At 43.0% G+C, this 115,343-nt stretch carries 101 protein-coding genes and 1 tRNA gene (2 of these 102 cut by a window edge); 51 read left to right on the top strand and 51 right to left on the bottom strand.

What is annotated here, in order from left to right:
* On the top strand, window positions 1-124 hold the end of the coding sequence (locus tag V7O62_RS11890; RefSeq protein ID WP_406656542.1) for a dihydroneopterin aldolase family protein. Its footprint begins 245 nt before the window's first position; 124 of the gene's 369 nt are visible here — the last part of the coding sequence; its start codon lies off the left edge, out of view; its stop codon occupies window positions 122-124.
* Here the strand turns inward: V7O62_RS11890 and hisC are convergent.
* From hisC to V7O62_RS11845, 9 genes are all read right to left on the bottom strand, one after another.
* Window positions 110-1,210, bottom strand: coding sequence for a histidinol-phosphate transaminase (hisC, locus tag V7O62_RS11885; protein WP_406656541.1), 1,101 nt, complete (start codon window positions 1,208-1,210; stop codon window positions 110-112). The two genes, V7O62_RS11890 and hisC, sit on opposite strands and share 15 nt — an antisense overlap.
* Window positions 1,191-2,366, bottom strand: a complete 1,176-nt coding sequence (locus V7O62_RS11880) for an acetylornithine transaminase (RefSeq protein ID WP_406656540.1) — start codon at window positions 2,364-2,366, stop codon at window positions 1,191-1,193. Before V7O62_RS11880 ends, hisC begins: the two co-directional genes overlap by 20 nt.
* A gap of 125 nt (window positions 2,367-2,491) precedes the next feature.
* The gene (locus tag V7O62_RS11875) at window positions 2,492-2,839 is read right to left on the bottom strand and encodes a hypothetical protein (RefSeq protein WP_406656539.1); all 348 of its coding nucleotides are present in this window, start codon (window positions 2,837-2,839) and stop codon (window positions 2,492-2,494) included.
* 46 nt (window positions 2,840-2,885) lie between these two features.
* Window positions 2,886-3,809, bottom strand: coding sequence for an acyltransferase (locus V7O62_RS11870; protein WP_406656538.1), 924 nt, complete (start codon window positions 3,807-3,809; stop codon window positions 2,886-2,888).
* A gap of 75 nt (window positions 3,810-3,884) precedes the next feature.
* A complete protein-coding gene (locus V7O62_RS11865; RefSeq protein WP_406656537.1) occupies window positions 3,885-4,358 on the bottom strand; it encodes a PUA domain-containing protein in 474 nt (157 codons plus the stop codon).
* A gap of 318 nt (window positions 4,359-4,676) precedes the next feature.
* Window positions 4,677-6,143, bottom strand: coding sequence for an RtcB family protein (locus V7O62_RS11860; RefSeq protein ID WP_406656536.1), 1,467 nt, complete (start codon window positions 6,141-6,143; stop codon window positions 4,677-4,679).
* Between the two features lie 166 nt (window positions 6,144-6,309).
* On the bottom strand, window positions 6,310-6,741 hold the full coding sequence (locus V7O62_RS11855) for an archease (protein WP_406656535.1): 432 nt from the start codon (window positions 6,739-6,741) through the stop codon (window positions 6,310-6,312).
* Between the two features lie 73 nt (window positions 6,742-6,814).
* Window positions 6,815-7,429, bottom strand: a complete 615-nt coding sequence (pgsA, locus tag V7O62_RS11850) for an archaetidylinositol phosphate synthase (protein WP_406656534.1) — start codon at window positions 7,427-7,429, stop codon at window positions 6,815-6,817.
* Between the two features lie 57 nt (window positions 7,430-7,486).
* A complete protein-coding gene (locus V7O62_RS11845; protein WP_406656533.1) occupies window positions 7,487-8,041 on the bottom strand; it encodes an aldolase in 555 nt (184 codons plus the stop codon).
* Window positions 8,042-8,140: 99 nt separating this feature from the next.
* Here V7O62_RS11845 and V7O62_RS11840 point away from each other — a divergent pair.
* The 6 genes from V7O62_RS11840 (at window position 8,141) to V7O62_RS11815 (ending at window position 19,598) form a co-directional block, all read left to right on the top strand.
* Window positions 8,141-8,214, top strand: a tRNA-Thr gene (locus V7O62_RS11840).
* An 827-nt stretch (window positions 8,215-9,041) separates the two neighbouring features.
* Window positions 9,042-16,412 carry an FG-GAP-like repeat-containing protein gene (locus V7O62_RS11835; RefSeq protein WP_406656532.1) on the top strand — a complete coding sequence of 2,457 codons (7,371 nt, stop codon included), beginning with the start codon at window positions 9,042-9,044 and terminating at the stop codon, window positions 16,410-16,412.
* A gap of 72 nt (window positions 16,413-16,484) precedes the next feature.
* The gene (locus tag V7O62_RS11830) at window positions 16,485-16,832 is read left to right on the top strand and encodes a hypothetical protein (protein ID WP_406656531.1); all 348 of its coding nucleotides are present in this window, start codon (window positions 16,485-16,487) and stop codon (window positions 16,830-16,832) included.
* 332 nt (window positions 16,833-17,164) lie between these two features.
* Window positions 17,165-17,941 (top strand): RHS repeat-associated core domain-containing protein, encoded by a 777-nt coding sequence (locus V7O62_RS11825; protein WP_406656530.1) that lies wholly within the window; start codon window positions 17,165-17,167, stop codon window positions 17,939-17,941.
* Window positions 17,942-18,170: 229 nt separating this feature from the next.
* Window positions 18,171-18,593: a DUF3592 domain-containing protein gene (locus tag V7O62_RS11820; RefSeq protein WP_406656529.1), complete on the top strand. Its 423-nt coding sequence runs from the start codon at window positions 18,171-18,173 to the stop codon at window positions 18,591-18,593.
* 804 nt (window positions 18,594-19,397) lie between these two features.
* A complete protein-coding gene (locus tag V7O62_RS11815) occupies window positions 19,398-19,598 on the top strand; it encodes a hypothetical protein (RefSeq protein WP_406656528.1) in 201 nt (66 codons plus the stop codon).
* Window positions 19,599-19,696: 98 nt separating this feature from the next.
* Here V7O62_RS11815 and V7O62_RS11810 read toward each other — a convergent pair whose 3' ends face one another.
* Window positions 19,697-24,349: a PAS domain S-box protein gene (locus V7O62_RS11810; protein WP_406656527.1), complete on the bottom strand. Its 4,653-nt coding sequence runs from the start codon at window positions 24,347-24,349 to the stop codon at window positions 19,697-19,699.
* Between the two features lie 675 nt (window positions 24,350-25,024).
* Here V7O62_RS11810 and V7O62_RS11805 point away from each other — a divergent pair.
* The 4 genes from V7O62_RS11805 to V7O62_RS11790 all read left to right on the top strand — a co-directional run bounded on the left by V7O62_RS11805 (window position 25,025) and on the right by V7O62_RS11790 (window position 30,934).
* Complete coding sequence (locus V7O62_RS11805) at window positions 25,025-26,335, top strand: right-handed parallel beta-helix repeat-containing protein (protein ID WP_406656526.1); 1,311 nt, start codon at window positions 25,025-25,027, stop codon at window positions 26,333-26,335.
* A gap of 472 nt (window positions 26,336-26,807) precedes the next feature.
* A complete protein-coding gene (locus tag V7O62_RS11800) occupies window positions 26,808-27,782 on the top strand; it encodes a polyphosphate kinase 2 family protein (protein WP_406656525.1) in 975 nt (324 codons plus the stop codon).
* Window positions 27,783-27,849: 67 nt separating this feature from the next.
* Window positions 27,850-30,627 (top strand): cation-translocating P-type ATPase, encoded by a 2,778-nt coding sequence (locus V7O62_RS11795; protein WP_406656524.1) that lies wholly within the window; start codon window positions 27,850-27,852, stop codon window positions 30,625-30,627.
* Between the two features lie 103 nt (window positions 30,628-30,730).
* Window positions 30,731-30,934 carry a YwbE family protein gene (locus V7O62_RS11790; protein ID WP_406656523.1) on the top strand — a complete coding sequence of 68 codons (204 nt, stop codon included), beginning with the start codon at window positions 30,731-30,733 and terminating at the stop codon, window positions 30,932-30,934.
* Between the two features lie 254 nt (window positions 30,935-31,188).
* Here V7O62_RS11790 and V7O62_RS11785 read toward each other — a convergent pair whose 3' ends face one another.
* Window positions 31,189-31,380, bottom strand: a complete 192-nt coding sequence (locus V7O62_RS11785) for a CxxC-x17-CxxC domain-containing protein (RefSeq protein WP_406656522.1) — start codon at window positions 31,378-31,380, stop codon at window positions 31,189-31,191.
* Between the two features lie 628 nt (window positions 31,381-32,008).
* Between V7O62_RS11785 and V7O62_RS11780 the strand changes: the two genes are divergently transcribed.
* The 9 genes from V7O62_RS11780 to V7O62_RS11740 all read left to right on the top strand — a co-directional run bounded on the left by V7O62_RS11780 (window position 32,009) and on the right by V7O62_RS11740 (window position 43,693).
* Window positions 32,009-34,435, top strand: coding sequence for a PAS domain S-box protein (locus V7O62_RS11780; RefSeq protein WP_406656521.1), 2,427 nt, complete (start codon window positions 32,009-32,011; stop codon window positions 34,433-34,435).
* Between the two features lie 115 nt (window positions 34,436-34,550).
* The gene (locus V7O62_RS11775; protein WP_406656520.1) at window positions 34,551-35,843 is read left to right on the top strand and encodes a TIGR00341 family protein; all 1,293 of its coding nucleotides are present in this window, start codon (window positions 34,551-34,553) and stop codon (window positions 35,841-35,843) included.
* Between the two features lie 114 nt (window positions 35,844-35,957).
* Complete coding sequence (locus tag V7O62_RS11770) at window positions 35,958-37,262, top strand: TIGR00341 family protein (protein ID WP_406656519.1); 1,305 nt, start codon at window positions 35,958-35,960, stop codon at window positions 37,260-37,262.
* A gap of 130 nt (window positions 37,263-37,392) precedes the next feature.
* A complete protein-coding gene (locus V7O62_RS11765; protein ID WP_406656518.1) occupies window positions 37,393-38,205 on the top strand; it encodes an ABC transporter ATP-binding protein in 813 nt (270 codons plus the stop codon).
* 624 nt (window positions 38,206-38,829) lie between these two features.
* Window positions 38,830-39,432 carry a hypothetical protein gene (locus V7O62_RS11760; RefSeq protein WP_406656517.1) on the top strand — a complete coding sequence of 201 codons (603 nt, stop codon included), beginning with the start codon at window positions 38,830-38,832 and terminating at the stop codon, window positions 39,430-39,432.
* Window positions 39,433-39,678: 246 nt separating this feature from the next.
* A complete protein-coding gene (locus V7O62_RS11755; protein ID WP_406656516.1) occupies window positions 39,679-40,938 on the top strand; it encodes a UbiD family decarboxylase in 1,260 nt (419 codons plus the stop codon).
* Between the two features lie 37 nt (window positions 40,939-40,975).
* Window positions 40,976-42,172, top strand: coding sequence for an aconitase X (locus V7O62_RS11750; RefSeq protein WP_406656515.1), 1,197 nt, complete (start codon window positions 40,976-40,978; stop codon window positions 42,170-42,172).
* Window positions 42,153-42,563, top strand: coding sequence for a DUF126 domain-containing protein (locus tag V7O62_RS11745; protein WP_406656514.1), 411 nt, complete (start codon window positions 42,153-42,155; stop codon window positions 42,561-42,563). Before V7O62_RS11750 ends, V7O62_RS11745 begins: the two co-directional genes overlap by 20 nt.
* A 23-nt stretch (window positions 42,564-42,586) precedes the next feature.
* The gene (locus V7O62_RS11740) at window positions 42,587-43,693 is read left to right on the top strand and encodes a TIGR04013 family B12-binding domain/radical SAM domain-containing protein (protein WP_406656513.1); all 1,107 of its coding nucleotides are present in this window, start codon (window positions 42,587-42,589) and stop codon (window positions 43,691-43,693) included.
* Between the two features lie 34 nt (window positions 43,694-43,727).
* On the opposite strand, the gene V7O62_RS11735 is transcribed toward V7O62_RS11740, so the two are convergent.
* The 3 genes from V7O62_RS11735 to V7O62_RS11725 form a co-directional block, all read right to left on the bottom strand.
* Window positions 43,728-44,507 carry a helix-turn-helix transcriptional regulator gene (locus V7O62_RS11735; RefSeq protein WP_406656512.1) on the bottom strand — a complete coding sequence of 260 codons (780 nt, stop codon included), beginning with the start codon at window positions 44,505-44,507 and terminating at the stop codon, window positions 43,728-43,730.
* A gap of 215 nt (window positions 44,508-44,722) precedes the next feature.
* Window positions 44,723-45,886, bottom strand: coding sequence for an MFS transporter (locus V7O62_RS11730; RefSeq protein ID WP_406656511.1), 1,164 nt, complete (start codon window positions 45,884-45,886; stop codon window positions 44,723-44,725).
* A gap of 48 nt (window positions 45,887-45,934) precedes the next feature.
* Window positions 45,935-46,708 (bottom strand): YkgJ family cysteine cluster protein, encoded by a 774-nt coding sequence (locus V7O62_RS11725; RefSeq protein WP_406656510.1) that lies wholly within the window; start codon window positions 46,706-46,708, stop codon window positions 45,935-45,937.
* 108 nt (window positions 46,709-46,816) lie between these two features.
* Between V7O62_RS11725 and V7O62_RS11720 the strand changes: the two genes are divergently transcribed.
* Both V7O62_RS11720 and thsA read left to right on the top strand, forming a co-directional pair.
* Entirely contained in the window at window positions 46,817-46,990 is a 174-nt protein-coding gene (locus V7O62_RS11720; RefSeq protein ID WP_406656509.1) for a DUF5350 domain-containing protein, read from the top strand.
* Window positions 46,991-47,187: 197 nt separating this feature from the next.
* A complete protein-coding gene (gene thsA, locus V7O62_RS11715) occupies window positions 47,188-48,837 on the top strand; it encodes a thermosome subunit alpha (RefSeq protein WP_406656508.1) in 1,650 nt (549 codons plus the stop codon).
* A 125-nt stretch (window positions 48,838-48,962) separates the two neighbouring features.
* On the opposite strand, the gene V7O62_RS11710 is transcribed toward thsA, so the two are convergent.
* The 3 genes from V7O62_RS11710 to V7O62_RS11700 form a co-directional block, all read right to left on the bottom strand.
* Entirely contained in the window at window positions 48,963-50,078 is a 1,116-nt protein-coding gene (locus tag V7O62_RS11710) for an ORC1-type DNA replication protein (protein ID WP_406656507.1), read from the bottom strand.
* Between the two features lie 159 nt (window positions 50,079-50,237).
* Entirely contained in the window at window positions 50,238-51,419 is a 1,182-nt protein-coding gene (locus V7O62_RS11705) for a cysteine desulfurase (protein ID WP_406656506.1), read from the bottom strand.
* Window positions 51,420-51,460: 41 nt separating this feature from the next.
* Window positions 51,461-51,613, bottom strand: coding sequence for a hypothetical protein (locus tag V7O62_RS11700; protein ID WP_406656505.1), 153 nt, complete (start codon window positions 51,611-51,613; stop codon window positions 51,461-51,463).
* 195 nt (window positions 51,614-51,808) lie between these two features.
* Between V7O62_RS11700 and V7O62_RS11695 the strand changes: the two genes are divergently transcribed.
* Window positions 51,809-53,086, top strand: coding sequence for a YcaO-related McrA-glycine thioamidation protein (locus tag V7O62_RS11695; protein ID WP_406656504.1), 1,278 nt, complete (start codon window positions 51,809-51,811; stop codon window positions 53,084-53,086).
* On the top strand, window positions 53,083-53,757 hold the full coding sequence (locus tag V7O62_RS11690; protein ID WP_406656503.1) for a TfuA-related McrA-glycine thioamidation protein: 675 nt from the start codon (window positions 53,083-53,085) through the stop codon (window positions 53,755-53,757). Before V7O62_RS11695 ends, V7O62_RS11690 begins: the two co-directional genes overlap by 4 nt.
* Here the strand turns inward: V7O62_RS11690 and V7O62_RS11685 are convergent, their stop codons facing one another.
* From V7O62_RS11685 to V7O62_RS11665, 5 genes are all read right to left on the bottom strand, one after another.
* Window positions 53,758-54,573, bottom strand: a complete 816-nt coding sequence (locus V7O62_RS11685) for a metal ABC transporter permease (RefSeq protein ID WP_406656502.1) — start codon at window positions 54,571-54,573, stop codon at window positions 53,758-53,760.
* Between the two features lie 12 nt (window positions 54,574-54,585).
* A complete protein-coding gene (locus V7O62_RS11680) occupies window positions 54,586-55,335 on the bottom strand; it encodes a metal ABC transporter ATP-binding protein (RefSeq protein ID WP_406656501.1) in 750 nt (249 codons plus the stop codon).
* A 1-nt stretch (window position 55,336) separates the two neighbouring features.
* Window positions 55,337-56,443 carry a metal ABC transporter solute-binding protein, Zn/Mn family gene (locus V7O62_RS11675; protein ID WP_406656500.1) on the bottom strand — a complete coding sequence of 369 codons (1,107 nt, stop codon included), beginning with the start codon at window positions 56,441-56,443 and terminating at the stop codon, window positions 55,337-55,339.
* 68 nt (window positions 56,444-56,511) lie between these two features.
* Complete coding sequence (locus V7O62_RS11670) at window positions 56,512-56,934, bottom strand: metal-dependent transcriptional regulator (protein ID WP_406656499.1); 423 nt, start codon at window positions 56,932-56,934, stop codon at window positions 56,512-56,514.
* A 98-nt stretch (window positions 56,935-57,032) separates the two neighbouring features.
* Window positions 57,033-57,383 carry a DUF1622 domain-containing protein gene (locus V7O62_RS11665; protein ID WP_406656498.1) on the bottom strand — a complete coding sequence of 117 codons (351 nt, stop codon included), beginning with the start codon at window positions 57,381-57,383 and terminating at the stop codon, window positions 57,033-57,035.
* A gap of 150 nt (window positions 57,384-57,533) precedes the next feature.
* On the opposite strand from V7O62_RS11665, the gene V7O62_RS11660 reads away from it, so the two are divergent.
* A complete protein-coding gene (locus V7O62_RS11660; RefSeq protein ID WP_406656497.1) occupies window positions 57,534-58,973 on the top strand; it encodes a rhodanese-like domain-containing protein in 1,440 nt (479 codons plus the stop codon).
* Window positions 58,974-59,005: 32 nt separating this feature from the next.
* Here the strand turns inward: V7O62_RS11660 and V7O62_RS11655 are convergent, their stop codons facing one another.
* The 8 genes from V7O62_RS11655 to V7O62_RS11620 form a co-directional block, all read right to left on the bottom strand.
* Window positions 59,006-59,317: a hypothetical protein gene (locus V7O62_RS11655; RefSeq protein WP_406656496.1), complete on the bottom strand. Its 312-nt coding sequence runs from the start codon at window positions 59,315-59,317 to the stop codon at window positions 59,006-59,008.
* Between the two features lie 89 nt (window positions 59,318-59,406).
* Entirely contained in the window at window positions 59,407-59,586 is a 180-nt protein-coding gene (locus V7O62_RS11650) for a hypothetical protein (protein WP_406656495.1), read from the bottom strand.
* A 126-nt stretch (window positions 59,587-59,712) separates the two neighbouring features.
* On the bottom strand, window positions 59,713-60,372 hold the full coding sequence (locus V7O62_RS11645; protein WP_406656494.1) for an MBL fold metallo-hydrolase: 660 nt from the start codon (window positions 60,370-60,372) through the stop codon (window positions 59,713-59,715).
* A gap of 25 nt (window positions 60,373-60,397) precedes the next feature.
* The gene (locus V7O62_RS11640) at window positions 60,398-60,982 is read right to left on the bottom strand and encodes a DUF1847 domain-containing protein (RefSeq protein WP_406656493.1); all 585 of its coding nucleotides are present in this window, start codon (window positions 60,980-60,982) and stop codon (window positions 60,398-60,400) included.
* Between the two features lie 18 nt (window positions 60,983-61,000).
* Complete coding sequence (locus V7O62_RS11635) at window positions 61,001-61,903, bottom strand: ATP-binding protein (protein WP_406656492.1); 903 nt, start codon at window positions 61,901-61,903, stop codon at window positions 61,001-61,003.
* Window position 61,904: 1 nt separating this feature from the next.
* Window positions 61,905-62,756, bottom strand: a complete 852-nt coding sequence (locus V7O62_RS11630; protein WP_406656491.1) for an ATP-binding protein — start codon at window positions 62,754-62,756, stop codon at window positions 61,905-61,907.
* 22 nt (window positions 62,757-62,778) lie between these two features.
* Window positions 62,779-63,162, bottom strand: a complete 384-nt coding sequence (locus tag V7O62_RS11625) for a NifB/NifX family molybdenum-iron cluster-binding protein (RefSeq protein WP_406656490.1) — start codon at window positions 63,160-63,162, stop codon at window positions 62,779-62,781.
* 110 nt (window positions 63,163-63,272) lie between these two features.
* Window positions 63,273-63,719, bottom strand: coding sequence for a NifB/NifX family molybdenum-iron cluster-binding protein (locus V7O62_RS11620; protein ID WP_406656489.1), 447 nt, complete (start codon window positions 63,717-63,719; stop codon window positions 63,273-63,275).
* Between the two features lie 220 nt (window positions 63,720-63,939).
* On the opposite strand from V7O62_RS11620, the gene V7O62_RS11615 reads away from it, so the two are divergent.
* Window positions 63,940-64,482 carry a PEF-CTERM sorting domain-containing protein gene (locus V7O62_RS11615; RefSeq protein ID WP_406656488.1) on the top strand — a complete coding sequence of 181 codons (543 nt, stop codon included), beginning with the start codon at window positions 63,940-63,942 and terminating at the stop codon, window positions 64,480-64,482.
* Window positions 64,483-64,729: 247 nt separating this feature from the next.
* Here V7O62_RS11615 and V7O62_RS11610 read toward each other — a convergent pair whose 3' ends face one another.
* Window positions 64,730-65,023: a hypothetical protein gene (locus tag V7O62_RS11610; RefSeq protein ID WP_406656487.1), complete on the bottom strand. Its 294-nt coding sequence runs from the start codon at window positions 65,021-65,023 to the stop codon at window positions 64,730-64,732.
* A gap of 243 nt (window positions 65,024-65,266) precedes the next feature.
* Between V7O62_RS11610 and V7O62_RS11605 the strand changes: the two genes are divergently transcribed.
* The 5 genes from V7O62_RS11605 (at window position 65,267) to V7O62_RS11585 (ending at window position 70,054) form a co-directional block, all read left to right on the top strand.
* Window positions 65,267-66,067: an undecaprenyl-diphosphate phosphatase gene (locus V7O62_RS11605; RefSeq protein ID WP_406658297.1), complete on the top strand. Its 801-nt coding sequence runs from the start codon at window positions 65,267-65,269 to the stop codon at window positions 66,065-66,067.
* Window positions 66,068-66,153: 86 nt separating this feature from the next.
* Window positions 66,154-66,474 (top strand): DUF134 domain-containing protein, encoded by a 321-nt coding sequence (locus tag V7O62_RS11600; RefSeq protein ID WP_406658296.1) that lies wholly within the window; start codon window positions 66,154-66,156, stop codon window positions 66,472-66,474.
* Between the two features lie 80 nt (window positions 66,475-66,554).
* Window positions 66,555-67,388 (top strand): P-loop NTPase, encoded by an 834-nt coding sequence (locus V7O62_RS11595; RefSeq protein ID WP_406656486.1) that lies wholly within the window; start codon window positions 66,555-66,557, stop codon window positions 67,386-67,388.
* Window positions 67,389-67,502: 114 nt separating this feature from the next.
* Window positions 67,503-69,311, top strand: a complete 1,809-nt coding sequence (gene nrdD / locus V7O62_RS11590; RefSeq protein ID WP_406656485.1) for an anaerobic ribonucleoside-triphosphate reductase — start codon at window positions 67,503-67,505, stop codon at window positions 69,309-69,311.
* Window positions 69,312-69,337: 26 nt separating this feature from the next.
* Window positions 69,338-70,054, top strand: coding sequence for a prenyltransferase/squalene oxidase repeat-containing protein (locus tag V7O62_RS11585; RefSeq protein WP_406656484.1), 717 nt, complete (start codon window positions 69,338-69,340; stop codon window positions 70,052-70,054).
* Here V7O62_RS11585 and V7O62_RS11580 read toward each other — a convergent pair.
* Window positions 70,020-72,059, bottom strand: coding sequence for a PAS domain S-box protein (locus V7O62_RS11580; protein ID WP_406656483.1), 2,040 nt, complete (start codon window positions 72,057-72,059; stop codon window positions 70,020-70,022). The two genes, V7O62_RS11585 and V7O62_RS11580, sit on opposite strands and share 35 nt — an antisense overlap.
* 244 nt (window positions 72,060-72,303) lie before the next feature.
* Here V7O62_RS11580 and V7O62_RS11575 point away from each other — a divergent pair, with 244 nt between their 5' ends.
* Window positions 72,304-72,735: a polymer-forming cytoskeletal protein gene (locus V7O62_RS11575; protein ID WP_406656482.1), complete on the top strand. Its 432-nt coding sequence runs from the start codon at window positions 72,304-72,306 to the stop codon at window positions 72,733-72,735.
* A 13-nt stretch (window positions 72,736-72,748) separates the two neighbouring features.
* Here V7O62_RS11575 and V7O62_RS11570 read toward each other — a convergent pair whose 3' ends face one another.
* The 3 genes from V7O62_RS11570 to V7O62_RS11560 all read right to left on the bottom strand — a co-directional run bounded on the left by V7O62_RS11570 (window position 72,749) and on the right by V7O62_RS11560 (window position 75,453).
* Window positions 72,749-73,510, bottom strand: coding sequence for an ABC transporter ATP-binding protein (locus V7O62_RS11570; protein ID WP_406658295.1), 762 nt, complete (start codon window positions 73,508-73,510; stop codon window positions 72,749-72,751).
* Window positions 73,510-74,352 carry an ABC transporter permease gene (locus tag V7O62_RS11565; RefSeq protein ID WP_406656481.1) on the bottom strand — a complete coding sequence of 281 codons (843 nt, stop codon included), beginning with the start codon at window positions 74,350-74,352 and terminating at the stop codon, window positions 73,510-73,512. Before V7O62_RS11565 ends, V7O62_RS11570 begins: the two co-directional genes overlap by 1 nt.
* Window positions 74,353-74,442: 90 nt before the next feature.
* On the bottom strand, window positions 74,443-75,453 hold the full coding sequence (locus V7O62_RS11560) for an ABC transporter substrate-binding protein (protein WP_406656480.1): 1,011 nt from the start codon (window positions 75,451-75,453) through the stop codon (window positions 74,443-74,445).
* 155 nt (window positions 75,454-75,608) lie between these two features.
* Here V7O62_RS11560 and V7O62_RS11555 point away from each other — a divergent pair, with 155 nt between their 5' ends.
* Window positions 75,609-76,130, top strand: a complete 522-nt coding sequence (locus V7O62_RS11555; RefSeq protein WP_406656479.1) for a helix-turn-helix domain-containing protein — start codon at window positions 75,609-75,611, stop codon at window positions 76,128-76,130.
* 16 nt (window positions 76,131-76,146) lie between these two features.
* On the opposite strand, the gene V7O62_RS11550 is transcribed toward V7O62_RS11555, so the two are convergent.
* The 6 genes from V7O62_RS11550 to V7O62_RS11525 form a co-directional block, all read right to left on the bottom strand.
* Window positions 76,147-79,791: an S-layer protein domain-containing protein gene (locus V7O62_RS11550; protein ID WP_406656478.1), complete on the bottom strand. Its 3,645-nt coding sequence runs from the start codon at window positions 79,789-79,791 to the stop codon at window positions 76,147-76,149.
* A 92-nt stretch (window positions 79,792-79,883) separates the two neighbouring features.
* Complete coding sequence (thiL, locus tag V7O62_RS11545) at window positions 79,884-80,873, bottom strand: thiamine-phosphate kinase (RefSeq protein ID WP_406656477.1); 990 nt, start codon at window positions 80,871-80,873, stop codon at window positions 79,884-79,886.
* Window positions 80,874-81,087: 214 nt separating this feature from the next.
* Window positions 81,088-81,924, bottom strand: a complete 837-nt coding sequence (locus V7O62_RS11540) for a DUF4349 domain-containing protein (RefSeq protein ID WP_406656476.1) — start codon at window positions 81,922-81,924, stop codon at window positions 81,088-81,090.
* 313 nt (window positions 81,925-82,237) lie between these two features.
* Entirely contained in the window at window positions 82,238-83,023 is a 786-nt protein-coding gene (locus tag V7O62_RS11535) for an anaerobic ribonucleoside-triphosphate reductase activating protein (RefSeq protein WP_406656475.1), read from the bottom strand.
* Between the two features lie 4 nt (window positions 83,024-83,027).
* Window positions 83,028-85,319: an anaerobic ribonucleoside-triphosphate reductase gene (nrdD, locus tag V7O62_RS11530; protein WP_406658294.1), complete on the bottom strand. Its 2,292-nt coding sequence runs from the start codon at window positions 85,317-85,319 to the stop codon at window positions 83,028-83,030.
* 138 nt (window positions 85,320-85,457) lie between these two features.
* Window positions 85,458-85,709, bottom strand: a complete 252-nt coding sequence (locus tag V7O62_RS11525; protein WP_406656474.1) for a glutaredoxin family protein — start codon at window positions 85,707-85,709, stop codon at window positions 85,458-85,460.
* A 369-nt stretch (window positions 85,710-86,078) separates the two neighbouring features.
* Here V7O62_RS11525 and radB point away from each other — a divergent pair, with 369 nt between their 5' ends.
* The gene (gene radB, locus V7O62_RS11520; RefSeq protein ID WP_406658293.1) at window positions 86,079-86,747 is read left to right on the top strand and encodes a DNA repair and recombination protein RadB; all 669 of its coding nucleotides are present in this window, start codon (window positions 86,079-86,081) and stop codon (window positions 86,745-86,747) included.
* Between the two features lie 94 nt (window positions 86,748-86,841).
* On the opposite strand, the gene V7O62_RS11515 is transcribed toward radB, so the two are convergent.
* A complete protein-coding gene (locus V7O62_RS11515; RefSeq protein WP_406656473.1) occupies window positions 86,842-87,594 on the bottom strand; it encodes a tRNA (adenine-N1)-methyltransferase in 753 nt (250 codons plus the stop codon).
* A complete protein-coding gene (locus tag V7O62_RS11510; protein WP_406656472.1) occupies window positions 87,595-89,439 on the bottom strand; it encodes an HD domain-containing protein in 1,845 nt (614 codons plus the stop codon).
* Between the two features lie 252 nt (window positions 89,440-89,691).
* On the opposite strand from V7O62_RS11510, the gene V7O62_RS11505 reads away from it, so the two are divergent.
* The 12 genes from V7O62_RS11505 (at window position 89,692) to V7O62_RS11450 (ending at window position 103,461) form a co-directional block, all read left to right on the top strand.
* Window positions 89,692-90,267 carry an LURP-one-related/scramblase family protein gene (locus V7O62_RS11505; protein ID WP_406656471.1) on the top strand — a complete coding sequence of 192 codons (576 nt, stop codon included), beginning with the start codon at window positions 89,692-89,694 and terminating at the stop codon, window positions 90,265-90,267.
* A 30-nt stretch (window positions 90,268-90,297) separates the two neighbouring features.
* Window positions 90,298-91,083 carry a hypothetical protein gene (locus V7O62_RS11500; protein ID WP_406656470.1) on the top strand — a complete coding sequence of 262 codons (786 nt, stop codon included), beginning with the start codon at window positions 90,298-90,300 and terminating at the stop codon, window positions 91,081-91,083.
* A 63-nt stretch (window positions 91,084-91,146) separates the two neighbouring features.
* A complete protein-coding gene (locus V7O62_RS11495; protein ID WP_406656469.1) occupies window positions 91,147-91,641 on the top strand; it encodes a DUF1269 domain-containing protein in 495 nt (164 codons plus the stop codon).
* A 69-nt stretch (window positions 91,642-91,710) separates the two neighbouring features.
* Complete coding sequence (locus tag V7O62_RS11490; RefSeq protein WP_406656468.1) at window positions 91,711-92,205, top strand: DUF1269 domain-containing protein; 495 nt, start codon at window positions 91,711-91,713, stop codon at window positions 92,203-92,205.
* A gap of 202 nt (window positions 92,206-92,407) precedes the next feature.
* Window positions 92,408-94,774, top strand: coding sequence for an arylsulfatase (locus tag V7O62_RS11485; RefSeq protein WP_406656467.1), 2,367 nt, complete (start codon window positions 92,408-92,410; stop codon window positions 94,772-94,774).
* A gap of 128 nt (window positions 94,775-94,902) precedes the next feature.
* Window positions 94,903-95,907: an AI-2E family transporter gene (locus V7O62_RS11480; protein ID WP_406656466.1), complete on the top strand. Its 1,005-nt coding sequence runs from the start codon at window positions 94,903-94,905 to the stop codon at window positions 95,905-95,907.
* 149 nt (window positions 95,908-96,056) lie between these two features.
* On the top strand, window positions 96,057-97,433 hold the full coding sequence (locus V7O62_RS11475) for an anaerobic sulfatase maturase (protein WP_406656465.1): 1,377 nt from the start codon (window positions 96,057-96,059) through the stop codon (window positions 97,431-97,433).
* 35 nt (window positions 97,434-97,468) lie between these two features.
* Complete coding sequence (locus V7O62_RS11470) at window positions 97,469-99,007, top strand: arylsulfatase (protein ID WP_406656464.1); 1,539 nt, start codon at window positions 97,469-97,471, stop codon at window positions 99,005-99,007.
* 299 nt (window positions 99,008-99,306) lie between these two features.
* Complete coding sequence (locus V7O62_RS11465; protein WP_406656463.1) at window positions 99,307-99,822, top strand: HdeD family acid-resistance protein; 516 nt, start codon at window positions 99,307-99,309, stop codon at window positions 99,820-99,822.
* Window positions 99,823-99,924: 102 nt separating this feature from the next.
* Entirely contained in the window at window positions 99,925-101,214 is a 1,290-nt protein-coding gene (locus V7O62_RS11460) for a cation:proton antiporter (RefSeq protein ID WP_406656462.1), read from the top strand.
* 46 nt (window positions 101,215-101,260) lie between these two features.
* Entirely contained in the window at window positions 101,261-102,319 is a 1,059-nt protein-coding gene (locus V7O62_RS11455) for an AI-2E family transporter (RefSeq protein WP_406656461.1), read from the top strand.
* A gap of 47 nt (window positions 102,320-102,366) precedes the next feature.
* Window positions 102,367-103,461: a mechanosensitive ion channel family protein gene (locus tag V7O62_RS11450; RefSeq protein ID WP_406656460.1), complete on the top strand. Its 1,095-nt coding sequence runs from the start codon at window positions 102,367-102,369 to the stop codon at window positions 103,459-103,461.
* Between the two features lie 289 nt (window positions 103,462-103,750).
* Here V7O62_RS11450 and V7O62_RS11445 read toward each other — a convergent pair whose 3' ends face one another.
* From V7O62_RS11445 to V7O62_RS11425, 5 genes are all read right to left on the bottom strand, one after another.
* A complete protein-coding gene (locus tag V7O62_RS11445; protein WP_406656459.1) occupies window positions 103,751-104,491 on the bottom strand; it encodes a DUF1269 domain-containing protein in 741 nt (246 codons plus the stop codon).
* A gap of 172 nt (window positions 104,492-104,663) precedes the next feature.
* The gene (locus tag V7O62_RS11440; RefSeq protein ID WP_406656458.1) at window positions 104,664-106,322 is read right to left on the bottom strand and encodes a sulfatase-like hydrolase/transferase; all 1,659 of its coding nucleotides are present in this window, start codon (window positions 106,320-106,322) and stop codon (window positions 104,664-104,666) included.
* Window positions 106,323-106,813: 491 nt separating this feature from the next.
* Entirely contained in the window at window positions 106,814-108,412 is a 1,599-nt protein-coding gene (locus V7O62_RS11435) for an MFS transporter (protein ID WP_406656457.1), read from the bottom strand.
* Window positions 108,413-108,646: 234 nt separating this feature from the next.
* Window positions 108,647-110,245 (bottom strand): MFS transporter, encoded by a 1,599-nt coding sequence (locus V7O62_RS11430; RefSeq protein WP_406656456.1) that lies wholly within the window; start codon window positions 110,243-110,245, stop codon window positions 108,647-108,649.
* 371 nt (window positions 110,246-110,616) lie between these two features.
* On the bottom strand, window positions 110,617-111,084 hold the full coding sequence (locus V7O62_RS11425; protein WP_406656454.1) for an LEA type 2 family protein: 468 nt from the start codon (window positions 111,082-111,084) through the stop codon (window positions 110,617-110,619).
* Between the two features lie 224 nt (window positions 111,085-111,308).
* Between V7O62_RS11425 and V7O62_RS11420 the strand changes: the two genes are divergently transcribed.
* The gene (locus tag V7O62_RS11420; protein ID WP_406656453.1) at window positions 111,309-112,328 is read left to right on the top strand and encodes an S-methyl-5-thioribose-1-phosphate isomerase; all 1,020 of its coding nucleotides are present in this window, start codon (window positions 111,309-111,311) and stop codon (window positions 112,326-112,328) included.
* Window positions 112,329-112,422: 94 nt separating this feature from the next.
* Window positions 112,423-112,602 (top strand): preprotein translocase subunit Sec61beta, encoded by a 180-nt coding sequence (locus V7O62_RS11415; RefSeq protein WP_406656452.1) that lies wholly within the window; start codon window positions 112,423-112,425, stop codon window positions 112,600-112,602.
* A 74-nt stretch (window positions 112,603-112,676) separates the two neighbouring features.
* On the opposite strand, the gene V7O62_RS11410 is transcribed toward V7O62_RS11415, so the two are convergent.
* Entirely contained in the window at window positions 112,677-112,964 is a 288-nt protein-coding gene (locus tag V7O62_RS11410) for a signal recognition particle protein Srp19 (RefSeq protein WP_406658292.1), read from the bottom strand.
* 110 nt (window positions 112,965-113,074) lie between these two features.
* On the opposite strand from V7O62_RS11410, the gene V7O62_RS11405 reads away from it, so the two are divergent.
* Window positions 113,075-113,362 (top strand): hypothetical protein, encoded by a 288-nt coding sequence (locus tag V7O62_RS11405; RefSeq protein WP_406656451.1) that lies wholly within the window; start codon window positions 113,075-113,077, stop codon window positions 113,360-113,362.
* Here V7O62_RS11405 and V7O62_RS11400 read toward each other — a convergent pair.
* Entirely contained in the window at window positions 113,334-113,801 is a 468-nt protein-coding gene (locus V7O62_RS11400) for a DUF5806 family protein (RefSeq protein WP_406656450.1), read from the bottom strand. The genes V7O62_RS11405 and V7O62_RS11400 overlap by 29 nt on opposite strands.
* Window positions 113,802-113,901: 100 nt before the next feature.
* Here V7O62_RS11400 and V7O62_RS11395 point away from each other — a divergent pair, with 100 nt between their 5' ends.
* Window positions 113,902-114,318, top strand: coding sequence for a universal stress protein (locus tag V7O62_RS11395; protein WP_406656449.1), 417 nt, complete (start codon window positions 113,902-113,904; stop codon window positions 114,316-114,318).
* 7 nt (window positions 114,319-114,325) lie between these two features.
* On the opposite strand, the gene V7O62_RS11390 is transcribed toward V7O62_RS11395, so the two are convergent.
* Window positions 114,326-115,141 carry a sugar phosphate isomerase/epimerase family protein gene (locus tag V7O62_RS11390; RefSeq protein WP_406656448.1) on the bottom strand — a complete coding sequence of 272 codons (816 nt, stop codon included), beginning with the start codon at window positions 115,139-115,141 and terminating at the stop codon, window positions 114,326-114,328.
* A gap of 86 nt (window positions 115,142-115,227) precedes the next feature.
* On the opposite strand from V7O62_RS11390, the gene V7O62_RS11385 reads away from it, so the two are divergent.
* Window positions 115,228-115,343, top strand: the beginning of a protein-coding gene (locus tag V7O62_RS11385; RefSeq protein WP_406656447.1) for a U32 family peptidase. It continues 919 nt past the right edge of the window; 116 of the gene's 1,035 nt are visible here — the first part of the coding sequence; the start codon lies at window positions 115,228-115,230; the stop codon falls past the right edge of the window.

Below are 115,343 nucleotides of genomic sequence, written 5' to 3'. Positions count from 1 at the left end.
GCTGGATGTAAAAATAACAATCGAACACAATTCCATCCGGGCAGATGTCAGCCTTGCATTCAATCAGGAACTTGACTATCCGCTAATGAAAATAGATAAAATTTACAGCTCAGACCTGAGCTGAAATTTCTTCAAATACTTCGACTACCTTTTCATTTTGCACGCCTGTGCCCACTGTAACACGAACAAAGGAATCTCCGGCACCTTTGAAAGAACGGCAATCCCTTATTATGATACCTTTTTTCAGGAAAATCTCAACAACATCCTTCGATTTAAAAGGAGAAACGTCCACCAGAACAAAATTTGCCTGAGATTCATAAACTTTGAAGGGGATGTTCTTTGAGAAGAAATCACGACCTTCCCTGGCACAAAGTATGCTTTTCTGAAGGTGAGCACTATCCGATAGTGCCGCAACACCTGCAACAATCGATGGCACACTTATACTGAAAGGAGTTGCTATCTTCATGTACTGTTGTTTGAGCCATGCAGGCATAATGCCATATCCAAGCCTCATTCCGGCAAGTCCGAATGCCTTCGACAGGGTCCTGCCAATAATAATGTTGTCATATTCATTAACAAGATGCGAGAAATTATGATCAGAGAACTCTACATAAGCCTCATCCACAAAGACCAGCCCCCTGGTATGTTCCAGTATACGACGAAGGTCTTCCTCAGCGACCTGTTTACCAGTAGGATTGTTGGGAGAGCAAAGGAATATTACCTTTGTCCGTGATGACTCAGCTTTCATGACCGCATCTGCATCGAGAGAAAGATCAGTGTTCAAATTCACATGAACAGGAATCGCTCCGTTGGCACGGGCTGCAACCTCATAGTAGGAGAAGGTCGGGACAGGAAGAATGATCTCATCGCCAGTAGAGATCAGCAATCTCATGAGGTTATCAAGCAAACCATCCATACCAGGTCCCGAAGCACATATATTCCCGGCAGGGAAACCCGTGTAGGCTGAGATCGCCTCCACCAGCTCGGATGCATCTGATGAAGGATATATATTCACTTTTCCTGAATGAGCCTCAATAGCCTCTACAGCCTTTTGAGAAGGTCCCAATACATTCTCATTGGAACCCAGCTTTATGATAGAAGCCGGGTCCAGGCCATACTTTCTGGCAATATCCTCGATTGATTTCCCCGGAACATATTCCGCAATACCGGCTATTTCAGGTTTTATCAGTTCAGGCCTGCTCAAGGACATCCACCACCAAATCGATCTGCTCTTTAGTTATGGTAAGAGGAGGAGCAATACGAAGTACCTTCTCCGAAGTGCAGTTCAGGAGCACTCCCTTTTCCATGCAAGACTCTACGATGTCCGCACACTTGCGATCAAGTTCCACACCGATCATAAGTCCGCGTCCGCGTACATCCACTACACCATCAAGAGACATGTTCCTGAGTTTGTTCATGAAATAATCACCCATTTCCTTTGAGCGATCAATGAGATTTTCTTCGCGAATAACCTCCATCGAAGCCAGAGCTGCAGCACAGGCCAGTGGATTGCCTCCAAAAGTTGCAGCATGCTGACCCTTACCAAAAGAGATACCTTCACGTGCTGCAATCGCTCCCATAGGAAATCCTCCACCAATTGCTTTTGCCATTGTCATAATATCCGGCTCGACTCCTGAGTGTTCCTTACAGAACCATTTTCCGGTTCGACCAAAGCCAGTCTGTACTTCATCAAAGATAAGGAGGGTTCCAGTCTCATCACAGATGCTGCGAACTTCCTGAAGGTATTTGTCTGAAGGAACATTGATTCCACCTTCTCCCTGGATAGGCTCAACTATAACAGCTGCAGTTTTCTCAGTAATGGCATCTGCAATGGCATCTGGGTCATCATATGGCACGAATTTTTCTTCCTGTACCAGTGGTTTGAATGGGCTGCGATATATTTCCTTGTAAGTAACTGAAAGAGAACCCATGGTACGACCATGGAAAGAGTGTTCCACCGCTACGAAATCGGCCTTACCGGTTGTTGCACGTGCAAGTTTCATTGCAGCCTCAACTGCTTCTGTGCCCGAATTGCAGAAGAACACACGGGACATGCCAGTAACCTTCACGAGTTGTTCTGCAAGTTTAGCCTGGGGCACGGTATAATAGAGATTCGAAACATGGATCAGCTTTTCTGCCTGATCCCGAATAGCCTTCACAAGTTTCGGATGGCAGTGACCGATATTGTTAACAGCTATTCCTGCAACGCAATCAATATATTCCCTGCCATTCACATCACGGACAACAGAGCCGCTTCCGCTGGAAAGTACAATATTGTAGCGGCCATAGTTCTGCATTACATATTTAGCGTCCATTTTGATAGTAGATTCATGATCCGGTGATTGTGAAGTAGTATTCTCTGTCATGTAAACACCTTTTGCACTATAACATTGGATACAGTATTAAAGATGGCTATTGAAATCGAAGAGAGATATTAAGGCTTCTGGTAATTGAGACAAAATAAGCCAAAAAAAGATTAAAGGTTTCGGACTCAAAGTATCCTTTTGTCAGGAACCCTTATTGCTACATAGAGATTGACCAGAAAGATAAGAATAAGTACCTCGAATACCGCTGATGATATTCCCAGGAGCATGTCATGCTCCCCGCTGGATACTGCAACCGGTTCACTTATACTCATGTAAGCGTCGGCAAGATACAACAGGAAACCAGCTGTGAGAAGTACGAAGTAGTTTTTGATCTTCTTAAAGGAGACATATATCCGTGAGCGGATGACATCTGCATCAATCTTTATCAGCAGGCTCGAAAGCAATAATGCAACTACAACAATAGACAACCTGATCGCAAAATCAAGAAAATTGAACATTTCAATCGAATTCATAACCAGCCCCTTGAATGCATTTTTATGTTGGAAAGTACAACAAATATCAAACATTCAGTTCCATCAGTTCTTTTTCGTTCAGGACCTCTTCTTCTTCTCTTTCAAAAATGATACCATCTGGTGCGCGCATGACTCCGTCAACACGTGCACTTTCATGAATCTTTATTGACTGAGCGTTGATCTCACCCAATATATGGGTTTCTTCAGCAATGTAGACTGTTCCCCTAGAAACTATGTTCCCGTGAATAATGTTGTTTTGACCAAGTCGGACATCCTGAATAGTGCGGACACTTCCATAGAGAGTTGTTCCACTTTCCATTTCAAGGGAAGTTGCACGGATATTGCCCACCAGCCGGCAATCGTTTCCAATGACTGCCTTTGAAGGCACCTTGATGGCGTCCATGGAAATCTTGGAACCGTTGGGGATAATCATACTGTTGGAACCTATTGATTCGAGATCTTCATCATCAAAGAGGTCTTCTAACGCCTTTTCAACTTCTTCGTCTTTTCCAAGCCTTAAGAGTTCACTTATGTAAAGGAAAAGATAGACCATGACAGGAATAGGATTACGTACGACTATCCAACCCTTGGCCTCAAAACCACCGTTGATCTTGACATCATTACCGATATCCAGATCTCCTTTCACAACGAGCTTACCATCTATGGAAACGAACTCACCGATGTAGGCGTTTGAATCAGTCTTGACATTCCCACCTATCTGTGACCAGATATCTATCCTCACATCTGATTTAGAGACCAGGTCCCCGGCAAGTTGTACCCTTTCTCCCAGTATGGATGAATTGGATATTACGCCGTACCTGATATCCGAGTGGTTACCTACAATGACATCTCCGTCTACAACGATCGTATGTTCTTCCATTCTGGTTTTATCCGGAACAACAAAAGTCTTGAAAAATTCCTCTTCTATGTTTTCACGCTCCGGAGACGGATGAAATTTTTTTGAAGGCATCGCTGCTACTAGTCCATTTTTATCGGCTTGATATTATTTTAATTTTATCCTTAAAACACATTATTGTTCCTTATATCAGGACTGCTCCTTTCCACGCCTCACATCAACAGCCGCTCCCCTATCCAGAGAGCCGAGTTCATCAGGTGAAAAGAGTAACTGACCTGTTGCCAGCAACTCATCTGACTCACTTACAACCACTACCTCATCGTCTGCACGCAATTCAGGATCAAGGGACAATACATGTTTTGCAAAGGTTGTTTTGCCTTTAGCTACAAAAGGTACCGCATCTTCACAAACTACTACCCTCCTGGCAGGTGAAGGGAAGTAATCATGTATTAGGCGTGCACCTTCCATACCAAGGGTCAGCATTCCATCCTTTGCTCTTACCGTTGCAATGTGTTCATTCCCGTTGAAGACCTGCCTTACACGTTTGGTTTTTGAAAGCCTGAAATTTACACATTCAGGAAAAAGAACATCTCCACAGCCTTTTCCAAACTGGAAATCAGCCATTATACGCACTCTTTTAAGATTTTTTTCAGTCCCGGGCATAGATGCTAAATAAAGTATAAGCATTAAATTGATAGCGGTCCACAGATTAAACTCCTGCCGGACAATCCAAGAAAATGTATATAAGGAATATCGAACAGATTTATATATAATAATGACCAATTATAAACTGAGGAAGCGGGCTAACTGCTTGTAACTGTATTCAAAGGTATAGTAACTGTAACCAAGCAAAACCATTCATCCCCTCAAACAAACCCCGTTTCCTCTTTGCTCATTCTGACTTAATTATAAGCTAGAAGACTGTAAGGTTTTTATTTCCGGGTTCTTTTTGTATCAACTCTAAAAAGGAGAAAAAAGGAATTAGCCTTTTATTACTCCCATGGGCAGGAGCTTAGCAACCTTTCTGGCGATTCCTACGTCGTGCACAACCTCCACTACCTCACTGCTTGACTTATAGACCTCAGGAGCTTCCTCGGCAATTAGAGAAGGTTGCGTTGCCCTGACAAGGATACCTCTGGAACTTAATTCCTCTTTTATATCTTCACCACGAAGTTCTTTTTTTGCATGTTTGCGACTCATTACACGCCCTGCACCATGACATGCACTTCCAAAGCTTATATCCATCGAGCCTTCGTTGCTGCATAATACATATGAAGGTGTGCCCATGCTTCCGGGAATCAACACTGGTTGACCTATAGCAAGATATTTTTCCGGCAGATCAGGATGACCTGGTGGAAAAGCACGTGTAGCTCCCTTTCTGTGCACGTATACTTCCGTATTCTTCCCGTCGACATTATGCTCTTCGAGCTTCGCTATGTTATGAGCTACATCATAGACCAGGTCAAGACCAAGGTCCCCGAAGTCACCTGCAAAATGTTTCTCAAAGACCTCACGGGTCCAGTGCATGATCACATGCCTGTTGACCCAGGCATAGTTTGCGGCACATACCATTGCCTTGAAATAGTCCTGTGCTTCCTGTGACTGTGCCGGAGCACATGCAAGCTGCCTGTCAGGTAGAGATATTCCATATTTCTTCGAAGCCTGTGCCAACACCTGCAGATGGTCGGTACATATCTGGTGACCCGCACCACGCGAGCCGCAATGAATCATGAAAGTAACCTGCCCTTCCTCAAGGCCCATTGCAGAAGCAGCTTCTTCATCATATATCTCGTCAACATACTGGACTTCAAGGAAATGGTTTCCACTTCCCAGCGTGCCTATCTGGGGCCTTCCTCGTTTGCGGGCCTTCGCGCTTACCTTCGAGGGGTCGGCTTCGGGCATCTGTCCCTTGCTTTCACAATGTATAATGTCTGCCTTTGCACCATAACCATTGTCCACCGCCCACTGTACACCATGTGTGAATATGTCCTCAAGTTCTGTGTCTGTGACCTTAAGGCGACTTTTAGAACCTACTCCTGTAGGGATAGCATCAAATAGATCGTCCAGTAGTCCTGCAAGCTTCGGACGTACATCCTGCTCCGATAAGTTAGAGCGTATAAGGCGTACTCCGCAGTTTATATCAAAACCTACCCCTCCGGGACTGATGATACCGGATTCCTTATCAAATGCTGCAACGCCACCTATTGAAAAACCATAACCCAGGTGAGCATCAGGCATTGCCATAGAGTATTTCTGTATTCCCGGCAGGGTAGCAACGTTTGCCACCTGGCCCAGGGTTTCCATTTCAAGAAGATGAAGAAGTGACTCAGACACAAAGATTCTCCCCGGAACGTTCATTCCCGGCTTAAATCCTACAGGCACCTCCCATTCATTATCACTAATGCGTTTAAGCACGTCGAAAACTGAAGTTTCATTATCCTGTGACATCTGATTTTTCCTCTGTGATGATATCTATGACCTGAACTATATAGCCCGGCACGTATGAATGTGTTGATAATAAAGAAAGCAAGATACTGCTGTATTGCTACTGAAAAGCATCGTCCAGGCAATCTTCTGCTAGCCATTACTGGTTAAAGCATTGTTCTGTCCATAATCAGGTATCCACTGTTGCCTGGACCATCCATCCACCTGATATTGGTTCAATTCTCATGTCATTATAAGTTGCAGCTTTGACCTCAGTGTCAAACTTGTGTTTTGAAAGGTCAATCTCTTCACCCAGCACCTTTGCGTAGAGACGAAAATCATCCTTGTCCTGTTCAAGCTTCTCAACGATGAATTTACCGAATACGAGATTTTCAACCTCAAACACAAAAAGAATCTCCGAGAGCCAGTTGAAAAGAAGGGATTCAAGATCCTCTGAATTCAGTTCTATTTCCTGGAAAATTTCGTTTTCCACAGTGTCGGTATCTATCATTACATTGAACATAGCAGAAGCTGCATTCTCAAAAGCCTCTTCAATAGTTCTTCCGTATGCCCTGAACTTTGCATCTGCCGTGTGTTCCAGATATTCGAATCTTTCTTTCATGTGGGAGAATATGCTCCTGAATTGATATTACAATGTAGATAATTTTAACAGACCCTTTGATGCAACCTTGCGATCATTCACCAAGTTGTTTCCAGATATGAGCAATCCTCTGGAGGGCTGTGATATGGCTTCCTATGGCAATAATCAGTATCATCCATCCCAGCGATGAGAAGCCGTAGACCTGGTAAGGGTATATGAAATATACCAGTGAAGCGAGCATTATAAGGACAAGACGGTCTGCCCTTCCGATAATTCCACCGTAGTACCTGCCAAGATGCAGGGCCTGTGCCTGTGTTCCCAGATAACTGGTGAGCAAGACCCCGACAATTGCCACGACACCTATCTGCCAGTATACATAGCCTCCGAAGAATATGCCGCATATGATGAATACATCTGAATAGCGATCAATTACATGATCCAGGAAATCTCCCCTGGGGCTTGCAATTTCAAGATAACGTGCCATGAGGCCATCCATTGCATCCAGGAAAGAGTTCAAAGCCACCAGCAAACCCGCAACAAGAACTATTAGAGGATCTGACCTCGAATAATAATACATTATACCTGAAAGAGCAGCAAAGGCAAGGGACAACAAGGAAACGGTATCTGGAGATATACCGGCATTTGCTGTCGTTTTTGCCACAGGTTCAAGGAATTTTGACGCGAGTGGTCTGAGAGCATTGAAAGTCATGAATAACGTACCTAATGAATTCTTTTGAGATTTAACATTTTCCGGCTGAACGAAAAGTCAACGATTCCTGGCAAGGTCATACCAGTATTTTATCTTGCAGGAATGCTCCACCTGGGTGGTCATGACATAGGCTTCATCCAGCACACGCCCGATTGCAAAGGTCCCGTGACTGTAAACGATAGCAGCTTTATGGGTAGCAAGCGCCGAGGAAACGTTGCCTGCAAGTTCATCAGAACCAATGCCACCCTTTATTATTGGTATCTCACCCAGGAAATACTGCCCCTCGCTGTCAGATGGCTCGATTGTCTCATCATCTGCAAGCAAGGACATTGTCACCGCAAAAGGACAGTGAGCATGTACGATTGCAAGCGCAGGGGTATTCTTGTAAATTGCACGGTGAACGATGGCTTCGGAAGAAGCAATTACGTCAAGTGCACATGTCCCGTCAAGCCCGACCTCCACTACACTATCTTCGGTGATTTCATCAAGAGCCGAGCCACTACGCGTGATTATCATCCTGTTGCCTACCCTTACACTGATGTTCCCGAAGTGAGATTCTACCAGTCCTGTATCAACAAGCTTCTTCCCTATCCTTGCTATTTCACGCCACATGGAGTTTCTCCGTATTTGTTACCATAAAATTTATCTGCGATTATGATATCTAAGGGAGTGCATCGCATAAATAGATGCGGAGCACTTACTATCACAGATGCCTCGGTGGCTCAGCCCGGCAGAGCGAGTGACTTGTAATCACTAGGTCGCGTGTTCAAATCACGCCCGGGGCTTCTGTTTTTCAGTTCAAAGCTTATTTTGTTTTGTATTTCTTAATCATACACATGGAAAGATTCTAGATTCAAATCTGGGAAAAATTGAAACCCCAATATAGTAGGAACCTAGGGGTACCTTCCAAGTAAGCAGATTTAGCAGATATTGAAAGGTGCACATAATCATGAAAAGGAATAAATTTAAGATACATCTTTTGTTTATCAAATGATCTTCAATGCAAGCATGAAAATTTCGCATCTCTTACGATTTCAGAATTTGTCATGGTCATTTCTATTAAAGCGGCTGACTGCATTGAAAAAAAATTCAGAATTGCCGTACTTTTATTAAACTATTGCAAAGGGACGGTATTTCTCACAATTATGGCCAAGACAAATTCGACTTAATTTGGATATTCTAAAAATTAATGTCTGCTCTGAAGTGATGGAGGATGTGACAATATTAATCATCCCTTGAGACAGAGAGAAGTTATTCAACAAGACTTAAACCGATGTTATTCTTTTTTTGAATATTGTAGATAGTATACAGCACAGTATATCAAACATAAAGCTTCCGTGGGAAAGTGGTGTAGAGGAACTATTTAGTCTAAGATTTGAATGTCAATCCTGTATCTGTATTTAGTGATCAGACTGCTGTATGATATCGCTTTTTATCTGAATTATTTCCAAATTAAATCGAAAAACATATATATGTTTTATCTGTAACTTTTTTTAGTAACATTATTCAGTATTAATCAAATACTCATAAAATTTGTTTAATTTGAGAAGGGTTGGTGTTAAAAATGCTTAAAAAATATCCAGACTTACTAAAAAAATCAATTGTAATTTTCATGATTGTTATCTTGCTTGCACCAAATGCATATTGTCTTGAAAATACGGATACAGAACAAGACGTGAATGCTGAGAATACACAATTGGATTCTGGCTCAAATGCAGATAATGATGCGGACTTTGTGGATAAAGAAGAGGAAACTGAAAAAGATCCAAAGTCTGAAAATATACTAAATATTGCTGACAGTGAATTGGAATCATCCCAAATTGAAATCATGTCTTCAGTTTCTGAACCTACTGAAGATCCGGGAAAAATAGTTGAAGGTGCTACAAATCTTCTAAATCCAAAAATTGAAAACAATAATGATGGTTTTGATACCAGCTTATTCACCGGCTCATTTGTTTATACCTATCCTATTGAAACAGTAAGAGGAAAGGCTGGCCTAGAACCAAAAGTTTCTCTTACCTATTCCAGTAGTGTCGGTTCAAAAGGTACCTATGGTTCGCTAGGTATGGGTTGGTCGTTAAATGACAATTGTATATATAGAGATATCAGCCATACTACTGAAAACACCAATGATGATAAATTTTACCTTATCTTAGATGGCTCAACCTATGAATTAGTTTATGTGGAGGATGATGACTCTTTCCACACCGAAACTGAAAGTTTCCTGCATATTACCAAAAGCATTACAAACACCAACTCATTTGGTGACTATTGGATAGTAAAGGCATCAGATGGAACAGAGTATCGTTTTGGCTATAATGATGTTTCAGAACAAAGAAATTCTGTTGAAAGCCGAAACTATGTGACTAAATGGTGGCTGGACCTTGTTGAGGACGTAAATGGAAATCAGATTCAGTACAATTACATAGAAAATCCAAGAACTGGAGAACTTGGTAGTGTTTATCTTGATAGCATAATTTATAATGATGGTCTTTCAATTATTGATTTTGAATTTATTGAGAAACCAAACACTTTTACTCTGTATGAATACGGTAGCAAAGTTATTGAAAAAAGCTTGATTTCCAATATTAAAATCAGAGGCAATGGATCTCTTTTATGGAATTATGAGTTTGATTACCAAAATGAGAATTCCAAATCATTTTTAACAAGTATTTCAAAAACAGGAATAAATAGCGAATCTTTTCCGTCCACGAACTTCGATTATTGCACAATAGGTAGTTGGTCTTCTAGCAGTACATGGAATCCCCCAGCTCCATTTTCAGGTAACGGTGCTGATGCAGGTACCAGATTAGCTGATGTTAATGGAGATGGATTAGTAGATATAATCAGGGGATATGATGCCTATAATGACAAGTATGGAACATGGCTAAATACCGGGAGTGGATGGTCTTCTAGCAGTACATGGAATCCTCCAGCTCCATTTTCAGGCAACGGTGCTGATGCAGGTACCAGATTAGCTGATGTTAATGGAGATGGATTAGTAGACATAATCAGGGGATATGATGCCTATAATGACAAGTATGGAACATGGTTAAATACTGGGAGTGGATGGTCTTCTAGCAGTACATGGAACCCTCCAGTTCCATTTTCAGGTAACGGTGTTGATGTAGGTACCAGATTAGCTGATTTAAATGGAGATGGATTAGTAGATATAATCAGGGGATATGATGCCTATAATGACAAGTATGGAACATGGCTAAATACCGGGAGTGGATGGTCTTCTGCCAGTACATGGAATCCTCCTGTTGCATTTTCAGGTAACGGTGCAGACAATGGAGTAAGACTTGCAGATGTAAATGGAGATGGACTTGTTGACTTACTTCGTGGTTATAACAATGGAAATGGGAATACGTACCTAAGTGCTTGGTTAAATACAGGAGATGGGTGGTCTTCCACCAGTGCATGGAATCCTCCTACTTACTTTTCATATACTGGAAATGATTGCGGGATCAGAATTGCAGATGTAAATGGAGATGGGCTAGTAGATATTATCAGAGGGTATGACGGCTACAACGATAAATATGATGCATGGTTAAACACAGGAAATGGGTGGTCCTCCGCGAGTACATGGAAGCCTCCTGTTGCATTTTCAGGAAACGGTGCAGACAATGGAGTCAGATTTGCAGATGTTAATGGGGACGGATTAGTAGATATAATCAGAGGATATGATGCCTATAATGACAAATATGGAGCATGGATTAATACAAACAAAAACGCTAATCCTCCATCTGTAAACTACAAAACTCCGTACTTATTGAGTGAAATCAACCATTCAATCGGTGCAAGCACAGTTGTAAATTATGTGCCTTCAACAAAATTTGATAATACTGGTGACGATAGTATTGCAGATTTGCCTTTGAGCATGTGGGTTACAAGCCAGTTGGTCAGAAATAACGGAATTTCAGATAATGGGAATGTAGTTTCCACAACAGATTACACTTACAAAAACGGAATGCAGTATTTCAATCCCCCTGAAGAAATCGAATTCAGAGGATTTGGTGAGGTTACTGTTGAAAATGATTATTCCATTAGTAAACATTTTTTCCATCAAGATGATGTATTAAAGGGCATTGAGAGTCAAACTGAAGTATGGGACAAGGACGGAAATATTTACAGCTTGTCGGAAATGAATTATATCGGGCAGCAGATACATCCTGATGTCAACCTTATTTTATTAAACTCGGAATCCACAACGCAGTTTGACGGGTTTGCACAAAGCCCAGACAGCTCAGCAGGCTGGTCTTATTTAGTTGAGTATGAGGAATATGATGATTACGGAAATCCTCTTTCCGTAACAGATCATGGTGATACTGATATCATCGGTGATGAAAAATATCTCAACTACGAATATGCCAATGAAGAGAGTTTATGGATTATCGGACTGAAAACTCATGAATGGATGGAAGACTCGGACTATGCAAATGAGAGTGAATCATGGTACTATTTCGACAATTCTAATGATAACAGCAATATAAACAAAGGCCAGCTTACAAAAATAGTATCATGGAATAATTTGGGAGAAAATCCGGCGATTTTGTATGATTATGATAACTATGGAAATATTATCCAAATTACAGATCCAAAAGGCTACTCTGAAGACATAGAATATGATGATAACTGCATTTACCCGATTTCTATTGAGAATGCCTTAGGCCAAAAAGAATTCTACGAATACAATGACATAGGTAGAATAACCAAAGTAACAGATAGCAATGGGGTCTCCACTGAGTATATCTATGACGATTTACACAGGATAGCAAAAGTAGTAAAACCTTATGATAATGTAAGTTCACCTTCCATTGAATACACATACTATCAAGATGGCCTGGCTCCAGAAAAGATCCATACTAATATCAGCACCAGTAAAATGGGTCATTCCATACAGACCACTGGTGATGGTACAGAGACAAGTCCATTCCCGATATACAGTGTTTCAGATCTGCAGGATATCAATAACAATTTATCGGCACACTACATTTTGATGAATGATATTGATGCAAGCGCAACAAGTACATGGAACAGTGGAGCAGGTTTTGTTCCAATTGGCACATCCACTGAAATGTTCACCGGAAGTATAGACGGAAACGGGTACGAAATAGACGGCTTAACTATCAACAGACAATGGACAAACGCTCAAGGATTTGTGGCCTATCTTGGGGATGGTGGAGAAATCAGGAACCTAGGTTTAACCAATGTTTCCGTATTGGGTTATCAGTATGTGGGTTCCTTTACTGTCTTCAATCATGGAACTATTTCAAATTGTTTCTCAACTGGAAGTGTTATCGGAGGGCATAACAACGTGGGAGGACTTGTAGCAGGCATCTATTCCACCGGTAGCATTCTGGACAGTTACTCCATGTGTGCTGTCACATGCGCAGGCACACAGGCAGGAGGCCTGTCAGGATTCAACAACGGCAATATTCAAAGGTGCTATGCGGCAGGATTTGTTGACTGCACTAATACAAAAGGTGGTATTACAGGAACAAACTCGAATATTGTAACAGATTGCTACTATGACTCCCAAACAACAGGATGCTCTGATACCGGCAAAGGTACTCCTAAGACAACTGCTGAAATGCAGACTCAGTCTACCTTTGTGGGTTGGGATTTCAACGATACTTGGGATATGCGAGGTTATCCAAAACTAAGTTTTACCTCATTCTTAGTACCTATCTATTCAGCTTTTGAATCAGTAGGTTCATATGATGGCTTTGGAAATTTTATCCAGAAAAAGTATGAAGGTGAAAGTGACTGGATTATCCAGAATACCGCATACAATGAACTGAATCTCGTAGAAAGTGTCGAGGTACCGCATTACATAAACCAAACCGGCCTATCCATAAACTACGAGTATGACGCTGTCGGAAGACCGAAGATTATCACAAATACGGACAACACCAATCTGATTTACTACTACGAGCTTGAAAACACCACAATCACAAATCAGAATGGAGTTAACAAAACACTGACAAGCGATATTTTCGGGAATATTGTAAATGTCCATGAGTTTAACAAGGGTGATACCTATGTCACAAACTACACTTACGATGCTCGGAGTAATCTGATCGAGATCATTCTAAATTCATCAACAACGGATGATAATCCGATGCAGTCAATTGGCAGTGGTACAGAGGCAAGTCCATTCCCTATATATAGTGTTTCAGATCTGCAGGATATTAATAACAATTTATCGGCACATTACATCCTGATGAATGATATTGATGCAAGCGCAACAAGTACATGGAACAGTGGAGCAGGTTTTGTCCCAATTGGTACATCCACCGAAATGTTCATCGGAAGTATAGACGGAAACGGGTACGAAATAGACGACTTAACTATCAACAAACAATGGACAAATGTTCAAGGATTTGTAGCCTATCTTGGTGATGGTGGAAAGATCAGGAACCTGGGATTAACCAATGTTTCCGTATTAGGCTATCAGTATGTAGGATCCTTAGCTGTGTTCAATCATGGAACTATTTCAAATTGTTTCTCAACTGGAAATGTAACCGGAGGACATAACAATGTAGGAGGACTTGCAGCAGGAATCTATTCTACTGGTAGCATTCTGGATAGTTATTCCATGTGTGCTGTCACATGCGCAGGCACACAGGCAGGAGGCCTGTCAGGATTTAACAACGGCAATATTCAAAGATGCTATGCAACAGGGTTTGTTGACTGTACTAATACAAAAGGTGGTATTACAGGGACAAACTCGAATACTGTAACAAATTGTTACTATGACTCTCAAACAACAGGCTGTTCTGATACAGGAAAAGGTACTCCTAAGACAACTGCTGAAATGCAGACTCAGTCTACCTTTGTTGGCTGGGATTTCGCAAATACCTGGGCAATGGATGGCTATCCGAAACTAAAACTTGTATCTTCAGCATCACTTATTCCACATGTGTATTTCACCTATGATTCCCTTGGAAGAAAGGTGGCTATGAATGATCCGGATATGGGTATCTGGACGTATGAGTATGACCTCAACGGCAACTTGATTAGCCAAACCGATGCCAGAGGAGTTTCAATAGATCTCACATACGATGCCCTGGACAGGGTCACAGCAATTGACTATCCAAGCGATGATGATGTCAGTTTCACTTACGATCTTGAGTACAACGGCACACTCTCACAGGTAACTAAAGGAAACATTGCATCAGGTTATGATTATGACCTGCGTTACAGAGTTGAAGATGAAACTGTAACACTGGATAGTACACCCTACACCACATCCTATGAGTACGACAGCATGGACAGGCCGACAAGGATCACCTATCCAAACGGAGAAAATGTGAACTTGGCCTACAACGCGCAGACCCAGCTGGAGAGTGTTGAAGGTGTCGTCGATAATCTCGACTACAATGCAAGGAATCAGATCAGCACCAAGGAGCTTTCCAACGGTGTGGTTACGAGCTATACCTACGACACCACGAAACTCCTGCTGGACAGGATATACACTGCAAGTCTTCAAGATCTTAACTACGACTTCGATGACGTCGGAAATATCCTTGAGATAGAGGACAATGTCCTGAACTCCGTGAAGACATACGGATACGATGATCTTGACAGGCTGACCAGCGCGGACATGTCGGTTAACAGCGTCCCTACGTACCAGCGTGATTTCACCTATGATCCATACGGATGTATCCAGCAGGTGGATGAGAACAGTGTTACAATATCCTCTTACGGATACGCAGGTAAACCATTCCACGCTCCTGTTAGCTATAATGGAAATACTCTGGATTACGATTCCAACGGTAATCTGGTTGAAGATGATGATTTCACTTACAGCTACAACGATGCTAACCAGCTAAGAGAGGTACGCTACTCTGGTAACAGCTCCCTCGTCGAAAAATACTGGTACGATGCCGACGGCCAGAGAGTCAAAAAGCAGAACTCTGATGGCGAATTCACCTACTACGTCAACAAGTTTTATGAAGTGGACAATAGCATACCCACCAGCTACTTCTTCCGCGATGACGAGCGCATCGCAAAGGAAACAGCCGGAGACATGGAGTGGTATCTCTCCGATCACCTCGGCAGCACCACTCTACTTATCGATGAAAGCGGTCTTGAGGTTGAGCGCACCGAGTATTATCCATACGGCCAGGTACAGTCCGGCGGTCTGGAGAAGTACGGTTTCACAGGACAGGAGAATGATGCTGACACTGATTTGATGTACTATGGTGCTAGGTATTACTCGCCTGAGTACAGGGTTTTCGTGCAGCCTGATACGATGCTGCCTGATCCTTATAACCCTCAGTACCTGAACAGGTATGCTTACACTTTGAACAATCCGGTGAAGTATACTGATCCGAGTGGGCATCATCCAGTAATTCTAGCTGTTGGAGCTGCAGGACTCCTTGGAGGTGCAATTTCTTTTGGTGCACAATTATATTTCTTAAATGGTGATTTTACTAAAGTTGATTATAGAGAAGTTGGAGAGTGTACATTTATTGCAGTGACTGGTACAGCTGCAGGTGTTATGGTAGCAATGGAAACTCCTGCCCTTTTAGCTGGAACTGGACTGACAGCTGGACAGCAATTGCTTGTAGGAGGAATAGTTGGTAGTATTGTTGGGTCACAAGCAAGCACTATGACCTCTAATCACTTACAATCTAATAAAGTTACTGAGAATACAATTATGGAAGGAAATACTGAAAGAGTTGCTCAAGATGCTTTGGCTGGTGGGATCACCGAAGTAGTTGGACCAATAGTCAAAAATGTAAAATATTTAGGAAAGACACGTTATCCGAATACAGCTAAAGGTCTTGAAAAAATAGATGATGATGCATCAAAAGCATATCAAAAGTATTTTTCTTCCTCCCCAGTTTTCAATGATCTAAAGGAAGCAGTATCAGATAATATTATTTCAAATACAATATCCGAAGGAGTAAATTCATTTTACGAGTGGTTGGATGGTACGGAAGATAATACTCAGGAGGAGAGTAGTTAAGCATATCAAGAGACTTGTTTCACCATTAATTGGTGAACACTTTTAATCAATGCAGTCATAAGTAGGTGATGTATGATAGAATTAATTGCTGATATTTTATTCATTATATTCATAATTATTTTTATAATTATAGCTTATAAAGGATACCATATTTCCTTATTATATAAGGACAATGAATCTGGATTGGTTATAGTTTTTATAGGAATAATTTATATGATCTCAGCCGCCCTGTCATTTCTAGCAATTGTTTATGCTTCTTACAAATTAGGCATAAATATATTTTTTACTAGTTATCCTAAATTTGAAACAGGGCTTCTTCTTATGGTGAGTTCTCTTGCAGCATATATTATTTCTTCAAAGATAATGAAAATAACTATTGATTATTTCAAAAAAGAAGGTATAGTTGCTAATAAGAAGTAATCGTACAGAAGATAATCGAAGGTATAAGTTTATGGTATATGTGATATATAATGATTCAATCACTAATTGAAAAGGGATTACTGATACCTTTAGTAGTACTGACATTTGTGTATCTGATATATGCTAAAAAAGTCTATAATGAAAATAATTCTATAAAAACAATCATTTTTATATTGGTTGTGTACGGCATGGCTCTAAGCTTTTTTTTGTGGCTCAACAATTTTTTTTCATGAATTATTTGCATTGAACCTAATAGCCATTTGTCGTGATGGTGCTTCCATAGTTTCATACATGGTCAGGTACAAAGCAGCTATTCATCCAGCAATACTACTTTGTCAATCAACGAGAGTGGCCTTGAGGTTGAACGTACCGAGTATTATCCATACGGAAAAGTTCAGTCCGGCGGTTTTGAGAAGTATGGTTTCACAGGTCAGGAGAACGATGCTGACACCGAATTGATGTACTACGGTGCTCGTTATTACTCACCTGAGTACAGGGTTTTCGTGCAGCCTGATAAGATGCTACCTGATCCATATAATCCTCAATATCTGAACAGGTATGCTTACACTTTGAACAATCCGGTGAAGTATACTGATCCAAGTGGGCATGCAATACAAGCTGCACCTTTGCTTGCAGCAGCACTTCTTGTCGCAAGTACAGTTCTTGATTTTGCCATGTTTAGCTATAGTGTAGAGGCATATGAAGAAAATCCGAATGCAATAAATGGTGCATTTTTGGCATATGATTCTGTTGCAACGATAGCACCGCATCTTCCTGCATCATGGGTCGTACGAGGACCTAAACTCATACAATATATACGAACATACGAGAAAACTATAAAAGGTTTAGATCCACTAACTTACATGCTTTACAGGATGCATGAATTTGGAGCTAAACAGGGACTCAATTTTGCAGCTAACTCCATTATAGGAGGAGTTATAGAATCACGCAGCAACAATATAGATAATTTCTTCCAAGAAACTTTTGATACCAATGCCTTTGATCATGTAGAGCTTTCAGGACACTCAAAAGTATACATTAGTGTTTCCAACAAATGGGTGCCCTCTATTAGGGACAACGATGGATACTATATAATTGGTGTAAATTAGAAAAAAGGGTTAACGTTATGGCAAAATGAGGCTGGAGAGACAATAACAAAGGAACATGATAAAAAACAAGAAGATGATGAGGAGTTGCAACAATCAAAATAAAGTAAACCACTATAAAAGTGGCCTTCATATCTGATAGAGTTGCTAGAATTTAGTTTCATTCTAAACAAGTGATTCACAAAACTAAGCTGTAGGGAAAACATCAGTTTTCAGTAAAAGGTGTTACTGTATGGAAGAGACGAATAGGAAGTTTTCAATAGTTTCATTAATAAGTGATTACAACTTTAGCATTTCTATCGCAATGCCCATTGTAGTTGGAATATTTTATTTGCTCAATATAACATTACCTCTATTTTTAAATATTTTTTTTATACTATTTCCAATTTTATATATACCTATGAGAATATATTTCTTCTATATTTTGTATAAAAGGGGAGTTGAGGTGTCTGGTACCATCATGTTTTACTTGGCGTATCCAAGGGGAGCACGGATTGAGTATGAGTATACTTATGCCAATCAAAAATATAGAAGAGGAAATGCTTTATCACGTCTATCATTCAAAAAAAGCGATTTTCATGAAGGTCAAGAAGTTACACTGTTGGTAGATCCTAAAAAACCAAAACGTGCTATTGTAAAAGATGTTTATTTTTGATTTAAAACACAAACCTAATACAACATATCGCCAGAAAACATGAACCTATAGGAGCATTCTTCGTATGTATTGTTAACTGACATGCATACTTATATCACATATTTAGAGTTAAATAGAGTTTCTTTAATATGTACATGTTCCTTCCAGTTACAACGGCAACCTTCCATATCCAACACTCATTATAACAGTACTCTTGAAGTTTCAGAGGGTTTTGTTTCACCAAGCCATGATTACGATTCCAGGTACAGAGTCACAAACGAAACCTAAACTTTTGATACTACACGCCACATCACATCCTACGAATATGATAGCATGGACCGGTTGACAAGGATAAACTATCCAAACTGCAAAAGTGTCAGCTTAATCTACAATGCAAGAAAAAAGATCACCACAAAGGAACTTCCAGCAGTGTGGTTACGAGCTATACCTACGACACCATGAAACTTCTGCGGTATAAAATATACATTGTAAGTCTTCAGAATCTTAACTACAAATTTGATAATGTAGGCATATACTTGAGATCGAGAACAATTTGATGAACTCCATTAAAACATACGGATACGACGACCTTGACAGACAAACCAGCGTGGATATGTCGATCAACAGCGTTCGACGTACCAGCGTGATTCACCTACGACCAGTACGGATGCATATATGAAGCGCAAGACTCACAGAAGAAAAAAGACACTGCCTTCTCTGCAATTTACTTAGAATATCCTCAGGCCTCCTGTATCAATAGCAATTAAGCTAATATGTAATACTAAATCGAAAAATACATATAATCTATTTGACAATAATAGATAATTGTCCGTTGTCGTGGACTGGTCAACGGGAGAAAATGATGTGCAAGAAAACGTCACAGGGGCGGAGATGTACGGGGCTCTGCCCCTTTCTAATATGATCGTAATATCATTAGAGGTCTTGATCTCGACTATATCCGAATTGATTTTTATGAGAGTTACAAGATCAAATGAATCTGCTGTAAAATTACCTATTCTGACATAGTTACCGCCATCATAATAGTAGATAAGTATCGTGTTTTCGGACAGTACAACATTTTACAGTTCTTTTAGGACAAAACAATCTACACTGAATTTCAGGATTTATTGCATTGTTTGAGGCACAGGAATATCAAATATGAAATTACTTCCGGCACCAGGTTCACTTTCAACCCATATATGACCGCCATGCATTTCTACAAATTTTTTGACCAGAGCAAGACCAAGACCTGTGCCGCCATACTTTCTGGAAATAGAACCATCTATTTGTATAAACGGTTCAAAGATAGTGTCAAGCTTTTCTTTTGCCATACCTATCCCCGTATCAAGTATTGAAAACAAAACGATATCATCATTGCTGCCATTAACTTTTACTGTTACATTACCACCACTATCTGTGAATTTGATAGCGTTTTCCACAAGATTGTACAGGATATTCTCCAGTTTTCCTTTGTCTGCAACAATAGTATTCAGGTTATGGTCAACTATGGCTTTAATTTGAATGTTTTTCTTTGAAGCTTTTGCCAAAAAAATACTGATAGTCTCATGAATAACATTGTTTATATTAACAGATTGTAATTCCAGGGATTCAGAAGTTCTATATTCCAGATTTGCAAAATCAAGCATCCTGTTAACTATACTCAGAAGATGTTCTCCGCTCTGGTGAATATATTCTAAATACTTCCTTTGCAAATCATCAAATTCATTGCCAGTTTCACTGAGAAGCAAATCTGAAAAACCTATAACTGCTGAAAGAGGTGTTCTTAGTTCATGAGTGACATTTTTCAGCATTTCACTCTTAATTCGATTAGATTCATCTGCGATAGCCTTTGCATAAATGAGGGCTTCTTCGGCTTTCCTTTTATCAGTTATATCCGTGATTACCACGATAGCATACAATAGCGAACCATCTTCATCCCTGATAGCTTTTGAATATAGTTTTACCCATACAAGGTGGCCGTTTTTATGGATATAACGTTTTTCAATTTCAAATGAATCGATATCTTCTGCCATAACCTGTAAGATATATTTATCATTCACATACAAATCATCCGGGTGAATCAGGTTTCTGGAATTTGTTGCAATTAACTCATCGATCGCATAGCCAACTATTTCCCCAAAACGTTCATTAATCCTGAGGAAATACCCATCCGGAGATATTTGGGCAACGCCTACTGCCGCCTGGTTAAAGAGAGTTTTAAACATCCTCTCACTGTTTTTTAGTTCTTTTTCAGCCAATTGGCGTTCCATTTCAGCCGATGCACGAGCGGCAAAACTACTGATAAGCGAAAAAACATGTGAGCTTTTTTCCATCAGTCTGCTATTGATAACTGTCAGTAGTCCCAATGTCTTCCCTTTACTATCCCTCAAAGGTATGCCCCAATAGCTTTCGGCCCCTATTTCCTTTAACAAACGATCATCGGGAAAATGTTTACGGATATCAGAGGGATAAAAGCATACACCATCATTTAAAACATTATAACACGGAGTCCCTTCAAGAGAATATCTGAAATTGTCGCGTAGTTTTCCATCTCTCCATACAGCAAGTGTATGAACCATATTAGGTTTTTCAGGATCCAGCCTGGCAATAATTACACAGGACAGATTCTGGGAGAGCGCAAGTTGGCGCACAAGTACATCAAAAAGATCCTCTTCACGGGAGCTTGAAGTCTCGGCAATAACTCGCAATGCATCCTCGGATTTTTTATTTTCTGTTATATCCGTAATAATAGTGGCAAACTGTCCCGGTATTGTTTGATAGGCAACCGTTCCATAATATCCATCAAGTTCGCACAAATAATCCTCAATGTAAAGAGGCTCTCCGGTCAAGGCAACATGGCCATATTTCTCAATCAAATATGCTTCTGTATTTGGTAATACTTCAAGTGCTGTTTTTCCGAGAATGTTTTCCTTCCTGAGACCAGTGAGTTTTTCAAAATTATCATTGACATCAAGGAAACGGTAATCTACAACTACCCCTGTATCATCACTTATTACTTCGTGAACAGCCAGTCCTTGTTGCATCTGGGTGATAAGTAGCCTGAACTTCTCCTCACTTGCCTGAAGCTCTTCCACCATTTTTTTCTGTGAAGTAATATCCCAATTTGTGCCAATCATGCGCACAGGTGTTCCGGAATCATCACGCAGGACGATTGCAAGAACACGGATATTGCGGACAGTTCCGTCAGGCCAGACTACACGAAACTCAGTATCAAATTCTTTATCCTCATGAAGAGCCAGCTTTATAGCTTTTTCATTTGCCAGCCGATCATCAGGATGGATAAGTGCCGTCCATGACTCATAAGTATTATCAAACTCATCTGGGTTGATCTTGTAAAGATCAATCATTTGTTCATCAAATGTCAGTTTACTATTGACAATATCGTAATCCCAGACACCAACACCACCGGCACGAGCAGCCAGATGAAGACGTTCACTGGCAACTTGCAGCTCATTTTCTATCCTTTTTTTATCTGTCATATCCAGTGCAATGCTCAAAACCACGTTCTTACCCTGCCAGGGTATAACCTTTGAACTGACCTGTAATGGAAATGTTGTCCCATCCTTCTTAAGATGCCATACTTCAAAAGAAGCCTTGCCTTTTTCTGCAAGCTCTTGAAGTATCCCGGGAACCTTCGGGATAGTCTCCGGATCAACTAATAGTTCCATATTGAAATCATCAATTTCATCCGGCAGATAGCCATGAAGTCTATACGTACGTTGGTTTGCATACAGAACATTGCCTTCAAAATCATGAACAATAACAGAGGCAGGAGAAGTTTTCAGTAAGCCCGCAAGCATAAGCATTTTCTCTTCGGATTCAACTTGTTCGGTTATGTCCTTAAGCACACAATATGTCTGCTTGAAAGTTCCATCCTGATGATAGCTTACACTTCCTTCAAATGAAGTGAATATATGGTAGCCCTTTTTGTGCCTCACGTTTAGTTGAACGTTTTCCACAGATCCTTTTTGCCTGAATTCTGAAAAAATCTTTTCAAAATGATCAATCCATTCAGGATGCAGGAATTCTGCAAAGTACCTACCAGCAATTTCTTCAGTTTCATACCCGAAAATTTCCAGCCATCTGGGATTTACATCTATGAAACATCCATTTTCATCAAGCGATTGATACGGCAGAGGAGCATTATCATAGAGTGCCCTGAATTTTTGCTCCCTGTCAGCTAATTCGGCTTCTGCCTGTTTACGATTTGTTATGTCCTGCACAAACCCCAGGAATCTTGTTTCGCTCAGTTTGACAGCTTTTATGGTACATATTATCTTTTTTCCTTCCCTGGTCAGAAAACGGAAATCACCAGTATCATTTCCGGTTTCAACAACAGTTTGAAAGTGCGATAAAGCACTTTCCCTGGCATCAGGTGAGACTATATCTGCCAGGTTCATTCCCAACAGTTCTTCTTTTGAGTAGCCTGTGATCTTGCTTGCTGCTTCATTGGCATTAACACAATTGCCCTTTTCATCTGCGATGAATACTCCGTCAGGCGCCTGTTCAACATAACTGCGGAACCGGCTTTCACTCTCATGCAGCGAAGTGAGAAGATTTTCTCGTTCTTCCAAGGCACTTGAAAGTTGGATGTTGCTGTAGCTCAAAGTGGAGATGATATCGGTCAATCGGGTATAAAATTCCATTACCGAATTAACGTGTTCCCGGCTCCAGCGAGGTACCTTGTCAAGTGCTTTCAGGTATTCCTTTTCGTTGAATCCGTATTTTTTAGCCTGAAGCCTGAAAGTGTCGTGGGAGATATCCTCATCATCAAAAAAAAACTGGCCAAGGAACAGGTTGCCCAGATGTGAGCCATCCACGACTATGGGGGTTACGACATCCCACATGTTGTTTTTGCACCTGTAAGACCTGAATGTTCCTGCTGCCACGCCCTGAGTCAGTTTTAAATCACTTTCAACACAATGCTCAAGTGTTCCGGAGTTTATCCTGTGGAATTTCGTGCATATATCCTGCCAGCCACTGGCAACAAGAACCCTGCCTCTGAGATCAACTATACCAACTGGAATACAGGTCAATCGAAAAAAATCATCCATGAGCAACTGCAGGGTTTCACAATCAATGATATTGGCAAGCTCCGGTTCTCCAATATCATCATCCTGTTCCTGAATAATACTCAACTTCTCTTTTAAGTGAACCTCACTCTCATACAAAGCCTTTTCCACAGTCTCGTACCTTGCTACATCTCTGTTCACGGATTGTACAGGATCATATCCTTTCAGGATCGAGACTTGTCCCTGCTGCTTTTCACGATATATGGGACTACTGCCATCTGAATGTACAAGCGCGTTAATGTTCTCAATTGTAGCATCTTTAATTGAACCTATAATTCCTGCTACTTCCCCCGAAGAATCCGTGAATGTAGCTTTGTGAAATTTGACTCCTTTTTCGCATTCATCGGACAAACTTATCTGCCATTCATGTGCTTGGTTGCCTGGATTCCGGAGTAAATACTTGTCCACACTTTCATGTTTTTCTGCAATTTGTTCAGGCCAGATATCAAAAGTGGTTTTCCCGATAACTTCTTCTTTTTTTTTACAGATAAAATCCTCAAAAGCTTTGTTGCAACCAATAAACTTCCCTGATACATCTTTGTAGTAGATAGGGTTAGGGATTGTTTCCAGTAATGTTTTCAGAAATTCTGAGTTACAGCCCATTCCAGTATTTTTGCATGTGTCCCCTTCAAAATTACTGATTTCGATAAATGCTGCATCATCCTCATAATTTCTCATACTCATATCCCAATTTTATGTCTAGCTCAATATATTGATATAATGTTTATTTAATGTTTATAATTATATTAATAAGTTTGTATAAATATAAATATTTGTAGCAAATACCATAAATTATTATAACTGACATATCCAGAATTTTTCCAGACCTGCAATCAAAATTGTCAACTTTTACTTTTGCATTAAGTTTTTCACTAACAACAGCTTCAACCATAGTAAAAATTTAATGTCAGATGCCTCAGAATCTGATTACTAATATCAAAATTCAAAATTAATCAGAGTCAACCGACTTTATTTCATACATCAATCAATTCGATAAAAATACGCATCAACTGTCTTAGAAAATCTATTTTTTTAATTTAATGACCAATTGTCACATATTGTAACTAACAGCCCACATATAAGGGAGCCCTAAAAATGCTTAAAACCGGATTTTGAGCAACTTAAAGCCTTTTTTGCGTCTGCAATGATATATATAGCTGAAAGTATATTATCGAGGTGACTGTCACAGAATAAAGTTACAGCTCATGACCAATTGATGCAAGGACGGACACATCCCCAAAAGTGTCATTCATAGATCCCGTCAAGAGGAAAATTGCAGCCCACAACTCTATTTTTGGCAGCCAGACCTAGATAATCAAAAAACGGATATTAAAAACTCAATCGTTGAGAGATTAAAAAATGGTTCAAAAAAGAAAAACTACAAGCCTTTTTGTGGTTTGTCTGATCCTTGGCTTAAGTCTTGGAACAGCAACCGTTTCAGCTGTCGATACTACCGACACTGAAGAAATTAACTACGCAGTAAGCATTTCCAAAGACACCACCACAACATCTGTCCACACAAGTGACGGACAGCTCATATATGAAGGAAATAACGACGTAGAAGCTATAAAGGCTGCAGTAAATGCTGTTGACGAAGGTATCATCCTGTTCAATTCCGGTACATATATGGTCAGTTCGGCAATCGAACTGAAATCAAATACAGAACTGGTTGGCAGTGATGCAGTACTTAAAGGATACAGCATCTTCAACATAAAAAATGCTAATAACGTTACAGTAAGAGGGTTTGAATTCAGTAACCCTGACCAGTCCTACCTGCCCGTTGCAGGTGGTATCGGACTTATCATGTTTGAGAACAGTAACAACTGCCTTATCGAAGGCAACACGTTCACAAACTTCAGAAGCTACGGCGTGTACCTTGATGTCAGCTCACCATCCCAGCAGAACGATCAGATTACCATAAGGGACAACGAATTCCTTTACTTCGGTTACTGTGGAGTTATGATCGGAAAGCAGTCAAGCAACGTATACGTAGATAACAACCTGTTCAAGGACATCAACACCAAAAAGATCAATGTGAACTCCTATGGTGTTGCTGTTGCCAAAGGAAGCAGTGCGTACGAGTATTCCGAAAACATCTACATCAGGAAAAATACCATCGAGAACAACCCTGTATGGGAAGGTATCGATAGCCACGGTTCCAGAAACATTTTCATTGAGGACAACAGGATAACTGATGTAAAGATACCAATAGCAGTTTCCCACAGTACCAGCGATGGAAATTATCCGGAGACTCTGCATGGAGTGAAAATCACCGGTAATTACATTCAGGGTTACACCAACGGCCAGAGACAGGATTCAGGAATTTACGTCATAGGCGGACATGGAGGAACTGTCCTCAAGCCTATATCAAGGGTTCTTATTTCAGGTAATACCATTCGTGATGTTAACAACTGGCTTGTTGCAGACGATGGTGCAATAGTCCTCCAGAGCGTAGAAAGGGCTGTTGTTACAAACAATGACATCTCAGGAGTCGGTGGAACAGGTATAAACCTGGAAAATACCGACAACATAATTGTCAGGAGTAACAGTATAGCAAATATGAAACCTATATCAGGTGCCACCAGAGGACTGGAAATAATATCCAGCGGTAGTAACCTTGTATTCGAGAACAACAATTTTGACAGCACAGTACAGGTCCCAGGTGTCTGATAATCCTGAAAGACACAACGGGTAACCAGTGAATGCATCCCGCTAACCCGGGGATGCCACAGAGTTGCACATATAATAGATACATGGCTGGAAGAACTCTGCATTTCTGCCAGCCCATCTTTTTTTATCCGCTCAACATTTCATACTGGGCAAGAGTCTGAATTGGCTTTTCTTTGATCATATGAATTAAAGAAGAGAGCAGTGAAACTCAGACATTTCCTTAAAAGATAAATATCCCTGGAAGCCAGCTTCATGAAGTATCAATATATCCTGAAGCTGACTCACAGTTTCCTTTAATTGTTTCTTCTGATTGTTCCTTCCAATTGTTTCTTTTAATTATGTATATTCGCAAGTTCGATTTTAGATTACACATCGAGTAAATAAGAGCACTAATGAATAAACTAAACTTGTAAAGTGAAAAATCATTCTGAAGCTCGATAGATCTTAAGAATTCAATATAAGGAACCAGACTATGGCAAACAGAATGGAAGAATTGCTGGACGTTCTGAAGGTTCCGCCCGGCAAGAAGATCGATCTAAAGAAAGACTATAATCCTGATTTTACCGGTAAGTGGCTGAAGAAGAAAGAAGCAAAAAAAACCCTTGCAGAAGGGATCCAGATGCTGGCAGAGATGCAGCAAAAACTCTATGCACAGGATCAATATGCCCTGCTCATAGTACTTCAGGCACTTGATGCAGCAGGCAAGGACAGCACTATCAAGCATGTCATGTCAGGCGTGAATCCACAAGGTGTTGATGTTCATAGCTTCAAGACACCTTCCGGAGAGGAACTTGATCATGATTATCTATGGCGCAACTTCAAAACACTTCCCGCTCGCGGTCGCATAGGCATCTTCAACCGCTCTTACTATGAAGAAGTCCTTGTAGTCCGAGTACACCCCGAATTCCTTGCCAACCAGAGACTGCCTCTCACGCTTAAGGACAAGCATATCTGGAAACGGCGTTTTGGGGAGATAAATAATTTTGAAAAATATCTGGTTGACAATGGAATTATCGTTCTCAAATTCTTCCTCGACGTATCCAAAGAGACTCAAAAGGAACGATTCCTGGAGCGTACGCTTCTGCCCGAGAAGAACTGGAAGTTCTCTGCAGCGGACATGAAAGAAAGAGCTCACTGGGACGATTATATAGCTGCTTACGAGGACATGCTCAATCATACAAGTACTGAGTGGGCACCCTGGTACGTCGTGCCAGCCGATCATAAATGGTTTACGCGACTGGCAGTGGCTGCGGTGATCTGCAATACTATGAACAAACTTAACCTGGCCTATCCTGTCGTCAGCGAGCAACAAAAACAAGCTCTGCTTGTAGCTAAAAAAGAACTTGAGAATGAAGGGGATGGTATGGAAGATAAAGCTGTCCTGAAGGCCAAAAAAAAGGCGGCTTCAAAGAAAAAAAACAAGAAGAAAAAAAGTAAGAATCTCTAAAAAACAGTACCCTTCCAAGCAAAGATCATCGAAGACCCAGCACTTTTTAAACTGAAGGACAAGGAACATGTCATCTCAATCAAATGAAACGTCATCATCGGGTCCTGCCCAAAAGGCGTCGAAAACCAAATGGTATGCACTTGACAAAGAAGAAGTTGCTAAACAGCTTCAGGTCGACCCCTCAAAGGGATTGAGTGCTGAAGAGGCTCAAAAGCGCTTGCAACAGTATGGACCAAACCATCTGGAAGATAAGAAGAAAGAATCAGGATGGCAGGCATTCCTGAGGCAGTATAAGGACCTGATGCAAAAAATACTGCTTGTGGCAGCAGCCGTCAACCAGATATTCACAGGTGATTGGAAAACCACAATGATTCTGGTAGTTCTTACTATTTTCAATGCTTTACTTGGTCTTCGAGGAGAAGCAAAAGCTACTGCCAGCCTTGCAGAGTTATCCGGAAAAATGAAGATAAACGCCCATGTGCGTCGTGATGGAAAAGAGCAGGAAATAGATATTTCACAGATAGTTCCGGGAGATATTGCGATTGTGGAAGCAGGAGATATTGTCCCTGCTGACGGACGTCTGTTTGTGGCAGCTACACTGGAAACTGAAGAAGCGGCACTCACAGGCGAGAGCACTGCCTCATCCAAAAACAGCAATGCGATTGAAGAAAAAGAAGAAGTGTCCATAGGTGACCGCCACAACATGGTTTACATGAATACCTCAGTTACCCGCGGTCGTGGAGAGATTATCGTCACCACTACCGGCATGGGAACTGAGATGGGACACATTGCAGAACTGCTAAACAAGACAAAAGCAGATAAAACACCCCTGCAAAAGCAGCTTGACCGACTGACGATGATAATTGCAGCGATTGCAGGTCTTGCCTTCGTTTTGATGGTCATATTGGGGCTGGAAAGCGGGCAATCTATAAACTCTATTTTCGCTGCCGGTGTAGCATTGGCAATTTCAGCAATTCCTACCGGCCTGCCGGCTGTGGTAATCACGATGTATTCAATGGGCACCCAGGTTCTGGCAGCCCAGAATGCCATTGTCAAAAGGCTGCCGTCGGTGGAGACACTTGGTTCGGTTTCGGCAATTTGTACGGATAAGACCGGTACATTGACACTCAACAAAATGACTGCACGCGAATTTTCGGTTCCCGCAAAAAATCACTACAAGGTAACTGGAGAAGGGTATAGTACACAGGGACAACTCTTCAATGATGGAGGCACTAAGATCGATCTTGATGAAGTGCTCCAACCCATGGTGCTATGTTCCGATGCCCGTCTTGATGGTGAGGAACTGATAGGAGATCCTACAGAAGGGGCATTGATCGTGCTGGCAGCTAAGGGCGGCATTGATCTGGAAGGGCTAAGAAAGAGATATCCACGTATAGCCGAGGTACCTTTTGACGCAGAATACAAGTTTATGGCAACATTCCATAATATGACAAACACCCAGGGCAAGCCCGTAGTACGGTGCTGTGTTAAGGGTGCACCGGATGTATTGATTGCACGTGCCGGTTCATTCTGGTTACCGGGAGATAAAGTTCATCCAATCACTGAAGAAAACAAGTCTATAGCACTGGAAGAAAACAAACGTATGGCCTCATCCGGAGAGCGTGTAATGGTTGTTGCACGCCGTGATTTTGATCCGGATACATTTGATCCTGATGGAAACCTTATGGATATGATAAACGATCTGACCTTGCTTGCAATGGTCGGCATTGTCGATCCGCCACGCTCTGAGGCCAAAGATGCCATTTCCAAATGTCACAAAGCCGGAATACAGGTCCGTATGATAACCGGCGATCATGCAGTGACAGCAGCTTCGATAGGAGAGGAGTTGGGAATTGAAGGCAAGGCATTGACAGGTGCCCAGTTCGCTGCAATCCCGGATGAAAAACTAAAGACAGAACTGGACCAAATAGGCGTGATTGCGCGTGTAACTCCTGAAGACAAGTTGCGATTGGTGACACTCCTTCAGGAGAAAGATAATATAGTTTCCATGACAGGAGATGGCGTAAATGATGCACCTGCACTGAAAAAGGCAGACATTGGTGTAGCTATGGGCATCACAGGCACGGAAGTCTCCAAAAATGCTGCTGTGATGATACTGACCGATGACAACTTTGCTACCATCGTTAAGGCAGTGGAATATGGCCGTTATATTTACAACAACCTTTTCAACTTTGTTCGTTACCAGATGCAGCAGTTGGTAGCATTCATTGCGTGCTACCTATTGGCTGCAATTTTCGTAGTGCTGGGAGGAACACCGTTCACTGCTCCTGTAGTCCTGTTACTGAGATTCCTTGTAGAAGTCCCAATAGCTCTGGCTCTGGGATTCGGTGAAATGGATCCAAACCTTATGGATAAGAAACCCCGCCCATTGAAGCAACCACTACTGTCATCTTCACAATGGATACGTATAACCTTTCTTGGTGTCCTGTCGGCAATGGTTACTGTCTACCTGGAAGCACTCTATGAGCCATCAGGAACTGCCATCGCAGCTACCGTAGGATTTGTTTCTTTTGCCATGCACACCTTCTCTAGGGGTATTAGTGCAAGTAGTGAGACTGAAACAAGCTTCAATCGAGATGTCATACATGACCGAAATCAGGTTGGTCTCTATGGAGGAACACTACTGATAACTATTCTGGCAACTGAGCTCGACTTCATGCAACGGATACTGGGGACAACATCACTAAGCGCAGAACAGTGGTTTGTTTGCATTGCTGCAGCCATCGGAATACTGCTCATTGACGAGATAATCAAGTTTTTCATGCGTAGAAGTCGTAGCCATAACACGGTAACAACTGAAGCTATTGTTGACACATCACAATGAAGATAGAATACCATTAATTGATAAAGAAGACCAAATAGCAAAGATCTGGTATGCAATCCTCAAGCATGAATAGCCTTATATAGTCACAGGCTTACCTTGCGCCATGAATCCAGGTAAAAACAGAGAAAATGTCGGGATAGGATTGAGCGTAGGCATCGTCCTTAAAAAGGACCAGAAAAGTGGAAAAATTACGCAGGGTATTGTCAAAAAAATACTGACAAAATCCCCAACCCATCCACATGGAATAAAAGTTCAACTGGAAGATGGCAGTGTGGGAAGAATCAAGGAAATTCATTCAAAGAAATGAAGGGCTTTTTACTTGCCTGTTAAGACATTTCTTTTATAGCATGTAAAACTCTTTGGTCAACTGGAAAATCTTGAAGCAGGATTAGCAAAGCTAATTAGCTTCATGTCCATATTTCCTCAAATTATCCTGCGATTATTGCTACCCTGAAAATAAGAACCAGGAAAAAATCAATCAGACAGATACTGATAAAATAAAGTTAACTGTTTAGCATCTGTCTTTTTGTTAAAATATTCCAGAGTTATTTTCAAATAAAACTAGTATCTGGCTGGCCTGTGTTTCTGGAAGCATTCCCTGCAATATACAGGTCTGTCACCAGATGGCTTGAATGGTACTTCTGTTTCCTGTTTGCAATCTGAACAAGTTGCTTTATGCATCTCTCTTGGACCGCTTGATCTGAAACCGCCGCCGCCTCTATTGTTTCCGCCTCTGTTATTATTGAATCCCATATGTTTATCTCCTTAAGTTTGTTTAGTTCGCTCAGCAGAACCGATATTGTGAAGCACAGCATGACTGGTTTATAACTAGCCTGACAAGATTGCTCATTTCAATACGGCTAACCCAAATGTCCAAGCAATCATTAAAAGAAGCACTAAAAGCAGAGTAACCCTTTATTAAATCGTTGAGCAATCGAACTATTAATCTACACAGTACCCTATTTTATATAAATCCGCTGCTGTTAATTAAAACCTGGAGATCAAAATTATCTATTATCCTTTGCCTGGTCAACTGTATCCGCAATGATATATTTCAACTACCATTCATAAACTTTCTGAATATATCTTTATTTTCCCTGACATAACTATGAATGAATTTAGAATTTTATCCGACATTTTGCTTTGTTTAATTTAGGAATTCAAACAGTAATTGTAATTTTTATTCCACAAATTTCACTCAGATTAACACATATAGCTTTTTTAAAATGGAATTTTCATTAATAACTGACATTGATACTAAATTATAAATATCTTGCAATATAAATAAAATCATATCATGATAATAACCAACATGTAAGGAATTTCGGATTTTAGAACTATAGACATACATTCACTAAAATGAAGTCATCAAATCTCCAACATGTCTGAAAAATCTTCATTCTTCCAAACTCTGGATGGCGTAGATAATTACGGAATTCTTCCGGATGAACTGCCTCTGGGATTAATCTCATGCGATATTCAGGGAAATATCCTTAGAGTTAACAGATTCCTTCTGGAACTTCTCGGTTCACCATCAGCAGAAGAAACAAAAAGAGTTAACATGCTGACATTTCCTCCACTGGTAACATCAGGGATATCCGGGACAATTGAAAAGGCTATTAGGGACGACAAAATTTCCTCGATTGAAACACATTACCATTCAAAATGGGGTAAAGATCTATTTCTTAATTTCAAGGCAATTCCTTACAAAGATAACAATGGCAACATAATAGGATGTCATGCCATAGTTGAAGATGCAACGACAACTGTTAAGGCAAAAAGCCAGCTCGAACAAAAGAAAAAGGAAAAAAGGCTTGTTTCAGAGATATCCAGCAGTTTCATTAACTGTACGTTCAAGGATATTGATAAGGAAATTCACACAGCACTGAAACAGGTAGCCGCATTTTTCAATACTAAGAGTGCAGTTATTTTTATGATAACTAATGATGGCAGATATGTCAAAAAGACCCATAAGTGGCATGCTGAAAATACGGACCTGGCTACCGAGATAAATGAAAAGATTCCAATGAAAAAACTTTTCCCGAAACAATTGGAAAACCTACATACCGTCAATATTTTCGATACTCAGCAGTTCCCGGAAGGAGAAAGTATTCTTGAAAAGAGTTATAATGGAAAAGAAATTACGTCCGTTTTTATGATTCCTCTGTCCTATCAAGGCGTACTTAAAGGATTTATAATCATTAGTTCGGAAAAAAGGCTAAAGAAATGGGATGAGGAGGATGTCAATTTATTAAAATTGATAGGAGAGATGATAACAAATCTTCTTGAACGTAAATATACTGAGAGTCTCCTGCTTGAAAAAGAAAAAAAATTCGAAGACATTATGAATGTAATAGATACTGTCATGTGGAGAGCAGACATTGATAAGGAAAGAGAACTTTCTAACGTTTACATATCTCCCTCAGTTGACAATGTACTGGGACTTCCCCCCGGTTCTATCGGAAGCAACTGGTATGAATATTTCTCATATATTCATCCAGGAGATATACTAAATGTCTACGACGCAATCAATCATAGTGTCCAAAATTCCGGATCCTTTTTTAACATTGATTACCGACTTGTGAAAGACGATGGTACCATTGTGTGGATTAACTCTGATGGAATCGCACATGAACAGCAAGATAACACTTTCAGTGTATTTGGAACTTCTACCAACATTACAGAAAGAAAGTTAGCTGAAGAGGAGATCAGCAGGAACGAGGAGAAGTATAGGTCCCTTTTTGAACAATCTAACGATGCCATATTTATACATGGAATTGATGGCCGCATCCTGAACATAAACAAACGTGCCTGTGAGTTAACGCTATATTCTGAAGAGGAACTGAAAAAAATGATAATTCCAGAACTCATCCCTCCCGACCAGGAAGAAATGGCTTTTGAAGCCTTGAAAAAAATAGAGCAGGAAGGATTTATTTTCGAGGAAGTGGAACTTTTAAGAGCTGATGGAATAAAAATATCAGGAGAAGTAAGCGCTGCGCTTCTTGAAACATGCCCTCAAACTATCCAGTCAGTTTTTAGAGACATCACAGAACGCAAAAAAGTAGAAGAAACAATGTTTAATGCGAAAATGGAAGCAGAGACTGCGAATAGGATAAAGAGTGAGTTCCTTGCTAATATGAGCCATGAACTACGTACTCCCCTTAATTCTATAATCGGTTTTTCGGATATGCTTGCCCAGGGATATGCAGGACGTCTGGAAGAGAAACAAGAAAGATATGTTCAAAACGTATCCGAGAGTGGGAAGTACCTTCTGACGCTCATAAACAACATACTTGACATTGCGAAAATAGAAAGTGGAAAAATGGAACTCGAACCGGAATATTTCACAATGAAAGAAATGTCAGAGGATACTGAGAACCTGATAAGTCACCTTGCAATGAAGAAACATATCAAACTGTATATAGACAAGCCTGAAAATATCGAGATATACGCAGACAAGGTGAAGATAAAACAGATCATTTATAATCTTTTAAGTAATGCGATCAAATTCACACCTGAATACGGAGAAGTCAACCTTTCGACAACGTTAATCGATAATGAAATCCGTATATATGTAAAGGATACCGGAATCGGGATTGCAAAAGAGGACCTGGAAGAAATATTCAGTCCTTTCAGGCAGCTTGAAAGCTCTCTCTCACGCCGTTACATTGGAACAGGGCTTGGTCTCTCCATAGTGAAAAAACTCGTTGAACTTCATGGTGGAAACATCACTGTCGAAAGTGAGATTGGCAGGGGAAGTACATTTACCTTTACAATACCTGTTTTGTCTCCGTCCGGAAACTTATAAAACCCGGTACGTTTTCCAGAGAACAGCACCAATAAGCTCAGTCGAGTAGCAGATAGCATCTTTACTTAATAAAGTTTCATATAGGACTATATCTTTCACAAGCACAGTATAAATTATGCGAATAGTTCAAGTGCTTATCCCTAATGGAAAACGGGAGCCAGTATTGGCCGTGCTTGATGAAGAAAAGATCGATTATGCCGTATGGGAAGAGACAGGAAGGGGAGACTTCGAAGCCCTTGCACAGTTCCCTATTCCACCTATCGGCGTTGAACCTATAATGGAAAAACTGCAGGGAGCAGGTATCAGCAAGGATACCTATACTATAGTTTATTCTCCTGAGACAGTTGTTTCCTCAAGGCTGGATGCGTTGCAAAAACGCTTCTCAGGTAAACGTATCGCCAGGGAGGAACTCATTGCACGTGCAGAAGATCTTGCACCTGCAACCTCGACATTCTTTGCATTCCTGATTCTGAGTACTGTCATTGCTACCGGAGGACTGCTGCTAGACTCTGCTGCAACCATTATCGGAGCCATGGTGGTTGCTCCGCTTATGGGGCCGGCCGTCTCAGCCAGTGTGGGAACAGTCCTTGATGTAAGAAAACTTGCATCAAGAGGTGTTATGCTACAGGTTACAGGTCTTCTTGCTGCTATCATAACTGCTGCAATTATCGGATTCCTCGTTCAACAAACAATACTTGTATCTCCCGGACTCGATATTCGTGAAATCGGACAGGTTGCAGAACGTACAAGCCCGAACTTCCTGTCCCTTTTCCTTGCCCTGGGTTCCGGACTTGCAGGTGCAATCAGTATCATGCGTGGTTCCGGATCAACGCTTGTAGGAGTTGCAATTGCCGTGGCACTTGTACCACCTGCAGCAACTGCAGGACTGGGTATTGCATGGGGTCTTCCGGGAACTGCCCTTACAGCATCCGTGCTGGTACTTGTCAACCTGCTTGCTATTAACGTATCCGCACTGGCACTTTTCTGGTTGTCAGGTTTCAGGCCCATGGAGAAAACTGCGGTTGGTCGTGCACGCTCAGCTGTGATAGTACGCGCAGGTGTCCTTGTAATCGCCATTGCTATCCTTTCTATTGTTCTTGGGCTGGTCACATATACCACCTACCAGTCAACTCTTTTTGGAGAACAGGTGAAACAAGAAGTACAAATCCTGTACGAAGAATCCGGTTATGAAGGAGAAGGGGCAATCTTAGGTAGTATCGAAGTCGAATACGATGCCGCAGACGTTCTGTTTGATAATCCGGCGGAGGTTACTGTCATAGTGGGTTATGAGGCGGGGTTAACCATACCTCAGGGAATCGCCGAAAATATAGATGAACATTTGAAAGAGACCACAGGAAGGGACTCTATTGTAACGGTGGGGTTTGTTGAATCCCAACAAGCAGCCTGAAAAATCTGGTTTTTCTTTCTGGCACATTTCTCTAAAAACGACAATTTTTCTGAAAAAAAGAGTCAGCATATAGTTCTGCAAAATTTAAGCAGTTGTGTTAAGGAAGTATAATATATGCGAATAGTTCAAGTGCTTATCCCTAATGGAAAACGGGAACCGGTACTGGCTACGCTGGATGAAGAAAAGATTGACTATGCTGTATGGGAAGAGACAGGAAGAGGAGACTTCGAAGCTCTTGTGCAGTTTCCTATTCCACCTATCGGCGTTGAACCCATAATGGAAAAACTACAAAATGTAGGTATCAGCAAGGATACCTATACTATAGTTTATTCTCCTGAGACAGTTGTTTCCTCAAGGCTGGATGCGTTGCAAAAACGCTTCTCAGGTAAACGTATCGCCAGGGAGGAACTCATTGCGCGTGCAGAAGATCTTGCACCTGCAACCTCGACATTCTTTGCATTCCTGATTCTGAGTACTGTCATTGCTACCGGAGGACTGCTGCTAGACTCTGCTGCAACCATTATCGGAGCCATGGTAGTAGCTCCTCTTATGGGACCTGCCATTTCCGCCAGTGTGGGAACGGTACTTGACCATAGAAAACTTGCATCAAGAGGATTATGGCTTCAGGTTACCGGCCTTCTTGCTGCGATTGCAACTGCTGCAATAATCGGATTTCTCATTAAGCAGACAATACTTGTACCTGCCGGACTGGATATTCGTGAAATCGGACAGGTTGCAGAACGTACAAGCCCGAACTTCCTGTCCCTTTTCCTTGCCCTGGGTTCCGGACTTGCGGGTGCAATCAGCATCATGCGTGGTTCCGGATCAACTCTTGTAGGCGTCGCCATTGCTGTGGCACTTGTACCACCTGCTGCAACTACAGGATTAGGTATTGCATGGGGACTTCCGGGGGTTGCTGTTGCAGCAGCCGTGCTGGTACTTGTCAACCTGCTTGCTATTAACGTATCTGCACTGGCTCTTTTCTGGCTGTCAGGTTTCAGGCCCACGGAGAAAACTGCAATTAGTCGCGCACGTTCAGCCGTGATAATACGTGGAGGGGCTCTTATTGTTGCCATTGCTGTCCTCTCTGTCGTTCTTGGGCTGGTCACATATGCTACTTACGAATCAAGCCTTGTTCAGGAACAGATTGAACAGGAAGTGGAGGGCATGTACGATGAATCCGGCTTAGCCGATGAAGGAGTGATTCTTGTTGATACAGAAGTCAGCTATGAAGCTGTCGATCTTCTATTGAACAATCCTCCCGAGGTGTCTGTTATTATCGGTTACCAGATAGGACAATCCATCCCACCTGACATTGCCCAAAGAGTGGATGAACATCTCAAACAAACTACTGATGTTGATAGATTCAGTGTAACAGTAGAGTTTGTTGAGGCACAACAGGTGATTGATGCAAATTAGGAAAAATCCTGAAAATGACCATTTTTCTTAATGTTTAGCTGATGACGTGAATTTCTGCATAACTTTATTAGTATTGATAAGATAGAAAGTGAAAAACAAATCTCATTCTTAACTAAAACAGTGAGTGAAGATGCCTGAAGCAAAAATAACATCAGACCTGAAAATACCCTTTATTGAAATGAGGAATGTGACCGTATCCCGAAATGGAAAGATGATACTCGACTCTGTCAATCTCCAGATAAATCAAGATGAGAACATCGCTATAATAGGGCCAAACGGATCCGGTAAATCATCCCTTATAAAATTGATTACAGGCGATTACCGGCCTCGTGCAGACAGCAGAAACATGGTTTTCAAGGTCAAGGGAGAAGACAGGTGGAACCTCTTTGACCTAAAGGGTCTTCTTGGGATAGTATCAGGCGACCTTCAACTGGATTACAACAGGGACATCAGTGGATTTGATGTTGTCCTGTCTGGTTTTTTCAGCAGCATCGGGATCTACCCCAATCACAAAGTCACACTTGAGATGGTCAGTACGGTTTATGAAGTAATGAAATTCCTTGAGATATCCAGACTTGCGGACAAGCTTATTTCTGAGATGTCCACAGGAGAAGCCAGAAGACTGCTTATCGGAAGAGCTCTGGTACATAATCCACACATCCTTGTCCTGGATGAACCTGCAAACAGCCTAGATATGAAAAGTCATCACCAGTTCAGGGAAGTAACAAGGAAAATAGCATCTTCTGGAAAAGGCATTATTCTTGTTACCCATGACCTCGATGACATCATACCCGAGATCGACAGGATTGTATTGCTGAAAGAAGGCAAGATTTTTGCTGACGGTAAAAAAGAAGATATCCTGAACGAGGAGAAACTGTCCTGTCTGTTTGGAATGCCTGTGGATATTGCCAGAAACAACGGCTACTATCATGCAATATATTGAAGCTGCAGTTTTTTCATGGAATTAGCATATAAAAAAATCGCTTTATAGATATTCTGGATAATCAGTGATGAATTCAAGGACTCCTACCTGTAACTATTAATGCAAAAGTACAAGGACAGTGTTTACTCGCACCTTTGCATCTCTTCATACTTTCTTAATCATATCAAATGATAGGAACTCTACAACCCTTTAAAGCCCTTATTAATTCTAAGAAAGAATTATTCTCAAATGTCATATAGCCAGTTGCTTCATCTTCTTATGAAGAGTATAATTCTTACATGGTACAAAATGTATCTTAAATTGGAGTGGAATTAAATGAAATCAATTAGAAAGATAGACCGAGTCAAAACTTCACTAAAGACTCGGAAATTATTTCTCTTTGTAACTTTGCTTATCACAGCTTCGCTGTTAGTTGCAGGCTGTGTCTCAGAGGAAGGTGAGCAGGAGAACACCACTAATCCTGAAGAGACTGAACAGGAAACTCCCACTACTCCGGAAGAAGGAGAAGAAGTAGACACTAATACGGATGAAAGTGAACAGACGGACACTCAATTACCCGTGCAGTGGGAAAACGTCACGACTCAGACCGGTGATGGGACGACGCTGACGCTCTTTCCACAAACCTTGAACGACTCACGCGACTATCGCTATTGTGAACTTGTGTTTAACTACGGTGATAATGGCTCTGACATCTACAGCACGTCTCCCTTGAACGAGTGCTCTGAGGAGTGGTGGGATGATTTGGATCTCGAAATCCTGGCAGATGAGTTTGGTGCTGAGTCTGTCACGAAGAACGGACCTCAAAGCTGGTCGATGGATGAAGTGATTGTCATGGGATCCGAGCCAATATCCGTAGCTGGCGTAGATATGGTATTTGGAGCCAACCTGCCACCAGGTACCCTGGAGACGCCACAGTACGAGGTTTTCAACCCATCGAAGTACCAGTACCTGGTATGGGATGCAGGCAAACCGGTCTACGAGCTCGTTGACCCGGAAGGCAATGTCTACATCCTGCAAGGATACAAGGTTCCAAAGGAATCACTTGAAACTCTAGGCGATGACTTCGAAGAGCTTCCCGATGGCTGGGAGTATCGCACACGAGTCCTGGAAGAGGAACTCGTGATGAACCTGACCCCTGATGAACCAATCCCTTCCATCTCGGATGAGTTCGACCAGATCTATATCCAGATTCCGGAAAACAACTCGTCTTCGGCAGAGTCTTCATAAAAACTGCAGAACAGAAGCAGCGACTGAGTAAGTCATTACCAGACGTAAAAGTGCAGAGATTACTTTTCTTTGCGCTCTTGCGTCCTGCAGACTTTTTTTGAGAGTATCACAATTCAGCAACTATTGGAATTGTTAATTTTGAAATCTTTTTTTGAATAACTGTCCCCTACCTCCACCAGTAGTTAAGATAATGATTTAAGGCAGCAATTTCTTTTATTTAACCATACCTGTAATACGGATGATAAAATGAGGGAATTTATAGAAAAACTCAAGGAAAACGGGAAACTGGTCGAGATCACACGTCCTGTTTCGAAAGTATTCGAAGCTCCGGGTATTGCAAGACAGACCGATGCTCCTGTGCTTTTCCAGGATATCGATGGCAACAGAGCTATCATGAATGTCCTTGGCTCCAGAGATGAGCTTGCAGCGATGCTCGGTGTGGAAAAGGACAGGATAATACAGAAACTTTCGGAAATAAGCCCCGAGGGTGAAGTTGTCCTGGTGGATAATTCTCCAACAAAAGAAGTTGTGGAAAATGATGTGGACCTCACCAAACTCCCTATAATGACACATTTCGAAAAGGATGCCGGACCCTACATCACTGCCGGAGTGGTCGTTACCGAATATGAAGGAGTAATGAATGCAGCTATCCACAGGCTACTTGTGGTTGATAAGAACAGGCTTGCTGCAAGACTGGTAGCTCCGAGACACAGCTATGTGCTGCACAAGAAAGCTGCTGAAAAAGGAGAGAAACTGCCAGTTGCAATCGTTATTGGAGCAGATCCGGCTGTTACCTATGCTTCCACTACAAGAGTACCTGCAGGTAAAGAATTCAACTATGCAGCTGCACTCAAAGGTAAGCCCATTGAACTGGTCGAGTGTAGCAATGGTATAAAGGTTCCACACGCCGAAATAGTCCTCGAAGGATATATAGACCCTGAAGAAAGGGTTGATGAAGGACCTTTTGTTGATATTACCGGCACATACGATCTTGTAAGGAAAGAACCCGTGATACATATCACAAAAATCCTGCACCGTGAAGACCCCATATACCACGGCATACTGCCTGCCGGACCTGAGCACCTGCTTATGATGGGAGTGCCTTATGAGCCCAGGATATTCAAGGCAGTGAGTGAGGTGACTACTGTAAAGAATGTAGTGCTCACAGAAGGTGGATGTTGTTACCTGCATGCTGTTGTCCAGATAGAGAAACAGACCGAAGGAGACGGAAAGAATGCCATTATGGCTGCATTTGCCAGTCACACGAGCCTGAAGCATGTGGTTGTGGTTGATGAAGACATTGATATCTTCGATATGAAAGATGTAGAATTTGCCGTTGCCACCAGGGTAAAAGGTGATATGGACATTATGATAATACCCAATGTCCGTGGAAGTTCCCTTGACCCTAGAGGAGCGCCTGACGGGACAACCACGAAAGTTGGTATTGATGCAACAAAAGTGCTGGCAGAGGCACAGAACTTCGAAAGGGCCAAGATGCCGGAGTAAATCAAATCTGATTACTCTAAAAGACGACGGGATTCCAATGTACCTTACAAAGGAAGAAGAAAAGACCCTTGAAGGGGAGTATGGCGAAAGCCTGCGCAAAGCCATTGAAATACTTGTGGCACTGGGAGACATATACGAAGCCGACAGCCTGATACCTGTCAAAAGCGCCCAGATAGCTGGCGTATCCTACAAAACCATAGGGGATGCAGGACTGGAATGGATATCCGATCTCAAGGGCAAGGTGAAAATTCCTGCGATACTCAACCCTGCAGGCATGGATATGCTGCGATGGAAGGAGATGGGAATTGAGCCGAATTTTGCCAGGAAACAGCAGGAGATCATAGATGCCTATGAAAGACTTGGCATCAGGACAAAATGTACCTGTACACCTTATTACCTTGAGGGTTTTGATGCAAAGTTAGGAGACCACCTGGCCTGGAGTGAATCATCCGCAGTGTCCTATGCAAACTCAGTCATTGGCGCAAGGACAAACAGGGAAGGCGGACCTTCCGCACTCTCAGCCGCACTTGTGGGAAAGACTGCTAATTATGGATATCACCTTGATGAGATGCGTGAGCCTGTAATCGCTGTCACTGTTGACTGTGAATTGTCGGGTTCTGATTACGGTGCCCTGGGATATGTCGCGGGAAAGATAATCGGTAGTCGTGTGCCAATTTTTTCCATGAAAGGACATCCTTCCAATGATGAGCTCAAGACACTTGGTGCAGCCCTTGCAGCATCCGGGGCTGTTGCTCTGTATCACGTAGAAGGGGTCACACCGGAAGCAATCCGGTCAAACTTTGAAAGACCTGATGAGAACATTGTCATTGAAAAACAGCAGATAGAGGAAGTCTACGAGGCTTCCGATGAATTCATGGATGGAAAATTGGATACTGACATAATCACTGTAGGCTGTCCTCACTGCTCACCGGAGGAGCTTGAAACCATTGCGGCACTGCTTGAAGGTAAAAGCATACAAAAAGAGATGTGGGTATGTACCTCCAGGGAAATTGCACAGCGATATGCCGACCTGGTTAAAAAAATAGAGAGCAGTGGTGCTAAAGTCGTATGTGATACATGTATGGTAGTGTCCCCTGCGGCGAATAATTACAAAGCGATGATGGTGAATTCCGGAAAAGCACTTGCATACGTTCCGAGCATGTGCAGGGTTGCTGCAAGGTATGGAAGTATTGAGCAGTGTATCAAAGAGGCAGGTGTTATCGATGAGAATTAAATGCAGAAGGATTTCAAGGGGAAGTGCCGAAGGAGAGGTACTCCTCACGCATGATTCGATTTCATTCCTTGGTAACGTCGACCCGAAAACGGGAGTTATCGAGGAACCAGAACACGAACTCTTCGGACAATGCATCAAGGACAAGGTCCTGGTTTTCCCCCATGGGAAAGGATCAACCGTGGGTTCCTATGTTCTCTACCAGCTAATTAAGAACGGAGTCGCACCTGCTGCCATGATAAATATCGAATCAGAACCTATCGTTGCGGTTGGTGCCATTATTTCCGGCATACCTCTTGTGGATAAGATGGAAAGGGACCCATTCGAGATATTGAAGAATGGAGACCACGTAAAGGTTGACAGTACTTCCGGATTCGTGGAAACCGACAAGTGATAAATTACAGACTTTAGCCGGACATGGACATTAATTTTCGCTGGAACAGGAAGAATTCCTATAGTCTCGCTGCACTTGCACCTCTTCTCCCGGATGCACGAATGGCTAAAAAGCCAGAGAATGGCTTGATGGTCTACAGTTTTGCATCCCGGCAGAAAACATCCATATTCAGGGAAGTTGAAAATGCCAGCATTGAATCCATTTTTGTAGCAGGCGGTCCGCATCCTTCCGGTGCACCGGAGGAAACACTTCGCTATTTTGATTATGTGATCATTGGAGAAGGGGAGGAGACACTTCCTGAGCTTGTAAGGATACTTAATTCAGGCGGCGATGTCAGCAGGGTGAAAGGAATTGCATACAAAACTGATGAAGAAGAGGTTGTCTTCACAGAAGCAAGAAAACCTGTTGACCTTGACATGTATCCATGTTTTGATCCCTGTAGGGCAATGGCACCCCTGGAAATCAGCAGGGGTTGTCCTTTCGGATGCAAGTATTGCCAGACACCACGTCTTTTCGGAAGAAAGGTAAGACACAGAAGCATTGACTCTATTGTAAAGTTTGCACAACATTACAGTGACCTCAGGTTTACGTCCTCAAATGCTCTTGCCTATGGAAGCGATGGAATACATCCAAGGCTTGACAAGGTTGAGAAGCTACTTTCTGCTCTCAGAAGCATGGAAGACAGGAAAATCTATTTCGGGACATTCCCCTCAGAAGTGAGACCTGAATTCATCACCGAAGACTCAATTGAGTTAATAACGAAGTATTGCGATAACAGCCGACTGAACCTGGGAGCACAGTCTGGGAGCGAACGTATCCTTAAGGAGATACAGAGAGGACACACCACAGAAGACTCTCTCAAGGCAATAGAAACGTGTTTTGAATATGGAATAATCCCTGTGGTTGATTTTATAGTCGGGTTCCCTGATGAGACTGAGGAAGAACAGAATGAAAGCCTTGAGATGATCAGGTGGATTTGTAAAAAAGGAGGAAAGGTACACGCTCATTACCTTACGCCTCTTCCAGGAACTCCTTATGAAAATGCCATACCTTCCGTTGTTAGCAGGCACTTCAAGAAAGTGCTGGGAAAAATGGCACTGGAAGGAAAAGCTACCGGTTCCTGGGAATGATCATCTTCGGAAGATAGGCTTTTTCTCTTCCGGGTCAAATTTCAGTTACTGGCGTTGATCTCTTCTTGTAATATTCAAAAAATTCTTTACCCCATTCAACAGCACCCTGACCGGAAGCTGTGATCAGATTATTATCAAAATCGCCAACTACATCAAACAATCTGAACATAATAGATGATTCGTTCAGTCCGAAGGATACGAAGTCCAATTTGCCAGAGTAAAGATAAACTACTGAATGTTCGCTTTCCAGGAACCATTTGAAATCATCATATTGTTCTGCTATTAGCTTTTTAAGAAGTTCCTGACTGAGTATAACATGCATATCTACTCCCTTATCCATTATTTGGGAAGAAAATTTACGAAATGCAGGAAATGAGAAAGTAATTATTACCGAAACAGAAGTTGAAACAGTGCTCATGAATTCCTTATCCGGCTCGAAAACATCTAAAAAGTGGGGTTCTCTTATTGATAAAGGACCCAGCTCATGAAATCTTTCGAGGAGAAAAGGTGGAATGAAATCAATTTTGTATTTCGTTAAAACATCAGAATTGCTGTCCAGAAAATCCAGCCTTTCAGAGAAAGTCATCATTTCACTCAGTACTATTTTTCCAATAGAAGTTAACTCATATGCATCATTCCGCTTTGTAATGAGACCATTCTCCTCCAGATGTTTCATATGGGGTACCAGAGCCTGTCTGCTTATCCCCAACAACTCCTGAATCGTTTCTTTTTTCCTGGAGCCGCCGTATAAAAGCAAGAGTAAGTTGGTCCTTTCTTCAGAAATGCCCAGTAGTTTGGATAGATGCGTTTTCAAGGATATGCCCTCTGCAATCTTCTGCTCTTAACTGAGATAAAGTAAAAAATCCAGACAAACAGCAGGATGCTAACCTAAGTTCTCAATAAATCTATTTATGTGCTGACTATTTATGCATTTCCTGAATGAAATTAAGCCCAGACATTTTATATTTTAATAAAAAGTTGCAGATGTAATCCAAAAATGATATTTTAAAACAGAGTATCTTAAAAAACTCATTCTTCTGCAATATTGGCATAAATATCCCTGGCCATGTAAATGGAAACTGCAACTAAAAAAGCAAATATACAGGATGCGGTGAATACTGCCTCGATGCCAAAGTTCAGAAGCACCACAGCAAGTATTAGAGGGGCTGCTGTCTGTCCTACGTATTTCATGATATTATAGACTGATACGACACTCCCCATCATTCCCTGCGGAGCGATTTGTGTTGCAAGGGTATTCAAAGGAGGCAGTACCATGCCAAATCCCAGACCGAATAAAAGTATCATAGCAAGAGTCTGCACCAGAGTCTCTGCAAAAATAAATCCACCTATTGCAGCACCGATTATGGTAAAACCTGTCCGGATTACTTTTTGTTTTCCGTATCTTGCTGCAAGCCTTTTGGCCTGGGATGCTACTGATACCATTGCAAATCCCTGGATTCCCAGAGCAAGTCCCGCCTCAGCAGCACTGAATCCGAAGTTATCTTTCAGAATAAAGGGGACATAGATGACAACAGTATACAGGAGAAAGGAAATTGCAAAACTCAGGAATACGGTGTAAAGAACACTACTTTCCCTTAAAATCCCGAGTATGTCTGAAAACCTGTTCCTGGTTCTGTTACCTGGAGGATTTGTTTCCGGAAGGAAAAGTGCTGCGATTATTGCAAGTGGAATTGTTAGTCCGTAAAACAGAAAAGGGACATTCCATCCATAAACTGCAAGTGCACCACCTATCATGGGAGCTGATATCGCTCCCGCACCTGTGGTCATACTCATTTTTCCCATTGCATTGACTCTTTCAAGTCCTGTATACAATTCCCCTATCATCGTCATTGCAATTGGCAGCATTCCCGAGATACCGATTCCCTGAATAAACCTCAGGGCAAGCAATGTCTCAAAATCCGGTGCAAAGTAGCAGGCTACACCGGCAACTCCGTTTATGAGAAGGCATGGTACGAGTATCTTCTTTCTTCCCACACTATCTGTTATAGCACTGATGAACAGCATGAAAAGAGCTGTAGAAAAAGTATACATCCCTAGCACAAGACCTATGGCTGCACGGGATGTGTTCAAAGGTTCTACCATGAAAGGAAGTACAGGACCCAGCAGTGCGCCTGCCGACATCGCAAAAAAAGCTACAAGGCAGATGATCAGCAGTTTGTGGTTCCCCGTCATAATTCCTCAGTACGATGATCCTGTTGCAAGTAAATAGCAACGCAGGATTCAACTTTTTCTGATCTTATGCTCCCTGAAAACACCCTGATCCAATACAAAAACGATTATTTCTCCGCCTTTGTTAAATTTCCTGATCTCCCGGTCATATACTCCCTGTATATGCCGAAGTTTCTTTTCCCTGAAATGCTCTTTTGTTTTTTCAAGGAATTTGATTTTTTGTTCAAGGAATGAGCTTTCATATACTTTTACGTCTGATGCTATTACTTTGCACTGCTCGTCACTAATAGTTGTATGATAACAGCCATGCAGATTCAGTCCGCTTATCTGTCTCCATCCTACATTTCCATCTTCGTCGGTCTCCTGATGCAGCATGTAAGGATAAAGTCTGCAGATAAAGGGACGGTTATCATATATAGTACAACGCTGGTCTTTTAAGAATATACATGAACCATCTTCTTCTGTTTTGAGTGCATAGCCTGAGACATAAAAATTACCATGCTGGTCGCAGAGTTCATAGTATGGTGCAGGTTGAATTGCTTCCGGATCGACATGTTCTATGGCCTCAATATCTTTCTCAAGGAGAAATACGTGATCATTGAACTCCCGTGTGCAACAACGTGCACAGAGATCACACTGGAAGCCTACTTCCTTAATGATATCCACTAGTTTTTCTTCAGGATATTCCTGCAATTCCTTTAGCTCTTCTCTGGCAATTGATAGTTGTTCATCTATTGATGTTTTGAAGGTGACCAACTCCTTTAGATAATACCTGCATAGAGGCTGGGACTTAAAAGCAATTTTGGTCCCATGCTCCGGAACCATTGCTGATATTTCCCGTAAAGTTTAATAGGAAGCATCACGTCTAGAGGTAAACTCAACAAGCTAATTAGTTATTATTATCATATATTAGGATCATACAGAGGATTGATAATGGGTAAAACCGGCAGCATTGAATGGGTCAAAGTAAAAGGCCGCAAAGGTAGAACGATTAAAGTACAGAAAGCCAAGGAAGGAAAAGCTCACCCCGGTCCGGCACAGAGATACACCTCATCCGGAGCCAAGAGAAGATTCCTTCGCAGATCACCAAAAGCAATTGTAAAGTGAGTTTATCTCACTCTCTTTTTACTTGTTTTTTCCTGATACATATAACTCTTGAGTGGGTTCGCTATCATTTCAAACACACATTCCTTCGGAATATTAATTTGCCATCATCGATATGCTTATATAGAACTACATTCATTAGAAAACGACCGGAATTAATAGTTATTCTATAATTTCCATTACTAGGAGGATAGAAATAAATGGCAGGACAGATGGCTGGACAGCCAATTTTCATATTAAGAGAAGGAAGCCAAAGAACAAGAGGCAGAGAAGCACAGAACAATAACATCATGGCTGCAAAAGCAGTCGCTGAAGCTGTAAGAACTACACTTGGTCCTAAAGGAATGGACAAGATGCTTGTAGACGGCCTCGGAGATGTTGTCATTACCAATGACGGTGCAACCATTCTCAAGGAAATGGACATCGAGCACCCTGCAGCAAAGATGATCGTCGAAGTCGCAAAGACACAGGACGATGAAGTTGGTGACGGAACCACCTCCGCTGCAGTAATTGCCGGCGAACTTCTTAAGAAAGCTGAAGAACTGATCGACCAGGACATACACCCTACAATCATCGCTTCCGGTTACAGGATGGCTTCTGAAAAAGCAGGAGAAATAATCCAGACCCTTGCAAAATCAGTCACAAGGGACAACAAGGATATTCTCATGAACATCTCCGGAACTGCAATGACAGGCAAGGGCGCTGAGGCAAACAAGGACGTCCTCTCAGACATCGCGGTTTCAGCTATCATAAGCATTGTTGATGAAGACAACAAAGTTGACATGGACAATATCAAGATAGAAAAGAAAGTCGGTGCACGTATCGAGGAATCAGAGCTCATTGAAGGTATGATCATCGATAAAGAGCGTGTCCACACCAACATGCCAAAGAAAGTAAACGATGCTAAGATCTTGCTCGTTAACACTGCAATCGAACTCAAAGACACTGAAGTTGATGCAGAAATATCCATTACATCACCAGAGCAGCTCCAGTCTTTCCTTGACCAGGAAGAGAAGATGATCAAGGACCTCGTTGACAAGATCGTCGCATGTGGTGCAAATGTCGTATTCTGCCAGAAGGGTATTGACGACATGGCACAGCACTACCTTGCAAAGGAAGGTCTCTTTGCAATCAGGCGTGTCAAGAAGAGTGACATGCAGAAACTTTCAAGGGCAACCGGTGCAAAACTTGTCACCAACCTTGACGAAATCACTGAAGCAGACCTTGGAAAGGCAGAACTTGTCGAAGAGAAGAAGATCGGCGGCGACGAAATGACCTTTGTCACAGGATGCGAGAATCCAAAGGCAGTATCCATCCTTCTTCGCGGTGGCACAGAACATGTAATCGACAACATCGAAAGAGCACTCAACGACTCACTCAGAGTAGTCGGTGTTGCTATTGAAGATGAGAAACTTGTAGCTGGCGGCGGATCACCTGAAGTAGAAGTTGCACTCAGACTCAATGAGTACGCATCAACCCTCAGTGGAAGGGAGCAGCTTGCTGTAAAGGCATTCGCAGAAGCTCTCGAGATCGTTCCAAGAACCCTCGCAGAGAATGCAGGTCTTGACCCAATCGACATGCTCGTAGATCTCCGTGCACACCACGAGAAAGGACAGAAGACAGCAGGTCTCAATGTTTATGCCGGCGAGGTAATAGACATGTGGGAAGCAGGTGTTGTTGAGCCTCTCAGGGTAAAGACACAGGCAGTCAATGCTGCAGCCGAATCAGCAGTCATGATCCTCAGGATTGATGATATCATCGCATCCAAGCAGGGACCAGCAGGACCTTCACCGGATGAAATGATGCCAGGCATGCCACCAGGCGGAATGCCAGGCATGGACATGATGTAAAGATCACATAGAACAAAACTAACTTAAAGCGCAGGTAATCTGCGCTTGACATTCTTTTTTTATATTGTTGACTGTTTTACCAATCATTGAATAGAAAAGCAGTTATTTTAAAATAAGCGTCATGATCAGTAATCAAGACACTTCAAAACATCCTGAGGCTCATACCTTGGCTTTATAACCCGAGTCCTGCCACGCATCCCTTTTCCTGAAAAATCCGCATCCAATAGCTGGGAAGAACCCATTTTTTCGATGATCTCGTAAAAGCGAGTATATCCAAGTCCCGTAATATCATGGAACGATTTGTACAGATCACCGGCTTGCATATCCTTTCCCTTTGCTATAAGGCCTAAAAGAGTTTTTTCATGTTCAGTTAGGGAACGTATACTACGGCATAAATAAATAAGTCGGGAAGCATCGTATGCTTTTTCCACATCCTCCACCGAGATCTTGCGACTTGCCCTGCGTTCTGCATTCAGGCCGGAGCGCCTCAGCAGATCCATGCCAACCCTCAGATCGCCTGTGAGATCAACGTATTCCACGACCCTCTCACATACCTCTTCAGGCACAACATCCTGATAAAAAGCGTGCTGAATCCTGTTAGTGACAATATCCCGTATTTCCCCGGCATCATATCTGGGAAAATCAATTTCTTCCGGCAGGAAAACAGAACCTACCCTGGGATCGAAATGATGAGAAACACCCACATCACTGATGATCGCTATGACAGCTATTTTTACACCGGGATACTGTTCATGGGCACGCAACAGAGAGTACATAACCTCGTCAGCGTGTCCTTCATGGAAAAGATAATTTATATCATCAAGTGCCACCACAAGAATTTTGTTAGAATCAACCAGCTGCTTTATGACCTTATCAAAAAGCTTCCTGAAAGCAACGCCTGATGTCGGTGGTTTGATGTTAACAAGTTTTTCGTATATCCGGGATACTACTGCAAAGCGAGTAGAATCCATCTGGCAGTTAACCTTTACAAAGACTACATTGTCAGTGTGCTCTTTCATTTCACTGAAAACTTTCAGGACAGCAGTAGTCTTACCGGTGCCGGGAGGGCCTTTTACGAGACAGTTAACCGGCCTCATATTCCTCATTGCCGGCCTGAGACTGAATTTGAGTGCCTGCATCTGGGAATCCCTGTGTGCAAAATACTCAGGAACATGATCAAGTTCAAGCATTTCACCGTTCTTAAACAAAGTTTCATCCCAGAGTAACATATCCTTGCTCACTTTTGATCCCCTTTTGATGAAATAGATGTTCTGACTCAAATAAACCAGATTCACTAATATATAAATAACTGCGCATAATAACTTTTTGCTTTCATCTTCCACAGGACATCTGCCATTTCATAGAAAAAAAAGATTAACACTTTCATGTTCCACTAAACTTCAGGCAACAAGTGACACAATGCTTGAAACGGTCTCAATAAATACATCAACTTCTTCCTGAGTGTTATATAGTGCAAACGATGCCCTTACAGTCCCGTCAACACCAAGCAGGTCAGTTCCGGGTATAGCACAATGGTAACCACTGCGCACGCATATATTTTTAGTCTGGTCGAGTATCATTGCGACATCATGGGCATTCATCCCTTTCACATTAAAGGATACAACCGAAGTCCTGTCCTCCGGACCATACACCTCAACTCCGTCAATCTGAGCAAGCTGAGATGCAGCATCCCTGGCCAACGAAGTCTCATGTCTCTCGATGTCTCCAACTCCGATATCCTTTACATATTCCACTGCCCTGCCCAGGCCAATTATACCTGGCATATTAGGAGTGCCGGCTTCAAATTTTGCCGGGCTTGGTTCAGTTTCATAGCCCGTATCGGTAACAGAACGAACCATTCCTCCTCCGACAAATACAGGCTCTATCATGTCAGGGTCTTTCATATAAAGTACCCCTGTTCCCTGTGGACCCAGCAGGCCCTTGTGGCCCGGAGTAGCAAAGAAATCAGGATCAATTGAACCAATATCAAGCGGCATATGACCTGCTGATTGAGAACCATCCACAAGCACCATCACATCCTCCTTGTGTGCTAAACGGACTATTGTCTGCACATCCTGTGTGGAACCGAATACATTGGATATATGATTAACTGCGATCAGCCGAGTCCTTTCATTGATAGCAGACATAATATCTTCCGGGTTAACGACACCTGTGATATCCGGCCTGACTATACTAAAGTTCACACCTTCATCTTTCAGGCGTAGCCAGGGAAGCAGGTTGGAGTGATGTTCCACGAGAGTGACGATGACATGGTCACCAGCCTCCCATGGAAAGCCACGGGATACAATATTGATACTTTCGGTCGCATTCCGTGTGAAAACAGTCTTTTTTGCATCTGTCCCCAGGAAGGATGCAACAATTTCCCTTGCATCCTCATAATGGTTGGTGGTCTCACGGGCCAGCCTGTGAGCACCTCTTCCATGGTTACCTGCATACCTGAAAAAATATTCTTCCATTTCCCTGACAGCGGGCACAGGCGTCTGAGTTGTCGCCGCATTATCCAGGTAAATAACATCTTTTAGAACAGGAAAATCTTCCCTAACGGAATGAACATCATACATGGAAGCCCCTATGTCAGGAAAATAAAAATAGTTTTGCAGGCTTATTTTGCCTGCATGCCGCCTACCATGAAGCGGCAGAGATCCATTTCTTCTGCACTGAGTTTGTCTTTTGAGACTCCATCAATAACAACATGAAAATCCTTCCTAGGACAATCGCGTGCCTTGGACCTTGTTTTAAGTTTCTTATCTCTCATAATATCCTCCTGTCTCTCACTTATTTTAACTACCGGACTACATATATAACATTACAAGAATATTTATAGCATTTATCCCGGTAAACTTTATTATAGGAACACATATAATATAAACATTTTGGCAGAAGAGAATTAAAGAAGCTTACCGGAAGATGTCGCAAGAAATATAATACATGCAAGAGACTTTGGCTAAACATGCCAGAGATAATAATCGACAGATCACTTTCATACATTGAAGGCACCCAACGTGTTTTTGACGAAGCCGAAACTCTTGAGAAAGCAAAGGAGAGCCTCAAGAAAATAGGAGTCACCAGGGTTGCCGGCATCACTGACCTTGACAGATTAGGCATACCTGTTTTTTCAACAATACGGCCAAGTGCGGCAGAAGGAGCCATTTCCGTATATTCCGGCAAGGGCATTACAGAGAACCAGGCAAGAATCTCTGCCATGATGGAGAGTTATGAAAGATGCCTTGCAGAAAGAAGCGGACTTAATAAGGATGTCAACGAGGATATCTCTGCACCGCATGCTATTACCACTTACGAAGAGATTTCCGGACATGGTTCTGCAGTAAACCCTGCATCTCTGCTCATGCCTGAAATGTATTCCCGGGAAAATCTTGTCGAATGGATTCTTGGCTGGGATCTGCTGAAAAACGAAGAAGTTGCGGTTCCTGCAAATGCAGTGTATCATCCCTATGAGGCCCCGGGACAAACAACGAAACTCTTCAGGACAAACACCAACGGCCTTGCTGCCGGGAACGTTCCGGAAGAAGCAATACTGCACGGGCTGCTGGAAGTTATCGAGAGAGATGCCCTGAGCACAGTAGAATTCAACAGGAATCCTGAAAAAGAGATAATCCTATCTGAAGAAGATGGAGAGAACTATGAATTGCTTCGAAGGTTCATTGATAACGATGTTGATATCAAGCTCTGGCTTCTTCCACATGACACGGACATAACGACTGTTGTTGCTACTACCGACGATACCAAGCTGAAGGATCCGGCACTGCTTGTTATGGGAGCAGGATCACACCTGAAACCAGAGATAGCAATCAAGAGAGCGCTCACAGAAGCAGCACAGTCACGAGTGGTGCAGATACACGGAGCCAGGGAAGATACAGAGCGTGAAAAATTTGTCAGGGAAATCGGATATGACCGTATAAAGCGTATGAACAAGTACTGGTACAAGGAAGGTACAAGGACCACAATGGAAGAGATAAAAGACCTGTCAAAAGGCAGCCCTGCCAAAAATATCGATATTGTGCTTGAACAGCTTAAAAAAGTAGTTGACAGCGCAATAGTGGTGGACCTTTCAAGAAAAAGTATACCAGTCCCGGTAATAAGAGTAGTCATCCCAACATTTGAAATGTACACGCTTGACAGGGAGCGTCTTGGGAACAGGGCAAAAGCAGGGAAGAAAAGAAAACTGGCACGTGAAGAGCGTCCCTGGAAACATAGAACACGAAAATGAATCAGAAAGCTCCTAAAACACTGGTTTTTACCGGTACGAGCATCAGCCACGAAGATGCAAAAGATATAATCGGAGGAGTTGCCTTCCAACCCCCAGTCTTCAGGGGAAATGTCGAAAAAGCTGTCAAGGAAGGTTATAAACTCATAGGTATAATTGATGGCATATTTTTTAGCAGGTCGGCTGTAACTCATAAGGAAATAGTCAGGGCTATGGAAGCAGGAGTTACAGTAGTGGGAGGGTGCAGCATGGGCGCCCTGCGTGCTTCAGAGCTTGACATCCATGGCATGATAGGAGTCGGGAAGATCTATGAATGGTACCGGAGCGGAGAGATTGAAGATGATGATGAGGTAGCCGTGGCGACTAATCCGGATACTTTCGAACCGGTCTCATCACCCATGGTGAATATACGCGAGACATTCAACGCCGCGTTCGATGAAGGTATCATTGATAAAGAAAGTTGCAGGTTGCTGACAGATCTTGCTAAAAAGACACATTATGGAGAAAGAAGTTATTTCGGTATAACAAGAGAAGCTTCCAGGGAAGGGATAATTTCCGGGGAAAAAGCTTCAGAACTTTTCACTTTTTGCAGGGACAACGAAACTGACCTTAAAAGGGAAGATGCCATACTGGTCCTAGAAAAAGTAAAGGAGCTGATGAGCGGAGAAAACTGATCAGCCGGCTATTTTTGGTTTCAGCCCATCATACAGAAAATGCAACATGTATACTGTTGCCATCACAAGAATGATTGTTGCACCTGAAGGAACGTCGAAAGCGTATGAGAGGAACAGACCTGCAACACTGAAGATTGCACCAAAGAAGATCGCAAGATACATCATCTTCCTGAGGTTGTTCGTATAATGACGGCTTAAGGAAGCAGGCATTGTAAGAAGTGCGATTATCAGGATGATACCTACAACCTTTATGAGCAAGACAATTGTCAATGCTATAAGGCAGAGCAATAAAAGGTAGAGTTTCTCTACATCGATACCCGAAACCTTGGCAAATTCCTCATCAAAACACAAGGCCATGAATTCCTTATAGTAGGCATAGACCAGAGCTATGATCACAATATCAAGCACGATCATCAGATAGATATCCGAGCGTGGTACCGTGAGTATGTTTCCAAAAAGATAGGACATAAGATCAGGTGCATATCCCGGAGTAAGATAAATCAGAATGATACCTATTGCCATCCCCAGCGACCATAGAATACCAATGATGGTGTCTTCAGCAACCTTAGCTCTTTTGCTGACGAGACCCATCACAATAGCTGAGAGCAGACTGAAAGGTATCAACCCGTAAAGCGGGTTTACACCAAGGTAATAGCCAATGCCGATTCCACCGAATGAGGCATGAGAGATACCACCGCTTATGAATACTATTTTCTTGACAACAACATACACACCAATGATTCCACATGCGATACTTGCAAGAATTGCCGCTATTATGGCATTCTGCATAAAACCGTACTGAAGTATTTCAAGCATCCCTAGCACCGCTCAGTGTATTTTTAAAACCCTGTGTGGTACACCGTGTGCTATAAGCTCGACAGGACACTGATATGTGGCTTCAAGATCTTCGGCACTGACTTCTTTGGAGTTGTGATAGTGCAATTTCCTGTTAAGACATGCAATCTTATCCACATAGACCGAGAGAGCACTCATATCATGAGTGACCATCAATATGGCAATCTCTGATTTAAGCCTGTTTAGAAGTTCATAGAACTCTCTCTGCCTCTTAGAATCAATACCGGTTGATGGTTCATCCAGGATAAGCAGTTTGGGCCGGGTCACAAGTGACCTTGCAATAAAAACCCTCTGTTTCTGGCCACCGGATAGTTCACCTATCTGCCGGTCCCTGAATTCAAGCATGTCTACCGTTTTAAGAGCTTCTGCTGCTGCTTTTTTGTCATCTTCATCGAATGATCTCAAAGGACCTTTATGGCTCAGGCGGCCCATTAGGACCACATCCCATACACTTATGGGAAATTCAAGATTAGAAGAAATGTACTGGGGCACATACCCCACATACTTCCGGGTCTTTCGGGGATCCTCATTAAGGAGTTTCACCGAACCCCGGTTAGGTTTGATCAATCCCAGGATAACCTTAAGAAGAGTGCTTTTGCCTCCTCCGTTAGGACCAATGATTGCAAGGAAATCCTTATCCTCAACGGCAAGATTCACTTCTTCGAGCACGGGAATATTGTCATAACTTACCCAGATATCCTTGAGATTGATCACTTCAACCATTTTAAGCCAGTCCTTTTTCAAATGCTGCTGTTACGTTTGCAAGATTGCCTATATAATCTTTTGCAAGCGGATCGACCTCTACAACCTCACCGTCGATCTCATTGGCTATTGTTTGCGCACTTGTAGTACTGAAACCTGACTGTACGAAAATTACCTTTATATTTTTCTCTTTTGCCGTATCTATCAGGCGCTGCATGTCCTGGACACTCGGCTCTTTGCCTTCTATTTCCACGGAGATTTGCTCAAGACTATACTCGTCTGCAAAATAACCCCACGCAGGGTGATAAACGATAAAACTGCTACCTTCTTCTCCTGCAAGCGTTTCCCTGATGTTAGCATCTGCAGCATCCAGTTCTGCAATGTATGCGTTCTTGTTCTGTGTATAGAAATCCGTATTTTCCGGATCAACCTCGACAAGACCGTCATAGATATTCTCAACCATTACTTGTGCTTCCTTTGGAGAAGTCCAGATGTGAGGGTCCCTAGACTCGGCAGAGTGGTCATGCTCTTCTTCTGATTCGTTAGCATGATCATGCTCGTCCTCATGTTCCTCTTCATGCTCTTCTTCCGATTCGTTAGCATGATCATGTTCTTCCTCATGCTCTTCTTCCGATTCGTTAGCATGATCATGCTCGTCCTCATGTTCTTCCCCATGTTCTTCTTCTGATTCGTTGGCATGATCGTGCTCGTCCTCATGCTCTTCACCTTCATGGTCGTGAGAGTGGGCTTCCATGGTCCTTAAATGAACACCGCTTGAAGCGTCAACTACCAACATGTCAGGATTTACCTCCATCAGCCGGTCCATCCACACATTTTCAAAAGACAGGCCCGAACCTACCTTTACATACATGTCAGCATTACTCAGATCCCTGAGCTGTCCCGGAGTCACTTCGTAAGAGTGCGGATCAGCCCCGGGAGGAACCATCACCATCACTTCTACTTCATCTCCTCCGATTTTTTCCACGAACTCGGCTTCAGGCAGAACGCTTACTACTACAAAAGGTTTGTCCGCAGATGATGCGGAAACTTCTTGCTCATCAATGCATCCGCTTACAAATGCAAAACATAACGTTATGAATGCTATAAATATCAATTTTTTTCTGTTCATCAAATAGCCCCGGTTTGTATTATAACCAATCAATTTGCATATATACCAAATTTAACCAGATAACAATATCAGGAAATATTACACGAAACGTGCTTGATCTTGCCACAGACACCAACTGTAGGATGACCCATAGAGCTGCATATCGCATCAACTGCAGATTTGGAAACAAATGACTCGAAACGTGATGCTTCCTCACATGCAGATTCCGGCGACAATCCATAATGACTCAACATTAGACTCAGTATATTATGCCTGTTTACAAGAAATTCAGCATACCTGCGACCTTCCTCAGTAAGCTTCACACCACGGTACGGGATATGCTCCACATAACCGGTTTGTGCAAGGTCACTGATGGTCTTTGTAGAAGTAGACGGATCTACTTTTAACTGCGCAGATATATCCGTCGTCCTTACAAGTTCCCCCTTTTTGGAGAGGAACTTAAGATACTCCACTTTTTTAGGAGACAGTTCAAGCCCTGTGATTTCCTGCATAGGATATGCTTTATTACAGGAGGTATATATTCTTTTTGAATTTTGGCCAAAAAAATACGTTATTTTTGGAGTTTATCCAAAAATCAAATTATATGCACTCACTCTTCAAATTGATATTCTTCCACTTCCTTACTGAGGAAGTAACCAAGTATTGTCCTGACAATAACCAGAACACTCAGGGACAATAAATCAGAAATACTTGGATTCATAACAGACAGTATAACATCCGCAGCTATCAAAAACTCAAGACCGAAAAGGATCTTATCCGTGAACTGATGCCTGATGTGAGTGTAAGGATATTTTTTTTTGCGGAATTCATGAATAAAAATCTCAACTGCTGCAAGAACACCACCGTAAATGATCAAAAACATTCCCACAGCCGTGAGAAATACTTGAAAAATAATTAATACCGTCTGACTTAGTCCGGCAAAATTCTCCATTCCCACCATATGCCCCCATCTCCAAAACCCAATATAGATTGGAATCATCGAGCTAAAATAATTTTCGTACCCGGTTCCAGAAACAATTCAGCCTATTGAAAATTTATTTGTAATATCCTGAATTAGAATTACATAGAAATCCAGGGGAATGGAAAGACTATGATAATACAGCAGTATTTTACAGAAGGAATAGCGCACAGTTCATACATACTCAGCGGAAACCGGACCTGTGCAGTGATAGACCCTCGCAGGGACACCGATCTTTATGTGCAACATGCAAGAGAACTTGGTGTCAGGATCACACACATACTGGAAACCCACCTTCACGCAGATTTCATATCCGGTCATATAGATCTTGCTGAAAGGACAGGTGCAAAAATATATGCCCCGAAAACCGCCGAATGTGACTTTGAGCATATACCCCTTTCAGAAGGAGATTCCTTCATGATTGAGGATATGAAGATCGAAGTGCTTGAAACTCCGGGACATACCCCGGAACATATATCCTATATAGTAGCCGACACATCCAGAGGAGAAGAGCCTGTTGCCCTTTTCTGTGGAGATACACTGTTCGTAGGTGATGTGGGCAGGCCGGACCTGTTTCCAGGGAGAGCGGAAGAACTCGCCACTAAACTTTATCACAGTCTCCATGAAAAGATTCTCTCACTCCCCGATTTTTGCGAAGTTTATCCGGCCCACGGAGCTGGCTCTCTTTGCGGCCGTGCGATGGCTTCCAAAAGAACGAGCACAATCGGTTATGAGAGGTTGTATAATTATGCCCTTAATATAAAAAAAATAAATGATTTCATCGATATTCTGACTAACAGTATGCCTGATGCTCCGGACCATTTCAGCAGGTGCACCGGAATAAATAAAGAAGGTCCCCTGCCTATCAAAAGACTGGTACCCATAAAGGCACTGAATAACGAAGACTTTGTGGAACTGGCAGGAAGGAAGGACACAGCTATACTGGATATCCGTAGTTTTGAATCCTTCGGAGGACAACACATCCGGAACGCATACAGTATAGACCTGAATAGTAATTTTGCAACATATGCAGGCTGGCTGATCCCTCCTGACAAGAATATCCTGCTTGTTACGGATAATTATGGACAGGCACTTGAAGCATGCATCCAGCTTCACAGAGTAGGACTTGACATGATCGAAGGCTTCCTTGAAGAAGGAATGTTCGGATGGGTCACAGCAGGACTTGAGACCAGCCACGTACCTCAAATATCAATTGTTGAGCTCCATCGCAAGATTACAGGAGTCAGCGATCTGGTAATCGTGGATGTACGATCCGCTTCGGAGTATGAGAACTTCCATATCCACAATTCAATAAATATCCCAGTTCATGAGTTGCGTGAGCGATTTAATGAACTTGACAAAAATGCTGAAATTGCACTTATGTGCGGTTCAGGACAAAGATCAAGCATGGGGTGCAGCCTGCTCAAGCAAAAAGGATTTGAGAAAATATACAATGTAGCGGGTGGTATGACTGGCTATGCTGCTGCAGGTTACGGACCCGAATGCCCCAGATGCGTACTTCCCTGGGCACCATTTTCTGATTCGAAAAACACAATAAAAGAGGATGCGTGAAACAGGTATCAACCTGTTTACACCAGTTGGTTTTATTTAACTCCAACTTCCAGTTTAATTCCTCCTATCCATTTGGCTACCATGTTATAGAACCATGCAGCCAGTATCCCTACTATAATTCCTATTATTCCATAAAATATTGGAAGCAGGATTATAGACCCGACACCAAATAGCAGGCTAATTGCACCAAAAGCACCAAAACTCTGTGCGGCCAAAGCCCCCAGAATTGATATTAAAGTCATAATTGCTCCGATTACCAGTCCGAAAAGAGCATATACGCATCCAACTACAATCCCGAGAGAAGATACTCCTACCTTATTGACAATAACCTTCTTTTCTACCATGCAAACCCCCCTTTGCCTTGAATTTTGCTTCTCTTTACGTACTTTTACGATCTACTGTCCCCAACATAGCCAAGATACAGCCAATACACTCAGGGAACACCACGATATATGAATGCATCACGTAACAGATGCGTAAAGTCCGCAATCTCATCAGAAGATAGCCATAGCAATGCCAGAAACAATATCAGTATGACTATCTCGGAGTAATCAGGAATGGATTGCACCACATGTGCAAAGGTGCCATGATTTTTATTCGTAGAATGTACCATACCTTTCCCCTATGAAACATCTTTTCTAATAGGATAAAAGGATTGCGAAAATAGATAACTATTGATAATTACAAAACAACATTAAAAAAGGATGCATGAAAGAAAGTTGTAAAAATCTTCAGTGGATCAAAATTTCCTGATATAACCAGCAAATATATCCTCAAAAAAATCCGGATACTTTTCACGGATCTTATCCTTATGTGTGGTACAATGGCCTGCACCTATTAGTTGCATCCCACCTAACAGATCATATTCATGACTGTTATGAAGGCCACCGATAATGCCTGTAACTTCACCGAAAACGGATGCAGAATCTAATACAGTCTTGAGTCCCGGATGAGTACAGCCTGTTACAACAAAGAAACCTTTGCCAGAATCAATTACAAGAGATTGTTCTCTGATATCTGTTCCAAGTTCTCCTGTCGTATAGACATTTTTGCATATATCTTCAGCATCTTTTATCTCATGGAGAACCTGACACCTCGAAGAAACATCCCTTCGAAGATGGGGAGAAAAGCTTGCAGGCACATAAATCTCCATATCCGGTTTCACATCCAATATAGTAGGCAAACCTCCGATATGATCCCAATGCTGATGAGATAGCACAAGGGTGTCAATATTCATAGGAGATATTGAAAGCCGGCTCATATTTGCCAGGAGCAAATGACCATCCCAGCCAGTATCGAACAGGATATTTTTTTCCGGAGTCTCGATGAAACAGGAAAATCCCCAGCCTTCTTGCAGACCTTCTTTTGCCTCATTGTCATAAACAACAGTCAATTTCATCCTGATGCCCCTGAATACATATTGCTTATTCCTCCAGGCAAAAAGTTTTCTTCAGGTAGTAGTCTGAATATATAGCACCTGCAGGATTGTGTGCAAGCACCCTGTCCTTTACTATAAGGGTCGTGACCGGAGCAGCAGAGTGCTGTGTGAACAATATATCATGACCGATGCAGAGGCCAACGATGATATTTAACTGAGTTTCCTTGTTTTTGAGCAATGCTGCCTGAGCGATCGGATTGCATGTCGGATCAAAATTACCGGGATGCAGTTTCTCAAGAGCGTATTTATCCTTATCAATACCCGAAACCTTGCAGCAAACGGAAGATACTTCGAAATCCTTTTCGAGTATTCTCTGGATGACCTTTGCTTCTTTCTCAAGACCAACACAAAAAGCAAGACCCAGCTTCTTGTACTCCATTTTCTTAGAGTAAAGTATCAATTCCTCAAGCCTTGTTTTCTGCATATAGTATTGAGCTTCGATGGAGGCAGATATCTTCATGGATGTCAGATCAGATCCCTCATAAATTGTATTATCCGTCAGGCCAACACAATCCTTGCCTTCACGACATTTTTTTTCATCACAGAATGCACACTTCATATTGTCTATCACCAGCTTGCCAGCATTCGGCTAAGAATTGATTAGGTCCACACCACAGGAATTTCTTTCGGCAAACAAATATTCCCGGACCCTTTCCCACATGGAGCAAATGCCGGAACTGAAATTGTTGTCAACATACTCAGTAACCGTCTTACCTTCCACCATTGCTGCTGTCGGTGTTCGATCATAGGGAAGGACACCTACCACTTCTATTTCCTGAGCCATGCAATAATCCTGGATCATCCGAGTATTCTTTTCGTTGACATTGGATTTGTTGATGCACACAAGCACAGGTATCCTGAAATGCTTCACAACTTCAAGCACTCTTTCAAGGTCATGAACGCCTGAAAGTGTAGGTTCTGACACTACCAGTACAAGATCAACACCCGTTATTGCTGCTATAACAGAGCAGCCGGTTCCGGGAGGACCATCAATGATAATAGCATCTTTATCATGCTTTAAGGCAAGATCACGAGCAGTGTTCCTGACAACCGAGACTAGTTTGCCACTCGCCTCCTCACCGATGCCCAGTTTTGCATGTGCCATGGGTCCGAATCGAGTCATGGAAATAAAAACTTCTCCTGCTTTGCGATCAACCATTGTGACAGCATCGAAAGGGCAAACGTATTCGCAAACAGCACATCCTTCACATCCATAAACATCAACTTGAAAATCATCATCTATTGCACCGAATCGACATGATCCCCGGCAGCTGCTGCAGAAAGTACACAACTCCCGGTCAATGCTTGCAACTTTCAGACCATAGAAGTCTTTTTTTTCTATTATTTCCGGACTCATTATCAGATGCATGTCTGCGGCATCCACATCACAATCAGCTATGACTGCATTCTCTGCCAGAGAAACAAAAACCGAGCTGACAGTAGTTTTGCCGGTACCGCCCTTACCGCTGATTATAGTTAGCTGCTTTACCATTTCAGCCCTCCATGCTGTCCGATACCTGTCTGCAGATATCCCCGAACATTAGAAGAAAACGTTCTTTCCATTCGGGCATTTGCGTCACGAACGGAACACCTTCCGAGTACAACACTGCTATTTGCCCCTCATCAGGAATCTTCATCAGAATGGGAATTTTTTCAGACCTGCAGTAGTTCTCAATCAGCTCATCTCCTACACCAGCACGATTTATGACAATCCCGAAAGGTATTTCCAGTTGCCTTACAAGCCCTACTGCAAGTATCAGATCATTAAGTCCGAAAGGAGTAGGCTCCGTTACAAGCACACAGTGATCAACATCTGTTATAGAAGCTATCACAGGGCAGGCAGTTCCGGGAGGAGAATCGATTATTGTAATTCCGTCTCCACCGATGTTGCCCTTGAGGCATTTTATCACAGGAGATGCCATTGGCTCAGCTGTGAAGAGCCGACCCTGCCAGAGATCAATATCAAAGTCCGCTTTGCTTCTCTCAACGACACCGATCGTCCGCCTGAATTCATTTATGGCATCCTCAGGACAAACAATGATGCAACCCCCGCATCCGTGGCACAATTTAGGGAAAAGCATCGGGCCGCTGGAAAGAATTGCAATGGCATTATACTGGCAGAATTGTGCACATTTACCACATTGAATGCACTTGGTCTCATCAATCTCTGGAACAGGGATCACTACGTCCTGGTAATTTTCAAGGCATGAGCGAAGGAAAATGTTGCAATTCGGCTCCTCTACATCACAGTCAGCCAATTTAGCCTCATTCAGCGACAGGGCAAGATTGACTGCTACTGTCGTCTTGCCCGTACCGCCTTTGCCACTTGCAATAGCAATCTTCATACTCTTCCCTTTTCAGATAATTTCAATTGCAGTGCACATGACTATGGTCATGATCATGGCCGGCACATGAATTGTCCTGAGTTGCCTTTGAAAGCTTTCCAGACTTCCAGGCATCAATTGCATCTGTAACTTTACCCGATGCACCGACAAAAACATCTATCCCAAACTGCTCAAACATTGTAACAGCCTTTCTTCCAAGTCCTCCGCAAAGCATTACATTCACACCGGCTTCAGACATAAGTTCAGGAGGAAGGCCTGAGCCTCCATTATGTTCACTTGTGTTTGCGATAATTGAGACTTCTTCCGTATCAGTATCGTATACTGTATAGACAGGAACTTTTCCGAAATGTTGACCAACCACGTCATCAGTTCCGCCCTGTCCCATTGATGGTACGCTAATTTTCATAATATCACCTTATATTTTATTCATACTGTTTTGTTTACTTCGATAATTTCATAGAATCATCCGCATGGTAATAATTCCCTGAGATCCACTTCTAACCCGGAAACTCCGGTTTATCTTTTACCAGGAGAATTCGGTGACTCTATTTTTTCCAGTGATCCGGCCCTGTAAGCTGAAACCGCATCTACTACCGACCCGGCCCGGGAAGAAAATATTCCGATTCCTTCAGCGGAGAGAAGTGAAAACGCATTAGGACCGACACTTCCGGTAATAAGAACCGCTACATCCTTGTTGATTATTTGCTGTGCTGCCCGGACACCAGCTCCCCCGGAAGCTGATAAGCTTGCATTATCAATCACTTCGAATTCCATTGAATCAGGATCTACAATGATGAAATACCTGCATCTTCCAAAATGAAGATCTACTGAAGCCTCAAGGTTGTCTGACATAGATGTGATACATATTTTCATTTTCTTCACTGTCCTGTGAGCCGACAATGTCCTTGTTGGAATAGAAATACCAAATATCGGACTACTTGCGGGATAAACAATTAAGAACATAAGAGTGAAAATATAAATAAGTTATCCACAATGTATATATATTTCTGCACATTAAAGCAGAAAAGATAAACAAAAAAGTAGTGGATAATTTCACTAAGTTAAGAAAATATTACACTTTACAACTTTTATTAACCACCACTTATAAAATTAAATAATAAAGTTTATATTTGAATAATCCATAAAAACTTATTAACTAAATCAAAGTTAGGTGGTACTAAAAATGAGAATGATTTACATGCTACTTGCTTTATTCCTCCTGATAGGAACAGCAAGTGCAGATGGAGTATGCATAACCTTCGATGAAGGTCGATTGGTAGTAGGTGAAGAAATAGGTGATACTTATGCGGATTTGGGAGTAACATTCTCAGATGGAGCAAAAGTTGTTGACACAAAATGTTGGGGAACAGATCTAGGGTTTCATAACCCAGATAATCACGTAACCACAATTTCCTTTTCTCCAGCAGTAACATCGGTTTCAATTGAATTCGAAGATGCATGGAAGGGCAACATGGATGCGATTCTTGTAAACGGTGACGTACTGAATGATAAAAAGTACAATTTTTGGTGGTTTACCGAAAAAAAATTGGTAATTGAAAGTGTCGATGTGCCCATAGTAAGTGTTGGATTATCAAGTGGAAGTCCATGTGTAAATTCGATAAAATACAATAATTTATGCTACAATCAAATTCCAGAGTTCCCAACAATTGCACTCCCAATGATTGTTATAATCGGTCTCGCATTTGTGTTCAGAAAGAGAGAATAAACTTATTCTCTCATCAGCTCTTTTTTCTTAACAGACTCTACCAAATAAAAGAATACTATAACAAGAGGCACATGCGTTGTGAAATGAGTAGTCACCTATTTTGCACTATAGGTGCCTGAACTTCCAAAATTAAGGTTGTAGATTCTTGAATTAGATACCTGTTTTTGTTAATTCAAAATGAGAATTTACAGACAGCCATCACTCTGGTCAGACTAAAAAAAGAAATAATCGTTCTCATATGAACGATCTATTCGATATCAACTTCCAGACCACCAGCAAGTCCTGTAATCCCATTGAAAATCACCGCTATGATCACACCGCCTACGAATCCGATCACCGTGCATACGATAGGCATCGCTATTATCGTTCCAAATCCAGAAACCAGTCCTATGTTAAGGACTGCATATCCCATCATAAGCCCCATTCCAAGAGTTATAAGACTCATAAAGAGTCCAGCTACAAGTCCAAGGATTCCGCAAATCACTGCAAGGATTTTCCCAAACGAGAAGACTCCAATATTATTGATGTATTGTTTTGTCATAAAATAATCTCCCTCAGATGTTCGCTTACTTATCACTGAAACAATATAAAAACACTCGTAGAGCATTTTTTATTTTAATGATGCTTTGAATTTATCTTTTCAAATTACTGAAAAATTAAACCCGAACTGCCAAGTAAAGGGAGTCTAAAAAAAAGAAAATGCAAGTAATAAATTCTGATTAACCAATTTGGCAATCTCAATATAACCAAGCAATATATATACAAATAAAGAAGATAAAGCGTGATGTTAACAGTTTTTGAGGCGGTCATACTTGGCATAGTTCAGGGAGTGGCAGAGTGGCTACCCATCAGCAGCGAAGGAATGACATCTCTTTTGATGATCAATGTTTTTGGCAAAACACTTGCTGAAGCATTGCCAATATCCATCTGGCTGCATACGGGAACACTGCTCTCAGCGGCCATATATTTCAGGAAAGATGTAACGGAAATACTGAAAGATATACCCCAATATGTGAAAAACCTGAGTTCAGGCGCAAGTGAAGAACAACCAGTCATCACTTTCCTTATCGTATCAACGATGTTGACAGGCCTGATAGGTTTGCCACTGATCATTCTTGCGACAGGTGCGGAAGATATCTCCGGTAAAATGGCAACTGCTTTTATAGGTCTGCTGCTGATATTTACCGGTGTTTTGCAGATAAGTGCCTCAAAAAAGATGACAAGAAAAGAGCAGCCTTCATTAAGTGACTCCCTTGTCACGGGGATTGCACAGGGATTTGCCGCACTTCCGGGAGTAAGCCGCTCCGGAATCACTGTTTCCTCACTTCTGCTTAGGAACTTCGATGCAAGCCAGGCACTGAAACTGAGTTTTCTCATGAGCATACCTGCAGTACTGGTCGCAGATGTAGGGGTCGCAGCGATGGGAATGCTGACGATCGATGCTAATTCTCTGCTGGCACTGTTATTTGCATTTGTCTTTGGTATAGTGACAATTGACGCTTTCATAAAAATAGCCCGGAAATTTGATTTTGCCATATTTTGCATAGCTCTCGGATTGCTAAGTCTTCTGGCATACTTTTTGTAAGAAGGGACTGGGAATTAAGCACATAAGAGAACAAATACTTAAAGTATTCTGATAAAATTTAAATACAGGCATATCCTTCAGGAAAACTGATGAAATGCAGAGGAAGACCCAGGTCCCCAAGAAGAGTGGAGTGCTCACCTGAAGCCTTTTACTTCAAACCAAGAGGAATTCCCCTCAGAGAACTTGAGACCGTATCTCTTGCCATCGAAGAATTGGAAGCGTTAAGGCTAGTCGACCTTGAAGGTATGACACAGGAAGATGCGGCTTTTAACATGGGAATTTCAAGACGTGCATTCTGGGAAGACCTTCAAAATGCAAGAAAAAAGGTAGCATTAGCGCTTATAGCTGGCATGGCTATTGAGATTGCAGGTGCGGATAACATCGAAACCGGAAAAGAGCAACAATGATTCTTATCCGCATTATAGTTGCTTAGCAAATACTACTTAGGAAATAGATTCAAACTACAATTTTTCAAAGAGGAAATTAAATGGCACAAAATATCCAGAGCCCTGAAGCTCTATTAGAGAAACCTGAAGAACCAAAACTCATCAAGCAGATGAGAGCTATCAAGAACAAGATAATGGTCATGAGCGGAAAAGGAGGCGTTGGTAAAAGTACTGTTGCTGCAAACCTTGCTGCACGCCTTGCAGATCGTGGATATAAGGTAGGTCTGCTTGATGCTGACATACACGGACCAAGCATTCCCAAGATGTTCGGGATAGAAGATGAAAAGCCCAATGTCGGCGAGGAAGGTATCATCCCCATACCTGTAACCGAAAATCTGACTGTCATGTCCATAGCACTCCTGATAGAAGACAAGGATTCACCTGTCATATGGAGGGGACCTGCAAAGATGGCAGCCATAAAACAGTTCCTGGAAGAGGTTGCATGGGGCAAGCTGGATTACCTTTTCATAGACCTGCCTCCCGGAACCGGAGACGAGCCTCTGAGCATTGCGCAGCTTATCGAGAAGCTTGATGGTGCTGTAGTCGTAACTACCCCGCAGGATGTAGCTCTTCTGAGTGTCAGGAAATCCCTTACATTTGCAAGTATGCTCAATGTTCCTGTAATTGGTATTGTGGAGAACATGGGTGCCATGAAATGTCCGCACTGTGATGAAAAGATAGATATCTACGGAATGGGTGGAGTTGAAAAAGCTGCAGCAGATTTTAATGTAGATGTTATCGGAGAATTACCCATAGACCCTGCAGTTGCAGAAATAGAGGACCACGGAAGAGTACATCTTGAAGGAAACAATGACCTTGAGTGGTTCAAAGAATTCAATAAAATCGTTGACAGCGTGGAGAATTTCAAGAAATAAATTCAATTAAATAGATTTTCTTCACTCTTTTTATCTTTTTTCACTTTTTCTTTAGTCGCTTGCTCTGTAATTTACATAGTTACCTTTATAGTCCTTCAAGAAGGATATTCAATCATGGGAGTGGAAAGTAACAGCAATAATGTAGACAGACTTGGTTTTATGGATCCCATTGGACTCGTTGATGAAGTATTATCCGATAGTATCTGGCTGCTCAAAGAAAACTCGAATACACGCACTAGCCCTTCAGTCATCGACCTATACCTTGCAACACAAATCAAGAAAAGGTATGCTCTTGAGAAACTTTACTCAAAAGAAGTAGCAAATGCCCACCTTAATGGCAGCATACACATCCACGATCTTCACAGCCCGTTCAAGCCCTATTGCAACGGAATAGATGCAAGAATTTTCCTCATGGACGGCCTGAAGTTACCTGATGCAGTCAGTTCTCCCGCAAAGCACTTTGAAGTTGCACTGTATCATTCAATGTCTTTTATGTTGCATTCACAGCAGTTCTTTGCAGGAGCACAGGCTATTGATATGTTCAACTGGCTACTCGCTCCGCATCTGCACTACGATGATATTGGTGAAGAGAAATTAAGACAGGCAATCCAGGGATTCATGTTCCAGATGAACCAGTCAAACCGTATAGGTGCCCAGAGTGCTTTTACCAATATCGGACTTCGAATCAAATGTCCACCTCTGCTCAGGAAAGAAAGAGCGATATTTGGCGGCAGATTACTGGACGAAACATACGAAGATTTCGAGAAAGAAGCAAGGGCCATATACAAGGCTTTCATGGAAGTAGCAGCCAATGGAGACGGAAGTGGAGCACCCTTTACCTTCCCACTTATCACGACAGCAATAACAGAGGATATTGACTTTGATGACGAACTCTGGCACAGTACAATGAAAGCAACTTCATCCACCGGTGCACCTTACTTCCTCAACCTTGCAGCTGATTACCTTGAAGAAGAAACAGTTCAAGCAATGTGCTGCCGTTTGCTTGCAAAACATTCCGGAGGAATATGGAGCGCAGGAGGGGTCGGAACCGGTTCGAACAAGGTAGTTTCGATCAACCTGCCCGGAATATCCGCAGGGATTAATTCCCACAATGATTTCTATGCAGAGCTTGACAAGGTTATGGAAATTAGTCGCGAAGCATTGCTGGAAGGCAATGAAATCATTAGAAAATCACTCTATGAATGGGGACTGCTACCCTGGTTATTAAACAGCACCAGTGAAGGCATTCCATATTATGACTTTTCAAAACGTCATCTGACCTTCGGAATTGTCGGCCTGAACGAGTGCCTTTTGAACCTGACAGGTGAGTCACTGATAGAGCAACAGCAAAAAGGGCAGGAGATAATCCGGCATATAGCTGAAAAAGTTATAGAATTTTCACTGGCTGATGGCATTGAATATACACTGGAACAGACACCTGCAGAGAGCACAGCCTACAGGTTTGCCCTGATTGACCACACCAAATACGGAACCAGTGCAAATGTACAGGGCACTGCGGATATCCCTTATTATACTAACTCAACCCATGTCCCGTACAACAGCGGAATTTCCCTGATCGAGAGGATAAATATCGAATCCGAATTCCACCCTTATTTTACAGGGGGCACCATATGCCACATATGGATAGGAGAAAGTACTCCCGATCCTGAGGGGCTGAGCAAATTCATCAGAAAACTTGCAGGTACAAAACTTGCATACTTCTGCCTGTCTCCTGATTTTTCCATCTGCACCAGCGGACATACAACGCATGGAAAGATGGAGAAATGTTCACTTTGCGGAGAAAATGTGGTAGATCATATTTCCAGGGTCACAGGCTACTATGGACATGTCAGCAACTGGAATCCAGGCAAACGCATGGAATACGAGGAAAGACACAGATATAACTGCTCTGCAAAAGAATAAAATAATCGGCTGGCATCTGGAAATGCATGCAGTTCCAAATTGAGGAAACATTTAGCTGGATTTCTTCCAGGGATGTCCGTAGTGTGAAAGAGCTTTCACGTACTATCCTAGCATGCGATCTCTGGAATATAGAAACAGATCTTGCCCCGGAACTTATAAGCTTGAAGAGAGAAGGTTGTTGGGAAGAATCTTTGAGAGATACCGCAAGGGCAGCTTCAACACTTGCTTCCAGAAATGTCATTTACCCGGAAGTAGTGGAATGGCTGCTTTCAAAGCAGAAGGATGGGGCATCATGGAACAACGATGTTTATGATACTGCATATGTCCTTTCATCCCTTGCCGATATGGGAGTTCATGACAGAAAAGCTTGCTTGTGGCTTGTTGAGAACTACGGACCCGCATGGGAGCATCCCGGCACAACAGCCTTGATAATCAGTGCCCTGACCAAACAGGAAAAACTCAACAAAATTGAGAATACAGACATCAAAGAATTCATATCCGAACGTGCCGAATGGATTTTATCAAAACGTACTTACAAAGGAGCCTGGAAAACCATCGCCACAAGCAACATAGTAATGCAGGCTTTGATACTTGCAGGATACGACAATGAACTCGAAGAACCCATCCATTGGTTACTGGACAGAATGAATTTCAACGGATCATGGGGAAAAAATGAAGGGGACATCAATACGACAGCATTGACTCTTATTACTCTTGCTTCTCTGGAGAAGATTGGTTTTTAGTATCTTTCTGTTTGGCAGGAAGAGTTACATGGATAGTAGTACCTGTACCCTGTTTGCTCTCAGCCCAGATACTTCCGTTATGGGCTTCGACTATCTTCTTGCAAATGTAGAGACCAAGGCCGTTCCCGCCATACTTGCGAGTTGATGAACCATCCACCTGATAGAACCTATTGAATATATTCAATATATCCTCATTTTCGATACCAATTCCATTATCCATGATTTTCAAATGGATTTTATCATCTTCATTGATGGCTGATATATTTATAGATCCCTTGTCAGGAGTAAACTTCACAGCATTATCAATGAGGTTTACAAACACATTCCTGAGGTAATCCAGATCCCCTTCTATAAAAGGAAGATCAATCGGGAGATTCTTTTCAATCGTGTGGCTTTTGCTTATTATTTCCGGTGACCTGTCATGTAATGCAGATTCAACGACCTCTGCTAATCGAAGAGGAATAAAAGTGTAATCTACGCTGCCGCCTTCCGTTATACTTACATAAAGAAGCGAATCGATCAGTCTTTTAAGCCTTTCAGAACTAAGCATAATCTTTTCCATGGCATCATGTTGTTTTTCGCTCAGTTCTCCCAGAGCTCCGTCAAACATCAGTTCACTGTAACCTTTAATCGGAATCAGTGGTGTAGTTAGTTCATGCCTGAGATTTGAGAGGAACTCATCTTTCATCCGGTCAAGGGACTTAAGTTCCTCATTAGCCCTTGCAAGTTCCTCTGCGTACTTGTTCAGGGCTTCTTCTGCAGCCTTACGCTCGGTGAAGTCTTCGACAACGCATACACCACCCATTAATTTGCCTTCTTCGGATATCACCGGACTAAATTCAGCTTTGATGGGAATGACCTTATTTGAAAATGGAGAGTCGAAATTATCCTCGTACCTGGCAGGAATACCCGCAAGGACCTGCTGTATAGCCTTTTTGATAGATTCGTCCTTGAAGGACTCGAGCATATTGAAGCCCATTATAGCGGAGATCACTGTTTCTTCAGGAGCACCTACAATCTTCACAAAGTTCTCATTGCACTGTGTGATTACACCCCTCTCGTCAAAATGGAAAATACCAAGAGGTGATTTCTCGAATATCATACGATACTTGTTTTTGGAGATGGTCATCAGACGCTCTTTCATCTTACGTTTGGAGATGTCATTTATAAAAGCGCCGTGGAACACTTCTCCTTTCACACGGGTAGTTGTAATTGAAATCTCCAAGGGGAATTCACTGCCATCCTTTCGAAGACCTGTTACCTCAAATATCCGGCCTACTACAGGAGATTTACCTATAGATATGATCTGATCCCAACCCTCATGGGCTTTCCTGTACCGCCGGGGCATGATGAGAGTAAGAGGTTCACCCAGAATTTCATTCGCCTCGTATCCAAATAATTCACGTGCTGCCTTGTTCCAGAGCGTTATGTGACCGCTTGAGTCAGAAAAAATCACTGCATAGGTGGCAGATTCAAGAAAGGACAGAAGCTTTTCGTTTTCTTTCTCTACAATAGCTTCGGATTCTCTTTCTGCTGCCTCCCTTTGAGCTATATCGTTACCTGTCAGAAGAAAACCATTCGAAGAATCATCCTTGTTTTTGAGTATGGTGACATTTAAGTCCATGCTTATTTCCGTGCCACTCTTACTAAGTAAGGAACACTTAACGGAATATGCCGTGTCAGTATTTTCACAACTTTCCGAAAAAAAATTTTCTTTCACTGACTTCCGTGAGTTCTCCGGTATAAATGTCTCGAACCAATTTTTATTTTCGATTTCCCGGATATCATAGCCGGATAAGGATTCGGCCTTTCGGTTAATGGAGACAACGTTGTGATCATTGTCAATCACAAGGATAAAGGCATTTACCAGGTCAAAAAAACCTTTTGCTAGATCTAATTCATCGTAAGAGAGATTACCGGTGAATAGAGAATTTGAATCAACTTCCGAAGGGCAATTTTGCTCGGTGTTTTCTGATAATTCGTGATTCTTTTTACGACATTCCATCCATACACCTTAATCCATGAAAACCAGCCACATACCAGATATAATTTCAAAATGTTTAGAGATACGCAATTGTATATACTTAGTAATATATAATATTTTTTATTTGCATTGCCGTAAACAGACTGATTGAAATTTAAGTGAGCAATTCTTTATATAGATAGATATAAATGTCCTTCGCCTGTTCACAGAAGTTTTGAGCAGAAGTTATAATAAACAAAGGTGTTAAGTAAATAAGGTGAATGCGATGAGTGAAGAGTTCATAAAATATCATGAGGAATCCAACACTTATATTGCCGGTAAAAGATCCTATTTTGAGAGAGACATCAATATTGATGGGAACTTCATTGTCGGAGCAGGATCAGGCTTCTGGAAAAACCTCAATGTCAAAGGAACTCTGGAACTCGGAAAAGGTTCCTCTGTCAAAGGAAATATCATGGCTGATGACATCGTCATAGGTTCCAGATCAGAGATAAAGGGTGATGTAGAAGCCGCAAATGACCTGAAACTTTTCGACAGGGTAAATGTCGAGGGATCAATTACTGCCGGAAAGGTCATTTCAATACGTCCCGGGTGTACTGTAGGGTTTGTAAAGGCCAGTGAAGTGCTCGAACTCGTCGGACAGGTAAATGTAAAAGAGATAAAAGCAGGAACTAAAGTAATAGTTCGTTCCGAATAAAATTACTTCATGATTACTTTTTTTGTTGTTCTTCTGCAAGCATTTTCAGGAGATGATTACGAAGCCGATTGGCTTCCATGCTTGTCCTATCACGGGGTCTTGGGACATTAACTTTGGTAATTTCCTTGATCCTGCCGGGACGCGCTGTAAACATCACTATCTTGTCGGCAAGGAAAACCGCCTCATCGACACTGTGAGTGACAAAGAGAACTGTAAGATGCTTTTTTTGCCAGATGTTCAGTAGCTCGTGCTGCAGGGAATTGCGGGTTTGTGCATCCAGGGCTCCGAAAGGCTCGTCCATAAGAAGAACCTCAGGTTCATTTGCCAGTGCACGGGCGATGGCAACTCTTTGTTTCATTCCCCCTGATAATTCATGGGGATAACTATCCTTAAACTGGGTCAGGCCCACAAAATCGAGATACTTTTCAGCTTCCTTCAGAGCATCTTCCTTCTTAACTCCCCTCATTTGGGGACCAAAGATCACATTATCGATAACCGATTTCCATGGAAAGAGAGAATATTCCTGAAATACCATACCCCTTTTGGGTCCTGGCGATGTGATCTTCTCATCACCTACAAAAACCTCACCTTCATCCGGAGTATCAAGGCCCGAGATTATTCTCAAAAGTGTTGTCTTCCCGCATCCTGAAGGTCCGATGAAGCAGACAAACTCCTTATCTTCGATATCCAGATCGATGTTATCAAGAGCCAGAGTCTGAGAAACATCACTTTTCACGAACTTACGGGAAACTCCCTTCACGCTTACTCTGCCCATTACATCACCACTCCGGTACGCCATTTAAGGAGCCTGCCATCGATATATCCTCTGAGCAGTTTGTCAATCAGAAGCCCCAGGAACCCAAGCACAAGCATGTAAACGAGTACATAATCCATATTGTGCAGATAGTAGTGATGCCATATCTTGAAACCAAGGCCATTCCTGCTAACACCGAACATTTCGGCTGCAACAAGACACATCCAACCCACACCCATGGCAATGCGTATACCCGCAGCGATTGAGGGAAGTGCCGACGGAAGCGCTACCTGCCTTATGAGGTCACGGTCTTTGTTGCATCCGAGAACCTTTGCAGCTTCAACGTATATCTTCGGGATGTTCTTAAAGCCGGTAAAAGTATTGATTATTATGGGAAACAAAGCCCCGATGAATATAAGGAAACCGGCTCCGAAAGGATTGAGGCCTATCCATATGATAGCAAAGGGAATCCACGCAAGCGGCGGTATCGGACGCACAATTTCTATCAGGGGATCAAACACCCTTTCTACGGATTTGAACCATCCCATGATCATACCCACCGGTATACCAATAATCAGAGCGGCTACCAAACCTATAAAAAAGTGCATCAGGCTGTAGTACAGATCTACGGCCAGTACCGGAACAGGTATTTCCCCGGAAAATAAGAACATGTCCAGAGGGAAATTTGTCTGCACATTAGTTATTACAGAGTAAAATGCCAGAGATACATCTGTGAAGCTTGGAAGAAAGAACTTGTTCTGCACGCTGTAAACAGCTACTAGTTGCCATATTATGAGTGCAGAGATTATAGAAAATATCTCCACACCTTTACCTTTTAAAGTTCCAAAACGTCCCTTGACCATGATTCCTCCGGAATGTGAAGAGCAGCGCTCTATAAGACCGGTGTGTAAATGTTTTAATCAGTATTCAAAGTTGTCATCAATATGAAAAAATTATTGATCTTGAGCTTCATAGAAGCTCAGATCGAATATGTCATCTTCTTCAAGTTCAGTACTGATATAACCTAATTCATACTGTACCTGGGCATAGTCCACTGTTGAATTGACTACAAGAGATGGATCAGAAACCCAGCTACCATCCCAATCAGAAATGGACGCTTTAACTACTTCAATATCCCAGTCCTGGTCATCGGCAAATACCTGTGCAGCCTCGTCCGTGTTCTCAGAAACGTACTCTGTTGAACGTGTATGGGTTTCTACGATCTGCTGTACGACCTCAGGATTCTCACGGATAAGTTCACCACTCACAGCGACAACACAGCAGGCATGATCCTCCTGTACCTCTCCAGAGGATACAACAGATCTTCCGACACCTTCCTCCTCAATGAGAGTAGGTGCGGGATGTGGCAGGAAAACTGCATCAACCTGATTGGCTGAGATTGCTGTCATTGCATCTCCGGGACCCATTGGCACAATGGTTACATCAGCATCAGGATCAACATTATTTTCTGCAAGCCAGTTCCTCAGAAGAGTATCCTGGATAGTGCCCGGGGGGAAAGTGGCGATCTTCAGACCCTTAAGGTCCTCGGGACTCTCGTATGGAAGCTCGGTGCGCAGTACGACATCAGAACCCTGTGTCTGCACTGCCGCAACTATCTTTGCATCTAGGCCACTTGCCAGTGCAGATATAACAGGAGCTGCTCCTACATATGCAACATCGATCTCACCGGAAAGCATTGCCTGCATTTCAGGAGCACCTGTGGGGAACACTTTATCATCGATGGTCTCAATTCCCAGGGGACCGAGGTCCTCAGCCCACCATCCTTTATCTTTTGCCATCAGATAAGCTACCTGATGGGTACTTGGCTGGTAACCGAAAGTAATCTCCGTTACTGTTGTTTCTTCTGGTTCCTGCTCTGCACAGCCTGAAACGAGTACGGCTGATATCATAAAAACAATTAATATCAAGAATGTGGATGATTTTAAAAACTTTCTGCTATTCATACAATCACCTTTTTACTGGTAGATAACTAAAATTCAGACAATATATATTATATATATTGCCCTGAAAGTGGATAATATTTCCCAAAAGTATTAATAACAGACATTACATTGCCTTAATAGGACATTATGTTAGTACAAATAGGGATGCAAAAAGAATGAATGCTGCTGATAAAGTGATTGACGCTGTTTTCGAGTCTGACGAAACTTTTCGTGAAGTAATATCAAAGGTCATTAAAGAAGACCTTGGCCTTACTGCTGTTGAATTTGCAGAAAAGGCGGAGATACCCCAGAGTACACTGTACAAGGTCATGTCGGGAAAAAGAGAACCAAACATGAAAACCCTTCGCCAGATAGTCCGTACAATTAAAAAAATAGAAGGAACCGAGAAAGGAGAGTTCATAGCAGTCATCGCTGCACGTCCTGTACTGGACAATATCAGTGAGACAAAGAGGAAAATATGCGGGACACTCTGCACAATTAGGGAATATTCCGCGACATCCATGGAAGAAGCCATTATTGCAGCCGTAAGAGCCGAGAGGGATGGTGCAAAAGCACTTGTTTGTGCGCCGATAGTCAGTCCTACCGTGGAAAAAATACTGAGAATTCCCGTTGCGACAATTATGCCAAAAAACAGTCTTATTGAAGCTGTAGAGATTGTATCCAAAAAAATAAATTAAAAATTTTAAAAGGAGTTTATCGGAGATTTCCGACTAACTCCTGAAGTGCACGTATTGCTTCTTCTATCTTTGCCTGGGCAATCTCAACGGTCCATCCTCCGGCAGTGAAAAGATAACCAAGACCTCCCGCACCAATAAGCACGATTGCTCCGAGAGCATACCATACAATGCCAGATCCTTCAAACACCTCATAGGTCTTCTCCAGATCCTGAACTTTTATGACGTAGGTACCAGCTTCTTCTTCGGTGTGCTTGAACTCTACAGTCGTAGATTCATCAATACCAAGATTGATAATCTGAGAATCAACAACTGTGTTGTTTACCCTAAGGTCAACTGTATACTCACCCGCTGCTGTGCCTACATTTGTGACATCAACACTGATGGTAGCCTCATTGCCCTCTTTTACATCCAGTGGTGCTGTGCGCAGGTTTGTGAACTCGAACTTTGCTGCAAGTTCCTGAACCTCAATGTCCAGTTCCGCATCAATGTACCCGGACTTTGTTGCCTTGATCTTGTGCATACCTGCATCTGTCATCGTATGGGTTATTGTACCATCAAGGGAAGTAGAGCCAATTGATTTACCATCAAGGGTCACTTCAGCACCCTGGATAGTATCCCCACCTATTGCCTTGAGGACAAAGATAGTTGCAGAGGTACCCTCATAAACATCATCTGGTGACACCTCAATGATTAGCTTCTTTGTCTCATCATCAGGAGAGATTACTTCCAGATCTTCGCTGCCTGAAGTATAGCCGGTTTTCTCAGCTATAATCTCAAGATCGCCGACCTGATCTGCAGTATAGGTAATAATTCCTTCAGCATCAGTCTTTCCGATAGAGACGTCCTCAACTTTCACCGTTGCATCACTGATAGCTGCTCCCCGAGAAGTTACCGTGATGATTACTTCTTCATCTTCAGTAACAACAGATTTGTCAAGATCGACACTCAATGTACCTGTTGGCCCGGTTTTTTCCTCAACATAGAAGTAATATCTTAGTGTATCGGAATCTGCAACCTTGACGCTGATACTCGCATCATCATCATCTGGGTTCGTCATTATTTCGAAGTCCTTATCCCTGGACAATGAAATGGAGTCCTCATTCTTCATGATGATACTTTCACCAAGTTTTGTGATTTCCATATCACCGTAGTTATCGCCAACCTCAAGTTCAAGGTAATCATCTGACACCTGGAAAATACCTTCCACAAAGACAGCATTTGATTCCCTACCACTAAATATCTCATCGAAGTATACAGCTATTATAGGAACATCGTCAGAGTCACCAAGGTCTTTTTTGTAGATGTATGAATCTCTGCTTGAAACCACATCCTCATCGACTTCATCACCATCCTTTGTAAGGGAGATAAGTACTCGGTCACCATTCTTGTCGACCTGTTCTATTTCAAGCTCATATCCTTCCTCGAGGGTGAGGGATTGTCCAGTATATAGTGACCTTTTGCCATCGTCGTCAATAAGCACTTTGGAAAGTTGTCCGCTTGAAAGCAGGTTATAACTGTCACTGTCTCCGAAAGTATCTGAAGGATAGCCAGCAAAATACTTCTCTGCCATGAAGCCAATTACATTAAATGAGCCCCATGTACTACGTTCAAAACGAACAGGCTCTGGTTTACTAGTGTAAACAAGTTTATCATCATCGATTGTCCTACCTGAAATGGACTCTATTTCGAGAGTCTCAGTCTGGATGCCCTCATCGATATCATAGTAGAAGCCTTCAAAATTCAGAGGTGTCCATGTAAATGGAGTGTCCCCTACAACTACCGTACTACGCAGTTCATATGTACCCGGATCGGTCATATCGACGAACGGAGCAAACCTAAGATCATCGCTGTCGGCAACAATAAAACTGATCTTCCCCATAATTTCAATGGTATTACCTGCTTTCAGAGAGATAGAGTCATCGTTCTCCATCAATATTTCGGTAGAGTTTACAGATTTTACCTCCATCTTACCATCGCTGTAGTCGTCAACTTCAATGTACTCATCCGATATCTGGAAAATACCTTCCACGAAAACAGCATTTGACTCGCTACCACTGAATATCTCATCGAAATGTATAGCTATGAGCACCACGTCATCACTGTCACCAAGGTCAGTCTTATAGATGTAGTCACTTCCGCCAGAGACTACGCCACTGTCAAGTTCATCCCCATCTTTGGTGAGTGTGACAAATACCTTGTCACCATCCTTATCAACCTCAACGATATTGAGCCTGTAATCCTCCTCAAGGGTCAAATGAGCGCCGGAGTAGACAGATTTTTTGTCATCACTATCCATGAGTACTTTAGAGAGCTGTCCGCCGGACATCATACTTACGACATCTACATTGTCAATATCTGTATTTGCTGTGTATGCAGCGAAGTACTTCTCTGCCATGAAACCGACAACCTTGTACTCACCCCACTCACTGCGCTCGAATTCGGTCTTTACAGGAGCAGTTTTATAAACAAGATCGCCATCTCCGATGGATCTGGAAATACCGGTTATTGTCATGCTTTCAGAGCTTATGCCGGAATCCAGATCATAGAAGAATCCTGAGAAACTATTTGCATTCCAGGTATAGGTAGTTGACTGGCCTTCGGAGGCATCCCATATCCTGTCACCACTATAGTAGGTCTTTTGATAGACTTTTATTTCCTTGGTTTCACTGTCTGAACCATCAGAATTGATAGCAGTCAGAGTGACATTGAAAGTGCCTGCGGATGAGAAAGTGTGATTTGGATTCTGCTCTGTGGAATTGGAACTACCGTCGTCAAAATTCCACTCCCACGAGGTAGCATCACTTGAAGTATCAGTAAATGCGACATCAAGAGGAACAGATCCTTCCGTAACATTTGTTGTGAAAGAAGCAACAGGAGGAGTTGAAGAAGGAGCATTGACAGTAATAGTTTGACCAGTACTACTGGATTCACTTCCGTTTATAGCAGTCAAAACAACATCATAGGTGCCTGCACTTGTGAAGGTATGTGTAGGACTCTGAACTGTGGAATTAGGACTACCATCACCAAAATTCCATTCATAGGAAACTGCATTGGTAGAGGTGTCAGTGAAAGCTACAGACAGGGGAGCAGAGCCCGAAGTAGTGTTAGCAGTAAAACTAGCACTAACGCCTGTTGAAGCAGCGTTGACAGTAATAGTTTGACCAGTACTACTGGATTCACTTCCGTTTATAGCAGTCAAAACAACATCATAGGTGCCTGCACTTGTGAAGGTATGTGTAGGACTCTGAACTGTGGAATTAGGACTACCATCACCAAAATTCCATTCATAGGAAGCTGCATTGGTAGAGGTGTCAGTGAAAGCTACAGACAGGGGAGCAGAGCCCGAGGTAGTGTTAGCTGTAAAACTAGCACTAACGCCTGTCGGAGCAGCATTGACAGTAATAGTTTGGCCGGTACTATTGGAGTCACTTCCATTTATAGCAGTCAAAACAACATCATAGGTGCCTGCACTTGTGAAGGTATGTGTAGGACTCTGAACTGTGGAATTAGGACTACCATCACCAAAATTCCATTCATATGTGCTTGCATTAATAGAGTTGTCAGTAAAAGCTACGGACAATGGAGCGTCACCAGAAGTAGTATTAGGTGTAAAAGCAGCAGTAACATCCACCGCCAAGGCGGTGCTACTGCATAAAAACATCAATGTTAATCCAAATAGGATTAGTTTTAGGTTTTTTTTCATTTTTTAAACCTTCCTTTTTTATTAATAGAGTAATCTATCCTTGTATGAGTTTAACTTCCCAATTGTAGATAACCTTTTCGATTTATCGACAGGTCTGTGCCTTCCTTTCGCTCAATGCGAATACCAACTGTTTGTTCAACTACTTCACCTATAATACTTAAGTTACATGCAGCACGTGCTTCTTCCAGTTTATCCGGGGAAACCGTGAAAAGCAGTTCAAAGTCTCCGCCTGTGTAAAGTGCAAAGTCCGTCTGCTCATCCGGATCGGAGGTTACATAATTCCCGAGGTCCTCATGCACAGGCAGCATGGACTCATATATCCTGAACCCGACACCATTAATATCAGCAAGGTCGTGCAAAGACATTGCAAGGCCATCACTTGTGTCCATCATGCAGGTAACTGCGCCTGAGAGTGCAAGTTCCTGCCCCTCTGTGATCCTCGGATATGGCTCAAGCAATGTATTCAAAAAAGACTCCGGGATATCCAGACCCTTTTCAATCGCATGAAGTGCTGCACCTGCGGAACCCGCAAAACCTGTCACACAGACCTTATCACCGACTTTGGCACCCTTTCTTTTCAACAACCTTGATTTTTTAGTCATTCCAAGGGCTGTGCCGGTAATCGTCAGCTCGTCATGAGTATCGATGTCACCACCGACGACAGTGGTACCACATGCTTTTGCACAATCTGACATTCCCCGGGCAATTTCTTCTACAAATGAAACAGGTGTATCGGGAGACATACCAATAGCCATCAACATCCCAGTGGGACGTGCACCCATGGACGCCACATCGCTCAAATTAACTGCCGCAGACATCCAGCCTATCTGCCAGGGAGTCATCTGTAAGGGAAAATCGGTTTTCCTGTGCAGCATATCCGTAGTTACCACCAGATATTCATCTTTTGATACATCAAGCACTGCACAGTCATCATTGCCCGGACCGATGACAAGGTTGGCATTAGAACCGTTGTTGAACATTCCTGAGAGAAGACCGACAAGGGGCCTTTCACCCATTTCCGAAACTTGTGTTATTTTCATGATCAGGTTTTTCAATATTTGAGGGAGACATTGTACATTTCAAAGCTTTTTCACTTATATATTTTACAATGAATGATTGTATTAACAACGCCTTATTTATCTTTAATGATACCCTTCAACAATAGCAATATATGTAGACATTCTCAGACACAACAAAAAAACAATGCAAAAAGAGACCAGTATACTTTAAAATGTATACCGGCTCCTAATAATATCACCCTTTTATCCTTCGCCTTATCCCGATTACAATTCCTCCAAAGATTGCAAGGACGATAACTATCGGAAGGAGATATCCTGCCAGTACGATAAGCGCATTCACCGTTGAAATGAAACCTTGTACAGACTCAGAAACCGCATCCCTGATTCCCCACGACTGGCTGATAGGGCGAGGTTCTGTGACACGTATACTGATAGTTGTGAACTCTACCTTGTTGTCCAGGTACTCAAGACGGCCTGTCAGACTGTCAATCTCTCCACGAACACGTTCAAGTTCCTTTTCCACTTTCAGTACTTCATCAACTGTCGTGCTCATGTTAAGGATTTCACCAAGACGCACTTCCTGCTTTTTGAGATTTTCCAGGCGGGCACTAATATCAACATACTCTTCAGTCACATCCTGGCCACTTACACTTTTGGAATCAAGTTCTCCAAGTCCTTCCACCATCGTGAGGAACTCGGGATAATCCGACTCCGGCACCCTGACTGTAATATGCCCCTCTTTTCTGCTATTTGAATCATAGCTGAGATCATAGATCGATGAACCGGAAACATAGCCTCCAGCGTCCACGGCGGCCTTTGAGATTACTCCGACTGTAGCCACAGCATCGTCCACTTCAATAGACATTTCCACAGTAGTTATTGTCTTGCGATCTGCGGAATTTGAACCGGTGCCACCAGAATCAGCCTCATCTGCCGAATTTTCAGTATCAATGACCTTTGATACTGAATCAGACGACTGTGAACTCTGATATTCATCGACTCCCATACAGCCACTTGCAATTAAAACAAGGATTGTCAGGAAAAGTGCAGATAGAAAATATACTTTTTTCATGGGATCACGTTCTCTTAAATATAATATGAGATAGAACCCGGATATATAAAACGGTAGTTAAAGCTTCAAATTGGTTTGAAGTTATAGCAGCAGGAACCTGAATGTTGTGCAAATGACATTCGGAAGAATTCAAAAAGAGAAGATTCAAGGTTTTTCTTCTTGCTCCAATAGCCTGTTGGAAAACTGATCTGTGTTCTTCATTACCCATGATTTTCAACGTATTCAATTTCGAATATCGTTGAATATGACCACTATTTTAATTCTTCGTGTTTCTGAATCCATACGTTGACTGTATCTTTTGATTAAGTTTCCACTAAACTTTCTCATTACCTTTTTCCTTCGTCCTTATCCATACATTATCCAGAAATTCATGGGCTACAGAAGCAAGTTCAAGCATTTCATCCCTGTTGTAGGGTAGGGTATCTCTCATACTCTCAAGCATCGCATGCTCAGGGATGCCTTGCTGAATAACATAAGGTATGTCCTTTCTTCCGGTGAGCTTTAAAATTGAAGCAGCAATCTTAGAGATATCATCCGCATTGCCGATAAAATCCCTGATGGCAGTAGTTCTCAATTCCAAATCCACATCGCTTTGTATAACTGTGAGAATGGACTCAGATACCTTCTTCACAACTTCTTCAGGGTTGACCCTGATACAATCACAAGCTTCCTGTGGTTCACAAAAGCCGATAGCTTTGGTGTACATCCCGAAATTATCCAGAGGGGCCTTGACATCTACGAAAAATTTGTCAACAAGACTTTCATCTATCATCTCAGCTACTACCTTCGGATAAAAACCACAGGTGTGTACCCCGACAAGCAGGCCATTAGACTTTGCAAAGCGTGCAAGATGCATTGACGCCTTCTTTTGTATGAGAGGCTCCCCACCTGAAAGTACCATACTGCTGACAAAAGGTCTGGATTTTTTTACAGCTGCTTCGAGGACTGAGACGTCAGTCATATTGCTTTCAACCAGCAACTCATAATTCTGGCAATAAGGACACCTGAATGGACATCCTCTTAAAAAAAAGACGACTGACACATGCCCGTGCCAGTCTATGGTAGAGATCGGAACAGAACTACCGTAATTGAGCTTCATGCGATCAGATCATATCACTTGAACTGTAACGCATCCTGTCTTCAAGCTCCTGTTTCTTGGCATTGTTCCAGCCGTTCACAGCCTGCACATATCCGGTTACCCTTGAAAGCTGCTCAACATCGTTTGAACCGCAGTTCTCACAGGAGCATTTCAGGCCGGACATTATGTGGAAGTCATTGAGACAGACAGTCATATCCTTGGTGAAAGCGAAATAGCCAATCTGGGTGTTCCTTGCAATGTTCATTGCAAATTCCTTGAGTCCCTTCGCATCAGGCGCACCTTCACCCATCCAGATATGGCAGATGTTACCGCCGTCAACTATTGGGAAGAATACGTGTTCGATATTGATCCTGTCGATCAGGGATACATTGGCACCTGGTGGTACATGCGTACCATTGGTGTAATAGACCGGAAGGTCATGAGCCTTTCCGAGTTTTGCAAGGGCTGCTTCCTTGTCACCCTTGACAACCTCAAGTACGGACTCCTTGTACTCATCATGCAGCAGGTCGGATACTGCAAACCTCTGACCTGTTGTCTCTGCCGGAGTACGTGCAAGTGCTATTTCCAGACCGTGTTTCTGGCTGAGCTCATGTGCGTACATCTCCATCTCGGTCATCACCCTGATAGCGAACTTGAAAGCATCCTTTGACTCATGTATCTGGGAACCTGTGTGATACTGAACCATTTCGTTTATGCCGATTACACCGATAGTGCAGACCAGCGCATCAATATCAACAGCTATTGCACCTTTCTTGCCGGTGACCGGGTCTTTTGGCCTCTGGGTCGCAAAGGGCATCCTGTTGCTCTCTATAATGCTCTCCATCCAGCTGCGCTTTGTCTTGAACAGTTTTATACACTGATCCATGAGAACCTTCAGATCTGTAAACAGGGCACTGTCATCCCCGTTAGCTCTGTATGCAGCTCTCGGACAATTAAGGGACACGACCTGCCAGGAACCCATGGAAAAGTGTTTTCCGTCCTTGAACAGGAGCTTATCCTCAAAACTGTCATCAGCATCAGCATTGGCTGAGAACTGGTATGCACAGCACTGATAGCAGGATATACCTTCGCCTGCACCTCTGTATTCAGGTAACTGATTATCGAAATAAGGTGTACCGAACTTTGCAGCCAACTCAAAAGTCATGTCGTATAGTTCTTCGTAACTTGGCAGGTCAGGATGTGCCCTGTTGAAGAACTCATCCTCTTCCATGAAATCAGGCTCGATTGAGATTTCCGGCTTGGGGAAGTTAAATGGCTTGCCCCAGTTGTCGCCTTCTATCATTACATCCATAAGAGCCTTGAAAGCCAGGCGCACTTCGCGCTCGAACTCACCATAGGTACGCTTCTGTGTACCGTTGTCACCGTCATGGACCCTGCCCTTGAAAACTGCAGGTTTATCTCTCCAAAGCTTTGGTACACCGGGGGACAGTTGAACGGAGGAGAATACAACCTGTCCACCGCGGGCTACCATCATCTGGGTCATCTCATATACGAACATCTGCATGAGCTGCTTTATGTCATTGTAGCTCTTGCTTTCGAAGTAAGGAGCCATGAAAGTAAGGAAGTTGTAAAAGCCCTGTCCACCTGCGAAATTAGTCTGGGCACTTCCGAGTGCCTTCACAGCATGCAGTATGGCTACTTCAGCCTTCATGGCAGGACCGGCTACACTTGCCTTTGCACCTGAGCCGTCCGGCATGAGTCCATAATAAAAGAAATACCTGAGATCCCAGTCCTGACAGAATGCACGGGTACCGAGATATTCCAGGTCATGTATGTGAAGATCACCGTTAAGATGCAAATCTGCAGTTTCCGGAGGCAGCAAAAGCAAATACTGCTCCTTGGATATTTTATCTGCTTTTTTCTTGTGAGAGGTCTCAGCGTTTTCCTGCAGGTTCGCATTGTCCTTGGCCTCAAAACCACTTCCAAGGTCAATCTCGCATGCATCGTATACAGGAGTACCTACCCTTGTAGAGATATTCCTCCACTCAACATGTCCCCTCTCAAGAAGTACTATATTTACTATTTCCCTGATAAGAGGACCTGAAAGGAACTTCAGATCAAGACTTCTGATACGGCGCTCAACTTCCTTTGCAATATCCTGAGCCTCTTCCTTTTCCATACCAGGTTTTCCATGGAACCTCTCAGCAAGTTTAGTCTCTTTTATTAACTGGTTGATAATGATATTGCGGTCCCATTCAACCATATGCCCCACTGTGGTACGCACCTTGGGCATTATGGAGATCGTGTGACCATCAAGTGTCTTTTGAATAGCATTTGGTTTTGTAAGCGGTGTCATATTACTCGATACCCCGTTATTTTCTTCTGTCTGGAACCTATCCTGCTTCTGATCAGCCTGCTTAAAATCCCCTTTCCCCTCATCCATCTTATTTTTAGTAGCACAAATGTCCATCTTTCCCACCTCACCACAATAAGATCACACAAGGCTGCCCAGTGCATCCAGGTTAACATCAGGACCCTTGAAAAGGTCTTTATGAGTTAAAAACTCGTCGTTTATCTGAAGGACCGGTGCGGTCATGGTGAACACACCATTGAATTTCAATTCAGTGAGGGCTTCTGGAGTTGACATGTCGGCTGTTTCGAAAGGAATACCCTTTGATTCAAGTACCGTTTTCAGCTGTTCACATTTCGGGCATGTTTTTGTAGTATATATAATAACTTCAGCCATGTTTCTCGCGTCCCTTCTTATTTATAAAGCAATATTTATATAACTGACCTCCTGGAGAGAAACAACAATGCCAACCGCAAAAGCATATACGAGTGGCATTGTTTTTAACTTAATCTTCTTCACCGTGAGGTAAATTATACAAATGAGCTTTAGCTTAATAATGCTTTTTCAAACTCCATTTGGTAACAAAAAAACGGAAACTGATATAACAAAGGATAAATGTGATAATTATACAAAAGTATATAGATCAACACTGATAATTAACATGAATCTGTTTTGATAACTGACTTGAATACAATTGGTGTTTGACAAAAGATGTATATTATAAATTCTATTATAGCACGTAGTTCAGAACAAGAGGTGTAAAAGATAACCAAACAGCTATCATCCGGCAGCCAGTCCATAGACAAACTCCTTGAAGGAGGTTTTGAAACCGGTATCGTGACACAGATATTCGGAGAAGCTGGAAGCGGTAAAACGAACCTGTGCATGCAGCTGGCCATTGAGTGTGTCAAAAAAGGAAAAAAAGTCATATATATCGATACAGAAGCCATCTCACCCCAGAGATTCAAGCAGATAGCCGGAGAAGATGCAAAAGAAATAGCCCGGGAAATTATCATCTTCGAGCCGACCAGCTTTGAAGAACAGTATGCTGCAGTGAAAGAAATAGAGAAGCTTGCGTCAGACAGGATAGGCCTGATAGTAGTCGATTCCGCAACCGCCTTCTACAGGTTTGAACTTGACCAGGAAGAATCAAGCATAAGGTCAAGGCGGGAACTTGCAAACCAGATAGGATTCCTACATAGTATCGCACGCAAACACAAGCTCGCTGTTGTCATTACCAACCAGGTCTACAGCGATGTGGTTACAGGTACACTGAAACCCATTGGAGGGAGCGGAATAGAACACATCTCCAAGACAATCTTCCAGCTGGAAAAAACAGGAGAAGGCACCAGACGTGCCAAGCTCTGGAAACACCGCTCAATACGTGAAGGCAGCACCTGCAACTTCGAAATCACCAATGAAGGTATAAGATAACATCCTTTTTCTGTAGAAATTCCGGTTAATTGCAATTTTAACATGTAATTTCTAACTTTTACCAGGAATACAAAACATTCTGGAGAGACTATCTTCAGACCCTTGCTATAGTAATGAAGCCTGTATGACCGACCCTTGAAGTTGCCGGCCTGGTACCTCTTTCTGAAAAGGATATCTCACGCTCGGAAAATTCCATAGTCCTGACATCGTAGAAACCTGCGACATCAATTGCCTTCCTGATATCCTTTGTTTGCTCAAAAAATGGAGAATATGTAACCAGGAAACCACCAGGATTCAATACTTTCCTGACATGGGGGATGACATCCTTTGAATCCTGGGTATCCAGAGTAACTACATCAAAACTATCTTCAATGGAAGATATCTCATCGACGATATTGCCGCATCTTATTTCCACATTATCAAGCCCTGCATTCAGGACATTCTGCTTGGCAACATCCACGAAATCCTCACGCACCTCATAACTGAGGACATGTTTTGCTATAGACCCCAGATACATTGCAAGTATCCCTGAGCCGGTTCCGGCATCAAGTACAGCATCATCCTTATTGAGTCCGGTATATGCAATTACAGTGCCAATGTCCTTGGGCATCATAGGAGCACCGGTTCTTTTCGCATGATTGAAAAAATCAGGCATTCTCGGACGCTGCAACGTAAATTCCTGACCCATATGTGATGTCACACTGTCACCAGGTGACTTTTCCAGCAGAACCGAAAGATCGATTATCCCGAAATCCGTATGGAACTCATCATCGGATACTTTTACAATAAACTCCCTGACCTTACCCCTGTAGGAGGTCTTAAGCATAACCAATTCACCTGATTGCATTTAATTTACACCTTTCTGGCGTTTTCGTGATGCATACCTGCTAAGCGGAATAGTGACAATATCCCTTGGAACCGAATGCTTATTCATCACAAGATAATCCATTATCTCTTCGAACTCCTGCCTGTAGGCATCTGCAAGCGCCCTTGCATACTCGACTCCATCCCATGTCAGCACATATTCATAACTCTGCCGGAACCTTCCACCCTTTTCATAGTAACGCAGGTCTTCATCAACAATCCCCATAGCCACAAGTATCTGTATATCCTCAAAGAGCCGATCACTGTAGGGGAAACCGTATCTTTCATGGAAAGAGTAATCGAAGAAGTTTTTGAGCCTCACAGATTCCTGCAGATGCCTGACGGTTCGGTATAACCAGGTTATGTGCCTCAGCCGGGGAATAGAAGTAAAGCCGTCTTTTTCCTTTTCAAAAAGACTGTGAACTCCAAAAAAGAGTAATATTACACCCTCAACCGGAAGGTATTGATCAGTACGTATGAAATGCAGGAGTTTAGGAGACAACTCGTCCACAGTCTCCCTGAGTTTAATTGAAACTGAATCCGAGTCCATTTTCTCCGCCGTATCAGGATGAGCAAAGGCTGTCAGGGAGAGCTGTCTTGAGATTGCTCGCACAAGACCGTTGGCAAGTGCCGATTCATCGTAAAAGAAAGCATCCTCCTCCCCGATGGCTATGCGCATACTCTTCGGGACGCCGGAAGCAACGCTCAGATCTATCAGAGTATCACCAAGTTCCTCTGCCACCAGATCCTCAAGCTTCTTTGTAGCTACACCGTTACGTGCAATCGTAGACAATGTCATCCTGATAGAAGGAGAAATTGTTTTCTGGCTGAGCCTCGCAACGGGAACAAATATATTTCCGTCGCGGATGTCCGTAAGCAATCGGGAAGAACTCTCCGATGCATGCGACCTGATAAAATCCAGAAGATCGTTATCGTTGTACTGCGTAAAAAAGAGTACTACCTCTTCCCTTGCACTTTTAACACCGTATTTTTTACCAAACTCATTGAGAGCATCCTCAAGTGCATGCAACAGCATCATACGTGAAGCCTGTGTTTTCGGATTGTGTATAATTGCAGTATAGTGATGAGCCCTGGATATCAACATTGATTCGGCCGCCGTCAGGGCCATATCCTCATCATAACCCGATCCCTCAGAGCTCCCCAGAACGACATTCCCGTTCCTTATCATTAGACTGCGCACTATCTGGTCCACATCTATCATACCAAAAGAAACTCCCGTATGATAGGAATCCCTTAACAGGAAATCTATACGATCCGCATCCACGTCGTCTGAGATAATCTGAGCAAGATAAGGTTTTTCCAGGAACGAAACGTCACCCGTGGAGATCTTTGATATTTCCCTGAAAAATGTGTGCGGATCAGCATCAAATTCCTTTTCCACATACTTTGCAATGTCCCTGTCTTCAGGAAGAAGTTCGGATATTATATGTTTTGTAAAAGCTTCATGCCTGATAAAATGTAAACCATCGAAGACCGGCCGTAATGAAATATCCCTTTTAAGAACTCCTTCAACCACATGTGAGAAAGCAGGGTGTCCCACATCATGCAAAAGACCTGCAATCCTTATTTTGCGTATATCCTCTTCTTCAAGTTCAAGTGAGTGACCGATAACAGATGCCATATGCATTGTCCCGATACTGTGCTCGAAACGCGTGTGATTCGCACCCGGATAGACATTGTCCACAAGTCCCAGTTGCTGGATATTCCTCAGCCTCTGCACATGTCTGGTATTAACAAGCATCTGCTCGAACTCGTCAAGAATAACAGTCTTGTGTACCGGGTCATGAATAAGCATGGGTCTTTGCATATTAGATAATACTATCCCGGAATATATAAAGTTAAGAAAAGTATCGGAGTATTTTGTCCCGATGCGGAGCAGCTTATCGTTATTTTTGATATAACTTTGCTTCTTCTTTTAGTTTCCTAAGACTTATAATTCTTTCAGGAGAACTATTGAAATACAGCAAACTGATAAAAGTAGCTGGATTTTGCATTAGGGGAGCTTATGGCTACGGGGGGCCAAAAACCATTTTCCGATGCAATTTGTTGGAGAGGTTCAATGTTAAGAAGAAGGAGAGAAGCAGCCGGAGGAGCGAGAGCATCTCGAAGAGGAGGAGCAACTGCAGCTACCGGCGGAGAGGAGCGTATAGGTACACGCTTCAAAATGAACCAGCGTTTTTTTACTATCGGTGACCGTTATTTTATAGAGAACGAGCGCGGAGACCGTGTTTTCAGAGTGGAGAGTAAAATACTTCGTTTGCGGACCACGCTGAAGTTTCAGGACATGGATGGTAATGATATCTATAAGGTCCAGGAAAAAGTTGCCCGCGTTCGCGATACCATGGAGATAGAACATGACGGCCATGCCGTGGCTAAAGTTCACAATGCCCTGATCACACCTTTACGTGACCGCTGGAAGATATCTGTTTCGGGTGATGAAGACCTGACGGCCAAGGGCAATATCCTGAATCATGAATATAAGATCTTCAGGGGAGATCAGGTGGTTGGAGCTGTCTCTAAAAAATGGTTCAGGGTTCGCGACATGTATGGAGTGGACGTGCGAGACAATCAGGATGCTTTGCTGATCCTTGCCATTACTGTGGTAATTGACATAATGGCACACGAAGGACGGTAAAATGAATATGACAATTAAAGGGGGATAATTATGCTAGGTCCTATACAATTACTTGCTATCGGCTTTGAAACTAACGAAAAGTTCACAGGCGATATACGACAGGAACTGAATGAAGTACGAAGTAGAGGAGTAATAAGACTCCTGGATATGCTTTTTGTAATGAAAGATAAGGAAGGAAACATCCTTTCCATTGAAGACACGGATCTGACACCTGAAGAGGAAGTGGAAGTAGGCAACTTGATAGCCAAGATGCTTGGGATTGAAGAAGGTTTCACAGAAGCTGCAGGAGAAGAGATGTCTGAAGAAAACAGCTACGGTCTTGCCATGCAAGATATTCTCGAGGTTGTTGACCAGATAGAACCCGGTACATCCGCAGGTCTTCTGCTCATTGAGCACGTCTGGGCTGCCGGCCTGAAAGAGGCCATACGTGGAGCAGGAGGACGGGTTATTGCCCAGGGCTTCCTTACACCTGAGGCAATGATGATGATAGGCAAAGAAGCTGAAGCTATTGCCGAAGCCGAAGCAGCCATTGAGATATCAGAAGCTGTAAAGGGTGCCGCACTACTTGATGTTCTTTCAACTATCGACAAAGCCGAGGAGCTGAAAGAAGCTGCCATTGAAGAAGCTGCTGAAGCTGTGGTTGAGGAACGAATGGTCAAAACAGCAGCTGTTGCCGAGGCAGTGAGAACCCTTGTGGTAGCCGGTGTTATAGAAGAAGCTGCCAGCATGGAAGCAATTGATACCCTGGTCAAAGCCGGGCTCATGGATGCTGCAGCCATGGATGCAGCTGAAAATGCAACAGCAGCTGAAGCCTGACAAAGTGAAAAGCGGATAATAAAACAACAGATGTAATTTTAATTTTTAGAGGGAGAATAGAATATGCCAACGACATCTTTGACTGTTCTGAAATTTGACAGTCCGGACGGAGCGGAAGAAGCTCTTGAAGTAATAGAAGACCTGAACCAGCGACAACTGATTACTCTACATGACGCGGCAATAGTCAGCTGGCCGGAAGACAAAAAGAAACCAAAGACAAGACAATTGTCCAGTCTTACAGGTGCAGGTGCATTAACCGGTGCTTTTTGGGGTCTGCTCTTTGGACTAATATTCCTGATTCCGTTCTTCGGACTGGCCCTGGGAGCAGCAATGGGTGCATTGGCAGGTTCCATGGCAGACGTAGGTATTAGTGACGATTTCATCAAATCGGTGAGAAACAAAGTTACCAAAGGCACCTCAGCTCTTTTCCTTATGACCAGTGGTGCTGTGCAGGATAAAGTTGTTGAAGCCATGAAAGATATGGATTTCGAACTGATAGCTTCAAACCTTTCCAAGGAACAGGAAGAAAAGCTCCGTGAAGCCTTTGCAGATGATTAAACAAAATAAGAATTGGGAGATGGAATAGGTCAACAAATGTGATTTTGAAACTTTGAAGGAGAATCAAATATGCCAACAACAACTCTAACAGTCTTGAAATTTCATACCGCCGACGGAGCAGAGCAGGCTCTTGAAGTAGTCGAGGACCTGAGCAAGCAACAGCTTGTCACCCTGCAGGATGCAGCAATAGTTACATGGCCGGAAGGCAAAAAGAAACCAAAGACAAGACAATTGAGCAGCATGACAGGTACTGGTGCTCTGGGTGGTGCTTTCTGGGGATTGCTCTTTGGACTGCTGTTTTTTGTTCCGATTTTTGGAATGGTAGTAGGAGCAGCTTTCGGTGCACTGGCAGGTTCCATGGCAGATGTGGGAATCAGTGACGAATTCATCAAATCGGTAAGAAGCAAAGTGACAGAAGGTACTTCAGCTCTGTTCCTCATGACCAGCGATGTTGTGATGGATAAGGTTGTTGAAGCCATGAAAGATATGGATTTCGAGCTAATAGCTTCAAACCTGTCAGAGGAACAAGAAGAAAAGCTCCGTGAAGCTTTTGCCGAGGATTAAGCAGAGATACTAATAGAAAGACAAGACACAGGATTGCTTTTGAGTAGTCTGTTTTGTATCGAAGGAAGGGGGTTGAGGTAAAAACGGATTTCATTAGCATCGTTAACCGGATAGCAACCTAAAATTCTTTCCTTTTCTGCTTTTGCTTTCTCCGGACTGAAGCATTCCGGAAAATTCAGTGATAAGATGGGGAGTTTAACAAATGTCAATGAAAGAATATAAGCCAGGGACCAACTTCCCAGGTATTATCGGACTAACTGTAGAAGAATCCGAACCGGCCTGGCCGGAACCATTACGAGCTAAGGAAAATACACCAAATGTGTTATTCATCGTACTGGACGATACAGGTTATGGACAACTGGGATGTTATGGCAGCCCTGTCAATACGCCAAATCTCAACAAACTGGCAGCAAACGGCCTTCTATACAACAATATGCATACGACAGCCCTTTGTTCGCCAACACGTTCCTGCATCCTTACAGGACGCAATCATCATAGCAACCATGTAGCCGGTATCATGGAAATATCAACAGGATATCCGGGATACGACTGCTATATTCCTTTTGAGAACGGGTTCCTGTCAGAAATACTACAATTGAATGGCTACAGCACCTATTGTGTGGGAAAATGGCATCTGACCCCGTCAGAGCAGACAAGCGCAGCCGGACCCTACGATCGCTGGCCGATCGGACGTGGTTTTGAGCGCTACTATGGTTTCCTGGGAGGCGATACTCACCAGTACTACCCGGACCTCGTATACGATAATCATCAGGTAGAACCGGAAAAAACACCTGAAGAAGGATATCACTTAACAGAAGATCTCGCTGAAAAGGCTATTCATTTCATTGCTGATACCAAGCAGGTGGCCCCTGACAAGCCGTTCTTCCTTTATTTTGCCACAGGTGCCATGCATGCTCCTCATCATGCTCCCAAAGGATGGGCAGATAAATACAATGGCATGTTCGATGACGGATGGGATGCTTACCGCGAGAAAGTCTTTGCCCGGCAAAAAGAATTGGGAATAGTCCCGAAAGAGGCTGAGCTCTCCTACCATGATCCCGATGTGCCTGAATGGGACAAGTGTTCTCCCGAAGAAAAGAAACTCTATGCACGTATGATGGAGGTTTTTGCAGGTTACCTGGAGCATACGGACCATCAGATCGGCAGGTTGCTTGACTTCCTGGAAGATATTGAAGAACTGGATAACACCCTTATAATGGTTATATCAGACAATGGTGCCAGTGCCGAAGGGGGACCCACGGGATCAGTCAACGAGAATCGGTTCTTTAATAACGTCCCGGAATCATTGGAGGACAACCTGGCCGCCCTGGATGAGCTTGGTGGTCCCAAATACTTTAATCACTATGCATGGGGATGGACATGGGCAGGTGATACTCCATTCAGGCGCTGGAAACGTGAGACATACCGGGGAGGAACAAGTGATCCTTTCATTGTCCACTGGCCAAAAGGAATCGAAGCCAGGGGAGAAATGCGTACCCAGTATGCACATTCTATTGATATGGTTCCTACTGTGCTTGAAGCTCTTGGCATAGAACCACCGGAGAAAATAAAAGGAGTTACCCAATCTCCCATAGAGGGAATCAGCTTTGCCCAGACCTTTAATGACGGAAAGATAGAAAGCAAGCGTAAAACACAGTATTTCGAGATGTTTGCTCACCGCTCCATCTACCATAATAGCTGGAGAGCAGTTTGTCCCTATCCGGGTCCGAGTTTTAAAGAAGCTGAAGATGAGACCGGTTATAAATTCGGAGAACAACTTTCGGAAGAAATGCTCAGGGAACGGGACCTGAAAGGATGGGAGCTGTACCGGTTGACAGATGATTTTGCAGAGTGCAACAACGTAGCCGATCAGTATCCTGAAATCCTGCAGGAACTCATAACCCTGTGGTATGTAGAAGCAGGCAAGTACAATGTGCTGCCCATTGATGGATCAACTGTAGCACGTTTCGCTGTCCAAAGACCGCAAATATCCAAAGAACGCAGTCGCTACATTTACTATCCCGGCACACAGGCAGTACCAGAGAACGCAGCCGTTCGGGCGATTAACCGTCCACACACCATAGCTGCGATAGCAGATATACCTGAAGAAGGTGCTGAGGGTGTATTGTTACGTCACGGTGGCAGTATTGGCGGGTATACTCTGTTTGTTAAGGACAGCAAACTGCATTATGTGTACAATTATGTAGGTGTGCAGGAGTTCCATATTGTTTCCGAGGAAAAAGTACCTGAGGGACGTGTTGTGTTGAGCTACCAGTTCGAACCTACCGGTAAACCGGATATTGCTAACGGCAAGGGAACACCTGGAGTCGGAAAACTCTACATCAATGACAAACAGGTCGCTCAAATGGAAATTCCTGTTACAATACCCAATATGATCGGCCTGGGAGGAGGACTTGTCGTGGGACAGGACCCGGGATCATCCGTTACGGAGATCTACAAGGCTCCTTTTGTTTTCACAGGTACTATTTACCGTGTTATTGTGGACATCAGTGGAGAACGGATAGAAGATCATGAAGCTGGGATACGCGCAGCCCTGGCAAGGCAATAAAGACAAGAAGGTAACTAAACCGGACAAAAGGCTGACAGCCTATCCCGAGGAGGAGAAATATTACGGATAAACAACTACGAAGTGACTTTGTCAGGAGCGCACCATACTGGCTGCGCCGGGCAGGAGTTGTGAGCTGGCTCTTCCTTGGCATCTTGCTTGCCGCCGGCGCTATACTGAGCATCATTGCGACAGTGAGTGGGATAGTTGTCCCACTCCTTGTTGCAATGGTAGTAGGAATTGTTTTCCGACCGTTAGTAGATATCCTTGAGCACTGGCACATTCAACGTAATTTGGGTACGATTCTGACAATGTTTTTTATATTTCTGGGTGCTGCCATCCTGATCATAATTCTTGTAAGGGGCTTTATTGATCAGGGAGCCGAAATCGTACACCAGCTCCAGATAGGATGGACAAGTCTGGAGACCTGGTTACAGCAGTTCGAGGTAGAAGAGGAAATTATGGAATCAATCAGCTCCACAGTTCAAAATGCTCTGCCAACCCTGAGCCAGGGAATCATGGGACTTATCAGCAACACGTTTTCAAGTCTTGCAGCATTGCTGATAGGAGCTTACTTCAGTCTGTTTATCCTTTTTTTCATTCTGCGGGACGGGCCTGAAATAGATGCATGGCTGGCCCGACAGCTCAAGTTGAAACCCGAAACCAGTGAAGCAATCGTTTCTGATATCAGCCGTTCCATACGTCTTTATTTCAAGGGAACTGCTATTACTGCAGCAATTACTGCTCTTGTGGTATTTGTTCCTCTGGTAGCCCTCAATGTGCCCTTAGTGAGTTCAATTCTTATCCTGTATTTTTTTACTTCATTTATTCCCTACATAGGAGCCTTCATAGGCGGGGCTTTTGCCGTGATAATTGCCTTTGGTTCCGGAGGAGCACAGACGGCGCTGATCATTGCGATAGCAGTGACCATATCCAATGGAGCACTACAGAATGCCATAAATTCGTGGATTCTGGGAACAACTCTCAAAATGCATCCACTTGCCGTTTTCCTTGTTACGATCGCAGCCGGAATTGTTGGGGGAATCCTGGCCATGATACTGGCTGTGCCACTGACCGCAGTGGCAGTACAAACGATACGCCGCTTACACCAGGAAGGAGTTTTCATGGAGGATTAGAAAAACCGGATTCACAGGAGAAATGGAGAAAATCTAATGGCAGAAAATACAGGCAAACCTTATGAAATCCCGGTAGTGGCCAAAAGCATGATTCAGGGAACGAAGCTCAGATCCGGGCAAGAGAATTCTGGCGCAAGGAGGAGTTATTAATGGCACAAAAACATCTGCCTCCCCGCATCCATGTGATGGCCAAACCAACCGGAGCAGTCTGCAACCTGTCCTGTAAATACTGCTTTTTCCTGAGTAAAGAAGAATTTTATCCGGGCAGCGATTTCCGCATGTCGGATGAAGTGCTGGAAACCTATATCCGTCAGCTTGTCGAAGCTCATCAGGCCCCACAGGTCACCGTAGCCTGGCAGGGGGGAGAGCCCACACTGATGGGCATAGATTTTTACCGGCGAGCCATCAGGCTTCAGGAAAAATACCGGAAACCCGGGATGGTATTTGAGAATACCATGCAGACAAACGGCACATTGCTGAATGACGAATGGTGTCGTTTTTTTAAAGAAAATGACTTTCTTATCGGCATCAGCATTGACGGTCCCCGTGAACTGCACGATGCATATAGGACAAACAGAGGAGGAGAGGGAACCTTTGACCGGGTCATGCACGGTCTGCATCTTTTACAGAAACATGGGGTTGAATACAACATCCTGACAACTATCAATCGTACCAATGCCGATCATCCACTCGAAGTCTATCGCTTCCTGCGAGACGAAGCTAAAGCCAGTTGGATCCAGTTCATTCCGATAGTAGAACGCATCAACAGTGACGGGAGTACACTCTGCCAGAAAGGAGACAGAGTTACCGAACGCTCCGTAAGACCGAAACAACTGGGTAAGTTCCTTACAAGCATATTTGACGAGTGGGTTCACAACGATGTCAGTAAACTGTTTGTCCAGACATTTGAGGCAGCAGCTCGTAGCTGGATGAAATTACCTTCATCAGGCATGTGTGTTTTCGATAAGAACTGCGGAACAGGGCTTGCCCTGGAACACAACGGTGACATCTACTCATGCGACCATTTCGTAGAGCCTGACTACTTACTTGGCAATATCATGGAAAAAGAACTTTCCAGCATGGCATCTTCTAAGAGACAACACAGCTTCGGTATGGATAAAAGGAATTCTCTGCCCGGAAAATGCCGCAAATGTGAAGTATACTTTGCCTGCCACGGAGGATGCCCCAAGAACCGTTTCCTCAAAACGTCTGATGATGAGCGAAAACTCAACTACCTCTGTGATGGCTGGAGAACATTTTTCCATCACATCAATCACCCCATGCAGATCATGGTTGCATTGATGCTTCGGGGTTATCCGGCTTCGGAGGTAATGCACATCCTGAAGCAGAAGAAAGTAACTCAGGAGAGGGAACTACCGAAAGTCGGGCGTAACGAGCCATGTCCCTGCGGAAGCGGGCTTAAGTTCAAACGCTGCCACGGGCGTAAAAACAGCAGGCCAAATGAAAAAACACAGGGAAAACAAACACCATTTCAAGAGACTGAGCCAGAAACATACCTACAGTAGATAATTGCTACAATCAATAATTCAGGGGATTCACGATGGGGGAAAAGAAACCGAATATTCTGGTCATATGGGGAGACGACATAGGCATAAGCAACCTCAGTTGCTACAGTGACGGATTGATGGGATACAGGACACCAAATATAGATCGCATAGCCGATGAAGGTATAAGATTCACAGACTCCTACGGAGAACAAAGCTGCACAGCCGGACGTGCATCGTTTATAACTGGTCAGAGCCCGTTCAGGACAGGCTTAAGTAAAGTAGGTCTGCCAGGAGCAAAGACGGGGCTCCAGCATGAAGACCCTACTATTGCCGAATTGCTAAAAGAACAGGGCTACTCCACAGGACAATTCGGCAAGAACCATTTCGGCGATCGAAACGAATACTTACCTACTGTACATGGTTTTGATGAATTCTTTGGAAATCTATACCATCTGAATGCCGAGGAAGAACCAGAACTTCCCGACTATCCACCGGAGGAAAATTTTCCCTTTTTCAGGGAAAGATACGGTCCAAGGGGAGTAATACACTCCTGGGCTACCGATGAGGATGATCCTACTGAAGACCCGCGTTGGGGACGTATCGGTAAACAAAGGATCGAGGATACCGGACCTCTGAGCAGAAAACGTATGGAGAAGGTGGATCTCGAATTTATAGATGCTACCGTTGACTTCATCAAACGCCAGAAAGAAGCAGACAAGCCATTCTTTGTCTGGCTCAATACCACGTGGATGCACCTGCGTGTACACATCCCGGAAGAAATACGTGGTCAGGCAGGACGCTGGCAGTCAGATTACCATGACGCAATGATTGAGCATGACAGGCAGGTAGGTGTGATGCTTGACTTACTTGATGAGCTTGGCATTGCCGAAGACACCATTGTCGTGTATAGCACTGACAACGGACCTCATATGAATACATGGCCTGACGGAGCTATGACTCCTTTCCGCTGCGAGAAAAATTCAAACTGGGAGGGTGCCTTCCGTGTTCCGGAAGTTGTACGCTGGCCAGGCAGGATACCTGAAGGTGTTGTTTCCAACGAGATAATCAGCCATATGGACTGGCTGCCTACACTCCTGGCCGCGGCAGGGGAGCCTGACATAGGAGAGAAGCTCAAGAAAGGATACAAGGCAGGGGAGAAAAACTTCAAGGTGCATCTCGACGGCTATAACCTGTTACCCTACCTGACAGGCGAGGATAAAGAATCTCCACGCATCGATTTCTTTTATTTCTCCGATGATGGAGATCTGGTGGCACTGAGGTATGATAACTGGAAATTCGTCTTCATGGAGCAACGTAGTGTAGGTACAATGCAGATATGGGCCGAGCCTTTTGTATCTTTGCGCATTCCGAAACTTTTCAACCTGCGTACCGATCCTTTCGAGCGTGCCGATATAACATCCAACACCTACTACGACTGGTTCCTTGACCATGCCTTCCTGGTAGTACCGGCCCAAAGTGTGGTTGCTGATTTCCTGGCAACTTTCACGAAATTCCCGCCACGTCAAAAGGCAGCCAGTTTCACTATAGACAGGGTAATGGAAAAACTCCAGGAGGGGATCAACAGCACCTGAAGACAGACAAAAAGTAAAGGGTACGATCAGACGGGGAAATAGACAGGAAATGGGATTTACGATACACGTACTGGTACTCTAAACCAACGTACCTGTAGAGATGTTCTGGTCCATCACCTTCCAGGACATAGACACATATTGCCTGATTAACAACGGTCATAAAATCAGATTATAAGGAAAAAATGCACTTTCCGTTAACGGGGAGGTTTACGGATTGGCATAAATTACAATTATCGGATTACTCTTAGAAAAAAGATCAATGAAAAAAGAAGTAAATCGTAAAGAAAGGGGGAAAATAAATGGTAGATACAGACTATATAGACAATATCAACAGCCAGGCGCTGCTACTTGGAGGAATAGCCTCCATCATATTTGGAATTCTATTGCTTAGCTGGCCTGGAGCAACACTTTCCGTTATCATGTTGATTGTCGGTCTTTGGTGGCTGATCCAGGGGATAGCCATGATTTTCGGTGTTTTTATTGACAGGACAAATTGGGGCTGGAAGCTATTGGGAGGTATTATTGGCATAATTGCGGGTATTATCGTCCTGCAGCATCCACTCCAGGCTGCCGTGATAGTGCCGGCCACTCTGGCACTTATCCTGGGTATTCTGGGACTGAGCATGGGTATTATAGCTGTTATCGCTGCCTTCGCAGGCGACGGCTGGGGTACAGGTATTCTCGGTATTGTAAGCATAATCATAGGCCTTCTGTTCATCTTCAACGCCTGGGTAGGAGGAGTAGTACTTGTATGGGCAACAGCCATCCTTATGATAGCTGGTGGAATCAGCAGTATATACTGGGCTTATAAGTAGATAGATTTGAAGAAACAATGGATTTGGCTGCTGTACCGGCAATGGCCTGACAGCTTAGACAAAAAATTCGTGAAAAAAAAATCGATGGGGAGATGAAACTTTATGACCGGGGAGATCACGGCCTTTGTCATAATTTTTGGAACACTGATGTTTTTGTTCGGTCTGGTTTCCAGGAAGATCGCGGGGACAGTTATTACTGCCCAGATGATATTCGTGGCTGCAGGGATCCTGCTAAGTCCGGCAGGTCTCAACCTGATCAAAATCTCCCCAAACAGCAGCCTCGTTCTTGTGATAGCCGAGATAGCATTAGTACTTACATTTTTTTCTGATGCATCCCGAATAGGATTAAGAACACTGTTGCAGAGCGACTGGCTTTCCGGTAGATTACTTCTTATCGGACTGCCTCTCACAATCGGTCTTGGAACAGCTGTGGCATTGATTATCTTCACTGACCTGAGTCTAATTGAAGCGGCACTTCTTGGAGCAATTCTGGCGCCTACGGATGCTGCACTTGGTCAAAAGGTAGTAGAAGAACGAAAAGTACCTGTTCTTGTAAGACAGGGGCTTAACGTCGAAAGTGGGCTAAATGACGGAGCTGTGATGCCATTGTTTATTTTTCTCCTTGTGCTTGGAACAGGAGAAGAACTAAACGAACCAATAGGCATTCTTTTCAATATCGCTCTTGGACAGATAGGACTCGGAATACTGATAGGAGGAGCTATTGGCCTTGCAGGCGGGTGGTTATTTGGCAAGGCAGCCGTGAAAGGATGGATGTCAGAATTCTACTACAGGACAGGATTCGTAGCATTGGCTTTGATCTCCTGGCTTATGGCAGACGAGATGGGAGGTAGCGGATTCATAGCTGCATTTGTTGCAGGTCTTGCAACTGGTGCGATTGGAAGGGAAATCACGGAAGAAGAAGTAATTCTTGCAAAAGTCGAAGCGAATACATTGAGCCTTGCTGTCCTGTTCATCATTGGAATCGTATCGGGAGAATTACTTCCCCTGATAAATCTGACAGTACTCACATATGCTGTGCTCAGCCTCACGATAATCCGTATGCTTCCGGTTGCTATCTCGCTTATTGGTACTCATCTCAATATAAGGACACAACTTTTTGTCGGTTGGTTCGGTCCCAGGGGCCTTGCATCCATCGTCCTTTTGCTTATTGCCATAGGAGATGTGGAGGGTCTTGTTTTGAGCGAAACAATAGAGCTTGCCGTAATAACTACAGTACTGATAAGTATTTTCGCCCATGGGATAACTGCGGGTCCTGCAAGCAAGCATTACTCAGAGATTGTAAATGCTATGCCTTCGGATGCACCGGAGAAAAAAGAAGTAGAGGAGTTACCGACGCGACAGGGAACAGAATCAGGCAAGAGCATCGATTAGAATGGCATATCCAATATTATCATAGAAAAGATAGGAAGTGAAAATAATGAGAAATAATACATTTTCAGGCCCGGCTACCATATTCCTGGCATTCATAGGCATTATCTTGGTGACGCTTGGAATGCAGGCAATCTCTTCAATGATAATACCTTTAATCTTTTCATTCTTTGGAGCGTTGGTTTTTGCTCCGCTTGTTCGATGGCTTCAGAGAAAAGGAGTGCCAAATACAGTAAGTGTCGGATTAGTGGTATTCTTTTTCATTCTGGCAATCATATTTATCGGTGTACTTACAGTCATCAGTATCGTCCAGTTAAATCAACAAATTCCCATATATCAGACCCAGTTGAATAATTACATTGACGGAATTTCACAGCAAGTCCCATCTCCGGAAGACTTTTCCATTAGCTCCTTAATCCGTAATATCACAGGATCTCTGATAGCTGTTTCTCTGGAAATTGTCACCGGAGCCATAAACGCTACAACAGCAGTAGCAATCATAATAATCACAACAGCATTCCTGCTACTGGACACTCTTGGTATCTCGGCAAAGACAATAAAAGATGCACAGGAAAACTATGTACTACTGAGGAATATAGGTAATTTCAGTAAAGGTCTTATGGATTACGTCGTGATAAGAACCGAAACAAATCTCATCACAGGCGCAGGTGTCGGAATTGTTCTTCTTCTGGGAGGAATAGAGTTTGCAATCTTCTGGGCCATAGTAATATTCATATTTAGCTACATACCTTTTATCGGTCTTTTCCTGGCATCCATCCCACCTGTTTTCCTTGCACTTTTGCAGTATGGTCCCGTGGGAGCCCTGGTTGTTATCGCGGTTATCCTGGTAGTCAATATTCTTGCGGAAAATGTGATTTTTCCTTCGCTTGCAGGCAAGGGGCTGGAACTGTACCCATCTGTTGTATTCATATCCCTTGTTTACTGGGCCTACGTGCTGGGACCTGCCGGAGCACTAATATCAACTCCCCTTACGATGGCTGTTAAGGTAATACTGGAAAGCTTCGAGGAAACAAAAGGGTTAGCAATGTTGCTAGGCTCAGGTAAAAACCAGGAAGAGATAGAAGAAACAGAAAAAGCAGATGCCTAGAAAAAACAAAATGAGTATAAAAACCGGAGTAATGGAGGAACTCCTGTTTGATAACAACTGAGACTGCATTGGAAACAGGCAATGTCGCCATAAGACTTGTCGTGATCCTTATACTCATGATAGTTTCTATAGTGGTTATCCGACTGGGACTGAAAATTCTTGCCTGGCCCAGGGTGAGGAAAACCAAAACTGAGCTTGACGACAGGATACTGAACCTGTTTGAGAGTTTCCTGACGATAGCTATCATTCTTCTGGGACTGCAGGCGATAATTCGCTTATTCAGAAGTTACTTTGGAACTTATGCAAGTTTTACGGATGACGTTTTCTTTCTGTTTTACTGGGCTTTAGGTGTCTATTTCATTTTTCGCATAATATCGATAGTCTCAAACTGGTACCTTTCAAAAATACCCCTGCACGAAAGAGGTGAAATCGATAAGAGAGTAATCTATTCAGTGCGAAATCTTCTCATGCTTGTCGTATCAATCCTTGCTTTATTGATACTCCTTGATCACTTCGAAATAACAGGATCAGCTTTGACGGCAATGCTTGCGGCACTGGGTATTGGAGGTATTATTATAGGCTTTGCAGCCCAGGAAACGATTAGTAATATCATCACCGGAATAGTGCTACTTATCGACCGTCCTTTCAAAATAGGGGACCGTATACGAATCGAGGAGCTTGACACCTGGGGTGATGTTCTCGAGCTCGGCTGGCGGTCAACACGTATTCTCACAAGGGACAACAGGCTTGTGGTGATCCCCAACTCCATTATTGGAGCAGACATGATCACCAACTACTCTATCCCGGAGAAAGAGTTCCGTGTGGAGACACATGTCATCGTATCCTACGGACCTGATATAGAATATGTAAGGAAACTTATCGTGGATGCTATGAAAAATGAGGATTGGATCATGCAGGATAAGCCTGTACAGGCACTTCTGCTTGAATTCACCGAATCAGGGGTGAAGTTCAGGGCCAGGTGCTGGATAGAGGACTATGTGGAAACCCGTCTTTCCGAAGACAAGCTGAACACGGCCATCTACAAAACCCTGATCAGTAAGAACATCGCCATGCCTTCTTCTGATATAGTGGTATATTTCGCAGATCCTGAAGGTAACCGGATAATGCCGCAGAGTAAGTAAGTATGCTTATTCAACTCCAACTATTTTCTCAGTTCCTTTAGCTGTATTATTTGCTTCTTACTGCTGCCTGATCTGTCTGCACATCTTCATGGCATCGTAAAAAAAGATGAAATTACCTGCAAGAAGCCACAGGCTTGAAATTTATTGTCGCCTCCGGCTAAAAATACTGTGAAGTCCGTATCCTCAAAAATACTCTCAATGAAAAATTGCTATTCTCTGTTTTTTTGAGGGCTGGATGTCCTGCCGGAACATCCAGTCCTGATCCTGAATATCCGATCATTAGCCCGGCTTATTTATCATCCTCTTCCTTTTCATCTTCCTCTTTCTTCTCTTCAGCAGGAGCATCAGCGGCACCAGCCTTTGCAGCGCCTTCCGGTGTGGCTACACCTGCACCGGCAACTACCCCTTCTTCAGAAGCAGCGATGCCAAACACATCGACCTCTTCCGGGGAAGAGACTATCTTGCCAGCCGCCATTCCATCTTCATTCAGCTCCATAGCCATCAGTACATCCTTGCGGGAAGCTAAATTGTCATGAATCTCAACTGCAAGTTCTTTGGCAGCCGTAAGCCTTTCACTCTCAGGAGCATGTTCCCGCACCTTTTCAACAAAATCCTTGCTGGTAGTGACAGCAATAGACGATGTGCCGGGAGGTAAGACGTCACCGATCTCCTCCAGCGACTTGTCGTCAAAACCGGCATCATGATGAGCTGCGAGGCCACCTACTACGGCACCTGCACCGGCACCAACCGCCACACCCGCCGGGCCGCCCAGCAAGCCGACAACGCCACCGATCAAGAGGCCTATGCCGGCACCTTTACCGGTACTCATATCCCCTGTCTCTTTGATGTGTACTTTGCCTTTTGCATCACGACGCACCACGGCGGCGTCATCGAAGTCAAAGTTACCGTGCTTTTTGGCATCCTTCAAACTATCTAAAGCATGATCTGCACCCATCTCATCTACGTAGCCAGCTACAATTAAACCTACACCTTCCATACCCAGTCCTTCATTTGTCTTTTCATTACTCATAGTTTCACTCCTTATTTTGTTAGATCGCAGCCCTGTTTAACAGTTACATCCGGCTGCTATGTCATCATTTGCCGGTATTTTACCTCCTCCGGCGCAAGATAGCTGATGTCCTTCTACCCCTTTTCCTCCTTTGTTGGGACCGCGGTGGCAACAATATTCACCTGTTAACCCCTCAATCCACAGACCCCAGTTTCGCAAGCTCGAAGTATCTCTCGATGTCAATATATTCAAACGGATCAAATGGAAGCTCCTTTCTCAGCTCTTCAAGCCGTTCCGCAATTGCTTTTGTTTCAGGCCTGGCGTTAGAAATACCAGTAAACGGTATACCTCGTGCTTTTGGCCTGTTGGGATACATTTCCATCCACTTTTCATGACGCATTCTCATGCGCTCGAACTGAGCACTGAAGTGTATCATCGGAACAAGGAGAGGGCTCATCTCCCGCGGATCAAGGATTAAATCATAAAAAGCGGCTGCTGTGCCCGTTCCAGCTCCTTCTCCTGCTCCCACCCAGTGACGTTTGAAACGACCCTTTGTAGTTGCTCCCAGTGTGTCCCCTGAATAGACAAAGAGATAATCACGTCTTCCATGAGTATCACCGTTAAGGAGCAGCGATGTCTGGTCAAGTCCATCGATAACCCTGTCTGTGGGCATATATTCTTCAGCACCCCCCAGCCGTGCGAAAGTTGCAAACAGGTCGGTTTCATGGATCATGTCGTTGACGATCTGCCCCGGCTCTATCATTCCCGGCCACCAGGCAAATGCCGGTACACGTATCCCGCCTTCTGTGAAGTCTCCTTTACCTCCGCGGAATACAGTGTCTGCAAGACCCATACCAGGAGGAGGGTTGTGTATCATAGGTCCGTTGTCTGCCATGGCAACAATGAGAGTGTTGTCCGCAATACCAAGACTTTTGAGCTCATCCATTAACTGGCCGATGAATCCGTCCAGGCGTTTCAGCCCCTCTGCCACCATGCCTCCCTGAAGTGTTTCTTTCTTCACAGGCTTTGTCATAAGATTGAGCATGAGCGGCCAATAAGTAACAAAGAATGGTTTCTTTTCTTTTGCATTACGTCTGACGAAGTCGATCAAACGCTTTTCACCTTCAAGATCGATCTTTTCATACGTTTCATTGCTAAGATCACCCCATTCGCGCCCTTGCTCTCCTTTTTTGCCTTCGATGCACTGAATCCACCCTTCAGGAAGAAGAGCGGTAGTATCTTTAAGATAAGGATCCTTCTGCCTCATCTCAGGATCAAAACCTATACAGGCATTTACGCCGTCAGCTATTGAGTTCCAGATCGCAGACACCTGATTATACGGTGCAAACAAAGTTTCATCAAACCCCTGGTTATGAGGGTAGCTTTCTTCTATGTCTCCCATATGCCATTTAGAATAGAATGCCGTGGAATAACCCGCCTGGGAGAGTACCTCGGCAGTGGTGACCTCTTCGCCGCTTAATCCTCCAAAACTTAGAGGCCAGTCAACTTTTCCCATACCGTTACGTATCGGATGTCTTCCTGTGATAGCTGCAACCCTGCTTGGCGTGCACGCAGGTTCGGTACACATCCTGGTGAAAAGAATTCCCTCCTTTGCCATACGCTCGATGTTCGGAGCTTCGAATCCCCGTATGGCTGCCATTTCGGGTATGCCGATATCGCCAAATGCCATATCATCCCACATAATATGGATAATGTTAGGCCTTGCACCTTTTTTCTTTTGGCATTCTTCAAGCCTGCTCTCAATTTCCTTATCTTCTTTATCCCATGAATCTTTATTCTGCTCATAGAGCAAATAATACTCTGCGTCATGGATTATTTTGTCATTTCCCATTCGCTTCCCCCTTTTACTACTTCAATTATTGGTAACAGAATGTATGATGTTGTATTCTTTCGAACCGATTGTTATCCAAGAAATGAAATTGCAGACGCTACACTCCGAAAATTCTTCCCCCAGTCCCCAACGATTCTCCTTTTACCTGACTTCAAGATGCTAGCCCTTAATAAAGCATCTATTAACTATAATTCTAGAAGGCTTGTATTAAGGCGCTTTGAAGGTATAATAAGAAAAAGAGGTAGCAATGACAGGTCCAAATCACTAATCCCTTGTCATTTGTAAGGTATATGCCTGCTTGACTATAACATACTACTTAAGAATTGCAAACGCAAAGAACGCTCTTTAATATGTGATTCAGCAGAAGGCGGAAGACTTTTTGCATTGTGAAATTCCAAACATATGCATCCATTCCGCCCTTTTCTGAATACTCTGATTTTTTACTTATCAGCGAGCAAACATTTCATCCTTAGCAAAAGCTCCTGTTTCCTTTAGTCCTCAATCAGTTTTCTGCCTGATAAACCAGTAGTTGAAATCAAACCGATAATAGCCAGGAACATCTGGAAAAGCAACCCTATCTGAAATGCCTCGGTCCGACTCAAAGAATATGCTTCCATTACTTCTGCCCGTAGTTGAGGATCAGCACCTAGCTTATCTAATTCGGCTTTTAGCTGAGTATTCGAGACAAGCTCAACACTGGTTTTCAAAGCTTCATTTATTTCAGCCTTATATTCCTGTGGGATATCCTCGCTTTCCGCAATGCTAAACTGCAGACCGAAGATCAACGAGCTCAACATAACAGTACCCACCAGAGCCACACCTATGGAGTTACCTAACTGTTCGAAGGTACCGTTGAGGCCTGCTGCTTCAGGGGTGTCCTTATCATTTACAGATGAGAAGATAAGATTCACCACCTGAGAAGAAGTTAATCCGTATCCTATACCAAAAATCACTCCAAGACCCAAATCCGACGGCTGCACATCCGGTGTGACCGTCCAGACTACTATTCCCAAACCGATGATAACGAGCAAAAAACCAACCTGGATAATGCGTTTTACCGCAAAACGTTTAGCAAGCCTGGCTCCGACTATAGCAGATATCAGAACTGCTAACGAGAAAGGAACAAGGGCAATTCCCGTCTCTATGGCAGTATACTCGAAGGTCAATTGCAGAAGCAGCGGATATGTAAAAATAAAGGCTGCAACAATTGCCATCTGCAAACCCCTGACAATATAGGCTGGTGTGAGGCCTGGTATGTTGAAAAGAGAGGGTTTGAACAGGCCATCTTTTCCTTTCTTTTCCCGCCTGTTTTCCCATTTGAAGAGTAATATGAGCAGTATAATACCCAACCCAACCAGAATCGGTGTAATAGAAAGACCAAATGGAGCTATCTCAAGTGACCCGATTACCAGTGGCTGCTTTGCAAGCCAGAATCCATATTTCTGTCCCAGTAATATTCCGAGAACTACCGAAAATAAACCCAGAATTGAAAGTATGGCACCTATGAAATCAAATTTTGGCTTTATTGAAGCAAGTATATCGGTCTTTATATAGCCACTGAGAAGCAGCACAATAATTACTATTACTACTTCAAGCAGGAAAGCCCAACGCCAGCTATGGAAAGTCGTCAGGTAGCCACCTGCTATAGGGCCAACTGCTGCTCCTACAGCAGTGGTAGCACTTATGATACTAAAGGAAAAGGCCACGTCTCCTTTCTTATATTCATCTTTCAGGAGAGTAGAAATGTTAGGTACCATTAAGGCACCCCCTATGCCTTCGATTATGGACCAGCCCACGATCAGAGTAGTCAGATCCTCACTTATAGCAGCTATAAAAGTGCCGATACCAAAGAGAGCCGTACCGATCAGAAAAGTCTTTTTCTTGCCTATTACCTCTCCGAGTTTACCTCCGATGAGTATGAAGGATGCCATGACCAGAGAGTAAAGTGATATTGCTCCCTGTACACCACTCACCGTTGTGTTCAAATCTTTAACCAAAGCAGATATTGATACATTCATTATTGTCGTGTCAATGATTATGATGAACATTGACATTGAAAGAATGATCAGCACCATCCATTTCTTAATCATAAAACTTAACCTCTCCCGGTAAGCTTGTACAGAAGCAAAGACATAAACCTGAATTAACCACCATTTCTACATCTAAAAACTAAAACAAGATACAAAACCTACCCTGAAATCCCAAAACATGGTTTGTACTCCGGAAGATTATAGTTTGCGGCGCATTGTTACCTAAATTATTGGGTATTTTTGTTATACCCAAAAGATGCATGGGTTTCGATTACAGCCACAAACCCTGATTTATTAATCTTCAACCAGTTTCCTGTCCGACAACCCAACTGTGGATATCAGCCCTATCAGACCTAGGAAGATCAGGAAAACTATCCCTACCTGGAAAGCCTGAGTTCGATTCAAAGAATATATTTCCATAATATCCTCCTGCAGTTCTTCATCGGCACCTGCTTCTTCCAACCCGGCCTCTAACTGGCTATTCGAAACCAATTGCACACTACTCTCCACAGCCGCAATCAATTCTGATTTGTCTTCCTCCGGAATATCAGTGCTTTCCTCAATACTTACCTGTAATCCGGTCATCAATGTAGCAAGCATTATAGTGCCCACCAGAGCCACACCTATGGAGTTGCCGAGCTGCTCGAAAGTACCGTTTAGGCCCGAGGTCTCAGGTGTGTCCTTCTCATCCACCGACGAGAAAACAAGATTCAATATCTGAGAGGCAATCAGACCCAGGCCCAGACCGAACACTACTCCATAGGCCAGATCTGATGGCTGCACATCAGGTGTGACTGTCCAGACCACGATTCCGAGGCCAAGGATAACAAGTACGAATCCTGCCTGGATGATACGTTTTGCTATGAACCGGGCCGTCAGTTTGGCTCCTATTATAGCAGCCACGAGCAAAGCTATCGAAAAGGGGAGAAGAGCAATCCCCGTTTCCATTGCAGTGAACTCAAAGGTTAGCTGTAGCAGCAGCGGGAATGTAAAAAGGAAAGCTGCGGTAATAGCCATCTGCAGGCTACGGACAATGAATCCCGGAGTAAGTCCCGGCACATTGAAAAGTGTGGGTTTGAACAGGCCATCCTCTCCGGCCTCCTCCAATCGCTTTTCCCATCTGAAAAGCAGCATTATCAATAATAATCCAAATCCGATAAGGAAAGGAGTAATGGAAAGTCCGAAAGGAGCAATTTCAAAAGGCCCGATCACAAAAGGTTGTTTGGCCACCCAGAATCCGTAAACCTGTCCCAGCAAAATTCCCAGGACAATGGAGAACAGACCCAGAACTGAAAAGAATGCACCTACAAAGTCAAACTTTGGCTTCTTTGCCGGAAGCACATCAGCCTTTATGTTTGTACTGAGCAAAAGAACAGCGATTACTACCAGCACTTCGAGCAGGAAAGCCCAGCGCCAGGTATGAAATGTCGTCAGATAACCGCCAACAATAGGGCCCACGGCTGCTCCTACTGCACCAATGGCACTGACTATACTGTAGGCAAAAGCCAGATCTTTGCCCTCGTATTCATCTCTTAGCAGGGTCTGGATGTTAGGTAGCATGAGAGCTGATCCTAGGCCCTCTATAAAGGACCAGCCAATAAGCAACATACCCAGGTTCTGGCTTCTTGAAGCTGTGAAAGTGCCTATTCCGAAAAGAATAGTACCAATCATAAAGGTCCTTTTCTTACCCAGAATATCCCCAAGCTTACCACCTATAAGTATAAACGATGCCATTACAAGAGCATAAATTGAGATAGCACCCTGGATACCGCTCACAGTGGTGTTTAGGTCTTCAACTAAAGCTGATATTGATACATTCATTATCGTTGTGTCTATGACTATGATGAACATCGCCATTGCAAGGGTGATCAGCACCAACCATTTCTTAATCATAACTAATCCTTCTCTTATGGCCTGCACCAGAGCAAAGCTGAATCAATAACCCTGTTTCCTTTTGAATCAAGCCTAAAAACCAAATCCCAATACCCATGACTTGTTTGTATCCTGTGGTTTTAGGCTTTTTGACACATTATTACTTATCGTATTAATGTCCAAAGTTTGTGATTGATCATCCCTATGCAGTCGTCAGTCGTTCATTTTGTCCTTCATCGGAAATGCAACTAAGTCCGACAAAAATTACCAAGAGAAGTAAAATGAGAACCAGACCTGTAGTTAAACCTGAGTTCATTCAGGAAATCTATTTTCCACCAATTATGACCGTTTTTTGTTGGTCTCCGCTGATCTTAATGTTACAGGAAACCCTTTTATGAGCTATTTACATCGAATGACTGCTCGATCGTTCCCAAAGGTGTATCAAAATACACCACTCCTTCGACACTCCACACAACCTCACGAGTCAGCAGGGTACTTATAACAGCAGCAGTTACTGATGTCGGTTGCCCTACAAAGTTCGTTGATGTACTTCTTCTTTCGTTGGGCGGAATCTCGACCGGTTCTTCAAAGCTCCCGCTACCAATGCGTACATCGTTCGCATAGACAGTATAGTCCATCCTCTCAAGCCTGGCGGTAACGTCATTGGGATTATAGATGTTCAGGGTTATGTTCAGATCGATTTTCTCCGTGCTGATACCGTTTACCTCGATACCACTTAGCGAGATATCAGTATTTTTTAAGGCTTCAGCCTGTTCTTTCCTTGTCTCAAAGCTTAGGACCACAATTAATGCCAATATAAGAAGAACAACTACCCCCACAACTATCCAAAGTTTCCTCATAGTGATCTCCCAAGATAAGTTCCCGAACTCCTTACCATAAAAAAGATTTATTAGCCTACGTTAAAACCCATTAGGAAACTTTGATTAGTAATCCCTGCAAAACCTTGATACTTCAGGAATTATCATCTTACCAGGAATGATCAGAACAGTCTTAATTTAAACAAACTGATGCTATAGACCTTCACATTTTTATTCCAGGCATGACTTTTAATCGGGTAGATATCATGAGAACTATTGACTGGAATGACGAATCAAATTCAATTATAATGATAGACCAGACACTCCTCCCTGTGGATTACAAAGTCATCGAGTGTAAAACACTTGCCTCTCTCTGCGAGGCAATCAAGTCCCTGCGTGTCAGAGGTGCGCCTGCCCTCGGAGCTGCCGGAGCATTTGGTATCGCTCTTGCAGCAACCCTGAGCAGTGCTGATGATATGGATGGTCTTACAAAGGATCTGAAAGTTGCGGCAAATACCATCAAGGCCACACGCCCGACAGCAGTCAACCTTGGATGGGGTGTGGACAGGGTAATCGATGCAATTTCGGATGCATACGACCTTGACAGTATAAAGGATATCGTGCTGGCCGAAGCAAAAAACATCGCAGATGAGGATGTTGAAACGAATAGAAAACTGGGAAAATACGGTGCCAAACTGCTTGATGATGGTGACACGGTCATGACACATTGCAATGCAGGGAAGATGGCCTGTGTTGACTGGGGAACCGCACTTGGTGTAATACGCTCAGCCGTAGAGGAAGGAAAGGAGATCAAAGTCATTGCATGTGAAACAAGACCCCTGAACCAGGGTGGAAGGATCACCACGTGGGAACTCATGCAGGACAACATAGATGTAACACTTATAGCCGATTCCATGTCAGGCCATGTAATGAGCAAGGGTATGGTTGACAAGGTCATCGTAGGCGCCGACAGGATTACAGGAGATGCTGTCTTCAATAAAATAGGGACCTATACCCACTCGGTACTTGCAAAAGAACATGAAATACCATTCTACGTAGCTGCTCCCATATCCACTCTTGATCCTGAAAACTGGGAGGATACTGTTACCATCGAGGAGAGAGATTCCGATGAGTTGCGTTTCTTCAAGGATGTGCAGATAGCACCTGCTGATGTGAAGGTATACAACCCGGCATTCGATGCGACACCTATGGAGAATGTGACTGCTGTGATAACGGAAAAAGGTGTTTTTTATCCACCGTTCTTGCTGGACGAAATAATTGTATGAGAGCACAATCTTTTAAACGATTAGTTACATGAAGGACAATAAATAACAACAAAAACATCATTAATACTGCTAGTAACATTTACACGGAGATAACATGACAAAAAAGAAATCAAGCGGCGCCGGGCTGATGTCATCTGCAGGTCTTATGCGCTATTATGAGGCTGACAAAAAAGCGATACACATAGATCCGAAAACTGTCATAATCGTAGGCGCAGTAGCCGGCCTTGGAATACTTATACTGAATGCTCAATTCGGAATGTGGCCAATTTCCTGATTGACAAGATACTTTCCTTTTTAAAATTCTTTTTTCATCCAGAAGGATGAGCTTTTAAAAAGATTAACTGGAGCTTAGCTTCCGCGCATTTCTTTGATCTTGGAAGATATCTTCCTGGAAAGGACTGTCTTGGGCTCATTATTATCTATAAGTACCCTGCCCTTTGACTCCCACCAGGACTTCGGATAAGCTTTATCGGCTTCTATCTCCGGGTTCAGACCCAACTTTTCAGCTGCGAGGCCAATCTCTTTAATGGTAGGCTCAGTTACGGATGTCTTTCGTGAAATGATACGCCCTTTACTTCTTGACTTGGTCCTGTCGATATAAACAGGCCAGATAACAAGCTTTCCCTTGTCCTTCATCATCATGGGGCATAGATTGGAATTCATTCAATTTAAATTTGTTTGGGGAAAAACGGACTGAAGTTTTGATACCGGTAAATCTTAAGTATTTAAAGTACCGCTTTAGGAGCATGATAGATATCCCACAACAGATACCAGTTGAAAAAGAGGTAGAGGAATTCATCAAAGAAGCCACCAGGGATTTCAGGCTGTGTACATCATGTGCAGGACCGGTCATTTATCCCATAGAGTACAGCACTCCAAAGGATACGGACCTCAGGATCGAGATAGGGAACAATACATTATATGTTTCCAGAGTTCAGGCAAGATACCTGCGGCAGATTGACATGAGAATGCTTGAAAAGTACCGCAGGGTACTTGAAAGAGAGGCTAGAAATCATCATCAAGAGATTCATTGATCTTTCGCAGAACATCTGCGATAAGTAATTGGACCTCGGTTGCATGCTCCTCAGGAATCTCACTGCCTTCGGTGTCCATCAATTTTTTGATATCAGTAACGATACTGTGAATGACAGAGATCATCTCCTCCTGTGTGATCAAGCCGGCATAGTATGCATAGAAAAATGTAGTTCCACTGCGCTGGACCTTTTTCTTGAAAGAAGCACGTGCATTTGAAACTTCCTGCCTGGAATAAGTTTCATCCATAAAAGGAACAAGTTCCGGAAGCTTTTCACCAATCCAGGTCATCTCTGACTGGTTTGAAAGATTCTTGAAATCCGCACACAATCTTGCAGTGACCCACTCACGCGCAGTAAGATGAGTAGTCTCCTTGAGGAAGCGTGTTACTTCTGAATAGCTCTTATTGTCCATTTTCTTGAATTTGCGATATTTGTTCATGCTAATCTTCCATGAGGATTATCTTTGACATGTATTGCAGCCATTACATTACAAGAGAAGCAAATCCAAATATTTAATAATAGCGCAGCCTTACCCTATAATGATGAAAATACTGATACCCACCGACGGTTCGGTATACTCCGAAAATGCTGCCAGGGTTGCAGCCGGGATTGCAATGAAGCATGACTATCACCTGATATTGCTTCATGTTGTGGACGACAAAGGACTTGCCAGGAAGACATGGCGCAAAGAGGGCGCTGAGAGTGTGCTTCATGAAGTGAGGGATATTCTACTTGAAATGGGATGCAAGAAAGAACATATAGAGATAATTATTAAGGACGGCAGTGCTCCGGAAAAGATCGTGGAAGTCTCCAATAAGCTAAATGCAGACCGGATTGTCATGGGTACGCATGGAAAAAGCGGAATAAAGAAATTAATGGGTACAGTTACTGAAAAAGTGCTTCAGATATCCGATGTACTGGTGCTGGTGGTACCGCCAAACTACAAGTTACCTTAATGATACTTTATTTATTATTCAGAACCGCATCCGATAGCGTTACCTTACCTTTTGCAACGTCCTCCATAGAAAATACTTCCATGTTAAAGATGCCTTTGTAACCTTTTATTTCTTTCAGGACAGTATAGTCAATTATGCCATCTCCCGGAGCCATGTGCTCATCACCATCGTAATTTTCCGACCAGACTCCCATATTGTCATGCACATGCACATGTACTATATAAGGAGCCAGTGTACGTGCAAACTCACGCAGTTTACCCATGTCTCCACCACATGTTAGATTGGCATGTCCTATATCGAGGGTAGCACCCAGGTAGTCGGAATTCACGTCTTCTACGGCCATTATCAATTCTTCGACTTCGGTGCAGAGATTCCCGGGATCAGTCCCTTCCTTATTTTCAAGACCAAGCATAACATCATATTCAGATGCGGTTTGTGCAAGTGACTTAAGATTGTCTACCATTTTGGAAAATGACTTATCATGATCTCCATTTATCCTTCCCGGATGCAGCACTACAGCCCTGGATTCAAGCCTGCCTGCAAGCTCAATGGATTCCCTGATAAGCCTGAAAGACCTGTCATCCATTTTCGCAGTGTCTACTACAACATCCTTGGGATATGTAGGAACATCTGCAAAATAAGGTGCATGCAGTGAAGTATGAACGTCAAGTGTGGATAGTTCATCAAGAATGCTATCCAATAACCCTTGCTGGAGTTCTGAATTTTTGTAAATGCCCAGTTTTGGCATGTAAAGTTCAACTGACTGCACTTCGGATGCAATCTCGGGCAGACTGCCGGCAAAGGATGAGGCACCTAGTATCATGTATAGGACTGAGATAAGTTCGACATAATATACTTTTGGTTTGCTTCACCAAAATGCTTATCTTAATTAAAGAGTACCAGCAAACGATGAAACTTTACGTACCGCACGTGGGACACATGGAAGGACTGGAGGACCTGTTATCCGGCTCTGAAGACATCTATGCAGTATACATGGCAGGAACTCCCGACTATGTGGGAACCGG

The organism is Methanolobus sp. ZRKC2, from assembly GCF_045291185.1.
Classification (GTDB): domain Archaea; phylum Halobacteriota; class Methanosarcinia; order Methanosarcinales; family Methanosarcinaceae; genus Methanolobus.
The sequence above is the reverse complement of the archived record's forward strand: the minus strand, read 5'-3'. Positions and strand labels throughout refer to the sequence as shown.

Coding starts and splice junctions, on each gene's coding strand:
- hisC (WP_406656541.1), bottom strand. CDS start 1,210: ATGTCCTTGAGCAGGCCTGAACTGATAAAACCTGAAATAGCCGGTATT.
- V7O62_RS11880 (WP_406656540.1), bottom strand. CDS start 2,366: ATGACAGAGAATACTACTTCACAATCACCGGATCATGAATCTACTATC.
- V7O62_RS11875 (WP_406656539.1), bottom strand. CDS start 2,839: ATGAATTCGATTGAAATGTTCAATTTTCTTGATTTTGCGATCAGGTTG.
- V7O62_RS11870 (WP_406656538.1), bottom strand. CDS start 3,809: ATGCCTTCAAAAAAATTTCATCCGTCTCCGGAGCGTGAAAACATAGAA.
- V7O62_RS11865 (WP_406656537.1), bottom strand. CDS start 4,358: ATGCCCGGGACTGAAAAAAATCTTAAAAGAGTGCGTATAATGGCTGAT.
- V7O62_RS11860 (WP_406656536.1), bottom strand. CDS start 6,143: ATGTCACAGGATAATGAAACTTCAGTTTTCGACGTGCTTAAACGCATT.
- V7O62_RS11855 (WP_406656535.1), bottom strand. CDS start 6,741: ATGAAAGAAAGATTCGAATATCTGGAACACACGGCAGATGCAAAGTTC.
- pgsA (WP_406656534.1), bottom strand. CDS start 7,429: ATGACTTTCAATGCTCTCAGACCACTCGCGTCAAAATTCCTTGAACCT.
- V7O62_RS11845 (WP_406656533.1), bottom strand. CDS start 8,041: ATGTGGCGTGAAATAGCAAGGATAGGGAAGAAGCTTGTTGATACAGGA.
- V7O62_RS11835 (WP_406656532.1), top strand. CDS start 9,042: ATGATTGTTATCTTGCTTGCACCAAATGCATATTGTCTTGAAAATACG.
- V7O62_RS11830 (WP_406656531.1), top strand. CDS start 16,485: ATGATAGAATTAATTGCTGATATTTTATTCATTATATTCATAATTATT.
- V7O62_RS11820 (WP_406656529.1), top strand. CDS start 18,171: ATGGAAGAGACGAATAGGAAGTTTTCAATAGTTTCATTAATAAGTGAT.
- V7O62_RS11810 (WP_406656527.1), bottom strand. CDS start 24,349: ATGAGTATGAGAAATTATGAGGATGATGCAGCATTTATCGAAATCAGT.
- V7O62_RS11805 (WP_406656526.1), top strand. CDS start 25,025: ATGGTTCAAAAAAGAAAAACTACAAGCCTTTTTGTGGTTTGTCTGATC.
- V7O62_RS11800 (WP_406656525.1), top strand. CDS start 26,808: ATGGCAAACAGAATGGAAGAATTGCTGGACGTTCTGAAGGTTCCGCCC.
- V7O62_RS11795 (WP_406656524.1), top strand. CDS start 27,850: ATGTCATCTCAATCAAATGAAACGTCATCATCGGGTCCTGCCCAAAAG.
- V7O62_RS11790 (WP_406656523.1), top strand. CDS start 30,731: ATGAATCCAGGTAAAAACAGAGAAAATGTCGGGATAGGATTGAGCGTA.
- V7O62_RS11785 (WP_406656522.1), bottom strand. CDS start 31,380: ATGGGATTCAATAATAACAGAGGCGGAAACAATAGAGGCGGCGGCGGT.
- V7O62_RS11780 (WP_406656521.1), top strand. CDS start 32,009: ATGTCTGAAAAATCTTCATTCTTCCAAACTCTGGATGGCGTAGATAAT.
- V7O62_RS11775 (WP_406656520.1), top strand. CDS start 34,551: ATGCGAATAGTTCAAGTGCTTATCCCTAATGGAAAACGGGAGCCAGTA.
- V7O62_RS11770 (WP_406656519.1), top strand. CDS start 35,958: ATGCGAATAGTTCAAGTGCTTATCCCTAATGGAAAACGGGAACCGGTA.
- V7O62_RS11765 (WP_406656518.1), top strand. CDS start 37,393: ATGCCTGAAGCAAAAATAACATCAGACCTGAAAATACCCTTTATTGAA.
- V7O62_RS11755 (WP_406656516.1), top strand. CDS start 39,679: ATGAGGGAATTTATAGAAAAACTCAAGGAAAACGGGAAACTGGTCGAG.
- V7O62_RS11750 (WP_406656515.1), top strand. CDS start 40,976: ATGTACCTTACAAAGGAAGAAGAAAAGACCCTTGAAGGGGAGTATGGC.
- V7O62_RS11740 (WP_406656513.1), top strand. CDS start 42,587: ATGGACATTAATTTTCGCTGGAACAGGAAGAATTCCTATAGTCTCGCT.
- V7O62_RS11730 (WP_406656511.1), bottom strand. CDS start 45,886: ATGACGGGGAACCACAAACTGCTGATCATCTGCCTTGTAGCTTTTTTT.
- V7O62_RS11725 (WP_406656510.1), bottom strand. CDS start 46,708: ATGGTTCCGGAGCATGGGACCAAAATTGCTTTTAAGTCCCAGCCTCTA.
- V7O62_RS11720 (WP_406656509.1), top strand. CDS start 46,817: ATGGGTAAAACCGGCAGCATTGAATGGGTCAAAGTAAAAGGCCGCAAA.
- thsA (WP_406656508.1), top strand. CDS start 47,188: ATGGCAGGACAGATGGCTGGACAGCCAATTTTCATATTAAGAGAAGGA.
- V7O62_RS11705 (WP_406656506.1), bottom strand. CDS start 51,419: ATGTATGATGTTCATTCCGTTAGGGAAGATTTTCCTGTTCTAAAAGAT.
- V7O62_RS11700 (WP_406656505.1), bottom strand. CDS start 51,613: ATGAGAGATAAGAAACTTAAAACAAGGTCCAAGGCACGCGATTGTCCT.
- V7O62_RS11695 (WP_406656504.1), top strand. CDS start 51,809: ATGCCAGAGATAATAATCGACAGATCACTTTCATACATTGAAGGCACC.
- V7O62_RS11690 (WP_406656503.1), top strand. CDS start 53,083: ATGAATCAGAAAGCTCCTAAAACACTGGTTTTTACCGGTACGAGCATC.
- V7O62_RS11685 (WP_406656502.1), bottom strand. CDS start 54,573: ATGCTTGAAATACTTCAGTACGGTTTTATGCAGAATGCCATAATAGCG.
- V7O62_RS11680 (WP_406656501.1), bottom strand. CDS start 55,335: ATGGTTGAAGTGATCAATCTCAAGGATATCTGGGTAAGTTATGACAAT.
- V7O62_RS11675 (WP_406656500.1), bottom strand. CDS start 56,443: ATGAACAGAAAAAAATTGATATTTATAGCATTCATAACGTTATGTTTT.
- V7O62_RS11670 (WP_406656499.1), bottom strand. CDS start 56,934: ATGCAGGAAATCACAGGGCTTGAACTGTCTCCTAAAAAAGTGGAGTAT.
- V7O62_RS11665 (WP_406656498.1), bottom strand. CDS start 57,383: ATGGTGGGAATGGAGAATTTTGCCGGACTAAGTCAGACGGTATTAATT.
- V7O62_RS11660 (WP_406656497.1), top strand. CDS start 57,534: ATGATAATACAGCAGTATTTTACAGAAGGAATAGCGCACAGTTCATAC.
- V7O62_RS11655 (WP_406656496.1), bottom strand. CDS start 59,317: ATGGTAGAAAAGAAGGTTATTGTCAATAAGGTAGGAGTATCTTCTCTC.
- V7O62_RS11650 (WP_406656495.1), bottom strand. CDS start 59,586: ATGGTACATTCTACGAATAAAAATCATGGCACCTTTGCACATGTGGTG.
- V7O62_RS11645 (WP_406656494.1), bottom strand. CDS start 60,372: ATGAAATTGACTGTTGTTTATGACAATGAGGCAAAAGAAGGTCTGCAA.
- V7O62_RS11635 (WP_406656492.1), bottom strand. CDS start 61,903: ATGGTAAAGCAGCTAACTATAATCAGCGGTAAGGGCGGTACCGGCAAA.
- V7O62_RS11630 (WP_406656491.1), bottom strand. CDS start 62,756: ATGAAGATTGCTATTGCAAGTGGCAAAGGCGGTACGGGCAAGACGACA.
- V7O62_RS11625 (WP_406656490.1), bottom strand. CDS start 63,162: ATGAAAATTAGCGTACCATCAATGGGACAGGGCGGAACTGATGACGTG.
- V7O62_RS11620 (WP_406656489.1), bottom strand. CDS start 63,719: ATGTTCTTAATTGTTTATCCCGCAAGTAGTCCGATATTTGGTATTTCT.
- V7O62_RS11615 (WP_406656488.1), top strand. CDS start 63,940: ATGAGAATGATTTACATGCTACTTGCTTTATTCCTCCTGATAGGAACA.
- V7O62_RS11610 (WP_406656487.1), bottom strand. CDS start 65,023: ATGACAAAACAATACATCAATAATATTGGAGTCTTCTCGTTTGGGAAA.
- V7O62_RS11605 (WP_406658297.1), top strand. CDS start 65,267: ATGTTAACAGTTTTTGAGGCGGTCATACTTGGCATAGTTCAGGGAGTG.
- V7O62_RS11595 (WP_406656486.1), top strand. CDS start 66,555: ATGGCACAAAATATCCAGAGCCCTGAAGCTCTATTAGAGAAACCTGAA.
- nrdD (WP_406656485.1), top strand. CDS start 67,503: ATGGGAGTGGAAAGTAACAGCAATAATGTAGACAGACTTGGTTTTATG.
- V7O62_RS11585 (WP_406656484.1), top strand. CDS start 69,338: ATGCAGTTCCAAATTGAGGAAACATTTAGCTGGATTTCTTCCAGGGAT.
- V7O62_RS11580 (WP_406656483.1), bottom strand. CDS start 72,059: ATGGAATGTCGTAAAAAGAATCACGAATTATCAGAAAACACCGAGCAA.
- V7O62_RS11575 (WP_406656482.1), top strand. CDS start 72,304: ATGAGTGAAGAGTTCATAAAATATCATGAGGAATCCAACACTTATATT.
- V7O62_RS11570 (WP_406658295.1), bottom strand. CDS start 73,510: ATGGGCAGAGTAAGCGTGAAGGGAGTTTCCCGTAAGTTCGTGAAAAGT.
- V7O62_RS11565 (WP_406656481.1), bottom strand. CDS start 74,352: ATGGTCAAGGGACGTTTTGGAACTTTAAAAGGTAAAGGTGTGGAGATA.
- V7O62_RS11560 (WP_406656480.1), bottom strand. CDS start 75,453: ATGAATAGCAGAAAGTTTTTAAAATCATCCACATTCTTGATATTAATT.
- V7O62_RS11555 (WP_406656479.1), top strand. CDS start 75,609: ATGAATGCTGCTGATAAAGTGATTGACGCTGTTTTCGAGTCTGACGAA.
- V7O62_RS11550 (WP_406656478.1), bottom strand. CDS start 79,791: ATGTTTTTATGCAGTAGCACCGCCTTGGCGGTGGATGTTACTGCTGCT.
- thiL (WP_406656477.1), bottom strand. CDS start 80,873: ATGAAAATAACACAAGTTTCGGAAATGGGTGAAAGGCCCCTTGTCGGT.
- V7O62_RS11540 (WP_406656476.1), bottom strand. CDS start 81,924: ATGAAAAAAGTATATTTTCTATCTGCACTTTTCCTGACAATCCTTGTT.
- V7O62_RS11535 (WP_406656475.1), bottom strand. CDS start 83,023: ATGAAGCTCAATTACGGTAGTTCTGTTCCGATCTCTACCATAGACTGG.
- nrdD (WP_406658294.1), bottom strand. CDS start 85,319: ATGACACCGCTTACAAAACCAAATGCTATTCAAAAGACACTTGATGGT.
- V7O62_RS11525 (WP_406656474.1), bottom strand. CDS start 85,709: ATGGCTGAAGTTATTATATATACTACAAAAACATGCCCGAAATGTGAA.
- V7O62_RS11515 (WP_406656473.1), bottom strand. CDS start 87,594: ATGCAATCAGGTGAATTGGTTATGCTTAAGACCTCCTACAGGGGTAAG.
- V7O62_RS11510 (WP_406656472.1), bottom strand. CDS start 89,439: ATGCAAAGACCCATGCTTATTCATGACCCGGTACACAAGACTGTTATT.
- V7O62_RS11505 (WP_406656471.1), top strand. CDS start 89,692: ATGTTAAGAAGAAGGAGAGAAGCAGCCGGAGGAGCGAGAGCATCTCGA.
- V7O62_RS11500 (WP_406656470.1), top strand. CDS start 90,298: ATGCTAGGTCCTATACAATTACTTGCTATCGGCTTTGAAACTAACGAA.
- V7O62_RS11495 (WP_406656469.1), top strand. CDS start 91,147: ATGCCAACGACATCTTTGACTGTTCTGAAATTTGACAGTCCGGACGGA.
- V7O62_RS11490 (WP_406656468.1), top strand. CDS start 91,711: ATGCCAACAACAACTCTAACAGTCTTGAAATTTCATACCGCCGACGGA.
- V7O62_RS11485 (WP_406656467.1), top strand. CDS start 92,408: ATGTCAATGAAAGAATATAAGCCAGGGACCAACTTCCCAGGTATTATC.
- V7O62_RS11475 (WP_406656465.1), top strand. CDS start 96,057: ATGGCACAAAAACATCTGCCTCCCCGCATCCATGTGATGGCCAAACCA.
- V7O62_RS11470 (WP_406656464.1), top strand. CDS start 97,469: ATGGGGGAAAAGAAACCGAATATTCTGGTCATATGGGGAGACGACATA.
- V7O62_RS11465 (WP_406656463.1), top strand. CDS start 99,307: ATGGTAGATACAGACTATATAGACAATATCAACAGCCAGGCGCTGCTA.
- V7O62_RS11460 (WP_406656462.1), top strand. CDS start 99,925: ATGACCGGGGAGATCACGGCCTTTGTCATAATTTTTGGAACACTGATG.
- V7O62_RS11455 (WP_406656461.1), top strand. CDS start 101,261: ATGAGAAATAATACATTTTCAGGCCCGGCTACCATATTCCTGGCATTC.
- V7O62_RS11445 (WP_406656459.1), bottom strand. CDS start 104,491: ATGAGTAATGAAAAGACAAATGAAGGACTGGGTATGGAAGGTGTAGGT.
- V7O62_RS11440 (WP_406656458.1), bottom strand. CDS start 106,322: ATGGGAAATGACAAAATAATCCATGACGCAGAGTATTATTTGCTCTAT.
- V7O62_RS11435 (WP_406656457.1), bottom strand. CDS start 108,412: ATGATTAAGAAATGGATGGTGCTGATCATTCTTTCAATGTCAATGTTC.
- V7O62_RS11430 (WP_406656456.1), bottom strand. CDS start 110,245: ATGATTAAGAAATGGTTGGTGCTGATCACCCTTGCAATGGCGATGTTC.
- V7O62_RS11425 (WP_406656454.1), bottom strand. CDS start 111,084: ATGAGGAAACTTTGGATAGTTGTGGGGGTAGTTGTTCTTCTTATATTG.
- V7O62_RS11420 (WP_406656453.1), top strand. CDS start 111,309: ATGAGAACTATTGACTGGAATGACGAATCAAATTCAATTATAATGATA.
- V7O62_RS11415 (WP_406656452.1), top strand. CDS start 112,423: ATGACAAAAAAGAAATCAAGCGGCGCCGGGCTGATGTCATCTGCAGGT.
- V7O62_RS11410 (WP_406658292.1), bottom strand. CDS start 112,964: ATGAAGGACAAGGGAAAGCTTGTTATCTGGCCTGTTTATATCGACAGG.
- V7O62_RS11405 (WP_406656451.1), top strand. CDS start 113,075: ATGATAGATATCCCACAACAGATACCAGTTGAAAAAGAGGTAGAGGAA.
- V7O62_RS11400 (WP_406656450.1), bottom strand. CDS start 113,801: ATGAACAAATATCGCAAATTCAAGAAAATGGACAATAAGAGCTATTCA.
- V7O62_RS11395 (WP_406656449.1), top strand. CDS start 113,902: ATGATGAAAATACTGATACCCACCGACGGTTCGGTATACTCCGAAAAT.
- V7O62_RS11390 (WP_406656448.1), bottom strand. CDS start 115,141: ATGATACTAGGTGCCTCATCCTTTGCCGGCAGTCTGCCCGAGATTGCA.